This window comes from Chthoniobacterales bacterium, assembly GCA_035274845.1.
In the GTDB taxonomy this organism is placed as follows: Bacteria; Verrucomicrobiota; Verrucomicrobiia; order Chthoniobacterales; family UBA10450; genus AV80.
Map to the genome: position 1 here is coordinate 288,357 of DATENU010000015.1, position 90,687 is coordinate 379,043.

Below are 90,687 nucleotides of genomic sequence, written 5' to 3' on the forward strand. Positions count from 1 at the left end.
ATCCTTTTTCGCCCATTCTCTCCCGATACTTCATGTTGAACTCGTAACGGTGCCGATGGCGCTCCAGGACTTCGTCGTCGTCGTAGATCTTTTCCGCAACGGTGCCTTTGGCGATCTTGGTCGGCCAGGTGCCGAGCCGCATGCTGGCGCCTTTGTTTTTAACGTCGCGCTGCTCCTCGAGCAGGCAGATGACAGGGTCGGCCGCGTCCTTGTCGAACTCGGTGCTATTGGCTTTTTCCAAGCCGCATACGTTCCGGGCGAACTCAATCGTGGCCACTTGCATGCCGAGACAGAGGCCGAGATACGGAATCTTGTTTTCGCGTGCGAATTTCGCTGCCGTGATTTTTCCTTCGACGCCCCGCTCTCCGAAGCCGCCCGGAATCAGGACGCCGGCCACATCCTTTAGATGGCCATCAACGCCGCCCTCCAAGGTTTCGGCATCGATCAATTCCAGCTGAATCCCGCAATCCTGGCTGGCCGCGGCGTGGGTGAGCGATTCGTAGATGCTTTTGTAAGCGTCCTGCAAATCGATGTATTTACCGACGACGGCGATCTTGACCTGTTTCTTCGGGCTCACGACGCGTTCGACGAATTTCCCCCAGTTCGTCAGGTTCGGCGGCGGCGCGTCGATATGGAGCAGCTCGCAGATCAGGTCGTCGAGACCCTCGGCGTTCAACATCAGGGGCATTTCGTAAATCGTGTGGGGAACGTCGCGCGCTTCGATGACTCCGCGCGGCGAGACGTTGCAGAACATCGAGAGCTTCTGGCGCAGCTCGGCATCAAGCGGATGTTCGGTCCGGCAAAGCAGGACCTGCGGTTGAATACCGATCTCGCGCAGCTTCGCAATGCTTTGCTGGGTCGGCTTCGTCTTCAATTCGCGCGCGGCCCGGATGTACGGCACCAGCGTGACGTGGACATTGACGACATTCTGCCCGCCCACTTCCAAAATGAATTGCCGGATCGCTTCCAGAAATGGCAGCCCCTCGATGTCGCCAGTCGTTCCGCCAATCTCGGTAATGACGACGTCGGCTTTGCTCTCGTCGGAAATTTCGCGAATCCGATCCTTGATGACATCGGTAACGTGGGGAATGACCTGGACGGTTTTGCCGAGGTAATCGCCGCGCCGCTCCTTGTTGATGACGCTTTCGTAGACCTGGCCGCTGGTGAGATTGTTGTGGCGAGAGAGAATGCAATTGGTGAAGCGCTCGTAATGGCCGAGGTCGAGATCGGTCTCCGCGCCGTCGTTCAGCACGTAAACTTCGCCGTGCTGAAACGGGTTCATCGTCCCGGGATCGACATTCAGATAGGGATCGAACTTTTGGAACACGACCCGCAAACCGCGGAGCTCGAGAAGCGTGCCGAGCGACGCCGCTGCCAGGCCTTTGCCTAACGAACTCACCACTCCGCCTGTAATAAAAATATATTTCATTTCCGCTTCACCCGGGGCGGTCGCTGGCCCGCGGACTTCAGGACGCGCTCGATGGTTCGAGCATCCTCCGGAGTGTCTACCCCGGGCGATCCGCTGGCCGTGATGACCACCTGAATTCTTACTCCATTCTCCAGCGCGCGCAATTGCTCGAGCGATTCGGCACGCTCCAAAGGCGAAGTTTTCCAGCGAACGAAACGGAGGAGGAGAGCGCGCGAATATCCGTAGATGCCCTGGTGCCGGAGAAACAAGGAGGGGCGCTTTCCAAACCGCCCTCTTCCTTCGCCCGGCAGTTTCAAACCGCCGCTCTGCGAAGCTGGAATGGCGGCGCGCGAGAAATAAAGAGCGTTGCCGTTTTGGTCCAGCACCACTTTCACCTGATGAGGTGACGCCGCCTCCGCGGGATCTTCGAAGGGATGCGCTGCCGTGATCATCTCAAGGTTGCGATCGCGCTGCAATTCGCGCACGAGGCGATCGATCAGTTTCGGATCGATGAGCGGCTCGTCGCCCTGGATGTTGACGATGTGCGAAAATTCCTTCGCCTTCGCCGCCACTTCGGCGATGCGGTCCGTCCCGCTGGCGTGGTTGGCCGAAGTCATGGCCACTTCAGCGCCCCAATCGAACGCCGCTTCCGCGATCCGGAAATCGTCGGTTGCGATAATGAGCCGATCGAGCTTTTTCGCGCACCGGCATCGTTCCCAGACATGCCGGAGGAGCGGCTTCCCCGCAATCGGATGGAGCGGCTTGCCCGGGAAGCGGGTCGCGCCCCAGCGGGCGGGTATGATGCCAAGAGCTTGAGTCATGTTAATACTCGATTCGGAGGATGAAAAAATGGCCGCTGGTGAAGACAAGAGTTACAAAAGGAGCTGATAGGCACTTTTCGGAAAAGGCCGGGACCGCGTCCGTGAGAAGCACAAAGGAAACGCCATGGCGTGCGGCGATTTCGAGGAAACTGTCACGTTGATGGTTCGCCAGGTTGCGGGGTAGCTCCTCGAGGGCGGCGATCCGCGGCTCGTAGGCGACAAAAAGATTTGAGAAAGTCTGGTCGATGGCAACGGTTTTCCGGCCCGCGGCTCCGAGCATGATGAGGGCATCATGGGGCGGCGCAAGAACGACGGTGCCGGGTGGGGTCTGATGACGCAACCAGGCAATGGTTTCGCCGAATCCGGACAAAGAAACGTATTCCAAGGACAGGTTCCGGGCCGACTCGAAATCGAAACGATGGAGGAATGGCCGAAGCTGAAAAGGCAAAAGAATGCCGAGAATGAGCAAAAGCACGATCGGAACTGGCAGACGACGCCACCGGGCAAGCAGCACCGTGAGCCCATCCGCGGCGCAATACAATCCGTAACCCACCAGCAGTGTCCCGGCCACCCGAAGGTGAAACAACCAATGAAAAGGCGGGACCAAACCGGGGAGGTGAGCACTGGGCCAGGCTTGCCGGACGTAGCCGTAAAGGAGCATGCACGAGCATACTCCTAACGACGTTATCAAAGTGAGGCGCGCTGCCCTATTGGTCCGCCTTCGGAAAAGCAGGACGAATCCTCCTAAGGCTAACGCATTTCGGAGGTTCAACGCTCCCCATAGCAACTGGGATAAACGCTGCAGTTCGGCTTCTTCCCACATGAAATCCTGCGGGGCGGTATTCTTGATCTGGAGGCCATAGTGCCAGAGAATCGTCGCCAGCAACGGCGCGCTCACCGCGAATGCTGGAACCAGGACCAAGCCCCAGCGGATTGGGACCGCGCGGCGTCTTGTCCAGTCGCAAGCCAATACGACCGCGACCGATCCGGCCACGATCGCCGTGGCAGTGTGCGTGAGGAAGGTTAAACCCAGCAACAGACCACAGGCCGCCCAGAGTCCATATCGGTCGCGGTTTCGAGCGCGAATGGCCACACCAATGGTTAAGGCAAACGGCACGAGCGAAAGCAGGTTAGTAAACAACCAGGGCGAATAGGTTGGCGCGGCCCAGGACGGAATTTCGTTAGGTCGCAGAAATAAGAACGCAAATAACACTGCCAGCCCCGCCCACCGGCCCCACAGAACGACGCCGAGTCCAAAAATCGCGAGAGGTACGACCAACCCGACAATGGCGCCGTAATGCGCGTAAATCTCGACCGGCTCAAGACCAAACAGGTGAGCAATGCCTCCAATTACCGCGGGTCCAAGCGGATTGTACCAGTTCTGTTCGCCCGCGTAGTAGGCGTCTGCGGGAAAATCGCCACGGATGATTGTCTGGGCAAAAGCAGTATCGCGGAAGAGATCGTCGTCGTAGGGCCAGGCGAGATCGTAAGTCGCCAGCCATGCCGGCCGGAAAGCAATCGCTAGCAACAGGAGAAGCACGCAAAGGCAACCGAGCGCGGGCAAGACGCGAGCCGTCGAGAACCGAGACTGCACTGTGCGCTCAGAGTCGTCCGGCATGATCTCAAGCGGGAGCGGTTTTGTCAGTTCGTTCTGGGTGCCTTCCCGTCGTGGCTGCGCCCAAAATAATATCCACAGCTTCGGCGAGATCGCGGGCAATCCAATCCGCGCCGCAGTTCGTTTCGCCTGCGCCATATCCAGTCTGGACCAGGATCGTCCGCACACTGGCATTTCGGCCGCAACCGATGTCGCTCGCCTTATCGCCGATCAGGAAGGACCGCCGCAAATTGAGGCGGTGATCGCGTTGCGCTTCGAAAATCATTCCCGGTCCTGGCTTGCGCCGGATGGAATCGGTGCTGGGCAAATCGGGACAATAATAGCTGGCGTCGATCAAGCCGTCGCCGATTTGGCGGTTAAACTCCGCCTCCACTTTCCCGTAATCCGCTTCCGTAAAATAGCCGCGCCCAATCCCGCTTTGGTTGGTGACAACGACCAGTTTGAACCCGGCCTCCTTCAGCCGGCGCAGCGCAGCGGAGGCCTGCGGGAATACCTCCACGTTGTTCGGATCACCGCAGTAGTCGACATCGCGCATGAGGGTCCCGTCACGATCCAGGAACACAGCCGGCCAGGCCTCGCTAGACGAGCCGGTCATTCTGAAAGCTGGCGATGAGTTCGTCCCGCGTCGCCGTCGCCGTTCCCAGTTTTCCCACGACGACGGCGCTGGCGTGATTTGCGATTTCAGCGGCTTCGTCCGGCGTGGCGTCGCAGCAGAGGGCGAGGGTGAAGAGAGCAATGGCCGTGTCGCCCGCGCCGGAAACGTCGAAAACCTGCCGCGCCTTGGTGGGAATGTGGCGCGGCTTTTTGCCACGTTGAAAAAGCATCATGCCCTGCTCGCCGAGAGTAATCAGCAAAAGTTTCGTCCCCCATTTCTCGAGCAGAATTTCGCCGGCTCTCAAAAGTCTCGTGTCTTTTCCCGGCGGATCGATCGGCTCGCTCCAGGGAAGGCCCGCGGCCAGAAAAGCCTCGTTCCGGTTCGGCTTCACCGCCGTCACGTCTTTCCAATCGATCGGGTGGTGCGGATTTGGATCCCCGGCCACGATCTTGCCCGCCGCCTTCGCGTCGTTGCAGATTTGGCGGACGAGGTCTGCGCTCAAAAAACCCTTGCCGTAGTCCTCGAAAATGACGGCATCGGTCCGGGCGAGCCGGCGCCGGACGTTCCGGACGATCCGCGAGACGTGGGCTGGGGAAGGGGAGCGAAGCTGCTCGCGATCCACCCGGACGATCTGCTGGTTCCGGGCAATAATGCGCGTCTTTACGATCGTCGGGAAGCCAGCTTCCTGGATGGCATCGGCCATATCGATCTTTTGGGCGGCCAAAAGCTCCCGCAGTTGGGCGCCGCCGCGATCTGTCCCGACCAGCCCGACGACCGCCGCTTCCTTAACAAATTCGCGCAAATTGCGCGCGACGTTGGCAGCCCCGCCGGGATAAAAGCTTTCGCCGGTGACCTGCACCACCGGCACCGGCGCTTCCGGGGAAATGCGGCCCACTTTGCCCCAGACGAATTCGTCCAGCATCAGGTCGCCGAGGACGAGAATTCGCTTCCCTTTAGCCAGCGCCAGGATTTCCGTCAGGCGGGTAACGTTCATGACCGCAAAACGGAGCCGAGAAAAAGAAGTCGGGGCGAATGCCGCCAGCGGGCGGGGTTGATGCGATTCAGAATCAAAATTTTGAAAGGGTAAATTTGTGCGGGATGGACTTCTGCCTAGAGTTATCCATTAATTCCTGAATACGAAGGCGAAATCAACAGTCGAAGCTTGCCGATGATCCCATTCGCTAAAATTTCAAAACTCACATTTGTCCTCGCAGCCGGGTTGCCGCTTTTGGCCGGCGGCGCAGAGACTTCCAAGCGCGAGACTCCAAAGCACGTCGATATCAAGGAGCTCTCCAAGAAGGTTGACGATGTCGTCGTGCCGTTGCCGAACGAGGTGTTCGGCGCCCTAAACAAGCTGGGCGGCGTCAATTGGCGCGAATACGTCCGGAACGACAAAGGCAGTAATTTTACTGAGCGCCCGCGGATTGCCCTTTTGCTGGGCGCGGTCATCGCGGACGGCTTTATCGCCGTGCAGGCGGAGGACGCCCCGACCGTGAAGGAAATCGGCCAGCGCGTGCTCAGCCTCGCCAAGGGAATCGGGGTCGGCAACTCGATCACGCCGCACGCCAAAGCGATCACGGAAGCGGCGGACAAGCGAAATTGGACCAGCGTGCGCCAGGAGTTGGACCGCACCCAAAACAGCGTCCAAACGGCGATGAATGAGGTGCATGATGAAAAACTGTCCCAGTTGGTCAGCCTCGGCGGCTGGCTCCGCGGCACGGAGGTTTTAACCGCGGTGGTGAACCGGCGCTATTCCGAAGAGGGTTCAGAGCTGTTGCATCAGCCGGATTTGCTCGCCTACTTCGAAACCAAACTCCAGGCGATGCCCGAGTTTAACCTGAAACTCCTTCAGGATATCCACAAGGCCCTGGTGGAAGTGAAACCGCTCATCGACGTCGGCGACGCCCACATTTCTCCCGCTTCGGTGAAGAAGATCAATGAAATCACCACCCAGCTGGGTGATAGCATCACGAAGAAAAGCCCCTAGCTCCCCATGATCGAATTCCTCAAAACCACCTGGCGCACGAGCTTCCTGCTGGCTTTTGTTTTGGCGGCGACGCCGGTCCTGCGCGCCTCGGTCGACGACGCGCAATCGTTCGCCCTCCAGGCGGCGGAACCATACGTCAAGGAGGGCTTCCAGGTCCGCGAGGATTACTGGGGCGGCGACCTCGGGGTGAGCGAGAAGAAGGCGGTGCGCCAACAGTTGTTCAAAGGAAACGAATACTGGTTCTGGCTCGGCACGGAAGTGGAGGCCGCGAAAGTTTCCGTCCACGTTTACGATTCAGAGGGCAAGCTCGCCGAACAACCGGACAGCTGGCAGAAGGGCCACTTCGCGGCGGCCCATATCACCCCCAAGAATACCGGCAGCTATTTCATCATCGTCGAAATCGAGCAGTCGCCGGAAGAACGGACCCATTGGGCGCTTGTTTACGGATTCCGCTAACCAACTCGCGGCTGGCCCAGGCCGGTTGAAGTGCGGTTTGACACTGCTGCCCCGGGCGTTATCATCAGCGCCCCCGGATTCGTGAAATGACAGAAACGCGCACGCTGCAGTTCGATAGCGCACGGTCTGTGCAATCGCTCTACGCCAACGACCTCAAGCTTTTAAAGACGCTCGAGGATTCGCTCGGCGTAAAAGTCACGACCCGCGAAGGCTGGGTTAAACTTGAGGGCGAACCGGAGCAGGTCGATCGGGCCCAGCGCGTTTTCGACCAGCTCGAGCAGGCCCGGCAAAAGGGCGTGGATATTCACAAACACGAGTTCAGTTACGCCTTGAATTCGGTGACGGAATCGCGGCCCGACAGCCTGAGCGACGTGGTCGACGTGAAGATCACGACCTCAGCGCGCAAGCCGCCCATCGTGGCGCGCACGCTTGGGCAAAGGAGCTACGTCGAGGCGATTCAAAAACACGATATCGTGTTTGCGATCGGACCGGCCGGGACGGGGAAAACTTACCTCGCGGTCGCGATGGCGGTGGCGGCACTCAAGAAAGAGCAGGTCAGCCGCATTATCCTGACGCGGCCCGCTGTCGAAGCCGGGGAAGCGCTCGGATTTCTTCCCGGCGATCTCCAGGAAAAGATTACGCCGTATCTGCGGCCGCTTTATGATTCGTTGCGGGATATGATGGATGCCGAGGAAATTGAACGATCGGTCGCGCGCCAGACGATCGAAGTCGCTCCGCTCGCCTACATGCGTGGCCGCACGCTCAGCAACGCTTTCGTGATCCTGGATGAAGCGCAAAACACCACGACCGAGCAGATGTTCATGCTCCTGACGCGGATGGGGCCGAACTCCAAATGTGTCGTGACCGGAGATGTCACCCAGATCGATCTGCCCTCCAACAAGCGCTCCGGATTGGTCGAAGCGCTTCAGGCTTTAAAGAACGTGCCCGGCATTGCTTTCTCCTATTTTTCCGAAAGGGACGTCGTCCGTCATGAACTCGTTCGGGCCGTGATCAACGCCTATCAGCAACACCGATCGCCCGCCAACACCAGCTCTAACGCTCGCAAATAACCGATGCTCGATTTTCTGAAACGCAGTCAGCTCGTAAAGCGTGGTCTCGCCTCAGGCAAGACACGCCGGCGCCGGACCAAAAACGAGCTGCTCCACATTCTGGAATATGCCGCCGCGATGAAGTGGTTTGTCTTTGGGGCGTTCGTCGCCGGACTGGCCTTTTTGATTTTCGGCGGGCAACAGCCGGAACCGACCAAAAACTTCGTCATCGCGCTTCTCTTTTTCGCCACGGCCCTGACGCAACTCTGGATCAACCAGCCAACGACATTCCTCCGCAGTTCCCGCCTCGCTCTCGTCTTTGGCGTGATTTTATTGCAGCTCGGCGCGACGAAATTTCTGCTCGTTCTCTGTAACAGCGGGTCGTTCACTTTCTTGCGCCCGGAAACCGTCGGCTTGATCGCGCCCTACGCGTTTGCCCCGCTCCTCCTCAGTGTGCTTCTCGGTCGCAACCACGGGTTGTACGCCTCGGTTTTCGTCAGTCTTTGGAGCAGCATTCTTTTTGGAAAAATCGATGCGCCGTTGCTCGTTTGCGGCCTGATCAGCGGGTTCACCGCGGTTTATCTCACGCTCCAGGTGCGCAGGCGAAGCCGGCTCATTCGCGCCGGACTCGGAGTCGGGATCGCGATCTGGCTTTTATCGCTCACCTTCGGCGTCATTGGCCCGATCGATTTTCTTTCGCCGAACACAATCGACTGGAAGATGATCGGCATCCAGAGCGCCTTCGCCATCGGCAACGGAATTTTGACCGCCACGATCGTCGGGGGAGTGCTCCCGATTTTCGAGCACCTGTTCCAGGTCACGACCGACATCTCCTGGCTGGAAGCATCCGATCTCAATCACCCGTTGTTGCGGCGAATGACGATCGAAGCGCCGGGGACGTATCATCATAGCCTCGTCGTGGCGAACCTCGCCGAAGCCGCCGCGGAGGCGATTGGCGCGAACGCGACCCTCTGCCGGGTCTGCTCCTATTTTCACGACGTCGGGAAATTGGTGAAGCCCGAATACTTCACCGAGAACATGAACTTCGAGCGCAACCCTCACGACGATCTCGCGCCGACGATGAGCGCGCTGATCATCATCGCCCACGTGAAGGAAGGGGTGGACCTCGCGCTCAAGCATAAACTCAATCGGCGCATTATCGACATCATCCAGGAACACCACGGAACGTCGCTGGTCTATTACTTCTACAAGCGCGCACTCCAGCAGCAGGAGGACGCCCGGACCGGCGGCAAGATCATGAACCTGCGGGAAGAGGACGTTCCCGAAGTGCGCGAGGAAACTTTCCGCTACAGCGGTCCGAAGCCGCAGACCAAAGAGAGCGCGATTATCAGCCTCGCCGACATGATTGAAAGCGCCTCGAGAAGCTTGGAGAAACCGACGCCGCAGAAGATCGAGCAGCTCGTCTCCGACCTGGTGAGCCAGCGAATCGCCGACGGCCAACTGGTCGAATGCGATCTGACCCTGTCCGACTTAAACATCATCGCGGATCGCTTTCGTTTCACTTTGATGACGATGCTGCATACCCGTATCGCCTACCCGAAGCACGACACGAAGATTACGCCGATCCGCGATGAAAACATGCGACCGGACGTGATGGCCGAAACTCGAAAGCCCGAGTCGGCGCCGCCAATCTCGGCTGCCTGAGAATTCCGGCTACGGCCGGATTTCGACCGGGGTTCCGTCAGGCACAGCGCGCCAGATCTCTTCGATCTCGAAGTCTGTCACGGCAACGCAGCCAGCGGTCCAATCGCTCCGCCGATGAAATCGTCCGATCCAGCCCCGCCCATTTGGGAGGCCGTGGATCATGATGTCGCATCCCGCTGAAACGCCGCTGGCGGTGGCTCGGTCGATGTCCCGTTGCTCGGGATAAGAAACATGTAACGCCAGATGAAAATCGCTGTCGCGCTTGTGAAAGTCGATCAGGTAAACGCCTTCCGGCGTGCGTTGGTCGCCTTCCTCCTCTTTTGGTCCAACCGGCACGCGGCCCAGGGCCACCGTGTAGGTTTTCAAGGGTTCGCCGTTTTTTAACAAAGTGAGCCGCCGGTCGCCTTTTTCTACCAGCACGCGGTCGGCGATAGCATTCGAGGGGAGGGGACGCAGATTAAGATGAGCGGCCGCTACGACTCCCAGGCTCAGCAGGCAAAGCACAGCCAAAACAAAGAACACCACTTTCATGCTCGAGTTTGGTGACGTTCCGGATTGATCTAAGGCAGGTCAGGCCGCCGGGCCCGCGGCTCGCGGTCCTTTGCCGTCGCGGTGCTCGGTGAGGTGACGAACGGTCCACCCTCCAGCGGGGCGCTTTCAGAGAAGGCGACATCTGGCATTGCGCTCGGCAGCCCTTCCAGGGGGAACTCTTTCCGGAGCGGAAAATAAGGGTACCCCTCCCACATCAGGATTCGGCGCAAATCGGGATGGTCTGTGAAGCGAAGTCCCATCATGTCGTAAATCTCGCGTTCGTGCCAGTTTGCCGCCGGCCAGACATCCGAAACCGTTGGGACCTCGCCCGGGTCTTCGGAGACCCGCAATTTCAGGCGTAAATGAACCCCGAGCGTCATCGAATAAAGTTCGTAGACAATTTCAAAGCGCGGTTCGTCGCCGAAATTATCGACGCTCGAAATATCGATCAGGTAATCGAACGAAAGCTCGGCTTTGCAAAATTGCGCCACCTCCCGGAGATCGGCGGGAAGAATGACGAAAGTCGATTCGCCTCGAAATTCTATCCTCTCCTGGAGTCTCGGGCCCAGGAGCTGGCCGAGCGAATTGAGCAACTCAGGCCCCGTCATGCCATCACGCCTTCGAACTTATCGAGGAGTTCGCGCTTTTGTTCCCGGAACGAACTTTCAGTCGAGACCTTTCTTTGCAGCGCCATCAAGCCCTCGAGTAACGCTTCCGGGCGGGGCGGGCATCCGGAGACATAAACATCCACCGGGAGCAACTGATCGATTCCCTGAAGGACAGCATAGGAGCGATACATGCCACCGGTCGAAGCACACGCGCCCATGGCGATCACCCACTTTGGTTCCGGCATTTGCTCATAAATTCTCTTCACGGCCAGGGCCATTTTGTAGGTCACCGTGCCGGCCACGATCATCACGTCGCATTGCCGCGGCGAAAAACGCATTACTTCCGCGCCGAAACGGGAGATATCGAAACGGGCGGCGGCGGTCGCCATCAGCTCGATGGCGCAACAGGCAAGGCCCATCGGCATCGGCCAGAGGGAATTCTTGCGCATCCAGTTCATGGCCGCGTCCAGACGAGTGAAAATAACGTTGCCCTCGATCTTGGAATCGTAGGCGGCGGGCCGCACTTCGTGCATGGCGGAACACTAGAGTCGCGCCAAGGGGCCGCAAGGAGAATCAGATTGGGGCGAGAGCGCGAGGACGAAGGCTAACCGGCAGCCTGCATCGGATATTCGGGCGCCAGATTGACGTGACTGGAAGCGATTACTTCGTGCACAATCTTGCCCAGCTCGGCGGCCTCGTACGGCTTCGCGATCACGCCGCGGAACCCGTAATCCTGATAACGGCTCATGGTCGCGTCCATCGCGTAACCGCTGGAGACGATCGCGTTCACCGTCGGGTCGATCTCGATTAGTTTCTTGAGTGCTTCCTTACCGCCCATGCCTCCCGGCAGGGTGAGGTCGAGGATAACGGCATCGAAACGTTCGCCTTGTTCGAGTTTCTGGCGATAAATATCGACGCCTTCGAGGGCGCTTTCGGCCTGGGTAACGACGTATCCGAGGCGTTCGAGGGTAAACTCGACCAGGGCGCGAATCGCTTCTTCGTCATCGACGATCAGAATGCGGCCAGTGCCGGAGATGACCTGGTTGAGCTGCCGCGGCGGTTCGACCGGTATCTCGTGATGGCGGAGAGCGGGGAGATAAAGGGTAAAGGTGGATCCGTAGTGGACCTTCGAATCAACACAGATCAGGCCGTTGTGGTTCTTGATGATTGAATAGGTGGTGGCGAGACCGAGACCGTTGCCCTTGGGCTTGGTCGTGAAGTAGGGGTCGAAGATGCGCTTGAGACAATCTTCGGGAATGCCAACCCCTTCGTCGCGGATGGCGATGCGGATGTAATCTCCCGGCAGCAGATCGGGAATGGCGGGGGTGGTATCTGAATCGTAACTGAAGTTGTCGCAGCTTACGCGCAGCGTTCCACCGTTGGGCATGGCCTGGTCGGCGTTGACCACGAGGTTCGCCACGACCTGGCTGATCTGGCCCGGATCGATTTCGGCCGGCCAGAGGTCGGCGCCGAAGAGAAATTCGCTCCGGCTGTGCGTGCCGCGCAACGAGAAGCTGACGGTATCCTGAATGAGCTTGCCGATCGACGCGGTCTTCTTGATGGGCGCGCCGCCGCGGGCAAAAGTGAGGAGCTGCTGGGCGAGATCGCGGGCTCGCATCGAGGCGTTCTTCGCGTCATTCAACCGGGTGGTCATCTCGTCATCTGGCGGCAGCAGGAGCGACGCAAGCGAGATGTTTCCGATGATCGCCGTGAGCAGGTTATTGAAATCGTGCGCAATCCCGCCGGCGAGCAAGCCGAGCTGTTCCAGGGTCTCGGCTTTGCGTCGCTCGGCTTCGTTGCGCTGACGTTCGGTGATGTCGCGAAATACAAGCACCACACCGGCCACTTCGTTCTTGCTGTCGCGAATAGGGGAGGCGACCTGCTCGATGACGTGTTCCCTGCCTTTGCGCGAACGCAAAGTGGCGTTTTCCGGCATGCTGAGAAGAATGGAGTGCGCTTCGTTCCGGGAGCCCGTCTTCTGCGCCCGCGCCTGCGCCGCCAGATCGATGGCGATGTTGTAAACCGATTTGAGAGGTTGCCCGATCGCTTCTTTCGAAGACCAGCCGGTGAGGTTTTCACCGGCGTTGTTGATCATGATAATCTTGCCCTGGACGTCGGTGGTGATGACGCCGTCCTCGATCGAACGCAGAGTCACCGCCAGGCTTTCCTTGTCGGCCGCGATTTCCTGCTCGAAGCGCCGCCGCTCCGTTACGTCGCGCACCATCGCAACAAAAAGCTGTTGCTTGTCGACGATCATCTCACTGAGGGAAATTTCGATTGGGAAGGTGGCGTGACGGCGGGTGCGCCCGACGGCCATGGTGGTGCTGCCGGTGCGCTTGGCGAGATCGTCCCAGGCACAGGTGACCGGTTCGGGTTGGGCGCCGTAGCTCTTGGGCACCAGCTTGGTGAACTTGTGGCCCACCATTTCGTTGTTGATGCAGCCGAACATTTTCTCGGCCGACGGATTCATCGAACAGATGATGCCCTGAGCATCGACGGTGATCATGCCGTCCAGAATGTTTTCGATGATCGAGCGAATGCGGGTCTCGACGCCCTCCAGTTTCGCCAATTGGCGCCGGACCAGAACGAAGCTGTAGCTATTCGACACGACCAGCAGGCCTACCGCGAAGATGCAGAGCAGCGCCAGTCCCGTCGTCTTGATAATGCGATCGCGACTAGTCGTGCTCGACCTCGACTCATAAACGTTGGCCTCATTCGTCTGAAATCGCTTCAGCATCTCGCGAATGTCCGTCATGAGCGCTTCGCCATTGTTTTTCGCTACCGCCGTGACGAGGTCCTTGCCGGTCCGTTTCGCTTCCATTTCCGGGCCCGCGGCTGTCTCGGTCCAGCGTTCGATGCCTTTCTTGATTTCGTTCAGGGAATTCGCCTGCTCAGGCGAATTCGCCACCAGGATGGAAAGATACCCATGATAGGTGTAGAAATCCGCGGTCGCTCGGCGGTAGCCCTCAGCAAAAGTACTGTTACCGGTGAGGAGGTAGCCCCTCTTTTCTTTCTGCATTTCAATCACGGACCGCTCAAGCTTCGTCAGGAAATCAAGGATCTGGGTCGACTGCGCCGCCCATTCCTGCTCACGCATGCGCTCGTTCAGAACAATTTGTTCTTCGTTTTGGAGCAGTTGCAGAATCTCCCGCGCCTGGTTGACCAGGCCGTTTCCAAGCGGATCGGCTGAATCGGCCGTGGGCTCGGCGAGGTTCGCGTTCCCTTTGGTCTGCCGCGCCGTCATTTGCGGCAGGGCGACCATCTCCAGCCATTTCTGGACGATCTCCTGAATCTTCATTACCCGCTTTCGCTGGCGCGGACTGTCGAGGATCAGTTGGGTCAGGTCTTCGACCTGGTGCTTAATCAGCTCGCGTCGACGTTCGAACGGCTCCAGGTAGGAAGCGTCTCCCGTGAGCAGGTACCCACGATGACCCGTTTCCAGGGCAGCAATGTCATTCTCGATCACGCTGCTCAGTCGCATCACTTCAAGGGTGTGCGCGCGAAGCGTTTCCTGATGGTGATTCCGCAGGGTAACGAAAAGAAAAAGTCCGGCGAGGAACGTGATGACAACGATGCCGACCGCAGTGCCGGAAAGCAGCTTAAAGTGAAAATGTTTCGGGCTAAAAAGCCAGGCGAGACTGTTGCCGAAAACTCCTCGACGTGCCTTTTTTGGGAGCGGTGCGTCGGAGTCAGTCATTATAAAATCCACAAAAGCAAATACTCTGCCAGCCCTCGTGCGGTTGCCTGGGAATGCCGGCGGTGCTGAGGTGAATAGCAGGGTTAGTACCGAACGCGGATAAGAAATAGCCCGGCTGCCGGCGCCGCGTTTCGACCCCGGCCACTTACCCGCCGCGGGGCCTTCAAACGGGTCTTGATTTCATCGGGAAAAGCTTCGCCCAACCCTACCCGGGCCAGGGTGCCGACCATCATCCGAACCATCTTGTAAAGAAAGCCGTCACCCTCCAGCTCAACTGTGATACACGAGCCGGCGCGCCGGACGCGAGCACTGCGAATGATGCGAACAGTATCGGTCTCCGGCGTTCCCCGGTTGGCTGCGAAAGAGGCGAAGTCGTGTTTGCCACAAAAAGCCTCCGCGGCGGCCGCCATTGCTTCGGTGTCGAGAGGGTTTCTGATGTGCCAGGCCCGCCCGTTTTCCAGCGGCGGCAAGACGTCCGCGTTCCAGATGCGATAGCGATATGTTTTTCCTTTCGCGGAAAACCGGGCGTGAAAAGAATCGGGAACGAATCGGCACCGCATGATTCGAATCGTGGGCGGAAGGACGCCGTTCAAGGCGGAAACCCAGCGCTCGGTCGGATAACGGCGAGCAGGGAGATCGACATGGGCGCACTGGGCCAGCGCATGAACGCCCGCATCGGTTCGCCCCGCTCCGTGGACCCGCACCGGCTGGGAACAGATCAACCGGAAAGCTGCTTCGAGACGGTCCTGGATCCCCTGGCCGGAGGCCTGGCTTTGCCATCCCGCGAAAGGCGCGCCGTCATAGGCGATAATCAACTTGAGCCTCGAGGGCATCTAATCTTGCTGCGCCGCGCCCGGCCCGTCCTGGGCTTCGAGACCGCGCGCCGCTTGTAACCCATCGAGGTAGCCTTGGAGGATCATTTGCGCCGCTACCTGGTCGATAACGCCTCGGGAATTGCGCGCGGTTTTTCCGCTTTCACGAAGCGCGCGGCTCGCGGCCAGTGTGGTCATGCGCTCGTCCCAGGTCACCACCTCGCAGGAAACGCGGGCGCGCAATTTGTCGGCGAACGCCAGGGCTTCGGCCGCGCCCGAGCCCACCGTTCCGTTCATGTGCCGGGGCAACCCGATGACGACGCGTTCCGCGTTTTTTTCCTTTACGATCTCGGCGATTCGCCCGGCCGCATCGCCTCGCGCGGGAATTGTCTCCACCGGGTGCGCCAGCATTCCGAGCTCGTCGGAAACAGCGACGCCGATCCGCGCGTCTCCCAGATCGATTCCGAGGATTCGTCTCCGAATCGAGAACGCGCTCATTGCAACTCCTCCGGGATCTTCCCGAGCAGGTTCTTGATCTTTTCCGCCTGGTGACGATGGCAGATCAGGATCGCGTCTTCCGTTCGAACCACGATCAGATTGTGGACGCCGAGGAGCGCGATCCGGGTGCCATCGGGGTTGAACACGATATTGTTCGTCGAATCCATGGAGGTGATTTCGCAATTGGCCGCGTTTCCCTCGGCATCGCTTTTGAAGTATTTCGCGACTGCTCGCCAGCTCCCCACGTCGTCCCAGTCGAAGCCCGCTTCCACCATCAGAACGCGGTCGGCCTTTTCCATGACCGCATAATCGAACGAAATCCGCGGCAGTTTCCCAAAGCGCTCGCGGATGGTTTTTTGGAAATTATCCGGCGCGCGGAGCTGCGAAATGAAGCTGGCCAGCTCCGGCGTGTGGCGATTGAACTCGCTCAGGACGGACGGCACCGACCAGACAAACATGCCGGCGTTCCAGCGAAAATTTCCTTTGCGCAGAAAGGATTCGGCCAGATCGGGATTCGGCTTTTCGCGAAAGCGGACCACGCGATGCACGTCGCTTTCAGCTCCCACACTGCGCAGGCGGACCGCTTCCCCTTGCTCGATGTAGCCATAACCCGGGCAAGCCCAGGTCGGCTTGATCCCAATCGTAACGAGAGCACCGGTTTCTTCCGCTGCCGCAGAGGCCACAGTCAGAGTCTTTTGAAAGGCGGCCGTGTCCTCGATCACGTGGTCGGCCGGCAGCACGATCATGGTCGCCGAATGGTCCCGGCTGGCAACCCATCCCGCACCGAGCGCAACCGCCGCCGCGGTGTCGCGCTTGGCCGGTTCCGCAACGATGTTCTCCTTCGGCAATTTTGGCAGCAGCTCGCGCACAGCGGCTTCCTGTTCGACGTTTGTCAGGATAAGGAGGTGCTCCAGACCCACCAGTCCCTCAAGACGCGCCACCGTTTGCTCCAGCAGGGTCTGGCCCGTGACGAGACGCAACAATTGCTTCGGACGCGCCCGGCGGCTCAAGGGCCAGAAACGTTCGCCGCTTCCTCCGGCTAGGATGAGTGCATAGATCGCGGCGGACATGATGGTTTTGTGCAAACGCAGCCGCCGGCTACTCGATCGCGCGGACGGCAAGATTTCCCGTTTCCTTTTCCGAAACGAGACGTATAAGGGTATGCGATGTCTCTCTCGATATCCATTCCAAAAACTGGAGAGCAGGTTCCACTCGATGGATTGCTCACCCTCGCTCGGACTGCCTTTGGACTCGGAGTCGGGATGCTGGTGGCCGATAAAGTCCGCCGGCCCTTCCGCCAGGCGACGGCCATTGCCCTGGTTTCCGTCGGCGCCCTCGCCGCGGTTCCCGTGCTGGTAAAGATCGCGCTGGAGAGAATTAACCGGCCGGAATCGGAACGCGGCAGTCGCAACCGCTTGCAATCGATCCGGGACGATTCCGGTTACCGTTCGGACACCGACGCCTATTGAGCCGGGCCGACTCCGGCCCTTGATTCCATCGTCTGCGCGGCGTAAGCCTTCCGCGGTCATGTCTAAGACACCCATTCCGCCGCCTGAAGGACTCCGGGAACGCTGCGCCGCCATCGCCCGCGAGGAAAGCGTTCTCCGCGAAGGGGGAGGCAAAGCTGGCCAGGACCGCCAGCATAAATTGGGTCGCCTGGTCGCACGCGAGCGCATCAGCCAGTTGCTCGATAAGGATTCGACTCTTTTCGAGATTGGCCTCTGGGCGGCTTACAAAATGTATTCCCAGTGGGGAAATATTCCCGCGGCCGGCGCTGTCGCGGGGATCGGCAACATTGCCGGCGTTCCCTGCATGATCGTCGCAAACGACGCCACGGTGAAAGCCGGCGCGTTCTTTCCCGCCACCTGCAAAAAGTTGATTCGCGCTCAACGCATCGCCTTTGAATGCGCTCTGCCACTGGTTTATCTCGTCGATTCCGCCGGCGTTTTTCTCCCGATGCAGGATGAAATTTTCCCGGACGAAGACGACTTCGGGCGAATTTTCCGCAACAACTCCGTGATTTCCGCGGCCGGTCTTCCGCAATTCGCCGCCATCATGGGGAACTGCGTCGCGGGAGGCGCCTATCTGCCCGTGCTCTGCGACAAGATCCTGATGACGGAAGGAAGCGGCCTGTATCTCGCGGGTCCGTCGCTGGTCAAAGCGGCCATCGGGCAAGTCGTCGATGCCGAGGAACTGGGCGGCGCCAGGATGCACGCCGAAATCAGCGGCACCGTCGATTTTTACGAGAAGGACGACCCGTCGTGCTTGCAGCGCCTGCGTTCGCTGATCGGTCTGCTCCCGGAAGCCCAGGCGGCGGCGCAAGCGCCGAAGACGCCGGCCTATTCGCCGGCAAAAAAACCGGAGGCCGTTTATGAATTGATGAGCCTCGACGGCCAGAGACCTTACGACACGCGCGACCTCCTCGCGTCAGTCATCGACGCCGAATCGCTGGATGAATACAAAGCGGACTACGGGAAGACGCTTGTCACCGCCTACGCGCGGATCGACGGCCGTCCCGTCGGCATCGTGGCCAGCCAGCGACTCCAGGCGCGCACGAAAACGGAAGGAATCCAGATGGGCGGCGTCATCTACGCCGACAGCGCGGACAAGGCGGCGCGATTTATCATGGATTGCAACCAGACGGGCTTGCCCATCATTTTTTTCCAGGATGTCACCGGCTTCATGGTGGGCCGCGATGCCGAACAGAGTGGGATCATCCGGAGCGGCGCGAAGCTGGTGAACGCGGTGAGCAATTCGACTGTTCCGAAGATCACCGTGGTTGTGGGCGGTTCGTTCGGCGCGGGCAACTACGCCCTCTGCGGCAAAGCTTACGATCCGCGTTTCATCCTGGCCTGGCCGAATTCACGTTACGCGGTCATGGGCGCGGCCCAGGCTTCCGATACCGTCTTCAGCATCCTGGCCCGGGCCAGCGATCGCGGAGACAAGAAATCGACGCCGGAAGAACTGGAGGCATTGCGCGCGACCGTTAAGAAATCTTACGAAGAACAGACCGATATTCGTTATGGCGCCGCTCGGGGCTGGGTGGACGCGATTATTCAGCCGCACGAAACCCGGCACGTCCTGGCGCGTCTTCTTTCGTACGTCTCGCGCCCCATGCCGAAGGCGCGCTTCCACACCGGCGTCGTCCAGGTTTAGGGGTAGGAACAGCGCGCTGCGCTGTCCGCCGTGTGGTCGCATGGCCCGCATGGTGCAGCGGACGCCGCAGCGCGGCGTCCCTACCAGGGCGAACCCTAACGATCGGCCGAGAATTCGTCGCTGATCGCGGCGTTCATCCGCAAAACCGGCGTCAGTGAATCCCGGATTGGCAGACTGACCCCACGTTGCTCCAGAGCGCGAACGACCTCTTCAGTCGGAATATTCCCGACCAGATCATCCTGGGCAAAGGGACAACCGCCCAAGCCTCCAAGAGCCGAGTCGAATCGCCGGCAACCGGCATCGTAGGCGGCCAGAACTTTCGCGCCCGCGCCGGCGCGCGTGCTGTGAAGATGGACGCCGATCTCGGCTTGCGCGCAGTCCCGCAGAACGCTTCCCAGCACGCCCGCGACGAGTGCCGGTTCCGCCGCGCCCACCGTGTCCGCGAGCGAAATCTCTGCGATCCCCAGCCCGGCGATCGCCTTGGCGGCCTCGATAACCTTTTCTTCGCTCCACGGATCATCGTAAGGATTTCCGAAGCCCATTGAAATGTACGCCACCACTTTCAGACCTCCTTCATCCGCCATTTTTTTGATCTGTTTCAAGACTTCGAAATTCTCGTCCAACGATTGATTTTGGTTCCGGCGCAGAAATGTCTTCGAAATTGAACAGGGAAACCCGAGGGTGCTGACGGAGCCGGTGGCGAGAGCGCGACCGGCTCCCTTTTCGTTGACGACGATGCCGATAATTTCCACGCCGTCGGGCAGTCGGCCGAGCTGACTCAGGACCTCCTCACTGTCAGCCATCTGCGGAACTGCCCGGGGCGAAACAAAGCTGACCGCGTCGAGGTGGCGGAACCCGGCCGCCATGACGGCGCGCAGATATTCGGCCTTTCGCGCAGCGGGAATCTGGCGAGGAAGCCCCTGCCAGGCGTCCCGCGGACATTCGATGAGCTTGACTGATTCCATCATCACGGATGTTACTGAGAGAAGAAGGTTAAACCATGTCTGTCGTTCTCGTCGAAAAACAAAGTCCGCAAATCGGCATCATCACTTTAAACCGGCCAGAGCGCCGGAACGCGCTCACGATAGAATTGATGACCGAATTGACCGCGGCTATCGAAACCGCGGGAGCGGATCCGAGCCAGCGGATCATTATCCTTCGCGGAGCAGGGAAGGCGTTCTGCACGGGCCTGGATTTGGAAGAGGCTGCGTTGACGGATCGAGCCCATGCTTCCGCGGAAATGGTCGGGCGAATGTTGCTGGCCCTGGCCAACACCCGGCTCGTTACGATCGCGACCGTCCACGGCGCGGCGGTTGCCGGAGGAGCGGGGATCATGTCCGCCTGCGATTTTGTCATCGCGGCCGAACGAACCAAGATCGGGTATCCCGAAGTAAGGCGCGGTCTGGTGCCGGGCTTGGTCATGACGTTTCTGCGGCGGCAACTGCGCGAGCGCGACATCCGCGAGCTGGTTCTGGCCTCGGAACTGATTGAAGCGGAACGCGCGCGCGAGATCGGTCTCGTTAACCGCGTCGTGCCGGCCGCAGAACTGGCCAACGAAGCCCGCGCGGTCGCCTCGTCAGTCTTGCAGGGCGCGCCCGGCGCCATCGCAAATTCAAAGCGGTTGATCGAAGAAATCTGGTCTTCGGCGGTCAAAGAAGACATCGATGTCGCTCTGCGTTACCACCTCGAAGCCCGGGAGTCGCCCGAAGCGAAGGAAGGAATCGCCGCTTTCCGCGAAAAACGCCCGCCGAACTGGGTCTAGCTGCGCCGCCTGCAGAATGCTTCTAGCGCCCCGAACTACGCAACGCCGCCTCTGATTGCGATCGGGCTTGCTCGATTTCCGGCGTGAGTATCCCGCGAGTGACCGACAGAAATTCCTGAAAAGCCGCCCGCGCTTCCTGCGGGTGTCCCAATTCCTGGTTCAACAACCCCATCCGGTAAAAGATCAGGCGCGATTCTGGCAGGGTTTCCGAGTGTCCCTGCGCCCGCACGGCGTTCAGCTCATTCAGCGCGTCATTCTTGCGGCCCCCTTGATACAGAATGACCGCCAGCTTTTCGGTTAATGCGGCGATGTACTGCGGCAAACGCCGGCGCGCTTCCCCAATTGCCGCGGCGGCTTCATCCAGTTTGTTCTGCTGGGAAAGCGAAACCGCGAGACGTTCGTAGGCTTGGTACATCGTGTACGCATTTACTTCCGCCGTCTGCTTGGCCGTCACCCCGCGTAAATCGCGTTCGGCTTCAGCGAATCGCTGGAGATCAATCAAGGTCGTGGCGCGCGACACGATGGTTGCGTCCATGGGGCGGATCGCGATCGACTTGTCGAAAGCCGCGACCGAATCCGCCAGCTTTTTGGCTTCCTGCAACTTGACCCCGTACTGCTGGTAATTGAAGGCCGAGTTTGGATCGGAGCGCACGCCCCATTCCCAGAGAGCCAGATTCGCCGTCCACGCCTGATTATATCTGAGGGTTTGCGCGCCGAGCGGCACCGCGACGACGACCGCGAAAACGAAAATCAACATCGGTCCGCGCTTCGCGGCTTCGCCTGCCACGCGCTCGAGCAAGGAGGCGAGGACGGGAATTACAAGCATCAAGAAACCAAGCAGGGGAAGATAGAGATAGCGGTCGTGCACCAACTGTTCAGGATGGAACGCCGCGATGTACATGGCTGGGAGAAGCGGCACCAAAAGCAGGGCCAACCCGATTCTCGCGATTCTGGTTCGCCCGGCCATTCGGACCATCCACCACCCGGCCACGGCCGAGACGACGAGCGGCACGACAAAATTGAGCAGTCCAAGGCTGGTGACCGCGCGCAATGGATAGGAGGGCCCGATCCAATACGGAGCGATCATCTGTCGCAGATAGAAAGCGAACACGGCCGGGACGCTGAGGATGGTTTCACCCAGGCTCGCGCCGCCTTCCGGTAATTGCTGCGCGGTCCCCAGGATCAATTGTCGGATGACAAGGTAAACGAGGGCGAGCGCCGCAAACGGCCAGGCAATCGAGATCGCCGGGCTCCACGGAATTTCTTTCTCTCCCTGCTCGCGTCCGCCGCGCGGCAGCACAAGGACAACGAGCGGAAACAGAATCGCGACCTCCTTGGCGCCAAGCGCCACCGCATAGAGCCCAATGGCCGCAGCCCATCGGAACGGAGTCGCTTTCTCACTCAGCAGAAGAACAAACCAAATCGAACCGAGCAGCGCCGCCGCCAGGATCAGATCCGGTGTTCCCGAAATCCATGCGACCGATTCGGTATGGACCGGATGGACGGCAAAGATCAGCGCGATGCCGCCCGCGATTGGCCGCGAAACATCCAGGCGCCGCAAGAGCGCGAAGAGCAGCGCGACGACTCCGACATGCAACAGGATGTTGGTTAGGTGCCAGCCAAAAGGCGCGAGTCCAAAGCACCGAAAATTAATAATCATCCAAAGGACATAGGAGGGCCGCCAATAGTTGCTGGCCGCCTGGTCGCCTCCCTTGAACGCCCACACGTCGGAGGTGAGGGCCCGCCAAAACTGCGAGCCATCCTGGATTAGCGTGTTGCGCACGATCTGGCGCAAATCGTCATAAACGAATTCGCCGTTCAGCGTGTTCGCGTAAATCAGGAAACCAAGCACCAGAGCCGGGAGCAGCCACCACAGCTCGGTCCCCAGGCTGCGCGGTTCCCGCGGCGCCGAGGCCACCTTGATACTTTTCTCCCAGCGCTGAGCTGCCCGCCTGGCTTTATTCTTTTTCGCCACGTCTTGGTCCCGGTCTCAGTAGTCCGCCGTCTCAAAGGTGATTCCAGCCGTCAAACATTCCGGGCAGAGCCGGTGGTCCGGATTCTCCGCTTCCGCTTCGGCCGACAAAATAAATAATTTGTGACAGGGATCGTGCAGGCAATTGACGAACCGGCTGCTCATTCGCCCGGAGTGTGCGCATTGGCCGATCTGAATCAATCCTTCTTCGACGCGCACCGTCATTCGCTGGTCGAACACGAAACATTCACCCTGCCAATGGTCGTTCCCGAATTGTTCCTGGTAGGCCGCGATCCCGCCGTGGAGTTGAAAGACGCTGTTGAATCCTGCTCGCTTGAAAAGGGTGGAAGCTTTTTCGCAGCGAATCCCACCTGTGCAATACATCAGGACGGTTTTGTCCTTCAAACCCTCCAACCGATTCACGTAGCCAGGCAGCTCACGGAAATGTTCGATGTCGCATGCGATCGCGTTCGCAAATCGTCCCGCCGCTGATTCAAATCGATTGCGAATGTCGAGCAGCACAGTGTCGGGGTTTTCTTCCATCATCCGTTTCCACTCCGCTGGGCTCAGGTGATTTTCTCGGTCGGGCGGAAGCGGGCCCGCGTTTAGGGTCACGATCTCCGGCCGCACTTTCACCACCAGCTTTGGGAAGGTCCCGGCGTCGCCCGCGCTGACTTTGATCTCGATGTCGCTAAAACGCGCGTCTGTCTTGAGAGCCGCGACGTATTGATTGATTCCGTCGGCCGGCCCCGCCAGCGTCCCGTTGATTCCCTCGGTCGCGATGATGATCCGGCCCTTCAGCCCGAGGGAAGCGCAGAGCGTCCGTTGCTGGCTAGCCAGGACCTCCGGGTCCCGGACTTCGACGAACTGATAGAAGAGAATGACTGGATACATTTGGGGTCGTTGCAGGGAATGATCTCGCACAAAGTCCACGAAGGACACAAAGGGATTTTAGAATTTAGATCACGTTGTGGCCTTCGTGCCCTTCGCGTGAGCTTTCCGAAGCGTTTATTTGGAGGGCGGAGCTCCGGCGACGCCGGGCTCGCTAGAGCAACGTCAGCTGTGAATCCGGCACCTCAACGCTGGCAAATCGCACTCCGAGTCCGATCAGCCGCACACTTTTCCTGGTCCGCGCAAACGCCTCCGCCAGCAAGATCTGAAATTGGTCCAACGTCGGTGGGAGACCGGCGCGCTCAATCGTCGTCCGGGTAAAATCGTGAAACTTAAGTTTCACGAATATCTTCGTCACGGCGCGGCTCGATTCCTTTTGGTCGAGGTCGGCCATCAGTTCTTCGAACAATTCCGGCAGCTTCTCCTCGCACTCGGTCAGCGTTTCGAGATCGGTCGAGAACGTTTCCTCGTTGCTGAGCGACTTCCGTTCGCGGTCCGGCTCGACGGGTCGGTCATCGATCCCCCGGCAGAGATCGTAGAGTTCTATCCCAAATTTCCCGAAATGCTCCTGCAACGCGACTCGGGAAAGGCGTTGCATGTCCCCGCAGGTCGCGATCCCGAGTTTATCGAGTTTTTGCTCGGTGACCTCGCCGATTCCCCACAGCTTGCGGACCGGCAACTTCGCCATGAAGGCCGGCACCTCCTCCGGCTTCACTTCCACCTGGCCATTCGGCTTTTTCAGGTCGCTCGCAATTTTCGCCACGAGCTTGTTCGGCCCGATCCCGGCTGACGCCGTCAGTTTCGTTTTGCGAAAGATCAGGCCGCGAATGACCTGAGCCAGCGGGCCCGGAGCGCCCGGGTGCGCCGTCACGTCGAGGTAGGCTTCGTCGAGCGAGAGCGGTTCGACGAGCGGCGTGAAGCGATACAGGATTTCGCGAATCGCGGCCGATTCTTTCCGGTAAACGTCGAACCGGGTCGGGAGAATGATGAGGTTGGGGCAGCGTTGCAACGCCATGAACGTGGGCATCGCCGAACGCACCCCGAACTTCCGCGCCTCATAGTTGCAGGTGGTCAGCACTCCGCGCCGGTCGCGCGCGCCGCCGACTCCGACCGGCTTTCCTCTCAAGGCCGGTTGGTCGCGCACCTCGATCGCCGCGTAAAAGCAATCCATGTCGAGATGGATGATCTCGCGGGGAGTTTTGTCTGGCGCCACGCTGGATATGTTGCCTCAAGGAGCGGCGGTTTGAAACCGCCGTCTTGGGTAGGGACGGCGCGCTGCGCCGTCCGCCAGCGTAATCAAGATTCGCTCATTAGCGGACGCCGCAGCGCTGCGTTCCTACCCAAAAGGTCACGCTCCTTGAAAAAATTCACGGCTCCGTGATGTATCCTCATGAAGTTCACCTACTACGGCCATGCCTGCTTCTCCGTCCAGGCGGGCGGAAAGATTCTCCTTTTCGATCCGTTTATTTCTCCAAACCCGCTCGCGAAGAAAATCGATCTCGACAAGGTCGGCGCCGATTTCATCCTGGTGTCGCACGGGCACGGCGATCATGTCGCGGATGTCGTGGCGGTAGCGAATCGGACGGGCGCAACGGTGATCGCTCCTTACGAAGTGGGCAGCTGGTTCGAAGGGAAAGGCGTGAAGAATGTCCAGGCGATGAATCACGGTGGCGCGGCGAAAACCGGCTTTGGCCGGGTCAAGCTGACCAGCGCCATTCACAGCAGCTCGATGCCGGACGGGTCCTACGGGGGCAACCCCTGTGGCTTCGTGGTCGAATCCAGCGACGGAAATTTTTATTACTCCGGCGACACCGCGCTGACCTGTGACATGCGGCTTATTGGCGAATCGACCAGGCTACGTTTCGCGGTATTCCCGATTGGCGATTTCTTTACCATGGGAATCGATGACGCGTTGCGCGCCGCCGATTTCACCGGCGTTTCGAAATTCGTCGGCGTGCATTATGACACTTTCCCGCCGATCAAGATCGACCACGAAGCGGCCCGGGCCGCGGCCCAATCCGCCGGGAAAGAATTGCTCCTGCCTGCCATCGGCGAGACGATCGACATTTAGGCCGTCAAAAAGCAAAGACGGCGGCGATCTCAACAATCGCCGCCGCCCCTTTCCGTCAACCCAATCCTATTACGATTCCTTCAGCGCTTCGCGCATTTCCTGGCGTGCCTTGCGCATGTCTTCCCGCGCCTTTTTTATCGCGTCGAACTTTTGCTGCTGCACCGGCGTCAACAGCGGGCGAATCTGCGCCTGGGTGTTGTCCCGAATCGCTTTTACCTTATCCATCCCTTCCTTGCGGGCCGCGATGATCTGCGGCTTCGCCTGATCAAGAATGGGCTGGATTTTCGCCTGCTGATCCGGGGTCAGATCCAGCGCCTTGGTCATCCGTTCCATCGAGTTGCCCCATTTGTGATGGCGGTGGTTCTGCCAGTCCTGACGTTTCGAATCGGGACCTTTCCCGTCCTGCGCACCGGCGATTGAAATTGTGGCCAGCAGGGCGAGGCAAGTGGCCGTGAGAGTCATCTGTCTTAGTTTCATTTTTGTTCTTTCTAACTGTGAGGAGATAACCCGGAAGAGTTGGCGAAGTTGCGTTCTTCTGTAAAAAAATTCGACCGTTGCCGTTTCTTCTCCGCTCGGGAGAGCCTGGTTGAAGCGTCCCGCGGTCAGCGCCGGGTATGCGGATTCGGCAATTCCAGGCGAGCCACGATCGTCTGTGTGCCATCACTCAATTCAATGCGCCCATCGCCAATTTTCAGCACTCTCAGGGTAAGGGCCACCGAGGCCGTGGGGGTATGCAGAGTGAGCAACGCCCCTTCGCTTACCTGCTGATTGTTGATGATCGCCAGGCGGGGATGACCTAACGAAATCGCGGTCACGTGAATCAAATCGGCGTGCACCTGGACCAGGATCGGCGCCGGGCTCGCCTCCGGATGCTGAGAAGAAGAGACGCTATGGGTCGCGGCGGGCACAAGCTTACGCTGCGCTTCCCCATCCTGAGCGGCTACCCGGTGCCGGCTATAAAGAATGCCCACCGTCGAAAACGCCACTGCCCCGATGAGAAGGCCAAAAAGAATGGCTCGACCGTTCCCCGAAAAAAACGAGGCGTGGTGAGGAGAAAATTCTCGGTTTGAGGGCGCGCTCCGCGCGATCTCTTGCCTGGATTCTGGGACCAGAGAAGTCAGCAACCGCGGCGTGGGGGTCTCCTTGGGAAGGATACGCATGACTCCTGGACAAGCATCGCTTGTTCCATGGGTGCAGTCATCTCTCTGTCTCGGCCAGGAAGAACTGCTGCAACTCCGAGTGGGGTGTTGCCTTCGCGAAGCCATCGAAGCCTCCCGTTCTTGCCAATTCCGCCGCGGCCGAAATAAAGCCACCCCACGCGGCGCGCGCGAGGCCGGAGCCAACGCTCACCCGCCGCACCCCCAGCGCGGCGCAATCATCCATCGTCAGCCCCATCGGTCCGCTCACCAGAACATTGACCGGCTTCGGCGCCAAGGCTTTCACGACCGCAGAAATCTGTTCGCGCGTCCGGAGGCCCGGCGCGTAAAGGCAGTCGGCCCCCGCCTCCGCGTAGGCCGTCAGACGACGGATGGCTTCGTCGATCTTGGCCTGGCCAACGAGAAAACATTCCGCGCGGCCCACCAGCATTACTCCGCTATCGCCGATTGCTTCCCGCGCGGCCCGGATGCGTTCCACTGCGTGGCCGATTTCGTAAAGCGGCTTCTCTTTCTTCCCGGTCGAATCCTCGATCGACAAACCGGCGACGCCGGTTTCCACCCCAAGCCGGACATTCGCGAAAACTCCGTCCGGCTCATCTGCATAGCCATTCTCGAAGTCGGCATTCACCGGAATCTGAGTCGCTTCGACCAATTCGCGGATGTGCTCGATCATCATGTCGCGCGGCACGCCGTTATCCGGCAGCCCCCGCGAGAATGCGAAGCCTGCCGAACTCGTCGCGATCGCCTTGAATCCGAGGTGCTGGAGATAAAGCGCGCTCCCGATGTCCCACGGATTCGGAAGGGCGAAACAGCCGCTTTGATGCAGCTCTCGAAACGCTCGTCGACGCTCGGTGATGCTCGGCACGGGACGATTCTACCGTATCTCGATCCGTGGACTCAAGGATCTCGCTCCCAAAGTCCGTTCCGGCTCCCCGGCGTGGTCTTCTCGAGCGCCGGAGGCGCGGAGGAATAAAGCCCGGAGTGAGCAAAGCGAACTCCGGGAACGCCGGCAACGAACAGGCAAACCCCTGCAAGGGGTGACGGAATTTCTAAAATCGCCGCGACGTCACCTGTGCCTCCGATCCGCCGCCCCGTTCCCGGGGCTGGTTTTGTTGAAACAAAGGCCCCGGAGTTCCGCTGCGCTGAACTCCGGGCTTTATTCCGGCGTCCCTCCGGGACTGGGCCGCTCGCCGGGGCAAAGCAAGGAGCTTACAGAAGAGCAATGGCTCGTCGCGGAATCCCAATTAGATCCCGCAATTCTTACCGCTGGATCCGGCGCTGATAATTTAACGTCGTTTCCTGATGGAGAAACCCCGCCGTGAGCTGGAATTTGTCATTCCCAATTGTGCCGAGGATGTAGGATGAAAAATCTTCCCGGCCATATTTGCCGGCGATTTCCCGTAGAGAAACCCCATTTCGCCGCCGTAATAAAAGTCTTCGATCAGCGCCGGAGGCGCGAAGGAATTAGAGCCCGGAGTGAGCCCAGCGAACTCCGGGACTACACGGCAAACAAATGGAAAAACCCCTGCAAGGGGTGACGGAGCCCCGGCGTGGTCACGTGCGCCGAGTTTCGATCCGCCGCCCCTTTCGGGGCTGGTTGAATGGTGAATTCGGCCCCGGAGTTCCGCTTCGCTCCACTCCGAGCTTTACTCCGGCGTCCCTCCGGGACTGGGCCGCTCGCCGGGGCAAAGCAAGGCGCTTACAGAAGAGCAATGGCTCGTCGCGCAATCCCAATTAGATCCCGCAATTCTTACCGCTGGATGATCCGACGCGGCTGGTAATTTAACGTCGTTTCCTGGTGCAGGAAACCCGCCGTGAGCTGGAATTTGTCATTCCCGATCGTGCCGAGGATGTAGGATGAAAAATCTTCCCGGCCATATTTGCCGGTCGATTTCCCGTAGAGGAAACCGATTTCGCCGCCGTAATAAAAACGGCTCGGGGCCGTCAGTTCGACAATGTTGTCGACTGGATTCTTGTCGTTCAGCGTTCTCGGCGCGGAGTAGCTCAGCTTTTCGGACGGATCGAAGGGAGGGAGATAATTCTCCGATGGCCGCATGGATCCGAAGGCGGTCGAGAAAAGAAAACGGTCGCGATTTTCCAGGGAGATCCACGGCGACTGGGTATAATCCAGCGCGCTCCCGCCCAGAAGGAGTCGCTCCGGTCCCGACAGCTGCTGAGCGCCGACAGGGAGGCAAAACCCGAGAAATCCCGCCACCGCGAAAAGAACGCGCTTCGTCATGGCCGGAAATTCAACCCGAAAAAGGCCCCGACGCCAGTGAAATCTTGCCGTTTCTGCCGAGAACGTGCTTAAGGCTGTTTCTTCTGATCTGGAACATCCAACTCCTTTACGATATCGATAAGTTTTCGAATAACACTCGTGCGCTCAGTCACCACGAGCGTATTGCTCTTTGGGTCCGCCAAAGATTGGGTCCAAGCCTGGGGAGGAGAAAGATACTGTCCGAAAAGCTGTCCCGTCTCCACGGCATCCCGATGCTTGAACCTGAAGATGAATGAGACAAGGCGCTCATGGGCCGGCAAAGCTTTGGCGTCTCTAATAACTGGAATGCCGATCGTGCGTGGGCTCCTGCCGAATCCGGTGATTTCGACAATATCGGCATCAATTTGTGTAATCGCGTATCCGTTTGAAAAGAGGGTGCGTTCAATAATTTCCACTGCCTTCTCCGATGGGAATTTGGAGATGTCGTCCAGACAGATCTTCCCTTCCACGAAATTGTCTTTGATGATCTTCCAGTGAGTAAGCGAAGCGTATTGCGCAAGGACGTCAGAAACGACCACGAGAGGCTGGCAAGGATTCGAAGTGTCCCGAGGCACTCGTCGCTCGATTGTTGACACGGCCGGAGGCGGCGGGCGATCGATCGGCGGCTTCGCCGCGGAAGGCCCTCGCTCGGGGGATGGCGTTTGACCGAATGCCGAAACCGATAATAGGGCTATGGCCGTAAGCGCCTTTCGCGCACGGCGTATCCCGAATCGATAATAAGGTCCGCGATTGCATCGATAAAAAGGCAAACGAGTGCCGGCCCGGGTTTGCTCACATCGTACACGGAACTTCATCGTGCAGGGAAAATCGGGGAGTCCAAGAGTTCTTCCAAACTACGGTGATTGTGTTCGCTTTCAAGGCGATGAGCTTGAGAGTGAAGTCCGGGCCCGGTGGTTCTCACCTTGTCACGAAGTTTGGATTGACCGGGCGAGGGCGCCCCGGTCAACTGTGTCGCGGATGTTCAGACGTATCTTGAAATGGACGCTGCGGATCGTGGCGCTGCTAATCCTCGTGGCGGCCATCTTTTTGGTCAATCTGATCTGGTTCCGTCCGTGGAGCTTGAACCTCTTTTACCAAAAGGTATTCGCGCAGGTGCTTTTCGAAGAGCCGGAGCTCCTCTCGTCGCTCGGCTTGGTCGAACAGTTCGGAATTACCAGCCACAATGGCAAACTCGGCGACGCCTCGCCGGCGCATCAGCAACGCTATTTCGATCGCGCGAAACAGAACCTGGCCGATCTCCGCGCTTATTCGATCGATCGCCAGACGCCGTCGCAGCGGCTTTCCACTCACATTCTCGATTGGTACATCAGCCGCGAGCTCGAGGGCGAAAAGTATCAGTGGCACAATTACCCGGTGAACCAGCTTTTCGGTGTCCAGAGCGAGTTCCCCTCATTCATGGCCGGCCAGCATCGGCTCCTCGCCCCGCGGGATTGCGAGTATTACCTCCAGCGGCTCGGCGCCGTCGGGACGAAGTTCGATCAATTGCTGGAAAGCCTGAAGGCGCGCGAACAAAGGCAGATTCTGCCGCCGCGTTTTGTGGTCGAGAAGGTCCTCGCCGAGATGAGCAGTTTCGTGGCCCAACCGGCCGCGCAAAATATTCTCGCCACTTCCTTCAGGGAGCGCGCCGCCAAGATCAAAGAACTGACTGACGCGCAGCGCGCCGATTTTCAAACGCGAGTGGAAACGGCGGTGACCAATCAGGTTTACCCGGCTTACAAAAAGTTGATCGATTATTTCAATAGCGTTCTGCCGAAGACCACCACGGACGATGGCGTCTGGAAGCTGCCGGATGGCGATGCGTTTTATGCTTACGCCCTGCGCAAGAACACCACCACGACGCTGAAACCCGACGAGGTCCACGATCTCGGCCTGCGCGAAGTGGCGCGAATCGAAGAGGAGATGCGCGCCATTCTCGATGCGAACGGGTTTGCCGGCCGCCCGATTGGCCAGGCGATCGACGAGCTCACCAAAGATCCGAAGTCTCATTTCCCGAACGACGACCAGGGCCGCCAGGATGCGCTGGCCGAGTATACGCGCCTGATCTCCGACGCGATCGAACGGTCGAAACTCTTATTCCTGACCGTGCCGAAGGCGAAGGTGGAAGTGCGCCGCGTGCCGGAATTCAAACAAGCGACCTCTCCCGGCGCCTATTATCAGGGGGCGGCGATGGACGGCACGCGCCCCGGTGTTTTCTACGCGAACCTGCGCGATTTGAGCGAAATCCCGAAATGGTCGATGCCGACCCTAGCTTACCACGAAGGCGTTCCCGGACATCATTGGCAAATCGCGACAGCGCAGGAATTGAAGGGGCTGCCGCAGTTCCGGAAACTCATTCCGTTCACGGCCTACCAGGAAGGCTGGGCGCTTTACACCGAGTGGCTCGCCAAGGAGGCGGGCTGGTACGAGGGAAACCCATTCGGCGATCTTGGGCGGCTGCAGGCGGAACTTTTCCGCGCGGTCCGGCTGGTAGTGGACACGGGGATTCACGCGAAGCGCTGGCCGCGGCAGCAGGCGATCGATTACATGCGCGAGAAGACCGGCATGGGCGAAAAGGAAGTGACCGCCGAGATCGAGCGCTACATCGTAAATCCGGGCCAGGCGTGCGCCTACAAAGTGGGCATGCTCAAAATCCAGGAATTACGAAAGCGCGCGCAAACGGAGCTCGGAGCGAAGTTCGACCAGCGCCAGTTCCATGATGTGGTCTTGAAGAACGGCGCGTTGCCGCTCGAAATTCTCGAGGAGCAGATCAGCAATTACATCCAGCGGACGAAGTAGCTTCTCCAAGACTTCGGCGCTGATCAGAATAGATTCTGAAAAACGAGGCGAACGAACACGTTGCCCTTGTCGCCAAACGTCGGTCCGGAAATCGTGCGCAAATAGCCGGCTTCAAACTTGGCGGTCACAACCGTAAGCTGAATTCCGGCGCCTGCGGCAAACCAGGTTTCGTTGCTCCCGGCGGGCCCGGACAAACCGGCCGCGTCGAACATGAGGAGGGGTTTGATCGCGTAGAGGTTTGCCTCATCGATGATGAAGTGGGTGGCCGGCGTTACTTCTGCCAGAATCTCTTTCGCGCGCCGGGCAGCCTGGTCCGCGGTCAAGCCTTGTTGTTGCAGCGTTGCCGCCAGCAGGCTCGGGCCGGTGACGTCGATTTGCCTTCGGAGCAGCTGTTTGAGGGTAACCGGATTGCCATTGAGGTCGGGGATGTCGGTGTCTTCGTTTGGAATCAGCGGCATCGACCAGCGCGGAATTGGAATGGTTACGTTGAGGTTCACATTCCAGAACGTCTCGCCTCCAAAAGTGCTCGAGCCGTTTCGAAGATGCGCTTCGTTTTCTCCAAGGCTGCGAATTACCGGGCCGGCCGGCATATTCATCAGCGTGCTTCCGGTGGCGCTATCATAAAGGAACTGGCCCGGCGCGTTGCCGCCGAAAAACCTCGCGTAAGCGGGGACGTCCCCGAACGTGCGCCCGCCTCCGGCCACGACTTCGATTCCGATGGTTTGATTCGGAGCGACCGCGATCTCTTTTTCGTAACCAAGCCGCAACACCAACCGCTGGTAGGAGCTACCGGTTTGCCACGCGCTTTCCTCCCAAAGGGCCGCGCGAAAGAAACCGGTGATCGTGGGCGGGATGGTATCCAAAAGAAGACGCGCGGTCTGTTCGTCCGCATCCTGGTTTGTCTTCGCTAACGTTTCGCCGTCGACGAAGCTGTCGCTGCTGCGGCGATAACCGGCGTTCGCATAAAAATGAGTATTCGGCGCGAGCTTGGATTTCAGGCCGAGAACGGCCGAGACCGCTTCGCCCGTATGCTCACCGGTTCCCAGCGGTTCCTTGATCGCGTCGAAGCCAGTCGAGAAGGTGAATTCTTCGAGGGCAGAACTCCGGTTGTTGAACGTGTAGGAAAAACCGGCGTTAGACCGATAGAATGCTTCCTCGAGCGATTTCGTGCCCTCGGCCCGCAGGTCGATTTTATGAGTCAGTCCAAACGAATCGCTCATTCCGAACAGGGAAACGAGGTCTGTATCGATGCTCGCGGAAACGGCTGTGCCAAATGCGCGGTCATACGAAAGACTCGCTATCGGATTAAAGGCGCGCAGGGCCTCGGGCACATTTTTATAGATCGTGGCCCAGGGCGAGCGCGGGATTGGCAGCACATTGTTGCCGACCTCCACGAGCGAAATATCCACGTAGTAGGGTCGAAAGATTACGCCCACGGTTCCGTCCGCCGCCGACGTGTCGTAGTCGACCGTGATGTATAGGATGCCCACTTCACCCTTCGAGCGTAACCCAAGGCTGGTGTTCGCATTCGAAGTGATCGCGAGCCTTAGGGCATTCAGGGCGTCGGACAACTTTTCAGGCGTCAAGATATCGCCGGCGGCCAACGGTAATTTGATCTGCGCCATCCAACGCCCCTCAACGGTAACAGACCGAACGCGCAAATCGTAAACGGCGCGGCGTGATGCGCCCGCGGTTTGTTCACGATCGCTTCGCCGGACCGCATTTTCCGCCGGGCCAAAGTCGAGGCTGACCGGCGCCGCATCCTGGCCCGCGCACCAATGCCCCAGGACGAAAATAAGCAGGAACAAGGAAAGTCCTGCCCCGGGCGGCGGCGAGCCGGTTAACCGAGGAGAGATTTTCACAAACGCGTCCGAAGACGTTTTCGAGTTCCCGGCGGCGACGAATTCCTGAGGTTTAATCAGGTCACACGCTCACGTTCACTACCTGACTCATCGCATCATGAATGGCCTGCTTCTGCGCGTCCGTCGGATTCTGGTCACCGACGATGGCTTTGGCCGCCGGATAGACGTTGCTCACCAGTTGGTCGGCCTGAGGCTGCGTGACACCTTGCGCTGCCATCGTTTGCAAGCTTTGCTGTTCGACTGGCGTGCCTGAGGTAAAGGAGACATGAACCAGCAGCACGTCGGGTTGTCCCGCCTCGACCTTCGAGAGATCGAAGACGAGCTTCCAAATAGCATCCGCCGTGGGAGTGCAGTCGCGTTCGACGCTGACGTTAAACTTAAATCCCGATTCGGGACTAAAAACCATTACGTCGAGAAGAAACGGTTTGCAGACTTTCGGTCCGCCAGGAACAACTGTGGTGGAAGAATCGGGCATGGGTAGGTCCTCGGGTTAGGGCTAGGTGAGCCTGGGAGGTCGAACCTCGCGGCTGATTGCTTTTCGAGTACGATTAAGCCGCCAGCGTGGTCAAGACAATTCGCGACCAGCAAGTGTCACGTCATCCCGAGCGAAGCGCTGCGGAATCGAGGCACCCCGTCAAACGTCGTCCGAGTCCCACCAGGACGCCAGAGCCTGACAACCCGCGCAAAACGCCGGTTATTTTCCAGCCGATGTCTTCGTCGCAGCCGGTATCGCGAAATTCTCGATCAATCCTTTGATCTCGTGGACAAAATTGGCGGCGCCGGCGCCATTCACAACTCTGTGATCGAAGGTCAGGGATAGGGTGATGACTTCGGCGGGCTCGGTCTTCCTTCCATCGCCAATCGCTTCGTAATGGGCGGAACCAACGAAGAGGGTGCCCACGGATGGCGGCACCACAATCGGCGCCGCGGCCCGGACACCGAATGCGCCCAAACTGCTGATGACCAACGGCGCGTTCATCGCATCGACTCGCCCTTCGCGGGTCTCCGCGACAGTTTCGTTGTAGCGCTTCACAAAATCGGGCCAATCGCGCGTGTTCGCCTTCGTCACCACCGCGGTCGCCAACCGGTCGCCGTCGATTGCGACGGCAATGCCGAGATCGAATTCGTCGTTCTCGACGATGCGATCGTCGTCCAAAATAATGCGGCGAAACGGAGCGTGCTTCTCCATTGCCCTAACGACCGACCAAGCCACCATCACGGAGGGCGAAGCGGCATTCTTGCCTTCTTCCATCTTGGCCTTTTCGCGCGCGCTCCGAATCGCGTCCCAGCGGGCGTCGATCTGCAGGTTTGCCGGGACGACGCGTCCAAGCCGCCGGACAATCGTCGGGGAAAGTGCCGGCTCGATCGTTTCTCTCGACGGGACCTGCTTCTTCATCTCCCGAACGGGCGGAGCTACCTCTCGCCGCATCGATTCATCTTCAGCGCCGTTCGCCTTCTGTTGCGGCGAGGCTTCCGCGGCCGTTTCGAATTGCTCGGCGAACGAATCACCCTCCGCGAGGATTTCGCCGATCTCCTGTCCAATCTCGACGGTGTCGCCGACCTGCGTTTTCCATTCGCCCATCGTCCCGGCGAAAGAGGACTCGATCGGGTAAACCGCCTTGTCGGTCTCCACTTCGCAAAGCGGATCGTCGAGCTCGATCTTGTCGCCCGGCTTTTTCAGGAGCGTGACGACCTTGGCGTTGCGAATGCCTTCGCCCATGATCGGGATCGTGATCTTTTGTGCCCGCATTCTCTTGTTGTAGCCGGGATCGGCGCTCTCAGCAGGCTTTTTTGATAACGACGGCCCGCTTGGAGACGGCCCGCTTGGAGACGGCCCGCCATCGGGCCGTTGGGATTCAGCTGGAACCGCAGATTCGACGGCAGATTCGACAGACCCCACGGCACGGGGGCGTGCCGTCTCCAAACGTGCCGTCTCCATGGAGATCGATCGCCTTAGCGCGGCGACGATGCGTTTCACATCGGGGAGCGCGGCATATTCGTAAATCGGGTTGTAGCCGATCATGACATTCGTTTTGCTTACGAGAATTGGCGGCGCGATCAGCTCGCTCCAAATCTCCGGGACACCAGCCAGATGCGAGACAATCATCTGGCCGACGCTGCAATTTTCGCTGTCCTCCTGGACAATCACGAGCCGGCCAGTGCGCGCCACCGATTCCTCGATCGCGGCGCGATCCCACGGAACGATCGAACGCAGATCAAGCAGATCGACACTGATTTCGTCGCCGATTTCCTGGAGCGCTTCGAGCGATTTCTCGACCGTGTTTCCCCAGGCCACCAGCGTGACCTGGGACCCGCTGGCGCGTTTCCGCGCCACGCCCAACGGGACCGCGAGGACCGGCTCGGCGGATTCGTGTTCGGCCCAGAGAAGATGCTTCGGGATCAGGACGAAGGTCGGATCTTCGCAATGCATCGCCGTCCACAGGAGACCGGCGGCATCCTCCGGCGTGCTCGGAATGGCGACGTTGATTCCCGGATAATGGGCGAGCGCCGCTTCATTCGCCTGGCTGTGCCAAAGGCTGCCGCCCGGCAAATACGCTCCGTAAGGCGCATAGATCACAACCGGACAGGTCCACGAGCCGTACGAGCGCCAGCGCAGCGTGGAAAGATTCGTCACGAGCTGGTTCCAGCCCGGCCCAATGAAGTCGATGAATTGCAGCTCGAAGACCGGCCGCTTCCCATACGAGGCCAGGCCACAGGCGACGCCCAGAATCGTCGATTCGGCCAGGGGCGAGTTGTAAACCTGTTTCGGAAATTCGGTCGAAAGTTTTTGGGTAAGACGGAAAACGCCGCCCTTCGGATCCTCCACATCCTCGCCAAAGATGATGCGAGCGGGATTCTTCTCGAGCCCGAGCCGGAGCGTTTTGTTAACCGTGTCGCCGATCCGGTATTTGCCCGCGGGCAAAACTTCGTCATCGAGCTGCGGCAGTTCTGCCGTGACCTGGACATTCAGCTCGTCCGCTGACGGATCTTCGGCGCGCTCGGCCTCCGCGAATTCGTTGCGGATCCGTTCCTTGATCTCCTTGTCGAGATTTGTGTATTCGTCCGCCGTGAGCACGCCCTCGGCGATCAGGCGCTCGCTCCAGGAGCGCAGCGGGTCGCACTTCTCGCATTCGGCCAGTTCTTCCGCGGTCCGGTAAAGTTTCTGGTCGTCGGAACTTGTGTGGCTGGAAAGCCGTTCCATGTTGACCCAGAAAAAGACGGGCCCGTTGCCAGCGCGCATCGACTCGAAAGCTTTCGTGCCTTCGTCGTAAATCTGCTGGATGTCGCTCCCGTCGATTTCCTTCCAGTCGTTAGGTTGAAGAACATCGAGAGCGCGCGGGTTGATCTTGCGCGTCGGGCTGCTGATTCCGTATTTGTTGTCCTCGACGACGAAAAGCACCGGCAGCTTGCGTTCTTTGGCAAAACAAACCGCCTCAAAAAAATCGCCCTGGCGCGTGGCGGCGTCGCCCACGGTGGTAACGACCACATTTTCTTTCTTATCGAGCTGGATTCCCCAGGCGATGCCGCACGCTGGCAGCAGCTGCGAACCGGTCGGAGTGGGGACGCTCCAGATCCCGCGGGATGCATAACTGTAATGCGACGGCATTTGCCGGCCGTGGCTCTGGCCCTTGCGTTTGGCAAAATAATCCAGGGCCAACTCGCTCGACGCGACCCCCCGTCCGAGAACGAGGCCGCGGTCGCGATAATAGGGCACAACGTAATCACCCTGCGTCATCGCAATCCCGAGCGCAGCCAGGCCTTCGTGGCCCATGCCGGAGACATGGAAATGGCCTTTGCCCTGGCGGTTTAGGTTTTGCTCGCGCAGATCGCCGTGCCGGCTCTCGAGCAGGATCGTGAGGAGGCGCAGCTTATCTTTTTTGGTCAAGGCGGGCATTTCGCCCAAATACTCAACTCTCCAGCGAAGCGCGGCAACTCGCGTTTCGCGTCGCGACAAACCAAGGAGCGGCGATTTGAAATCGCCGTCTTTTTTCCGAAGCGGGTAGTGTCCTAATTTGAAATTGACGCGCCCGCCGCAGGACTCGAACCTGCATCTCCGCCATAGGTTTCCGCTGGCACGGATTGGCGGCGTTCTTTCCATTCTACTAAACGGGCCTCTTCCACGAGAAGAGACCCGACTTCAGTTCGCAATTTTTTTCTTTTTTCTAAATTAGAAAATTCTAAAGAAAAGAATTGACTATTGCTGCCGTGAAGCGGCGGCAATCGCCACTTTGACGGCGGTCTGCGGTGAATCCACTGGCGGAATTTCTAGGACGGCGACGGTCTTGGTTTTGTCGTCGTCGTCTCGATATTGCCACGCGTACGCGCGCTGGGCTTTGTCATGCCCCAATAAATAGGACACCACCCCGGAGCGAGGCCGCTGGACAAGACGATTCGGCGGTTTTGAACCGCCGCTCCTTGTAAAAGACAGCGGCTTGCGACACTTGTTCTTCGAGTGAACAAGTCGCCGGAAATCATGCCGAACCGGGGCAGGGGAGTAATCGCCCGATACCGCGAGTTTCTTCCCGTCACGGACGCAACCCCGATCGTCTCGTTAGGCGAAGGCGGGACGCCGCTCATCTTCTCGCCCCGGCTCAGCGCCATCGTCGGGCGCGGCTGCGAAGTCCATTTGAAATACGAAGGCCTCAACCCGACCTGCTCCTTCAAGGATCGCGGAATGACCGTCGCCGTTTCCAAAGCCGCGGAGCGCGGAGCGGCTGCGCTCATTTGCGCATCGACCGGCAACACCTCCGCCTCGGCGGCCGCCTATGCCGCTCGCGCCGGCCTTCGTTGCGTGGTCGTTTTGCCGGCGGGAAAAATCGCCAGCGGTAAGTTGCTCCAGGCCTTTGCCTACGGCGCTAAAGTGATCGCGATCGACGGCAACTTCGACGACGCCCTCCTCATCGTCCGGAAACTGGGCGAGCGGGCGGATTTCGCGATCGTGAACTCGATCAATCCCGACCGCATCGCCGGCCAAAAAACCGCCGCCTTCGAAATCGTGGATGAACTCGGCAACGCGCCCAATTTCCATCTTCTCCCGCTGGGCAACGCCGGGAACCTCACGGCGTATTGGGCCGGTTACCGGGAATATCAGAACGCGGGCAAATCAACGACGCTGCCCGCCATGCTCGGTTTCCAGGCTGCCGGCGCTGCCCCAATTTTTCACGGGCGCGCCATCGAGAACCCGGAAACGATCGCGTCCGCGATCCGGATCGGCAATCCGGCCAGCTGGAAAGCGGCGTCACAGGCCGTCGCCGATTCCAGGGGCGCAGTGGATATCGTGACCGACGAAGAGATTCTCGCCGCGCAACAATGGCTGGCGAGGAACGAGGGGATTTTTGTCGAGCCGGCCAGCGCCGCGCCAATCGCGGGGTTGTTCAAGTGTTGCGAGCCGAAGCGAAATCCCGCGTATACCTTTTCGCAAATACCCGAGGAAAGCCGGATCGTTTGCACGGTGACCGGCCACGGCTTGAAAGATCCCGAAGCGATGGCGAATCAGACAAGCGCCCTGACTACAGTCGCCGCAAATGAGCGCGCTGTTCTCGACGCGATTGGCTTTTAGGTGGAGACGGCTCGCCGCCGAGCCGTTGGGGGTAACCCAGCGCAGGCTCTCAACGGTTACATCGCAGGTCCCAACGGCCTGGGGGCAGGCCGTCTCCAAAACCTTCGCGGGTTGACAGCCGGCCCACATACGCGAGACCATCCGCCGTGATTCCTCGCCTTCATCCTGGCCCGGCTTTGCCATGCGCCTGATCGTCCAGAAATACGGCGGCACATCGGTCGGTTCTGCCGAGCGGATCCGGAATGTCGCGCGCCGATTGCTCGAAACGCAGCGGGAAGGTTGCCGCGTCGTCGCGGTGATTTCCGCGATGGCCGGCGTCACCGACAACCTGATCAAACTGGCGCGGGAAACTTCACCCCAGCCAAGCGAGCGCGAGCTCGACACCTTGCTCGCCACCGGCGAACAGGCCGCGATCGCGCTCACCGCCATGGCCGTCAACGCCCTGGGCGGGAAAGCGATTTCCCTCACGGGCGCGGAAGCCGGCATCCTGACCGATCGCGCCCATACCCGGGCCAAGATCGCCAACATTTCTCCGCGACAAATCCACGCCCTCCTGGCCGATGATTACATCGTCGTTGTGGCCGGGTTTCAGGGACAGAACGCCGAGGGCGAAACCACCACGCTCGGCCGCGGCGGCTCCGACCTGACCGCGATCGCGCTCGCCGGAGCGTTAAACGCCGATGCCTGCCAGATTTTTACCGACGTCGATGGCGTTTTCACCTGCGATCCCCGGGTGGTCCTGGATGCAAAGAAACTCGACGAAGTTGCCTACGACGAGCTCCTCGAAATGGCCGGCGCCGGCTCAAAGGTCATGCAATCGCGCGCCGTCGAATTCGCCAAAAAATTCGGGGTCGAATTCGAAGTTCGCTCCAGTTTCAAGACCGACCCGGGCACGATCGCGAAGGAGGAAACCGCGAATATGGAGGATGTGGTCATCCGCGGAATCAGCGTCGAGCGGCACCAGGCCAAGGTCACGGTGGACGATGTCCGGGATGAGCCGGGGGTCGCGAGCCGGATTTTCTCGGTGATCTCGAGCGGGAATATCATCGTGGACATGATCGTCCAGAGCGTTTCCAAGCACGGCACGACCGATATTTCCTTTACCATTCACGAAAACGACTTGGACGCCGCGACGAAACTCCTGGAACCCGTGGTGAAGGAAGTCCGGGCGGCGGGTTTGATCACCACCAGCGGCGTGGCCAAGCTCAGCGTGGTCGGGATCGGGATGCGGTCGCATTCCGGCGTGGCCGCGCGGCTGTTCGATTGCCTGGGCAAGGGTGGGATCAATATCCAGCTTATCTCGACCTCCGAAATCAAGATCGCGGTAATCATCGACGGAAAAGACGCCGACCGGGCCGCCCAACTGACCCACCAGGAGTTCGGCCTGTCCCGATTCACGCCCTCAGAACCTGCGGCCGAGGACGAATGACGGGCGAATCTGGTCCTGATGCCCGTCGCAAGCAGTTATAAATTGTATTCCGGAAAGTGCGTGAGAACAATATGAAGGTCTTTATGGCGTGACCGTTAAGCTGGACGAATAGCCTCAAGGAGCGGCGGTGTCTGCACCGCCGACAATCGCCAATAACGCGCAGACCCGAAATTTGCCCGACGAGCGAGTATTGACCGATAGCGCGTTGGAATTCTCATTCGTTATCCGACCCAACGGCCGACCGCGGCGGAGCCCGCCGACGGAATTCCGGCGGTTCGGAAAGCGCCGCTCCTTGGTTTACCTTATGTCCCGGACCATCCGGGTAGCCGTCGTTTCGAAGACGATAGACCGGCCGGTGCCGCCCTTTGCGGCTGGCGAACTTGAGCCCGTTGAGGGGATTCTACGCTACAGGCAATCCCAAACCATTCCTTCCATTACATCATACAATATATGTCATATGAAATAGTAGGGTGTTGCTGCTATATGGTTATGGAGATTCTATATGAGCGATTCCACTACCTGCCGACCGGTCCCGCAACTTTCGCTCGATCAACGGTATGACCGTCCCGAGAAAAGCGCGCCGATCAAGCTTCGTGATATCATCACGTTGATGCCTTGAAGGAGTTGCGAGTCGATGACCTCGCCAACGCGGTTTTGTGTCCCCCGGCTGACGATATGTGGGTTTTCGGCGATGAAACGCACAGTGAACGAGAGCATTAGCGGTGTCATTTGGCCGTAGAGCGACTCGTGAATTGAGGCCGATTCCAAGATCAGCATTTCGCCGTACAGGGGCGAATACCGCGCTTCGCCGAGTAGGTCTTTGAAACCGTGCTTAAAAAAGTTTTGGGCATAGAGCAGCGCCTGTTGGACTGGCGGCGTCTGGCCGTCGAACCACTTCTTGACCAAGGTGGGAGCTGCCCCTTTATGCCTCCCCATCGCGCGATAACAGTCGTTCGCGGCTACGGCGAGCGTGTGAATCGATACGCTTTCGGCGGTCTGGAACCACAGCATGATCGCGCTTTCGATTTGCCGAAGCGCTGCTGTCTTTTTATCAACCCGAAATATCGGGGACGGTAGGTTAGGCGGATTCAAGGTCAGCGAATGCTGCCTCGAATTTAGCATCTTCTTTCCGGCGAAGGAAATCCGCCGTCAGGTCCACGACCCGTTCTAAACTCCAACGTTCCAATTCCACGCCAGCCGCGACCGCTGGCGTGGTCCCTAGCGTCTTGTGAACTCGAACAAGGTTGTAGATGCCGAAATGCAGCGCCACGGCTGCCTTGTGCATTTCCAGGTCCTTCGAGTAGCCAAGCCCCTTCCGTTGGAAGCGCTTCAATTCCTGCCGGACGGTCAGGAAGACGCGCTCAATGTGCGAAGTCGTGAGGCTGCCTAAGTCCGGCGAGCCGATTACTGGTTCCCGGCTCACCGTCACCATCTTGCGAACGCCCTCGTTCTTTCCAAGACGTGCCAGCGTGCCGTCCAGCATTTCAGGCTCGCCGAATACCTTTGTTTCCATTCCGAAAGTGAAACCCTCGTAACCGAACGCTTCGCGAATCAGCCACGGATAGCGCAGAAAATTGTCGGTCGCGATCTGCACCGGCCCTTTCACGCGCTCCCGCACATCGCCAACGAAATCCCGGCCCGTATTGCTGTCCCGCTTCCCGATCTTGTGGGAGAAAACCAGCTTCGTGTCCGCGTCAATGCAGGCCCACAGCCAGAAATCGCCGCGATTCGGATGCCGTTCCCGCTCCCAGATGTGCGGCGATTTCTTCATCCGTCCGGCATGGCAGCCGACATACTGCCATTGCTCATCCATTTCGATGCGGGAGCACGGCAGGTCGCGAAACTCGCGGTCCATGTATTCGGCCAGCGCTTCGCCCGGCGCAATTTGCACCGCTGGCTGAGGCGCTGAGAACAGCGTCCCGGCCTGTTCCGCGAATTCGCGCTATTTCGTTTCCCAAAGGGACTATCTATTGCGGTGGTAGCGGCTCGTGAATCTCTGCGTACCTCTCCAGTGTGTCCTGCACGGAAGCAGCAAAGAACTGCATCGGCGAATTTCTCGGGTCAACCAGCTTGCCAATCTTTACTTGGTAAAACTGATCTGGATGTTGTTCGTAATGCTCATCCAGCATTGTCGCGAAATTCAAAACCCTTAGTGCCGCTTCTGGATGGGCTGCTATGGCTTGTCGCACCGCGTCTGGCGACGTGGCGGCTCCTAAGACGCTTAGAAAATCAGTACATTGCCGCAGTGGAAGGCGAGCAAGCTTCCGGCGTTCCTCTTCGGGTATCGCTTGTTCAAATTCGATCCAGGCTCGACTTAGACAGCTTCGCCAAAGAGCACGGGCCTCGTCTCTTGGACGCTCAAAATTTGGTTTGTCCGGCATGGATCACAGACCCAAAAGCAGCGTCCATACCTCCGATTTTCGCAAAGGCCGAATTATGAATTTCCATAACGATAGGCACCCCAACACCAATAGTAGCGACCCTCGATCGTTGTTCAGACTGCCTTCCTCGATCACTTCCCCTTTGCCATCCAGCACACAAAACCGGTGTCGCTTCTCTCCCAGATCCAAGCCGATAGTTTTTTGCTTCTTTTCTTGCTTCATAGGCGTCGAGTTTACCCGAGCGCGCAACGCTCAGGCTCTCGCTGCCTTCTCATCTAATCTGGTTAGGCGGCAAACTGTCCACGGAGTAAGTGCTCATGTGGAATGCGATCTGCCGAAAAGCATGACTGAGCCGAAGAGTATCAGCCAGCCGATTCCTATGAAACGAATCACGAGTCTTGAGGGCATCTTCACTCGGCCACGATGAAACCACGAATAGAAGCGGACGACAGTGCCTGGCAAAAGAATCCACCACAACCCGAAACCGCCAAACAAGGCCACCGCGCCAAGATCAAAAGCGTTCATTCGAGAGACTTAAGGGCAACATGCCACCTAACTAGAATTAGACGAATGTTCGCCTTAAAAGGCGAACAATTTTTCGCCTATCACTGGGGTGGGCGCACAAGACACGTTGCTATATGTCATATGAAATACATTGGGGTTGGTGCTGATTCCGTATGCTTGTTATGGAGCCTCGCGATTTTGCTCCTCTGCTTAATCCTGCCTCTTGGCTAACGGGATGTGGGCAGTTCTCAACAAGTTATCAAGGACCTCGGATGATCCGCGGGCCCCAATTGAGCCTACGGCCGTGTCGCCCACCAAAACGTCAAGCCGATCGCATTCGTAGCAGATCAGGAAATCATATGTCTTTGTCTCCGTCGTCACTCGAAGCGCGTGGCGCGGGAAAAAGCAACTGGCACCCTTGTGCTCAGCGGCGGCAATTGCCGCCTTCAACGCGGATATTGCCATTTCCGCCTGGCTCGAATCAAGCAGGACGAACCCCAGAATGTTATGTGAAGGAAGACCGGCGCTCGTTTCAACGCCAGGCACTGGTCCTATGCCTAGAGGCTCAAGAGAGTAGAGACTGACGGATTTGTGATAGCGTAACGCTCGCTGCGCCTCGGGCGGAAGCTCTTGCTTTCGCCCCTCCCCGCCAAAGAGAGTTCCGATTCCAAGCCCAAGCAGAAAAAAAACGTTCCGGAATTTCACAGCGGTTGAGAAAAGGGCGGATCTACCGCGATGTGATTCCAAGCGCCCGGAGAAATTTCGCGAGGTCGTCGAAGCCTTCTTTGCTCAGGAACGTCCCCCGATAATAAAGCAGAAATTCGCCGATTTGAACGACTCCGAACTCGTCATAGACCGACTTGCCGTCGTACTTGGGAGACGAAACGAGATGAAGATTGATCTTGTGTCCCTTTCCCCGTTTGCCGTGTGCCTGGTAAAGCAGATCGGAGGAACTCTCAAACCCAATCTTTCCGGCGTTCTTGAGTAGCAATGGCCGATAGTTTCTAAAGAACGGCGTGGCATAATCCCGCTGCCGCGGCAGGTTGACGGCAGCGCGGTGAGTCAGATAGATATCTATCATTCCTTTTTCCCCCCAATACTCGAAACGAGAAATGCCATCCCGCGAAAAAGTATAGGCATTAATACCCTTAAATCCGCCCATGTACTGGGTGAACGAGACCCCGGTTTCTTTGTTGGCATAGAATCCCGCGGCCGGGTTCATGTCCCAAACGGGGTCCAGTTTTGAATGTTCGATTTTTTGGGCGTGGAGAGCGGCTGGCATAACGGCCAGCCAAAGAGCAATTACTCGGGTTAATCTCATATTGGGCTCGATGCGGTGCTTGCTGAGAGTCAGCAACCGATGCCGATCAACTGTCAAGGCTCTTAAGCGTCAGTGGCCCTTTGGAGCGACGTCTAAAACCCTCCGCTCCGGCTTGCCGCTGCAATAAGAAGCCGAAATCCGGCTTAGGCGGCGCCCTTTCCGGAATCCCGAGGCGGTCGATTCACGCCCAGATCTCGAGGAATGTCCGGCTGGCGGCTACCGATCCCGGTAGCCCATGATGCCCATACCGTCTTTGAACATGCTGCTGTCTTTGTCATTCACCGGCCCGAAATGCGCCCCCCTGTACTCAAGGCTGGCGACAGCGACGCCGCGATATTTGGCGGGCACGAAGCGGCGCATCTGTATCTGGTTGATCACGTGATCGGCGACCCGCGGGTCAGTCGATTCCAACACTCTCAGGTCTTTTACGTAACCTTCGGCGGTAATGATGAAACCGACGGCGGCTTTGGCTGGCGTTTTCGTCTCGCGCATCGGGCGCGGATCGTAGTATCCGAAATAGACGTCGTTGCCTTTTACCCGCGCGGGAACAAACTCCCCGCCTGGTTTGATTGTGACAACCCGATATTCGTCGGAAAACAGTTTCGCGGCAGTTCGATCCAGCACCGGCGCTTTGCTGCTGACCGTGTAAACGACGCTCGCTGGCTCTGCCGGCTTCCCGGCGATGACCTGGGCGACCGCTACGATGATGGCGCAAGCCGTGGCAGCCGATCTAACTAACATGGGAAAATGGAGGAACATTGATGGTTAAGTCCGCTTTCTCGCGTCGAACGAGGCTCGGATCAAAAACATTACGGAAGGTTGTAAACCTCGACCAACCCTGTGCCGGTAGTGTTGTTTACTCCGCGGACAATGGCGGTGTAATTGCCGGCTGGGAAAGTTTGGAGCAACGCTGATTCCAAATCGTTGGCAGGTTGAAGACCTGTCGCTTCGATTTCGGCTTGCTGGCTGCTGCCATCAGGGTGCGTCTTCCAGTTGTCGTTGGAAGCGAGCAGGGTCCCGCTCGCATCGCGCAGCTCGAGGGTGGAATCCGCCAAGCGTCCCGTTACGGGAACCGATGGTCCTACGGCGCGCACCAACACCCTCGCCATCGAGCCTTCGGTCCCTCCCCCGACAATAAACCCGCCGATGAGGATGTTGTCTTCCGTTTGGACAAGCCCGCGCGTTGAGACGTTAGCCAGTTTCGAGTCAGCGGCATAATCGAGATCGTAGGCGTCGAATAGGCCGGTGCCCGGGGCGCCGTTTTTATTCCGCACAATGACCGTATAGGCCCCGGGATTGATCACGCCCCAAAGCGCCGATTCCAAATCGTTCGCCGGCGCCAGCCCGCTATCGATGATTTGCTGTCTGGTCAGGGCGTCACCCCAGTTGTCATTGGCGCCAAGGAGCTCGCCCGAAGGACCGTGAACTTCGATGGTTGGGTCGGCGACCGCCCCCGGCAAGCCGAGCGAGGGTCCAATCCCGCGAACGATCACTGTCTTGGGCTCTGTGCCGGTAATGATGAATCCGCCGATCATGGCGTTGTCACCTGTTTCCACCCGCACACGGGTGGAGATGTTCAGCAACGTAGGTATTGGCTCGTACAGTTCCGCGTAATCGTAATAGGTGGTGCCGTACCCTAACCACCCGCCCCCGGCGACTAACACCTTGCCGTTGGACAACAACGTCGCCGTAAAGAAAGGCCTGGCGACGCCAAGGGGCCCGGTCGCTGTCCAGGTCCCGGTCGCCGGGTTGTACAATTCCGCGCTGTTGAGAAGGATGCCTCCTTGTTTGTATCCTCCGACGACGAGCACCTTGCCGTTGGCCAGCAAACTCGCCCGGTGAGTAATTCGAGCGTTGGCCATGCTCCCCGTCGTTGTCCAGGTGCCGCTAGCGGGATCGTACAGTTCCGCGCTCGCGAGAATATTTTGCCCGCTTTGGAAAAAGTGTTCCCCTCCGGCAACGAGGAGTCTGCCATCGGGCAGCAACGTTGCTGTATGAGAAAAGCGTCCCGTGGCGAGAGAGCCAGTCGCCGTCCAGGTTCCGCTGGCCGGATCGAACAGTTCCGCGCTCGCGAGAGTGTTGAGGTTGATGCCCTCCTCTAGGCCTCCCGCGACAAGCACCTTGCCATTCGGTAGCAATTCCGCCGTATGGAGGAAGCGTCCGGTGGCGAGGCGGTCGGTCGATGTCCAGGTACCACTGGCTGGATCGTACAATTCCGCGGTCCAGAGCGTGGATCCGCCGCCATAACCCGATCCGTAATGAATACCACCCGCGACGAGCACCTTGCCGTTGGGCAGCAACGTTGCGGTGTGCTGACTTCGGGCGCCGGAGAGACTGCCGGTAGTCGTCCAGATTCCCGTCGCGGGGTCGTAGAGCACTGCGCTGGTGAGATCGTCCTCGTCGACGCCAATTCCACCTGCGACGAGCACCTTGCCGTTGGCCAGCAATGTGGCTGTGTGCTGCCGCCGCCCCATCCGGAGGCTGCCGGTGCTGGTCCATGTTGCGCTTGCCGGATCGTAGAGTTCTGCGGTCGCGAGAATATTGATGCCCGGGTTGTTGGTGCCAGCTCCACCCGCGACCAGCACCCTTCCATCAGGAAGTAGCGTCGCCGTGTGCTGAGTGCGTGCGGTCAGGAGGCTCCGCGTGAACCCAAAACCAAAGGCAGCGCCGCTGCATGGTTGGACGAATACCAGGCCGGCGCTCAAGAGGATCAATAGGAATGCGATCGGCTTGGACACTCGCAAACCTCGATGGGCAGCCGTTACCCAAGGAAAACTGGAGGGCGATGGAGGTTCCGCGGGAGTTTCTACGGTCATCGCTGAACATACTCCCCAAATAGCCTTTCGCAACGGCCAAACAGGCTGTTTCGGAAGGACTACCAGAGGCAGCCGAACGCCTGACGAACGCCCCGGAACTAGGGCAGGTTGTAAGCCTCGATCAAGCCCACGCCGGTCGCGTTGTTTACGCCGCGGACAATGGCCGTGTAATTGCCGGCCGGGAAAGTTTCGAGCAGAGCCGATTCCAATTCATTCGTGGGGATCAGAGCCGTAGCTAGGATTTCCGCGGACTGATCGCTGCCGTCAGGGCGCACCCCCCAGTTGTCGTTGAAAGCTATCAGGGTGCCGCTGCCATTATGCAGCTCCAGGGTGGGATCCCCCAGGGCGCCCGCTACCGGAACCGATGGTCCAAGTGCGCGCACCAGCACTTTGGCCGTGCCGGCGCCGTTGTTCCCCCCGACAATCAGTCCGCCGATCAGCACGCTGTCGCCATTCTCCACCACGCCACGCGTCGAGACATTGGCCAGCCTGGAATCGGCTGCTTCGTCCAAGTCGTAGACTTCGAACACACCAATACCAGCAGCGTTGTTCTTACCCCGGACCACGACGGTATAACTGCCGGGATTGATCACGCTATAAAGGGCTGACTCCAGATCATTACTCGGCGCCAGCCCGCTATCTATAATTTCCTGGCGGCTGGGCGCGTCCTTCCAGTTATCATTGGTGTCGGTCCGGACCCCGGAAGAATCATAAATTTCGATGACCGGATCCGCCAGCGCTCCGGGCACCGACAGGGAAGGTCCGATCGCACGAACGATCACGGCCTTCGGCTGCGTCCCCGCAATGATGAATCCGCCAATCATGGCATTGTCGCCAGTCTGGACATGCACCCGCGCGGCAATGTTGAGCAAACCGGGTTTGGGCCCGTAAAGTTGCGCGCTTGCTAAACTAACAGGGCCCAAAGTACCTCCTGCGACAAGCACCTTGCCGCTGGACAACAAGGTGGCCGTGTGTTCCCAACGCATGGTGAAGGGGCTGCCGGTCGCCGTCGAACTCGCGCTCACCGGATCGTAGAGTTCGGCGTTTATTGGAGGGGAGAATTGACTAAATCCATCTGATACAAAGAGCACCTTGCCGCTGGGCAGGAGCGTCGCCGTTGGTTCAAAGCGCGGGTTAACGAGACTGCCGGCCGGTGCCCAGGTGCCGCTTGCCGGGTCGAAAAGCTCCACTCTCGAGAGCCATCCGCTGCTACCGTTACCGCCTCCTGCGACGAGCACTTTGCCGCCGGGCAGCAATGTCGCTGTGTGGCCACTGCGTTCCGCCGTGAGACTGCCGGTCGCCGTCCAGACTCCGCTGGCCGGATCGTACAGCTCCGCGGTAGCTATCTCGCGATAGGACGGTTCTGTGGTCACACCTCCCACCACGAGCACCTTGCCGCTGGGCAGCAATGTCGCCGTGTGGCCACTGCGGCCCCCAGCGAGGCTGCCAGTCGCCGTCCAGGTCCCGGTCGCCGGATCGTACAGTTCCGCACTGTTCATAGCGGGCCCGTAAAGAGTACCGCCTCCCGCCACGAGCACTTTGCCATTGGGTAGCAATGTCGCTGTGTGGCCTACGCGGGGCTTCACGAGGTTCCCGGTAGTCGTCCATGTCCCGGTTGCTGGGTCGTAGAGTTCCGCGGAGTTGGTGGTAGGGATCGAAGAGTCCGTCTGACCTCCTGCGAGGAGCACCTTGCCGTTGGGCAGCAACGTCGCGGTGTGACCGCAGCGGCCGGTTTCGAGGCTTCCGGTGGCACTCCAGGTTCCGCTCGCCGGATCGTACAGTTCAGCACTCGTAACAAAGAACCGCGTTGGATAGTTATCCTCGTAATGAAAGCCACCTGCTATGAGCACCTTGCCGCTGGGCAACAAGGTCGCGGTGGGCGCAGAGCGGGCGATCAAGAGGTTCCCGGTGTTCTCAAAACCATCAGAAGCCGCGCCTCGGCACGGCTGCGCGACCAGAAAGGCCGAGGCAAACAATAGAAGCGCGCCCCGCTTTTTCACCGCATCCCGCAGGCATCTGAGGCAAGGGGCCAACCATTGAGGGCGAAATGGGGGCTCACGCTTTGCCGCGGGGGCTTCTGCAGTCACGTGTCGAGGGTGCCTTCCACGATCTTTTTCCGCAACTAAAAACACTAGGGCAGGTTGTAAGCCTCGATCACGCCAACGCCGGTTGTGTTGTTTACGCCGCGGACAATGGCCGTGTAACTGCCGGCTGGGAAAATTTGAAGCAACGCTGATTCCAAATCGTTGGCAGGTTGAAGACCGGTCGCTTCGATTTCGGCTTGCTGACTGCTACCATCCGGCTGCGTCTTCCAGTTGTCGTTGGAAGCTAGCAGCGTCCCGCTGGCATCTCGCAGCTCCAAGGTAGGATCTGCCAGGGCGCCTGAGATCGGAGCCGATGGTCCAATCGCGCGCACCACTACCTTCGCGGTCCAACCTTCCGTCCCTCCTCCAACAATAAATCCGCCAATCAGAACGTTGTCGCCCGTTTGGACGGGGCCGCGCGTCGAGACGTTACCGAGGTTCGAATCCTCTGCTTCACCGAGATCATAGGCTTCGAACAGGCCGATGCCCGCTGCCTCATTCTTGCCGCGCACAATTACCGTGTAAGCCCCGGGATTGATCACTCCCCAAAGCGCCGATTCCAAATCATTGGTTGGAGCCAGCCCGCTATCGATGATTTGCTGTCTGGTCAGCGCGTCACCCCAATTGTCGTTGGTTGCGAGAAGCTCGCCGGAAGGACCATGCACTTCGATATTCGGGTCGGCGAGCGCTCCAGGCACACCAAGCGAGGGTCCAATCCCACGGACGATCACGGTCTTCGGCTCTGTCCCGGTAATGATGAATCCGCCGACCATGGCGTTGTCTCCTGCCTGGACATTTACCCGCGTGGAAATGTTGAGCAGTGTAGGCTTGGGCCCATATAGCTCGGCGCTCGCGAGAGCGCTCGTCTCACTTGCCCCAACCACAAGCACCCTGCCGTTGGGCAGCAACGTGGCTGTGTGAGCACTACGACCCTCGTTAAGGCTGCCGGTGGCCGTCCAAGTACCCGTCGCCGGGTCATAGAGTTCTGCGCTGGCTTTCGCGGTAATGCCGCCTCCACCGCTGACGAGCACCGTGCCGTCAGGCAGCAACACCGCTGCGTGATAACTGCGGGAAACGGACATCCCCATGGTCTCCGCCCAGGTGTTACTAACCGGATCGTACAAAGACGCTTTATTAAGGTAACCGCCCGTCACCAACACGTTACCATTAGGAAGCAACGTTGCCCTGTGACCTATGGAATAATAATTCGGGATCAAGCCGGCTGAGGACCAGGTCCCGCTTGCCGGATCATAGAGTTCCGCAACGGGCGCAACGTAAAGACCAGCCGAAAATCCCCCGCTTTGACCTCCTGCCACGAGGACTTTGCCGTTAGACAGCGATGTCGCCGTGTGACTTTCGCGGCTGCGCTGGAGGTCACCGCTCCTGGTCCAAGTGCCGCTGACCGGATCATACAACTCCGTGCTCGCGTTGGTGGGGTGAAACTGCCACCACTGGGAGGGCTGCGGAATACCTCCTGCCACAAGGACTTTGCCGTCGGGCAATCGTGTTGCCGTGTGTGCATAGCGAGGGACCGCCATGCTGCCGGTCATCGTCCATGAGCCGGTAGCCGGATCGTAAAGTTCTGCGGTGGTGAGCCCGGATTGGTAGAACCCGCCTGCCACAAGAACTTTGCCATTGGAAAGGAGCGTGGCTGTGAACCCCGACCGGGACTGAAGAAGACTACCGGTTGCCGCCCATGTCCCGCTTGCCGGATCATAGAGTTCGGCGCTGCCGTTGATTCCAACGACAAGCACCCGGCCGTCTTGAAGTAAAGTTGCAGTGTGGCCCGCTTGTACCTGAGCAAGGTTACCGGTCCTTTCAAAACCGAAGGAACGGCCCTCAGCGGGCTGAACCATCAGCAATCCCGCACCCAGGACCAGCAACAGAAAGACCACCCGCTTGGCGGCCAACAATCCCAAACCTCGACGGGCAGCCGTTACCCAGTGAAAACCGGAGAGCGCTCGATGTTCTGCGGGAGTTTCTACGTTCATCGCCGAATATACTCCCCGAATCGCTTTTCGCAACGCCCATCAGGCTGTTCGGCGAAAAGTCTTTCGGCGGGCATATCCCCCACCTTATTTGAGCTCAACCCTGCCAAAGGCTCCGAGCATTTCTGCTTCGGACGGCGGCCCAAAAACGTTTCGGTCCGCAAAGGAGCAAGCTTGCGGATAGCTGGTCGTCCGAATGCGCTCCGCTGCTTTGGCGAGATCATAGGACGTATTCCGGAGTTGAATCTCAGGCCCGAGAAGAACCCAGTAGCCCCCTGGTTCTCCGAACGGCATCCCAACGCTGCCGGCGTTAATGACCCGCACCCCGCCGATTATTCGTTCGAACTGCATGTGAGTGTGACCGCAGACGACAAAATCGACGTCGAGATTTTGAAAAAGCGGCAGCAGTCTTTTCTCGGGCGTCAACCGGGTGAACACGTCGGTGTCGTTCCGCGGCGTGGCGTGGCAAAAGAGGACGTCCCCTAACCCCTCCACTTTCATCCGGATTGTCTTCGGCCACGTCGCCAGCACTTTCTGGTGTGCGGCGGTCAATTGCCGGGCATTCCAGCGAATCTGTTCCCGGAATGGTTCCGGCACTTCACCCGGCTCTTCGCCACGCATGGCGCCGAGCACCACCCGATCGCCGTTGCCTTGAAGAAACCGGGCGGGAAGATCGAGATCGAGCAGACGATCCAACGTCTCGCGCGGCATCGGGCCCGGAACGACGTCGCCGCCCACGACAATCTCGTCGGCGTTTACCTGGCGAATCTCAGCGAGGACCGCCTCGAGCGCGGGAAGATTGCCGTGAATATCGTAGATGGCCGCGACCCGCACGTCAGACAATCGCCACGAATTTGATCATGGCAAAATCTGCCGGGTTCGAATATCAAAAAGAAAGGAAAGCTCCGGCGTCCAGGATTGCCAGGAGCGTTCCTGAACGACTTGATTCGATGAAAATAGGGGTTTCGACGGCGCTTCTGGTTCTCTTCTCGAGCGGATTTGGTGCGTCGCTCCGAGCGGAATCGGTCGGATTTCCCAAGGACAAACCCGTATTCACGATCGATCTACCGTCGGGTTGGAAAGCGGATTGGATCGAGGCCGGCGACCTGGCCGGCGCGCCCAGGCTTCAGCTCATGGCCGGCGGCGGCGAGGCCGACCTTTCCATAAAGGCGCTCCCCGCCAGTGCGGGGATCACGGATGACGCCTCGGCAAAAGCGAACCTGACGAAAATGGCCCTGCTGGACATGCAGGAAATGGAGGCCACCAAAAGCGGCGCCCCGGAAGAAACAACTGTGGCCGGCCACAAGGCGTACAAGGCGAAGGTCACCACCGATCTCGGGTTCATGGAATACACGATTTTCACTCCGGACGGGAAAACCTACTTCTCGATGTTTTCCATGAACGGCGGCGCGGAGCCGGTGATTGCGGCGATCAAGCCTGCGGAATAACGCCGCCGGCCGGCCCTCCCGGAAGTATCCAACCGGCAAAAAACCGAGATCGGGTATTTTTTACGCTCGATGCATTCCAAGATCGGACGGTTGACGAGCGCCCTTTGCTTAGGACATTGCCTGCTCGGAACTTTCACACCATGACCAAAACGACTTTCTTGCGTTGCCTGCTGGCCTTGACGGCGCTCGCGGCACTTCCTTTCGCGGCGTCCACTGTTCGCGCGGCCGCCGACGACATTCTGGAGACCAACGAGACCAATATCCTGCGCTTCAGACCGGTCGGCGGAACCCCGACCACGTTCGTCAGCGGATTGAGCAATCCCAAGGGCATCGTTTGCGACGGCCTGGGGAAAGTGTACGTGTCGGACCCAGGGCGCAGCCAGATCGTGACGTTTACCCTTCCCGACGCGACGGCATCCACTTATGCCACCGGACTCAGTGCCCCGAACGGCCTGGTGTTCGATCCGGCGGGTAATCTCTACGTCGCGGAGTCCGGCAGCGGCAATATTCTTAAGTACGACAGGGTTCGAAACCGGACGACTTTCGCTACCGGCCTCGGAAACCCTTCGAGTCTGGCGTTTGATAGCGGGGGAAACCTTTTCTCCACGAGCTTCTCCGGCGGCCAGGTTTACAAAATCGCCCCCGATGGAACAAAGGAGACTTTCGCGAGCGGCCTCAACTTTCCGGCGGGCATCGCCATCGACAGCGCGGACAATGTTTTCGTGGCGATTTCGGAAGACGGAACGATCCTCAAATTCGCGCCGGACGGGTCGCGGACCACGTTTGCATCCGACTTGAGCCGCCCGTATGGCCTGGCTTTTGAAAGAGGGGGCACGCTCGTCGTGGCGGACAATGGAAGTGGCGGCACGTTCCGCTACACCGCGAGTGGGTCGCGCAGCAACATTTTCTCCAGCGAATTCAACACGCCGGCGTTCGTCGCCATCGAGCCCGCCCCGCATGTCCTGCTCAACGTGAGCACCCGCGGACTGGTCCAGGGTGGCGACAACACTTTGATTGCCGGCTTCAACGTGGGCGGCACAGGCCAGGTGGGCACGAGAATTATTGTGCGAGCACTAGGCCCGTCGCTTTCCGCGTTCGGCGTGACCAACGCGCTGCCGGATCCAGTGATTGAATTGCGTAATGCCGCGGGGACCCTGATCGCCTCGAACAACAATTGGCGGGACACCCAGGAACAGGATATTGTCGACACCACTCTGCAGCCAACGAACGACAATGAGGCAGCGATCGTGACCTTCGTCGCTGGGGGAGCGTTCACGGCCGTGGTCGGCAGCGCTACCGGAGAAGCCGGGACCGCAGTGGTGGACGTTTACAATCTGCAATAAGCGCCGCGCAATGGAGCTGGCACGCCTTCGTGCCGGAGAGGTTAGGCTCTGCTGCAGAATTCTGCAGCGTATTCGCTTTCCTGCTTCATGCCTTGGCTCCACGGCCTGAGGGCAGGCCGTCTCCATCCTGCCGGAGAGGTTGCTACAGCTTCCAAAGCGCCATGATCAAAAGATCCATGGCCAGGATCCAGACCAGGATGACCTGCCACAGGCGCAGGTTGCGGGCGCCGTAATGATCGCCGGTCACTTGCGGATCGCGATCGAAGAGACGTTTGCGGATGCGGAAGATGTAAAGGCCGCTGAAGAAAACGATCGCGAGCAGAATGCTGAACACGATTCGTAGCGCCAACACCGAATCGCTGTGGGCGTGAATGACGGCCATGCTCATATGTTACTCCCGCTCCATTTTAGTTTCTGCCGGACCACTCCGAAGAAAGAGACACCTGGCAGCGAAGCCAGGGGCAAAACGTGGCCGGACTTCCTGATCCCGACGATCGTCCCGGTCTCGATCCGAAGCGGCTCCCGGCCATCCACCGTCAGGAAGACAGGATACTCTCGTTCACTGACTTCAATTTCGATGAGCGCGTCCTCGCCCACGATGATCGATCGGTTGGTCAGGACGTGCGGACAGATCGGCGTGATCACAAACGCGCCCGACTCCGGCGCCAGGATTGGGCCGCCGGCGGAGAGCGAATAGGCGGTCGATCCGGTCGGCGTGGCGACAATCAAACCGTCAGCGTTGAATTCGGTGAGCGGTTCGCCGTTCACGCTCGCCTTTAACTGGACCAGCCGCGAAACTTCACCGCGGCTCAGCACAACGTCGTTGAGACCGGTCATGGCCGTGCTCGCCTGGCCGGGAATTTTCACCTCGACGTTCAACAGGGTTCTTTCGCTAAAAACCATCCTTCCGCCCGCGATCGATTCCACCGCTTCGACGTAGGCGGCGGAGTTCGCGCAGGTCAGAAACCCGAGCGCGCCCATGTTGATTCCGAAGACCGGCTTGATGTTGTCGCCGAGCTGTCCGACGAGATGAAGAATCGTCCCGTCTCCACCGAGAACAACCAGCAGGTCTGTTTCGCGGCCCAGGTCCGGAATGCTGCGGCCGGGTTTCATTCCGGCCAGATCGGCGGTGTCCGCTTCGAGCAAAACCGACAAACCGACGCGCTCAAATTCCTTCACCAGGGTGCCGGTCAATTCCGCCACACCCGGCTTCCCGGTGTGCGCGATCAGGCCGATTTTGTTCGGACGCATATGAAAAATTCCTGGTTGCCATCCGTGCCCGTGATCCTGGAGGCAGCCAAACCAATCACATTGTGTCCCGCATTGAGCACGAAATCGCGAATCTTATTTTGCGCTTTCTCATGCAAAGCCGGATCGCGCACGATTCCGCCGCGGGCCACCTCCGAAGCCTGAAGCTCGAATTGCGGTTTGATCAAGGCCAGGATCACACCGTTGGGAGTTACCAACTCGAAGACGGCCGGCAAGATCAAAGTCAGCGAGATGAAAGAAACATCGATGACGCAGAGGCCGATCGGTTCGGGAACATCGGCGCGGCTCAGAAAGCGCGCGTTCAGTTTCTCGCGGACAACAACCCTGGGATCGTTCCGGATTTTCCAGGCCAGTTGCCCATGTCCAACGTCGATCGCGTAAACCTTCGTCGCGCCGTGCTGGAGCAAACAATCCGTGAACCCGCCCGTGGAAGCGCCGACATCGAGCCCGGTCGTTCCGGCAACATCGAGCCCGAAGTGCTCCAGGGCCCCCTCGAGTTTGAGGCCGCCGCGGCCCACGTAGCGCGACTGCGCCTCCACTGAAACCGGCGCGTCCTGGGCGACGGTAACGGAAGCCTTGTCGACGACTGCGTCCCCTACCTTCACTTCGCCGGCCATGATGGCGCGTTGCGCTTGCTCACGGCTCGGGAAAAACCCCCGCTCGACGAGAACCATGTCCAATCGCGCGCGTTTTGGTTTAGCAGCCACGCTTCCTCTGATAGCTCATCTACGTCGTTTAGGACTTATTCCTCCCGCGCATACGTGCGCAGCAGTTTCTCGATCGAATCCAGGTCCTCCGAAGAGGCTCTGCGCCGCTGATATTTCCGGAAAACGATGTCCTTGAGCGCCAGCAAATCATCGAGCAACGGACGATCGTAATACGTCCAGTCGCTTTCATCCGTGTATTTCGATTGGAAACGCCAGGCTCCGCCGAACTTCGTCACGCGCACTTCGCGTTTCCGGCCGTCGCCGTCCTTCTCCTTCCATATGTGTTGACTCCGCATCCGCCGGGAATCTTACATTAGCCTCTTGAAAGACGCAGCCAGATTGCTCGGCTATTTCGCCGCCACCATTCTCTTCGGGGCGCTCGCCGCCCCCCTTCTCTTCTGGGGCGCGCAATGGCTCGCCTCGCACGGAATTCTCCCCGTGCTCGCCACGTTTGATTTCGAGGCATTTTTCCATCGCGCTCTCATGATCGGCGCGATTCTTTTTCTCTGGCCGCTTTTGCGCTCGCTTCGCATCCGCGGCCTGCGGGATCTTGGGCTGGTTCGCAACCCGCATCGCGCCCGCGATGCCATGGCCGGATTTCTCCTCGCGGCTGTTCCGCTCTTTTGCGGCGGAATTGTCCTGCTGTTCGCCGGCATCTACCGGCTCCGCGCCGATATTCCCTGGCTGGCCATCGCCAGCGTTGCGCTCACCACTGCGATCGTTCCGTTGATCGAAGAACCGCTCTTTCGCGGATTATTCCTCGGCGTCCTCCTCCGCGGCAGCCGGCCGCTTGTCGCCAGCCTGTTGAGCGCCGGCATTTTCTCGATCGTCCATTTTCTCAAGGCTCCGGAGGAAATGACGTCGGTGGTCACCTGGACCTCAGGTTTTGTCTCGATCGCGCATTCCCTGGATCAATTCGCCGAGCCGCTTTTGCTCCTGGCCGGATTCACGACCCTGTTTCTTATCGGTTGGATCCTGGCGGAAGCGCGATTGCGGACCCAATCGCTCTGGCTCCCGATCGGCCTCCACGCCGGGTGGATCTTTGCCGCCGGCGCCTTCGGCAAGATCGCGCACCGCGAGATTCTCGCCTTGCCCTGGCTGGGCAAGAACCTCCAGATTGGGATCGTGCCTTTGGGCATTGGCCTGGGCACCTGGGCTCTGCTTAGGGTGTGGTTGAGATATGCTCGCGAACGTTAATCCCCTCCCCGCGCTCTGTTCGCTCTTTTACCCGGCCGCGTGCGTGGTCTGCTCGAGCGAAGTTGAGCGGACCGAATACATTTGCGAACCCTGCCGCAAACGAGCGCCGCGCATCGTCGCCCCCTTCTGCGCGAAATGCTCGGAGCCCTTTACGGGCGCGATCACCCAGACCTTCAGCTGCGCCAATTGCGAGCATCGTACCTTGCATTTCGATTCCGCCGTCGCGGCCTACCGGAGCCGGGGCCTGGTTCGCAAACTGGTCCACGAATTCAAGTACGGACATCATCGTTATCTGCGTCACCCGCTCGCGAACTGGCTCGGTGAAACCCTCCACGATCCCCGGCTCCACGGACGGCAGTTCGATTTGCTGATCCCGGTTCCGCTTCATCCGGCCCGGGAACGGGAGCGCGGTTTCAACCAGGCCGCGCTCCTGGCCGAATTGCTCGGCCAAAGGACCGGCCTTCCGGTTCGCCCGCTCCTGGAACGGATCCGCTACACCACCACCCAGACCGCCTATGATCGCTCCGAACGCATGGAAAATTTGCGCGACGCGTTTCGTTTACGAAAAAACCGGGACGTGCGAGGGTTGCATGTGCTTCTGATCGACGATGTATTAACCACCGGCTCGACCCTGAGCGAATGCGCCCGGGTCCTGAAACGGGGCGGGGCGCTTTCCGTTTACGCGGCCACCGCGGCCCGCGCCTGATTATCCATGGCTATTTTCAAAAGACCTCCTATTGGCGGTGGTGGCGGCAAGAAACGCCGCGGCGATATTCCGCAGGGGCTTTTCCAAAAATGCCCGGGTTGCAAGGAGGTCGTGCACGAGATCGAGCTGGCCCAGAACCAGCGCGTCTGTCCGCATTGCGATTATCATTTCACCCAGTCCGCCCGCGAACGGATCGAGAGCCTGCTCGATGCCGACACTTTCGTGGAGCGGGACGCCAACCTTCGTTCCGTGGACACCCTCCAGTTCCAGGGAATGGCCACTTACAAGGACCGGCTCAAAAAATATCAGGACGCCACCGGCCTGACCGATGCGGTCCTGAGCGGGCACGGAATGATCGACGGTTACAAGGTGTCGATCGCGGTGATGGACTTCAGTTTTCTGGCCGCGACCATGGGGTCGGTCGTCGGCGAACGGATCACCCGCGCGATCGAGTATGGGACCGCTCACCGCTGCGCCGTTGTCATCGTTTCCGCTTCCGGCGGCGCGCGCATGTATGAAGGCATGCTCAGCCTGATGCAAATGGCCAAGACCAGCGGCGCCCTCGCCCGGCACGCCTGCGAACGTCTCCCTTACATTTCCGTCCTCACCAATCCCACCACCGCCGGAGTCATGGCCAGCTTCGCCTCGTTAGGCGACGTCATTTTGGCGGAGCCGAAAAGCATGATTGGTTTCGCCGGGCCGCGCGTCATCAAGGAAACGACGCACCAGGATTTGCCGGAACGATTTCAGACCGCGGAGTTCCTGGAAGAACACGGGCTGATCGACCTGATCGTCCATCGCAAAAGATTGCGGGCGCAGATCAGCCAGTTCCTCACTTTCTTTTCCACCACGCAGTGAACGTGGGAGAGGCCCCGGTGCCGCGACCTTCTCCGTCCTACCCTGAAGCGCTCGGCTGGCTTTACGGCACCCAGCGTTTCGGGATCAAGCTCGGGCTCGAGAATGTCCAGCGCCTTCTTCGCGAGCTGAAGGTCCCGGGGAAAAATCAACGCATCATCCACGTCGCCGGCACCAACGGCAAAGGGTCGGTCTGCGCGATGATCGATTCGATCTGCCGGGCCCAGGGATTTTGCACCGGCCTGTTTACCTCCCCTCACCTCGTCACCTACCGCGAGCGAATCAAAGTGGATGGCGAAATGATTGCCGAGGAAAAAGTCGCGGCCGGTCTCAATCTGATTCGGGAACTCGTGGCGAGCTGGGACCCGCATCCCACCTTTTTTGAAATCACCACGGCGCTGGCTCTGATTCACTTCAAGGAATGCGGCTGCGAATTGATCGTCCTCGAGACCGGACTCGGCGGACGGCTCGATGCCACCAACGCCATCACACCGGTGGTTTCCGTCATTACCCCCATCGGCTACGACCACGAGAAATGGCTCGGCCATACTCTGGAAGCGATCGCCTCGGAAAAGGCCGGCATCATCAAAGGGAATCGACCCGTGGTTTCGGCGATCCAGGACCCGGCCGCTGAAAAAGTGATCCGCGCCCGAGCAGTCGAATGCAATTCTCCGCTGGAATTTGTAACGGCGATCTCCGACCGCTGGTTCGACGTTGCCCTGGCCGGCGGTCATCAGCAGCAAAACGCCGCGCTCGCAATCGCCGCGCTACGCGCCGGCAACGTCTCCGTTACTGATGACGCGATTGTTCGCGGCTTGGCCAACGTCGAATGGGCCGCCCGCTTTCAGCGCTGGGACGAGCGCATCGTGATCGACGGCGCGCATAATCCCGCTGGCGCAAGCGTCCTCGCCAAAACCTGGCGAGAACAATTTCCCAACGAGCGCGCCACCATCATCCTCGCTGTCTTACGCGAGAAAGACCTAAACGGAATCTGCCGCGCACTATCCCCTATCGCCGCGCGCTTCCTCCTCCCCCAAATCCGCACCGAACGCGCCCTTCCACCCTCCGAAGCCGCGCAGATAATCTCTTCCATTACTCCATCACTCCCAACCGCCAGTCCGGCTCGGACCTCCATCACTCCATCGCTCACCGCCGCCCTCGAATCCGCGCGCTCCAATCCCGACCGCGTCCTCATCACCGGCTCGTTGCATTTCGCCGGTGAAGCGCTGGCGCTCCTCGCTGGCGATCCGGATTCCCTCGAAGATTGCGCCCAATAATTCCAAGGAAGCGCGCTTTCCAAACCGCCCCCAAAAAACGCTGTCCGTAAGACGCCTCCTTGCCGCGGTCCAAACTTGACGGCTTTAAGCCGTCAAGATTCATCCGGCGCTAATACGTCTTATTGCCGCAATAGCTAAGCGGCGGTTCAAACCGTCAAACCGGCACTCCGTGGCTTGCCCAAACTTGACGGCTTTAAGCCGTCAAGATTCATCCGGCGCTCCTTGCCGCGCACTAACTTGACGGCTTTAAGCCGTCAAGATTCCTCCTCCGCCAGCAACTTAATCCGTGCGATCGCCTGCTGCGTCTAATCGAACTCGCTCATCGCCGTCCTGTAGCGGCGGTCTCAGACCTCGCCCCTGCTCTCCCACGTATGGCTCTCCCCAAAACCGCAACGCCGGGCTTTTCAATTCTTACGCTCGCTGCCAATCTTCCTATTCGACCATGAAAGACCGGCCCTGGCTCACCCAACTGATCATTCAGCCGATCATGATTGTTCTCAGTATTTTGGCCGCGCTTGGGGTGGACAACTGGCAGAAATCCCAGGCCAAAGTGAGGCGTGTGGCCGACACCAAGGCCGCGTTCGTGAAAGAAATCACCGCGAACAAACAACTTCTTCAGTCGCAGAATTACCTTCCTTTTCATCGCAAGCTCCAAGCCGAATATGCCGCCGCGGTGAAAAACAACGCGCCGGATCCCGGCACGTTTTTCGAGAGCGGCCCCCACTCCGCTCCCCTGCGCGATTCGGCCTGGCGAGTGGTCTCCGGGACCTTCACCCTGATGGAACTTCCCTCCGGGTTCGTGCTTGCGCTCACCGACATCTACCGGCTCCAGGATTCACTCGAGAAACATAATCAAGGCTTTCTCAGCTCCCTGAGCACTCCGCGCTCCGATCGCGAGACGCCGGCTTATGCAAAAGACCTCACCCATTCCATCAGTCTTTTTCTCAACGAGCTCGTTCCGGCGGAAGAAAGACTGATCCGCAACTACGACCACCTTTTGGAACGGTTCGCCGCCGACAAACCAGCCTGGGCAGACGAAATGGCGACGAAGTAGCAGCCAAGCGTTTCGCGTGCTTTTCCAATTGTAGGGCAACCGCTCCGGTTGCCACCGCATAAACCGGCAGGCGGTGCGCCCGCCTACAAGCCCTCCAGCACGATCATCGCCATCGCGTGATGTTCGGTATGGCTCAACGTAACCCAGACGGAGCCGATCCCGCGTTCTTCCGCCAGTTTCTTCGCGCCCCCCTCGAGAACGACGAAAGGTTCGCCGCTCGGTTTTCGGTGAACGTCGATGTCTTTCCAGCCCATCGTTTTTCCGATGCCGGTCCCAAACGCTTTCGAGACCGCTTCCTTGGCCGCGAAACGCGCCGCCAGATGGCGGGCCGGAAACTTCATCGACTGCGAATACTCGATCTCCCCCGCCGTAAAAACGCGATGGAGAAACCGTTCGCCGAATCGCTCCAGCGAATGCTCGATCCGCGCGCACTCCACCAGATCGACGCCGATGCCCAGGACGCTCATCGGTTGCGAATACACGATTGTAGGGCAGGCGCTCCGCCTGCCGAACGCGACGGTGGTAACCGATGCGGTTGCCCTACAAGTCTGCCACCCCCGCTGGTCCTTAATTCGTCATTCGTCATTCGGATTTCGTCATTCGAACTATCCTTTGTAATTCTCCATCAGCGCCAGCATTTCGCGCACGGCCGTTTCAAAGCCAACAAACACCGACCGCGCAACGATGGAATGTCCGATGTTCAATTCCACCAGGTGCGGAATCTTGAGAATGAGCGCCATGTTCCGGTAATTGATCCCGTGGCCCGCGTTCACCTGAAGCTTGGCTCCGGCCGCCGCGTCCGCGGCCGCGCGTAGCCGTTCCAGCTCCTGTTGCGCGATCTTGTCAGTAAACGCGTTCGCGAGTTTGCCGGTGTGCAGTTCCACCATGTCCGCCGCCAGCTCCGCCGCGGCGTCAACCTGCTCCAGCTTCGGATCGATAAACATGCTCACCCTGACCCCCGCTGACTGGAACCGCTTCACGGTCGTGGCCAGCTCCTTCCGGTTCGCCACCAGGTCCAGGCCGCCTTCCGTCGTCACCTCCTGGCGTTTCTCCGGGACGAGGCAAATTTCATCCGGCAAAATCCGGAGCGCGATATCGACGATTTCCGGCGTGTTGCCGAGCTCGAGATTCAGCTTCGTCATGATGCTCTCGCGCAGCCGCTCGATGTCGCGGTCCAGAATATGCCGCCGGTCCGCCCGCAGATGGGCCGTGATCCCGTGCGCCCCCGCTCGCTCACAAATCCCGGCAATCGCAATCGGGTCCGGCTCCGCATTCTTCGATTCCGGCATGGTCGCATACCGCGCCTGCCGCAGCGTCGCCACATGATCGATATTGACCCCCAGCTTCAATCCGTCTGTCACGGATGGAATAGGATGCAGCCACGTCGCGCGGGCAAGTTTTCGTTGAGGTCATCCCGATCGCGTCCCATTCGGGACGAATTGATAATAGCCCAGCGCTTTAGCGCTGGATTAACGTTGTCTTTTCGATCAAGTCCCGAAGGGATGGCAGAAACCATGACTGGGTCCCCTCGCAAATTTGGCGCTCCTTCCGTCCCTGAAGGGATTTTGCCTGATCCCGTTTCCAGATTCCCAGCGCTAAGGCGCTGGGCTTTTCAGGAGGTAACGAGCAACGATTGACGAGCGTTTTCGGATTGACGACGCGCAGCGATTTGTGTTGCCTCGATTACCAAATCGTCCCCGAGAATCTCGCCATGGTGAAGCTCGTCTATTGCCTGTGCCGGCGCGCCGACATCTCGCCCGAAGAATTTTACGACTATTGGCTGAACACGCACGGCCCCAAGGTCAAGGACGCGGCCGAAGCGATGCGCGCGCGCCGCTATGTGCAGAGCCACACTTGCTCGCCCGAGTTGAACGAGGTCTTCCTCAAGTCGCGTGGCCTGGCGCCGGCCTACGACGGTATCACTGAAGTCTGGTGGAACAGTGTCGAAGACCTTAAGGCCGCCATGGCGTCGCCCGAGGGCTCGGAGGTCATGGCGAAACTAATGGAGGATGAAACCCATTTCATCGATTTCTCTCAATCATGTGTCTTCATCACCACCGAACATTCGATCTTTGATTCCACAACGAGTGCGGAATCGCCGGGATAATATTTCTTCTGCCCGCGGAATGCCGAGAATAGCCCCGCGCTTCAGCGCTGGGTGAACGTTGCCGCTTTCATCGAGTCCCGCAGGATGGCAGAAACCATGATTGCGTTCATGCGCAAATTTGCCCCTGCTTTCCGTCCCTGATGGGCCTTTGGCTGCTCTCCTTTCCAGATTCCCAGCGCTAAAGCGGTGGGCTATTTTCAGGAAACATGGTCATGAAAAAAACGCCGGCCGCCTCCAGTCCGGATGAGTATGTTGCGGCGCTGAGCGGTTGGCGCCGGAAGAGCGTCGAGCAGCTTCGCGCAACGGTTCGCCGCGCGGCCGGCGTCGACGAAGTCATCAAGTGGGGCCATCTCGTCTATTTTTCCAACGGGCCTTTGCTGCTGATCCGGGCGGAGGATGAGCGGGTGCTGTTTGGATTTTGGCGGGGCCAGCGACTTCGGAAAATTGAGCCGCGACTTAAACCGGGCGGCAAGTACGAGATGGCGACGCTTGAACTTCGCGCAGGAGACGCGATCGACGAGAAGACAATCCAGGAACTGACGAAAACCGCGGTGGCTCTCAACAAAAAGCTGGGCGATCCAACGGTGGCAGCAAAACGCCCATGAATCGATACATGGTGATCGAGCACTTCGCGCCGGAAGCGAAAGAGAAGATCTACGAGCGTTTCCGGGCCAGGGGTCGGATGCTCCCGGACGGATTGGTTTACATCGATAGCTGGCTGGAGAAAGAAGGCGGTCGCTGTTTCCAATTAATGGAAACGAGCGATCCAGCGCTCTTCGACCGGTGGACCGAGAACTGGCGCGACCTGGTCCGATTTGAAATCATCGAGCTGGGCGAGAAGCCAGCTTGAAAACGCCTCCTGAGGATTAGCGATCTTTCTTCGCCGATTTGTTTCGCCAGGCGAGCTCGAGCGCTCGCTGCAATGTCGTCTTGTCGACGAGCTCCAGCCGCACCGTCGTGCTCCCTCGCTTTCCCCAGGCGCCTTTAGCCGGCGCAAAGACTTTCGGATGAGATTTGATCAGCTTCGCTTGTTCCTCCGGTGGCAGGACCACCATGCCGTGTTCGGCGTCCGGATAGCCAAGCGTCGCGAAGATCCTTCCCCCGGCGCGGAAATCAGGATGATTCATGTGCGCGTTTTCCGAAGCACCGGCGAAACTCAGCGCGATCTTGCGAAACTGCGTGGGCGTCATGGCGTTCCAATCATCATACCGAAGGCTGGCGCCAATAGGAAGTTCCTCATCACCCCATCTGCCTCGTCCCCCTGCTCGTCCTCGCACTCGTCCTCGTCCTCGTCCTCGTGCTCGAACCCCGATTCGCATGAGCGCCCCGCTCCGTAGTAACTCTCATTGACGCCGTCTGTCGTTTCTTTACCCTCGCCGCCGTATGAAGTCATTCGTGCTGATTTTGTTATTCGCTCTTTCCGTGCTGCTGGCGGCTTCACCCGCGTTGGCCCAGGAGCCCCCCCCGTCTCCCTCTCCTGCGCCGTCCGCCTATCCCACTCCTTCCATCGCACCCGGCACCGATCCCGCCACGGCAACGCGCGCCTGGCTCGACACCGTTCCGCCGGACAAGCGCCAGAAGTCCGACGCCTACTTCGAAGGCGGCTACTGGCTCATCCTCTGGAATTTCCTGGTCTCGGCCTCGATCTCGATTTTTCTGCTGGCTTCACGCATCTCGGCGCGAGTGCGCGATTTCGCGGAACGCACCACCCGGTTCAAGTCCATGCAGATCCTTCTCTATTCGATCCCGATTCTGCTCATCATCTTTCTTCTGAACTTCCCGCTGCACTATTACGAAAGTTTTGTCCGGGAACACGCCTACGGAATGGCGAACCAAAATTTCGGCCAGTGGATGAGCGAACAGGTGAAGTTCGTCATTCTGAACCTGATCATAACGAGCCTGCTCCTGATGGGGCTCTACGCTGTTTTTCGCGTTGCGCCGCGCTCCTGGTGGGTTTGGGGAACCATCGTCGCAATCATTTTCACCGTGCTCGGCATCATGCTTTCGCCGGTCTATATCGAACCGATCTTCAACACCTATAAGCCGCTGAACGACCCGACGATCAGCGAGCCGATCCTGGCCATGGCGCGCGCCAACCAGATCCCGGTCACTCAGGTTTTCGAAGTGGATGCTTCGCGGCAGACCAAACGGGTCAGCGCGAATGTCGCCGGATTCCTCGGGACCACCCGGATCGCGCTCAACGACAACCTACTGAAGCGCTGCACCCTGCCGGAAATCCGTGAAGTGATGGCCCACGAAATGGGCCATTATATTTTGAACCACAGCTTCAAGCTCGTCATCTACTTCAGCCTGTTCTTCCTTCTCGGGTTCGTGGCGCTCCGGGCCTTTTTCGCCGTGGCCGTGTATCGGTGGGGCGAAAGATGGGGCGTCCGCGGCATTTCGGACGTCGCCGGTCTTCCGCTCCTCTCCCTGATTTTCACCACCGTCTTCTTTGTTCTTACTCCGGTAATCAACACTGCGGTCCGGGTGACGGAGCGGGAAGCGGACGCCTTCAGCATCAACACCGCCCGGGAACCGGATGGGATGGCGCAAGTGGCCCTCAAATTAGGCGAATACCGAAAGCTGGACCCGACTCCGCTCGAGGAATTTGTCTTCTTCGATCATCCCAGCGGCCGGGCCCGGATCCGGATGGCCATGGATTGGAAAGCCGCCCATTTGCCCGCCGGCGGCGAATAGCCTCGGCTGCGATCTCCGATCGCCTTTCTGTAGCGGCGGTCTCAGACCGTCGCCCCCTTATCCGCCCTTGCAGCGGCGATCTCAGACCGTGGACGCTTTTCCCTTGTAGCGGCGGTCTCAGACCGTCGCCGCTTTTCTTCATTCGTTTTCGACGGTCCGAGACCGCCGCTACAGTGTGCATGCAACCCGCCCAAATCTTGACGGCTTTAAGCCGTCAAGATTCGGCATCGCTCCGGGACAACGACATCGGCGGTTTCAAACCGCCGCTCCCTGGGGTAAGAAAGCTGATGAGAAAGTTGCTTCTGTTTTGCGCGGTAGTTGTCGGTCTGACGAATCTCCTTTCCGCGGCGGATGAAAAGCCGGCGATCATTGCGGCGACCAAGAGTTACGTCGCGGCGAACTCGGGGATGACCAAGATAACAGTGACCGTCGAGCAGGTCGCCGACGATTTCGCCCGGGTTAAAGTGGCGCCAGAAGACCAGGACGCGACCGATCCGGCCTGGGTGTTCTTGAAGAAGAAAGATGGAACATGGACCGGCCTTATCCTGGGAACGGGCTTTACGACCGAGGATTACCAGCAACTCGGCATTCCAAACGCGCTCCGCATTCCTTAAGAAGATTTTGCCCGCGAATGAACGCGAACAGGCGCGAATAGAAGGACAAGGAGCGGCGGTTTACAAACCGCCGGCAGGGAAACCGCGGATTACGCGGATTTCACGGATATTAAGACAAAGCAGAGTTCTGATTCCCCATCCGAGTCATCCGCGTAATCCGCGGTCGATTGCTGCTGTTTCCGATCTGTTCCATTCGCGCAAATTCGCGTTCATTCGCGGGCAAATCTTCCTTCAGTTTGCGCGCCGGGCCGAGCCGCTTTATCGGTTTCGCTCTATGAAACGCTCTTTGTCGATCTTCGCCGCCGCCTCACTCCTGACCACGCTGCTTTTCGCGGCCGAAGAGAAGATCGCTTATCCGCAGCCGCCGAAGAGCGACCAATCCGACGATTATTTTGGCACCAAGGTGGCCGATCCTTACCGGGACCTGGAAAACCTGGACTCGGAGTCGACCAGGAAATGGATCGAGGCCGAGAACAAGCTCACTTTCGATTACCTCGCCGCCATCCCGGAACGGAAGAAAATCAACGACAAAATGACGGCGCTCTGGAACTACGAAAAGTTCACCGTGCCGTATCACGAAGGCGGCCGCTATTTCTTTTCCAAGAACACCGGCCTGCAAAACCAGAACGTCGTTTATACCAGCGACAAGCTGCCCGGCGAAGGAAAAGTCCTGATCGATCCCAATACCCTCTCGGCCGACGGCACCGTGGCGCTGAGCGGGACCGACGTCACCGATGACGGCAAGCTGATGGCCTACGGAATCGCGGTGGCCGGCTCCGACTGGCAGGAATGGAAAGTCCGCGACATCGAGACGGGCAAAGACCTGAGCGACGACGTCCAGTGGGTGAAGTTTTCGACGGCCTCGTGGAAAAAGGACGGGAGCGGATTCTTTTACAGTCGCTACGACACCCCGGCCTCCGCGGAGCAGCTCAAGCAGGCGAACTATTTTCACAAAGTTTATTTCCACAAGCTCGGGACGGGGCAATCCGAAGACCAGCTGGTTTACGAGCGAAAGGACCACAAGGATTGGAACTTCAACGGCACGGTGACCGAAGACGGCCGGTTCCTCATCATCCACGTCTCGCAAGGGACCGATTCGAAGAACCGCATCTTTTACAAGGACCTCCAGAAACCGGACGCGGCCGTGATCGAGCTCCTGAACAAACAGGACGCCGCTTACAGCTTTCTCGGTTGCGACGGCAACCACTTCTGGTTCAAGACGGACCTGGCCGCGCCCAAAGGCCGGATCGTGGCGATCGACATCACCAAGCCGGACGAAATCGCGACGGTGGTGCCAGAAGCGGCCGACAAGCTCGAGGACGTGGAGGTAGTCGGCGATCGTTTCATCGCCAGCTACCTCAAGGACGCGCATTCGACAGTCCGGCTTTTCGGTCTTGCCGGAAAGCCGGAAGGCGAGATCAAGCTCCCCGGGCTCGGCACCGCGAGCGGTTTCCATGGGAAGCGCAAAGACACCGAGACTTTTTATTCCTACGTCAGCTTCACTGAGCCCACGACGATTTATCGTTACGACCTGAAGAGCGGCCAGAGCACGGCGCTTTTCCGGCCAAAGGTCGATTTCAAATCGGACGAGTTCACGACCGAGCAGGTTTTCTATTCGAGCAAGGACGGGACGAAGGTGCCGCTGTTCATCACCTACAGGAAAGGGCTCGAGAAAAACGGGAACAATCCCACGATGCTTTACGGCTACGGCGGGTTCGATGTTTCGATTACGCCTTCCTTTTCACCTGGCGTCGCGACCTGGCTGCAAATGGGTGGCGTTTATGCGGTGGCGATCCTGCGCGGCGGTGGGGAGTATGGCCAGGAATGGCATCTCGCCGGGACCAAGTTGCGCAAGCAAAACGTGTTCGACGACTTCATCGCGGCAGGCGAATGGCTGATCTCCAACAAGTACACTTCCACTTCGAAACTTGCGATCAGCGGACGGAGCAACGGCGGACTGCTTATCGGCGCGGTCCTGAATCAGCGGCCCGATCTTTGGGGCGCCGCCCTGCCGGGAGTCGGCGTAATGGACATGCTGCGCTTTCAGAAGTTCACGATCGGTTGGGCCTGGAAATCCGATTACGGATCGTCCGAGAACGCGGAAGAATTCGCGGCCATCTACAAATATTCCCCGCTCCACAACATCAAGCCCGGCACGAAATATCCCCCCACCCTCGTCACCACGGCCGACCACGACGATCGCGTTTTCCCGGGGCACAGCTTCAAGTACGCGGCTGCTTTGCAAGCCGCCCAGGCCGGCCCCGCGCCGGTCTTGATTCGGATCGAAACCAGGGCTGGCCACGGCGCCGGAAAACCGACGAGCAAGATCATCGAGGAGACCACCGACCAATGGGCCTTCCTCGCGAAAAGCCTCGGCATGAAGCTGCCCTGGTAGGGACGCCGCGCTGCGGCGTCCGAGCGACCTTATGGCGATCCCACAAACGCGGGACCGTCGCCACCCCTAGAGCAATTCTATCTTCTCAATCTTGACGGCTTTAAGCCGTCAAGATTCAGCCCCCGAACGTCGTTGCAAATTGGCTTTCCCGGAAAAACCCGCGCCGTTATCCTCCGCTCCCATGAACCGTAGATTAGCAAACATTTGGGCTCTCCTTTGCCTTGCCGCGTTAGTTCAGCCGCTCGCGGCAAGCGCGCAGACGCCGAAAGTTGAAACGATCGCCGAAGCGGCCATGAAAGCTGACGCGGCCAACTTCAAAGGCAACATCCAGGATGCCGAACTTTCCGAGGACGAGCACCCGAAAGCGCCGCTGTTCAAGCGATATGGAACGCGGACATTCGCGACTTTTCAGAAACACCCTGAGCTGGTCGCCTCTCTCAAGAAACTGAATCCGAAGTTCGATCCCCACACCATGGCAACCTCGGGCCTGAGCCAGATCGCTACGTTCGAGGGCAGGACCGTGCTGCTGCTGAACGGCTGTTTCCCGCACAACTGCGGCGGAACCCAGCAGGTGGTCGCGTTCGAGCCGGCGACGAAGAAAGTTTATCTCCTTCAACCGACCAACCTCGGCCCCGATACCGAACCTTCCGGAAAATTCTACCTCTACGGCGACCCCGATGCCTCCATGCGCGCCGCGATATTCAAGGCCTATCCGGACTAATGGGCAGACATTGCGTTCCGCCCGGTAGTAGAGGACAACGAATCGTGGTAGATGCAAGAAATCAACGCCTTCAAAGACGAATAACGTCTAATTCTCGTTAGGTCTGATGAACTTCTATGATGTCACCGTCCAGCTGGTCGACTCATCAGTCGACGAGAGCGGGCCGGGAGGTGAGATCGCAGCAGACAAGCTCGTCGAAGCGTTCCACAAATTCCCCTTTGCCGAAGAGGTCGCAAGAGGACTTGCGATGGAGGATGGCGTCACCTTTCCGACAATTATATTTAAGAGACAGAGCGACGCCGAAGAAATCGCTATTTGGACCGAAAATGCGGACCGGTTTGACCTGTGCTTCGTTCATGGTGGGAAGAAGAGGTTCCTCAATAATCAGTCAAAGGACGAAGTTGAGACGATCTTGTGTCGTTTCGCGACGGAATCGGTCCTTGCCATTCAGCCACGCAGCTTTTGGTCGCGCCTGTTCCGATGAGGCCTAACCACGCGATGCGGCGAACCGCGAGCAAGCCTGCGACTGACATTTTGCGTGTTCGCCATCGACGCTTCCGCTTCGTGGCAGGTTGCAGTGGGCTCGCGGCCGCTGATCTTGAGTCTCGTTAGGCCCATGCGCAATCTGTCGGCACTCAAATGGCCCATAATGATTTGCGTAGTGGCGGCAGGCGCTGGGGCGTGGCTCATCTTCTCACTGCTTCCCGGGACAGGTATTTCATTGGTCATTCCTGACGACAGCGCGTTCACCATTACCAAAACCGGCCGATACACTCTCTGGAGCCAGGTCGAGTCGTCGTTTCAAGGCAAGTTGATGACATTCCCTACGGGTTTGCCACCAGGCGTGACCATAGCGGTGACAAAGCCAGACGGCTCGATTGTCTCGCTGGAAAGTCAGTGGCCGACCACGCACAAGGAGACGGGCGGCGGAGCTTTTCAGGTGGCGATCGGCACGATTACGTTCGATTCGCCGGGCTCTTATCACCTCACGACGCAGGGCCTCCAGGAGAAGCGAGCGCTATATCTCGACCAGTCTGATATGCGATATTTCTTCCTGAAGGTCCTTTTGGCGATGCTTATTCCAGCCGTAATCGTCGGCTGTCTAATTTGGGGCATTCTGATATTCTTTCTCCGGCGTCACAAACCGGCCTAACCATGCGACGGAGCGAACGGCGGACCGCTGTGCGGTCCATTTTTAAGATGGTTTCCACACAAACATTCCGAGCGACGAGCGCCCATGTCCGCCGTCCCTAATCTTTTTCTCGTTAAATGTTCCAGTCATTGCGCGCTGATGTTGACGGCGAATCGTGGAAGTCATTCCTCACCGTCTTTTTTGGGACGTGGCTGGCCGTCTGGTTCTATGCGGCCGTGCACAATCAGTACCTGATTCGCATCGCGCCGGAGCATTTCACGGTCTGGCATTACAGGATGCCGTTCACCCAGGATTACACGCTTCTCGGCATTCTCTATGCAGGCGGAGCGTCGGTTTCGCCGGGCGGAATTCTGGGCGCACTTCTTTATGTTGCGGGCAGACTGTTCGACCGCCCGCGAGTCCCGGTGCGTAAGCTAATCCTGAGCACGGCATGGGTGTGGCTCGCTGTCGAGGTCTGCGCCCTCGCCAGCGGATTGGTGGTCTGGCGCACCGGCCGGCCGCTCTATCCGGAGGATCTCTATCCGGCGAACTCGCTGGGCCTGTTGATCACGCAGACGATCCAGATTACTGCCTATTCCACAGGCGCATTGTTTTCCATCGGATTGCTTTTCTTGACCTGGCGCGCCCGCAAACATTTGAGCCGGGCAAGGCAATGAATGAAAGCTGCTGGAGTCGCTAATCTGGTGTCCCATTGAACAGCTGAGAGGTAACAGATGCTGGACCTTGTGGAAATAATTGCAGCGATCGGCGAGCTCTTTGCCTCCTGGCGATTTTGTCTTTGCTGCGGCAACGCTGCTGGTCTCATTGCTCTCGTTTATTGGTGGATGCCAGATCCCTGGCGCCTCATGATTTCTATTCCCATCGCGGTCATCGCTGCCACGATCTGGATTTTGTGGGAGCGACGCGGATGGTGACTCGATCTGGCAGCCGGGTGCGGCAGAAAAGCCGGCCTGAACATGATGACCCCGAAGCTGTCACAACGTTCCTGGATGCGCTTAAGCATCCGATAAAGCCGGTTCTGCACGCGGTGAGAGCGGCGATTTTGAGCGCGGACAAGGCGATTACGGAAGGGATCAAGTGGAATACGGCGAGCTTCTATCTCCACGGATGGTTCGCGACCATCAATGTGCGGGCCAAAGCCGGCGTGCAGATCATTTTGCATCACGGCGCGAAGATCCGAGCCGGCGGCAGTTTGACGGAAACGATCAAGGACCCGTCGCGTTTGCTGGAGTGGCTCGGGAAGGATCGCGCGTCAGTGACATTTGCCGATGCCGAGGATTTCCAGAAGAAGCGGGCGGCATTCGTCAAGATCATCAAGCGGTGGGCAGCGCAGCTCTAAAAAGAATTTGAGACCGCGGATTACGCGGATGGCACGGATGCGGAGGTTGAGTTGCCGATCGAAGCGATCGGGGATCAACAACACGAAGCGCATTGACCCTGAGAATCGAATGTGATTTCATGACCGCTCATTCAAAAAGGAGGCTGTATGGCGCATCACTACACTGATTACGACGGCTCCTTTTTTCGAGCGCACTAGCAAACGCCGTCGAGGATTCCCGTCTGAAACAAACGTCAAACGGGGCGTCCGCGTCGTTCACGGGGACAAACATCTGTCGGAAAAGCTCGGTCGCAACGACCCATGTCCTTGCGGTTCCGCGCGCAAGTTCAAGCTGTGCTGCATGCAGTCGGGCTTTTTTTGACGGCTCCGATCGTGACTGCTTTTTTCAGAGAGTAACCTTCTTGTCGTCCCGCAAATGATGAGGTGGGCATTCATCGCGGTGCTGATGGGCATCGTGGAGGCGATGGCGGCGGCGCCCGGCAGCGAAGAGGCAGATCGATCGCATCGGCAGAATTCCACCAGGGCTAATTCATTGCCATCCTTGGATGCGCGTGGAGTGACCGGCATCCGGGAGATCAGCAGGCCGGAGTTGGAAAAGCTCATGTCGAAGTCCAGGGAACTATCGCTGGGGGAAAAGGCAGAGCTCGATCGGGGCTGCCCGGGTCTGGTTTGCCTGTATCAATCGTTAGGCGTGAAACGATGGCCTGAGTCGGCCGTCCACACGGTTGCTTATCTTGAATTGAGGGATGCCTTGCAGCGTCGCTGTTCAAGTGGCCAGGAGAATTTCCTTTTCGTAAAGCAAGGTTGGTGGCTGGGAGGCCGCCGGCCCTCGGTTCCGCGGGCAACTCCGCTGTCGGTGGAGTCGGTTACCCGAGTCAGGCCGGGAGGGTTTACTTTCAATTACGCCGTTTACTTTCCTGATACCGCCACTTACGCGTGGATGAATCATCGGGAATACGGATTCCCGCTCAACCTTTTCCAACCGCAAAAGGCCTATCTGTCGTCTTCCCCGCCCCCTCTCGAGGAGACGCGCACAGCCCAGATTTTTTGTTCGACGTGCCGGTAGTGCACCGCGCCTTACTCCCGACGGGACGTCGGAATAAAGGCCGGAGTGAAGCGTAGCCGAACTCCGGAGAGGCAATCCCCCAAACTAATTAACCCCTGCAAGGGGTGACGGATCCCGGAATTGGAGTTACGCGCGCGCCGTCCTCGATCCGTCGCCCCTCCGGGGCTCGTTCGTTGACCCACCGTCCCGGAGTTCCGCTTCGCTTCACTCCGGGCTATATTCCGTCACGCCTGCGGCGTTCAATCGCGCGCGGGAACTGTCGCTTGTCTTAGCGAACTAGCGAAACTAACAGCCCAATCACGCCGCCGGCGAGGACGACGGAAATCACGCCGAGTTTCCAGCGAAGCATGGCGATGAGGGCCGCAAGACCCAGGCCGACGGCGAACCAATCGATGCCGTCCCGGGGATGGATCACGTGGAGCGCGAACCAGATAGCGAGGTTCAGAACTACACCCACCACCGCGGCGGTGACGGCGGAGAGCGCCATCGAGATTCGCTTGTTGCCGCGGAGTTGCTCGATGTAGGGCCCGCCGAGAAATACCCAGAGAAAACACGGGACAAACGTGACCCAGGTGGTGATCAAGGCGCCGAGGGTCGCCGCCAGCAGCGGAGAGAGCCCGCCCGGCTGGTTCCAGCCGCCCATGAAGCCGACAAATTGCAGGACCATGATGAGCGGTCCGGGCGTTGTCTCGGCCAGACCGAGGCCGTCCATCATCTGGCCGGGCTTGAGCCAGGCAAAATGTTCGACCGCACGTTGGGCGACATACGGGAGGACCGCGTAAGCTCCGCCGAAGGTCACGACGGCGGCTTTGCTGAAGAAAATCCCCTCCCGGAAAATGGTATGGCCGGTCCCGAGGCACATTGCCGCGAGCAAGACTGGCCCCCACCAGAGCAGCAGCCAGACAATCGCCACGCGCGCCCCGCGCCCGGCCGAGGGTCTGGTGTGTTCCGGCGGCGCATCCTCGTCATCGATAACAGAGTTTTCCCGAGATGCTTCATCTCCCGGCGCAGCGGAGACCACGTCGAATTTTGAAGGCCAGATTTTGCCGCCAAGCAAGCCCACCAGACCCGCGCCGATGATGATCGCCGGGAACGGCGCTTTCAGGAAAAAGATGGCGATGAACGCCGCGGCGGCGATCGCCCACATGACTTCGTTTTTGAGCGCTTTGCGCCCGATCCGGATAACAGCGGCGACGACGATGGCGACGACGACCGGTTTCAATCCATAAAAAATCGCCGCGACCCAGGGCACGCTGCCGTAGTCCGCGTAGATGAAGCTCAGCGTCCAGAGGACAAACATCGACGGAATGACGAAGAGCGCGCCGGCCGCAATGCCGCCCGCAGTCTTGTGCAGGAGCCAGCCGATGTAGATCGCCAGTTGCTGCGCTTCAGGGCCCGGCAGGAGCATACAGTAATTCAGGGCGTGAAGGAATCGCGACTGGCTGATCCAGCGTTTGCGCTCGACCAGCTCGGTTTGCATGATCGCAATCTGGCCCGCCGGTCCGCCGAAAGAGATGAACCCGAGCTTGAGCCAGAAGCGGAAGGCTTCGGCAAAGCTCGGACGCCGGGCGGTGGATTCGTTGGACACAGAATTTATCACGAGGCGGGTTCGAGGAGATTACAAAACGAGGATAGCGGTCAAATGAATTGATGATGGCGGCGAGTCATGCTGAGCGAAGGTCGCGCCGCGACCGAAGTCGAAGGCCTCCGCACTGGTCAGGGCGATGCCGAATCGCCCTCCGATAATAGCCCAGCGCTGTAACGCTGGGAAACCGCGCCGCGAATATCAACCGTCCCTTCGGAGACCAACGTACGACGTTCGCTTCGGCGCGTCCGATCTTCGCGGATCCTGGCTTCACCAAGCTTGACAACGCCTATCGTTTCTTATTCCCGTTAGTCGCCATGAATACCCTGCAGTCTTTTCTCGGCGCGGCCTTCGTCGTTTTGTTTTCTTCGAATATCCAGGCGAAGTCCCCCGCCTCGTATGGGTTTATTTCGGGTGTTTACCAGAAGGGCCACAACGTGACCGAACCACGTGCGAAATCGTCCAAGTTCGTTCAGTTGACTGATGCGGGCTTTTTCGTCAGCGGGTCTCAGGCGTCATATTACGTGAGCATCCAGATGTCAGCCGAAACACCTGCCCCATACTTCATGCAAGCAATCTTTGAGAATCCGAATGATCCGAAGAAACCATTTGTGGAGCAAAAGGTAATATCTCCTGGAGAACCCGCCCGGTCGATTTTTCATGGGCCGGTCAAAGGGCTTCGCATTTCACGCTCTTATCATTTAACGATTAAGCTGTTCCGGAAGAAGGATGAGCCAACCCCATTCGATGTCCTCGAGCAGACCGTTCGCTCATACATCGACACCACCGGGCCTGAGATCAAAATAAAGAAGGGAATGGCCTATCAACCACTTCAGTAGCGGGACGAAGAAAACCGGCATTTCCCGGCCTGCCTGGTGATTTGGGGTGGTGGAGCCTAGGGGATTCGAACCCCTGACCTCCTCAATGCCATTGAGGCGCTCTACCAACTGAGCTAAGACCCCGCGGAAGAATTTCGATTTTCGCCCCGGCGTCGCGTTTTGCAACGGGAAGTTGCATCCGCGGCCCAGGAATCTACCATGACGAATGCCGATGCTAGGACGTATTTTGGTGATCGCATGGCTCACCTGCGTCATTCTGCCCGCCGCTCTCGCCGCCGATCAGACCACTGCGGTCTGGAGTGATGGCCACATTTCCCCGCTGAGCGACGAGGAACTAACTCGTTATGCCACAGCCTCGCCCGGTGCGGGATATCCCGAAGAGGCGCAGAAAACGAATGCCACCGGGAGCGGCCTTTACGAACTTCGGATCGATAAGGGCGGCAAGGTCACCGTCGTGGCGATCGTTAAAAGCAGCGGCAACGCTGTGCTCGATAAAGCGGCGACCACCACCTTCCGGAAATGGCGGTTCAAACCGGCGGTCTTTCGCTCGGTCAGAATCCCCGTGAGCTGGTCGGTGAACAAAGTTCGTAAATAAGACGCGGCGCGGCTGGAACAAGGAAGGGCGATTTGAAATCGCCCCGGCGGTTTCAAACCGCCGCTCCTTGAAGCGCAATCAGCAGGCGACGATGGAGATGTTCGAACGCGCGGCGGCCTCGACGAGGGTTTCTTTCTCGAGCAAGAGGGTCCGGCCGGACTCGATCGCGATCACGCGCAGACGCGCTTCCGTCGCGACCTCGACCGTTGCGACTCCGATCACCGGGACATCGAAGCGCATGTCCTGAGCTGGTTTTGCGACCTTCACCATGACGGCCTCTTTCCGTCCCAGCGCACCGCCGCGCTTGATCGCTTCGTTGGTTCCCTCGAAACCTTCCACCGCCAGGACCGTCCCGTTTTTCACGACGACCGTTTGCCCGATATCGAGCCGGCTGATTTCCCGGGCGATTTCGAAACCGAAAGTCACGTCTTCCTCTTCGCGGCGGCTCAATTTCCGGCCGGCAATCAAACCCGCGGGCGCCAGACAATCCTCCAGAAAGGAAGTCGCCGGCAGGAGCGTGATGCCGGCTCGCGCCAGCTCGTCGCCGATCGCGGCGAAAATGGACTCGGCGTTCCGGCGTTTCAGGCGCGCCAGGAGGAGCAGCGTTTTCCAATCTGGCCGCAGGTCAAAAAGATTCCTGGGCGCGATCTGCCCTGCCATGATGGCGTTGGTGACGTTCGCGCTCCGAAAAGAAGAAATCAGCCGGCCCAGTTGCCCGACGCGCATCCAATGGATTTCATCGACGGTGGCAGCGAGACGATCGTCGGTTTCATCGAGGAACGCAGCGGCCACGATCCGTTTCACTCCGGCGCGGCGGGCGGCGTCCACCAAGAGCCGCGGATAAACGCCGTTGCCGGCAATGATTCCGAGAACGTCTGGCGTTTGCACGAGGCGACAGTAGCGGTGTAGAGGCGCTTGTGCCAAGCGCCGGTATCGGTTAGGCGCTTCGCAGAAGCGCCTCTACATCAACCGTGGCGGCGACGTTTGACGTGCAGCTGAGCGAGGGCCTTCTGAAGCGACGCCTGGACAGCGACGACTTCCTCCGCGCCGAGATCTTCCTTCATGGCTTTCCGGGCCCGCTCGACCGCGGCTTCGGCCGCATTTTCGTCAATAACCGCAGGCTCCAGCGCCATGTCGGTCAAAACCGAAACCGAAGCGCCGGTGATTTCGACGAAGCCTTCGCCGATGGCCAGAAAAGTTTCCTTTCCGCCCTTGAGCACACGGACTTCGCCGGGATTCAGGGTGGTGAGCAATGGGACGTGATTCGGATAAACGCCGAGTTCGCCCTCCGCGCCTGGCAGAGTGACCATCTCGACGTCCTCGGAGTACGCGGTCGCCTCGGGCGTAACGATCTCAAGTTTCAGCGTGGCCATAACTCAACTTTCGTCATTCGGCATTCTGAATCATGTCGATTCCGCCCTTCATGTAGAAGTTCTGTTCGGGAACTTCATCATGTTTGCCTTCGAGGATTTCCTTGAAGCCGCGGACAGTCTCGGCGATCGAAACGTATTCGCCCTTGGTGCCGGTGAAGACTTCGGCGACGTGGAACGGCTGGCTGAGGAACCGCTGGATCTTGCGGGCGCGGAACACCGTCAGCTTGTCTTCGGGGCTCAATTCGTCCATTCCGAGAATGGCGATGATGTCCTGAAGATCCTTGTAACGCTGGAGGACGCGCTGGACGCCGCGAGCCACCGCGTAATGGTCTTCGCCAACGACGTCCGGCGCGAGCGACTTGGACGTTGAAGCGAGCGGATCGACGGCCGGATAGATGCCGAGCTCGGCGATGGAGCGTTCCAGCACGATGGTCGAATCGAGGTGGGCAAAGGTGTTGGCGGGCGCCGGGTCCGTCAGATCGTCCGCCGGGACGTAAACGGCCTGGACCGAGGTAATGGAGCCTTTTTTGGTCGAAGTAATGCGTTCCTGGAGATCGCCCATCTCAGCGGCGAGGGTCGGCTGATAACCGACCGCCGACGGGGTGCGTCCAAGAAGCGCGGACACTTCCGAGCCAGCCTGTGAAAATCGGAAAATATTGTCGATGAACAACAAGACGTCCTGGTTACGTTCGTCTCGGAAATATTCTGTCATCGCCAGAGCCGAGAGCGCGACCCGGAGACGGGCGCCCGGAGGCTCGTTCATCTGGCCGTAAACCAGCGCGACCTTCGATTTGCTCAGGTCCTTTTGGTCGATGACCCCGGCCTCGCTCATTTCCGTGTAAAGATCGTTTCCTTCGCGCGTCCGCTCGCCGACGCCCGCGAAGACGGAGAACCCCCCGTGGCCTTTGGCGATATTGTTGATCAGCTCGAGGATAACGACCGTCTTGCCGACGCCGGCGCCGCCGAACGCGCCGACTTTACCACCCTTGGTGAAGGGGCAGATCAGGTCGATGACTTTGATGCCGGTCTCGAGAATCGTCGCGCCCGTGTCCTGATCGGTGAGGTCCGGGGCCTTGCGGTGAATCGGATAACGCTTCGTGAAAGTGACGGGGCCGCGATTATCGACCGGGTCGCCGGTCACATTAAAGACGCGGCCAAGAGTCCCCTCGCCCACCGGAACAGTGATCGGGCTGCCGGTGTCGTTGACGGCCATCCCGCGCTTCAACCCCTCGGTTGACGACATGGCGATGGAGCGGACCCAGTTTTCGCCAAGATGCTGCTGCACTTCGAGCGTGAGTTTGGTGGCGGTGCCGTTGACTTCGTATTCAAGCTCAAGCGCGTTGTAGATCCGGGGCAGCTCAGCCGTGCTCTTGAATTCCACGTCCACCACGGGACCGATGACTTGAACGATGTTTCCTTTATTCATAAATGAGTTTTAGCCGCCGACCGCCATCTGGGCGGTCGAGATTTCGAGCAGCTCGGTAGTGATGCTCGCCTGGCGCATCTTGTTGTATTCGAGGGTGAGATCCTTGATGAACTGCTTCGCGTTGTCGGTCGCATTCTTCATCGCCACCATGCGCGAGCTGTGCTCCGAAGCGCGGGCGTCGAGGATCATTTGGTAAACCTGGTAGTGGAGGTAATACGGGAGCATCACGTCGAGCACGCCTTCGGGAGTTGGCTCGAAGAGGTAGCCGATCATCGGGTCCTGGCTCCCATTCGCCTCGGCGCCTTCGGCCGCAGCCTGCGGCAATTCGAAGCTCGAAATTGGCAGAAGCGTCCGCACCACCGGTCGCTGATTGATGGTGTTGATAAAATGAGTGAAAAGCACCGAGACCTTGTCGACTTCGCCGTTGAGAAATTTCTCGATGCAAAACCGGGCGATATCCTTGGTCTCGACGAAGGCGGGCGCATCCTTCAATTGAAAATCCGCCAGCAAATCCCGCCGGGTGCGCGCGATGAACTGCCGCGCTTTCGCGCCCGAGACCACGTAACTGGTTTTGTCGTTATCGAACTTGGCTACTTCGCGAAACAGGTTGGTGTTCAACGCGCCGGCGAGGCCTTTGTCGGTGCTGATCACGACCACGAGCTCCTTTTTCACTTCCCGGACCTGGAGAAGCGGGTGGAGCTTTGAATCGGTGCGCTGCTGGAGGGAGACCAGGACGCGATTCATCAGGGTCGAATACGGACGGCCGGAAAGGGCGAGGTTCTGCGCCTTGCGCATCTTCGACGCGGCCACCATCTGCAACGCCTTGGTGATCTGCGACGTGTTCCGGATCGACTTGATCCGGCGCCGTATGTCTTGGGTGTTCGCCATTTTCTAAGCTCTCCCTTTCGCGCCGTAGCGGGCCCGGCGCTCGCGAACATGAAAACCGATCTCCCGTCTCTGTTTTTGAGACGGCGCGAGCAATTGTCGGATGGCCGCAAAAAGCTGGGCGATTGCCTCATCGTGGCTGTCCAGCCGCCGTTCGAGCTGGGAGAACTTCGCGGCCAATTCCGTATTCGCCGAAATCATTTCGCGCAAGCGGACGAAGGCACGCACGACGCGCACGCTCGCTTCCACGGCGATGTCACTGTTCAGGACGCTAGCTAACATAATCGCACCATGCTCGGTAAACACCCAGGGCCGATATCTCCGGCCACCTTGTTTTGAGGTCGCAAATTGCGACCTCAAACTCACAAGCTCCTCCGTTGTAAGTTGAAAGGCGAAGTCCTTGGGAAATCTCTGCCGGTTCCGCTTGAGTTGCTCATTCAAACGCTTGGTCGTGACTCCATAGAATGCCGCCAAATCCGAATCGAGCATGACGCGCTGGCCACGCACGAGATGGATCGCGTTTTCAACGGCGACAATCTCCTGGGGGCGGGTCATATCCGGTTCGAAATTCCGCAGTGAAATCATTTAGGTGACGGGATTGGTCGATTTGAATTCATCGAGGGCGGCGCCCAGATCGGCTTCCAGGTCCTTGTCGAGGGCGCCCTTGGTCACGATGGCGGCGAGGATGCTTTCCTTCCGGGTGCTGAGATATTCCTGCAGCTTGATTTGGAACTGCTTCACCTTGTCGACCGGCACGGAATCGAGGTAGCCCTTCTGCATTGCCCAGAGCACTGCGACCTGTTCCTCGACCGGAATCGGGTTGTATTGGATTTGCTTAAACAGCTCGACGATCCGCTGGCCGCGATCGAGCCGGGCTTTCGTCGCCGCGTCGAGATCAGACCCGAACTGGGCGAACGCCGCCAGTTCCCGAAACTGCGCGAGGTCCAGTTTAATTTTGCCGGCCACCTGCTTGATCGCTTTGATTTGCGCGGCCGAACCTACGCGACTGACCGAGAGACCGACCGAAATCGCCGGACGAACGCCCTGGTAGAAAAGATCGGTCTCGAGATAAATCTGGCCGTCGGTGATCGAAATGACGTTTGTGGGAATGTAAGCCGACACGTCGCCGGCCTGCGTCTCGATGATCGGCAGGGCGGTGAGCGATCCGCCACCGGCTTCCTCGATCACGCGCGCGCTCCGTTCGAGGAGACGCGAGTGGAGATAAAAAACGTCCCCCGGATAAGCCTCGCGGCCGGACGGCCGCTTGAGGACGAGCGAAACCTGGCGGTAAGCCACCGCGTGTTTCGAGAGATCGTCGTAAATGATGAGCGCGTCCATGCCGTTATCCATGAACCACTCGCCCATCGCCGCGCCGGCGAACGGCGCGAGATACTGGTTGGTCGCCGTATCGGAAGCCGGCGCCGAAATAATCGTCGTGTACGGCAGCGCGCCTTCCTTTTCGAGAGTGGCGAGCGCGCGGGCGACGTTGGAATTCTTCTGACCGATCGCCACATAAATGCAGTAAAGCGGGCGATGATTCTTGAGACGGCCTTCATCGGCCGCCTTGTTCAAGCGCGCCTGGCTGATGATCGTGTCGATCGCGATCGTCGATTTGCCGGTGGCACGGTCCCCGATGATCAGCTCGCGCTGGCCGCGGCCGATCGGAATCATGGCGTCGATGGCCATGATGCCGGTCTGGACCGGCTGGCTGACGCTCTTTCGTTTGATGACGCCGGGCGCGATTTTCTCGAGCGGATAAGCAACGTCTGATTTCACCGGACCTTTGCCGTCGAGCGGCTGGCCGAGAGTATTGACCACGCGGCCGAGCAGACCTTTGCCCACCGGGACCTGGAGCAGCTTGCCAGTCGTCTTGGCTTCCTCGCCTTCCATGACCTTGGTGGTATCGCCGAGGAGAATCGCGCCGACTTCGGTTTCCTCGAGGTTGAGGGCGAGTCCATAGACGCCGCTCGAAAACTCGATCATTTCGTTGAGCATGACGTCGCTCAGGCCTTCGATGCGGGCGACACCGTCGCCGGTTTCGCGGACAATGCCGACATTGCTTTTGCTCGTCGTGGTCTTAAGACCGGCGATCTGCGTTTCGATTTCTTCGAGAATGCTGCTCATAGGATGGTTAGGTTAAAGTTGTTGCTGGAGCCGATGGAGGCGGTTGCGCACGCTGCTGTCCCAGACATCGCTGCCGACGCGGATGCGCATGCCGCCAAGCAGCTCAGGGGTCACGACAAATTTCGCGGTCAGGTCGCCGCCATATTTGCGTTTCAAATTGGCGACGATCTGCTCGCCCGCTTCCGGGGGAAGCTCGGTCGCGGTCTCGATCGTGGCGCTGCGTTTTTCCACTTCGAGGCGGAGGAGACGTTTGTAGGCCTCGAGCGCCTTGATGTAATTGCGCGGCTTCTTTTCGATCAACGACTTGACCAGGGACGCGACCCGGCTGCTATCGAGCCGGCCATCGACGTAACTCGCGCGAAGAAGTTCCTTCGCCAGTTGCCGCGTCTCTTTGTTGATCTTCATGGCGCCGTTGTTCTAGGAGGCGAGCTGGCGGGACGCTTCATCCTGCAAGCGCCTCTGATCTTCCGAAGTCAGGACCTTACCGGTGACTTTCGCCGTGGTGTCCACGACGAGCCGCCCGAGCTCCCGCTTCAATTCCGCCATCGTCTTTTCGTGCTCGATCGCGCTCGCTTCGCGCGCCTTGGCCATGATCTGTTCCGCGGCCGTGACGGCTTCCTGCTGTTTGCGTTCGGCGACGTTGGCCGCGCTTTCCCGCGCTTCGTCAATCATCTTTTGCGCTTGGGCGTTGGCCTGGGCCAGGATCTCCGCATGGCGTTGCTCCGCTTCCGCGAGCTGCTGCTTGATCTTCTCGGCATTCAACAGGCCTTCCGCGATCCGCTGCCGGCGCTCTTCGAGCACCTGCAGGATCGGCTTGTAAGCGAACTGCTTCAGGACCAGCGCGACGATAATGAAACTGATGACCTGCGAGAGGAACAACTTTGGTTCCCACCCGAACTGTTCACCAGTTTCGCGCGCCTGGTCGAGAATGCCCGCGGCTAAGTGCAACGCGATCATTCGCAATCCTTATTTCGGTGCGAGGTAGAGCGCGTAAAACACGATCGCTTCCGCGAACGCGATTGCCAGAATCGCCTGCACGAGAATTGGCGTCGCCGCGCCGGGATTGCGGCCGACCGCCGAGGCCGCGCCCATGCCGATCAAGCCCACGCCGATGGCCGCGCCAAGCGCCGCCAGACCGATGTGAATGCTTCCGCCCATTTCAGCTAACATTGGTATGAACATATTTTTTCTTTCTACTTGGTGTTGGTTTAGCGGCCTCCGCGGGAACCACGGTCATAACCGCCAAAGTTTTTAGTGGTGAGCCTCATGTCCCGGCTCGTGTTGCGCGATCAACAGGGTGAAGACCGCGGTCAAAAGCATGAAGACCAGCGCCTGCACCAGGCCGACCAGAAGCTCCATGAAATAAAATGGAATCGGGAGGAGCCACGACAAGGAAGGCACCATGGTCGACATGGTTTCGAGAATCGTTTCGCCGGCATAAACGTTGCCGAAAAGCCGGAAACTCAGCGAGATAGGCCGGAACAGGATGGAAACAATTTCCAGCAATCCGACCGCGAAGAAAATCCCGACCATGGCGATTTTCATCAGGCCTTTGCTGTCGCCTTTCGGACCAAAAATGTGGACGAGAAATCCCCCGACACCGTTGGCCTGAATGGCCCAGATAATCCAGCAGGCGAAAAAGATCATCGCCATCGCGGTGGTCATGTTGAGGTCGGCGTTACCGCCGCGGAGCAATGGGCGAGTGAGATGAAACTGGCCATTCGCGGCGTGTTCTCCCCAGCCCACGGTGCCTACGCCGGGGATCAGCCCGAACCAGTTCACGAAGAGAATGAAAATGAAAATTGTGGCGAAAAACCAAAACGTCCGTTTCACCAGCACGGCGCCGATCATTCCTTCCAGGAAGTTGTGCAGGCTTTCGACCAGCCATTCCCAGAAGTTTTGCAAACCCGTGGGCACTGGTTTGATCCGTCGGGTAGCGAGACGAGCGCAGATCAAAATCCCCGCGGCGACGATCCAGGTCACCACCATCGAATTGGTCACGGCCAGCGGGCCGACGTTAAAAAGAATATCGGGCTTGAGCGGGATCCCGTGTTCTTCCTTAACCGCGTGCTCGTCCTTCACTGCCTGCTCGGGCTCTGCCGCGAAAGCCGGGGCGGCCAGGCCGCCGAACAGGCCGAGGATCAGCGCGATAAGGATGAATAAGGAAAAACGGCGGAGCATGGATTGTTTCTTGGAGAAGCCGCGGCCCGATGTTTCCGGGGCTGTGGCGGCCGCGGAAGCGATGCACACCATACAAGGGGCGCTGGCGTCGCGCATACCAAAGCGTGTTTTATCGCGATGACAAGAGTGAAAATTGTGAATTGTGATCAGTGAATCGTGGATTGCCTTAACCGGCCGTCACTATTCACCAAATCACTTCACCGGAACGCGCGCGGCAAACCTTTCCTCAACGACCTCGACCTCCGGCTGCGCCACTCTCTCCTCGGCGCCGGCCAGGGCGATCGCCTCGTCATAGTGGGCCTCCAGCTGCCTGATCTGCTCGCGCTGCTCGAAATTCGCGGCCACCGATTCGCTGGCCAGGGCGCCCATTTCCCGAAACGCGAACGGGGAACGAACCAGGTTTTTCATCGCGGCGGCGAGGGCTTCAAAATCCCGTTCTTCCACCAGGCTCCCGGACCGGCCTTCCTCAACCGCTTCGGGAATTCCTCCATGTTTTGTGGCGAGGACGGCGAGTCCCGTCGCCATCGCTTCAAGAATCGAATTCGGAATTCCTTCCTGGTTCTGGTCGGGCGGCGTTTCGCTCGGATGGAGGAAGCAATGCGAGCTCGCGTAAAGGTCGAGCAATTCCTGTTGGGAAAGAAATCCGCGGAAATGGACCTTGGAAACAATTCCGAGCTCCTCGGCCAGTTCTTCCAGGTGCGACTGGAGAGGGCCCTTCCCGGCAATGATCAGTTCGGCGTTGGGAAATTCCTTCTGGAAAATGGCGAAGGCGCAGAGGGAGGTGGCCACCCCTTTTTTCGGGATGAGCCGGCAGGCCTGCATGAAACGCCAGCGGCCATTCGTGGGCGCGTCTCGCCGAATGAACGGAAATTCGTGCAACGGCACGCCGGTCCGATTGATCCGCAAACGCTCGGGCGGACAGCCGAGAGTCAGCAGTCGCTCGGCGAGAGATTTCGAGCGGGCCAGGACGAGCGGAACCGCGTCAAAGAGATTGCGCAGCTTCGGTCCGTAATCGCGAATATCTTTTTTCTCGGCCACATCGGCGCCATGGAATGAAACCACACACGGTTTGTGCCAGCGCTCGATAAACGGAAGCAGATGGACGCCGGTATGCCCGAAATAGATGTGCATTAGATCGGCCCCTCGGCGATCGAGCAGCTTCGACAGCATCTGGTATTCGCCGCGGTAAACGATCGCCGGCTTCTGTTTGACCCACTTCAGCCAACCGTGGCGCAACGGATTGCTGTGCGGTTTCGGGATCAGCTCGATGTCGCGAAACGGGAACCGCTCGTTGTTCTGGATCGCCTTCGTCATGACGAAGGTTTCGTACTCGTGCAGCGATCTGACCTGCCGGTAGATGTGCAACATCTCCGGTTTTAGGAAGGTGGTGCAGTAGGAGGCTACAACGCGTTTACCCATGAAAGGTCCGATTGTCCTTGAGGTTGCGTAAGTTGTCCACCTGTTATTCGCACGCCACCGGCTCGCGGGTCTCCACCGCCTTTTTCTCGGCCGGCCCCGCGGCTTCGTTCCCAGCAAACAGCCAGCGCTGGAGATGTTCTTTTAGATCGTCGAGTCCTTCGGATTTGAAAGCGGAAATCGCCACGACCTCTACGCCGGGGAAACGCCGTTTCAAATCCCGAAGATTATCGGCCGCTTCCGGGAGATCCATTTTGTTGGCCACTATATACCACGAACGCTCCGAAAGCCGCGGATCGTAAAGCGCAATTTCGCGCCGGAGATTTTGCAGGTCCTCGATCGGATGCCGCCCCTCGCTTCCCGCGATGTCGAGAACGAAAAGCAGAACCCGGCAACGCGTGATGTGACGAAGAAAATCATGGCCCAGACCGACGTTGCGATGCGCGCCCTCGATCAGCCCGGGGATGTCGGCGACCGACGCCCGGCGGTAGCCATCGAACTCGATGACGCCAACGATCGGATGAAGGGTTGTGAACGGATACGGCGCCACTTTCGGATGAGCCGCGGAAATTTTCCCGAGCAACGTCGATTTTCCGGCGTTTGGATAACCGACCAGCGCGGCGTCCGCCATGGTTCGCAGTTCGAAAAGGAAATAGCCCTGCTCGCCTTCGTCGCCCTCGGTGTATTGGACCGGCGCGCGGTTCTTCGAGCTCTTGAAATGGACGTTGCCCTTTCCCCCCTTGCCGCCCTCGCAGAGAACGAACTCTTGCCCGTCGTCCGTAAGGTCGGCGATGGGCATGTTTTCCTGGGACACATGGGTCGGATGGGACTTATCTGTTTCGTCGCGGAAGACCACCGTTCCGACCGGGACCTTCACCACCTTAGGCTTCGCGCCGCGGCCATGTTTCTTTTTCCCCTGACCGTGTGCTCCGCTTTTCGCCTTGATGATCGGCTCGTAAAAAAGATTCGAAAGATTGTCGGTATGAACATCGGCGCGAAGAATGACATCGCCGCCCCGGCCGCCGTCGCCGCCGTCCGGTCCGCCTTTCGGGACAAATTTTTCGCGTCGAAAACTGACGGAGCCGCGCCCCCCGTCTCCGGCCTGGACAAAAACTTTTATTCGATCGACAAACATATGGGGAAATCCGGAGAAGCCCGAAAAGCGCGGGGCAAGATGCCATGTCCTGCCCGATTGTCGATGGAGCCGGCACGCCCTCGATATGGATCCGGCACGCCATCGTGCCGGGGGGCAATCTGAAATCGCAGCTTACGCTCAACGGCTCGCCGCGGCGAGCCGTCTCCATCGCAGCGCTACTGCACGTTAAAGATCTCGACTAAACCAATTCCAGTCCCGCCGTTTTTCCCAGCCAGAATGGCGGTGAAGGCGCCGGCCGGCAGCGACGCAAAGATGCCCGATTCGAGCGAATTCTGCGGGGCGAGTCCATGCGCGGTCAACTGTGCGGCCGAGACGGAGTCGTCCTGCCAGTTATCGTTCAGGACCAGAAGCATCCCATTGCTATCGCGCAGTTCGAGGATTGGATCGGCCAGGACGTTGCTCAAACCAGATTGGCTGAGCGATGGCCCAATCCCCCGCACTGCTACGGAAGTACCGCCACTGCTGCTTCCCAGAATGAAGCCGCCGATCATGACGTTATCGCCCGCTTGCACGAAACCGCGGGTACTGATGTTGGCCAGCTGCGAGTCGGCCCCTTGATCGGTGTCATAGACTTCCACCAGGCCCACACCAGTGCCACCGTTTTTTCCCGTCAGGATCGCGGTATAGGCGACTCCCGATGGAAGCGTAGCAACCATTCCCGATTCGTTCGGGTGCTGCGGCGCGAGGCCGAGCGCAATAAGCTGGTCGGTAGGGTCGTCGCTCCAATTGTCGTTTGTTAGAAGCAAGGCGCCGCTGCTGTCGCGCAGCTCGAGAACCGGATCCGCCAGCACATCGGTAATGCCGAAATTCGCGAGCGACGGTCCAAGCCCGCGCAAAACCACTCTCTTGGGACCGCTCCCGGAAATAATGAATCCGGCAATCATTACCCGGTCGCCGGTTTCAACTCGCAGTCGCGTGGAAATATTCAACGCGCGGCTTGGAGTTGGAGTAACTGACGGTGGGGTTGACGTAACGGTTGGTGTCGGATTCGGCGGGCAAGCGCCGCTCAGTTTCAGATGCGCGGATTCCACGTTTCCCACATACCCTGCGGACGCATCGCGAACAGCCAGCGTCCAAGTCCCGTTGATTTGGGCCGTCGTCAGTCCCCCAAACGTCGCATTGAGAGAAGTCTCCGGTGGCGGATTACTCTGGCCCGGCCCGCCCGGCGCTGTCGTCCGGTAGTCACCGGTGAGGATCTGGCAGAAGAAGTCTTCGCAGGACGGAGCCGTCGCCACCGTCCAGATATTGGTCCGAGTCGTAGCATCGGTGAAATTATACGATCTTATGGGGTCGAAATTGGAGCTGTAATTGGAGCCGTCCCCAAAGGATCCGACGCTCGTTACCCCGATCCGGCTAACCAGGACCAGGCTGGCCGTGCCTCCAGGCGAGGTCAAAATCATGTCAACATCACCCGCCCAGGAGTGGTTTAGGGTCACGTCAACCGCCAACGCCGCCAGCGGCGCGGTCTGGCCCGAGACTGCGAAGCTGATCACTCGCGGTGGTCCATACTGAGGCGGTGTTCCGCTGAGCCCGTCCGGAATGGCTCCCACTCCGGTCCCAGCAAAAGTCGCGGAGCAAGGGCGCGGTGTTGGGGTTGGCGTCGGCGTCGGTGGTGGTGGTGGTGTCGTCGGCGGCATACAGCCGATGTTGTCTTCGGCCCGGATGTCGTCGATGCGCCATTCCCCTCCGCCCCCACCGCAGTCGGTCGCGAGTCGGAAACGCATTCGCACCTGGCGCCCAGTGGCCGCCGAAGGGAAAGTCATAAAAAACGGTTGGTACCCTCCGGAGTTACCCGTCCAGGCCGGTCGGCCCGCAATTGGACTCAACGAGTCCGACGCAATCGTTCCGTTGTAACCAGGGTTTCCACCAATTGCGGTAACATCGACGAAAGGTCCGCCCTCGATCGAAATCTCAAGGACGGCGCCGTCCCTTCCGTTTTCCAGATCGAAACTATGCTGGAAGCTTAGCCAGCCGACGTTGGTCGGTCCGGCACGAAACGAAGGTGACTCCAGAATGGAATCGGTCACACAGCCGGGGGCATTGTGGAACACACCATGCGGCGAACTGTAGGGCGCCGCGTTGGTGGTGGCCCAGTTCGTTCCCAGCGCGCAAGTACCGCTTGGTATGCAGTTGGCTGCACCTGAAGTAGAGGAACTTGTCCAACCTGGCGGCAGGCCCGGTGCCGCGACCCGGTCAAAATTTTCGTTCAGATTGAGAATCTGGCCACACGGACTGCCCGTAGGAGCCGGGGTGGGCGTTGGTGGCGCTGGCTGCGCTTCCACTGATCCGATATCGATACGTTCGTTAAAAACCCGGGGAAGGCCGCGTTGATCTTCATTGGGCGGCGGAGTGAAGCCGGGATCGCCCGCGTCGATAGCTGGACTGCCGTTGAGAGGGACGTAGGTGAAGGTCGGACCAGTATTCTCCTGAAGCGGACCGAGGAGTGGATCCGTGTTGATTTGGTCGCCAACGGCAGTCAGGAAACCACCCGCTCCGTCGCTGCTGAGATTGTAGCCGAGCGACGTGACCGCGCCCGGGTTACCCGCGATGGTGGCGCCCGACGCGCCAGCTCTGAGAATCGTATTCCCAATCCCGACCGGACGGTTCGCGAAAATGCCGCCGCCGGCGTTGGCTGCGGCGTTATCGCTAATCGTGCTGTTGGTGATGACCCCGCCACCATGGATGCCGCCGCCCCTATTCGTAGCAGAGTTGTTGCTCACCGTGCTATTAACCAGCGTCAGCGCCCCAGAACTCAAGAGGCCGCCGCCGTCCCCAGACCCCACGCCACCAGTGCTCCCATTTACGATGTTGCCGTTAACGGTGCTGCTATTGATCCCCAAAGTGCCGGAACTGAAAATTCCACCGCCTTGGGCAAAACATTGGTTATTGCTAATCGTGCTGCCCACCAACGTCAGCGTCCCGCTATTGGAGATGCCACCACCCATACCGACGGGGGACGGATCGTTCGAACCGCTGCGGTTATTTTCGATGATGCACTTTGTTAACGTCATGCTGGCCCCCGACCCTTCATTGGCGATCCCCCCACCGGAGTGCCCGGCCACGTTGTCGACCACGCTGCTATCGGACATAGACACGGTGGCGCTACCTCCCCCGGAACCCGTGTTGTAAATGGCCCCGCCGGCATCACTGGCCCGGTTTCCGACGATAAGGCAGCCGGTCATGGTGAGAATCGCTTCGCCACTTTCGGAGCCGTCGTTATAGATGGCCCCGCCATGACCGGAATTTGCGGAAACGACGCCTCCCCGGATGACGCAATCCCTTAGGTTCAAAGCGGCGTGGTCGTTGAGAATGCAGGCCCCATTGACGCCGCCGCCACCCTTGATTGTTAAGCTGTTAATCGTGACCGAATGGCCGGGCAAGACATGGAAGACACGGAAGGAGGCGTCTTG

At 59.2% G+C, this 90,687-nt stretch carries 86 protein-coding genes and 2 tRNA genes (1 of these 88 cut by a window edge); 32 read left to right on the top strand and 56 right to left on the bottom strand.

Features of this window, described 5'->3' with window-relative positions; genetic code table 11:
- The 5 genes in view from VJU77_10915 to VJU77_10935 are tightly spaced (at most 4 nt apart) and all read right to left on the bottom strand, a layout consistent with a single transcriptional unit that may run on beyond the window.
- On the bottom strand, positions 1–1,429 hold the 5' portion of the coding sequence (locus tag VJU77_10915) for a CTP synthase (GenBank protein ID HKP03854.1). The gene continues 179 nt to the left of window position 1, outside the view; the window shows 1,429 of its 1,608 coding nt (coding positions 1–1,429); its start codon is at positions 1,427–1,429; its stop codon lies off the left edge, out of view.
- A complete protein-coding gene (gene kdsB, locus VJU77_10920; GenBank protein ID HKP03855.1) occupies positions 1,426–2,229 on the bottom strand; it encodes a 3-deoxy-manno-octulosonate cytidylyltransferase in 804 nt (267 codons plus the stop codon). Before kdsB ends, VJU77_10915 begins: the two co-directional genes overlap by 4 nt.
- A 1-nt stretch (position 2,230) precedes the next feature.
- Positions 2,231–3,847 carry a hypothetical protein gene (locus tag VJU77_10925; GenBank protein HKP03856.1) on the bottom strand — a complete coding sequence of 539 codons (1,617 nt, stop codon included), beginning with the start codon at positions 3,845–3,847 and terminating at the stop codon, positions 2,231–2,233.
- Between the two features lie 4 nt (positions 3,848–3,851).
- The gene (locus VJU77_10930) at positions 3,852–4,439 is read right to left on the bottom strand and encodes an HAD family hydrolase (GenBank protein HKP03857.1); all 588 of its coding nucleotides are present in this window, start codon (positions 4,437–4,439) and stop codon (positions 3,852–3,854) included.
- On the bottom strand, positions 4,423–5,433 hold the full coding sequence (locus VJU77_10935) for a PfkB family carbohydrate kinase (protein ID HKP03858.1): 1,011 nt from the start codon (positions 5,431–5,433) through the stop codon (positions 4,423–4,425). The genes VJU77_10930 and VJU77_10935 overlap by 17 nt, the downstream gene beginning before the upstream one ends.
- A 174-nt stretch (positions 5,434–5,607) precedes the next feature.
- On the opposite strand from VJU77_10935, the gene VJU77_10940 reads away from it, so the two are divergent.
- The 4 genes from VJU77_10940 (at position 5,608) to VJU77_10955 (ending at position 9,596) form a co-directional block, all read left to right on the top strand.
- Positions 5,608–6,426: a hypothetical protein gene (locus VJU77_10940; protein ID HKP03859.1), complete on the top strand. Its 819-nt coding sequence runs from the start codon at positions 5,608–5,610 to the stop codon at positions 6,424–6,426.
- A gap of 6 nt (positions 6,427–6,432) precedes the next feature.
- A complete protein-coding gene (locus VJU77_10945) occupies positions 6,433–6,882 on the top strand; it encodes a hypothetical protein (protein HKP03860.1) in 450 nt (149 codons plus the stop codon).
- An 86-nt stretch (positions 6,883–6,968) separates the two neighbouring features.
- Entirely contained in the window at positions 6,969–7,952 is a 984-nt protein-coding gene (locus VJU77_10950) for a PhoH family protein (protein ID HKP03861.1), read from the top strand.
- A 3-nt stretch (positions 7,953–7,955) separates the two neighbouring features.
- A complete protein-coding gene (locus tag VJU77_10955; GenBank protein ID HKP03862.1) occupies positions 7,956–9,596 on the top strand; it encodes an HDIG domain-containing protein in 1,641 nt (546 codons plus the stop codon).
- A 9-nt stretch (positions 9,597–9,605) separates the two neighbouring features.
- On the opposite strand, the gene VJU77_10960 is transcribed toward VJU77_10955, so the two are convergent.
- The 7 genes from VJU77_10960 to VJU77_10990 form a co-directional block, all read right to left on the bottom strand.
- Complete coding sequence (locus VJU77_10960) at positions 9,606–10,127, bottom strand: L,D-transpeptidase family protein (GenBank protein ID HKP03863.1); 522 nt, start codon at positions 10,125–10,127, stop codon at positions 9,606–9,608.
- 29 nt (positions 10,128–10,156) lie between these two features.
- Positions 10,157–10,735 (bottom strand): NADH-quinone oxidoreductase subunit C, encoded by a 579-nt coding sequence (locus tag VJU77_10965; GenBank protein HKP03864.1) that lies wholly within the window; start codon positions 10,733–10,735, stop codon positions 10,157–10,159.
- Positions 10,732–11,268, bottom strand: coding sequence for an NADH-quinone oxidoreductase subunit NuoB (gene nuoB / locus VJU77_10970; protein ID HKP03865.1), 537 nt, complete (start codon positions 11,266–11,268; stop codon positions 10,732–10,734). The genes VJU77_10965 and nuoB overlap by 4 nt, the downstream gene beginning before the upstream one ends.
- Positions 11,269–11,339: 71 nt before the next feature.
- Positions 11,340–14,432, bottom strand: coding sequence for a CHASE3 domain-containing protein (locus VJU77_10975; protein HKP03866.1), 3,093 nt, complete (start codon positions 14,430–14,432; stop codon positions 11,340–11,342).
- Between the two features lie 83 nt (positions 14,433–14,515).
- On the bottom strand, positions 14,516–15,265 hold the full coding sequence (gene truA, locus VJU77_10980; protein ID HKP03867.1) for a tRNA pseudouridine(38-40) synthase TruA: 750 nt from the start codon (positions 15,263–15,265) through the stop codon (positions 14,516–14,518).
- The gene (ruvX, locus tag VJU77_10985) at positions 15,266–15,742 is read right to left on the bottom strand and encodes a Holliday junction resolvase RuvX (protein ID HKP03868.1); all 477 of its coding nucleotides are present in this window, start codon (positions 15,740–15,742) and stop codon (positions 15,266–15,268) included. It abuts the gene before it with no gap.
- Positions 15,739–16,812 carry a sugar phosphate nucleotidyltransferase gene (locus VJU77_10990; GenBank protein ID HKP03869.1) on the bottom strand — a complete coding sequence of 358 codons (1,074 nt, stop codon included), beginning with the start codon at positions 16,810–16,812 and terminating at the stop codon, positions 15,739–15,741. The genes ruvX and VJU77_10990 overlap by 4 nt, the downstream gene beginning before the upstream one ends.
- A 96-nt stretch (positions 16,813–16,908) precedes the next feature.
- Here VJU77_10990 and VJU77_10995 point away from each other — a divergent pair, with 96 nt between their 5' ends.
- Both VJU77_10995 and VJU77_11000 read left to right on the top strand, forming a co-directional pair.
- Complete coding sequence (locus VJU77_10995) at positions 16,909–17,211, top strand: hypothetical protein (GenBank protein HKP03870.1); 303 nt, start codon at positions 16,909–16,911, stop codon at positions 17,209–17,211.
- A 58-nt stretch (positions 17,212–17,269) separates the two neighbouring features.
- Positions 17,270–18,898, top strand: coding sequence for an acyl-CoA carboxylase subunit beta (locus tag VJU77_11000; protein HKP03871.1), 1,629 nt, complete (start codon positions 17,270–17,272; stop codon positions 18,896–18,898).
- Positions 18,899–18,993: 95 nt separating this feature from the next.
- Here VJU77_11000 and VJU77_11005 read toward each other — a convergent pair whose 3' ends face one another.
- Positions 18,994–19,866 (bottom strand): hydroxymethylglutaryl-CoA lyase, encoded by an 873-nt coding sequence (locus VJU77_11005; GenBank protein ID HKP03872.1) that lies wholly within the window; start codon positions 19,864–19,866, stop codon positions 18,994–18,996.
- A gap of 32 nt (positions 19,867–19,898) precedes the next feature.
- Here VJU77_11005 and VJU77_11010 point away from each other — a divergent pair, with 32 nt between their 5' ends.
- Positions 19,899–20,660 (top strand): enoyl-CoA hydratase-related protein, encoded by a 762-nt coding sequence (locus VJU77_11010; GenBank protein HKP03873.1) that lies wholly within the window; start codon positions 19,899–19,901, stop codon positions 20,658–20,660.
- Between the two features lie 22 nt (positions 20,661–20,682).
- Here VJU77_11010 and VJU77_11015 read toward each other — a convergent pair whose 3' ends face one another.
- From VJU77_11015 to dinB, 3 genes are all read right to left on the bottom strand, one after another.
- Positions 20,683–22,635: a tetratricopeptide repeat protein gene (locus VJU77_11015; protein ID HKP03874.1), complete on the bottom strand. Its 1,953-nt coding sequence runs from the start codon at positions 22,633–22,635 to the stop codon at positions 20,683–20,685.
- 15 nt (positions 22,636–22,650) lie between these two features.
- A complete protein-coding gene (locus tag VJU77_11020) occupies positions 22,651–23,526 on the bottom strand; it encodes a rhodanese-related sulfurtransferase (GenBank protein ID HKP03875.1) in 876 nt (291 codons plus the stop codon).
- Positions 23,527–23,677: 151 nt separating this feature from the next.
- A complete protein-coding gene (gene dinB / locus VJU77_11025; GenBank protein ID HKP03876.1) occupies positions 23,678–24,736 on the bottom strand; it encodes a DNA polymerase IV in 1,059 nt (352 codons plus the stop codon).
- Between the two features lie 177 nt (positions 24,737–24,913).
- Between dinB and VJU77_11030 the strand changes: the two genes are divergently transcribed.
- A complete protein-coding gene (locus VJU77_11030; GenBank protein HKP03877.1) occupies positions 24,914–25,594 on the top strand; it encodes a metal-dependent hydrolase in 681 nt (226 codons plus the stop codon).
- 69 nt (positions 25,595–25,663) lie between these two features.
- Here the strand turns inward: VJU77_11030 and VJU77_11035 are convergent, their stop codons facing one another.
- The 5 genes from VJU77_11035 to VJU77_11055 all read right to left on the bottom strand — a co-directional run bounded on the left by VJU77_11035 (position 25,664) and on the right by VJU77_11055 (position 29,547).
- Positions 25,664–26,071, bottom strand: a complete 408-nt coding sequence (locus tag VJU77_11035) for a hypothetical protein (GenBank protein HKP03878.1) — start codon at positions 26,069–26,071, stop codon at positions 25,664–25,666.
- A gap of 125 nt (positions 26,072–26,196) precedes the next feature.
- Positions 26,197–26,754, bottom strand: coding sequence for a hypothetical protein (locus VJU77_11040; GenBank protein ID HKP03879.1), 558 nt, complete (start codon positions 26,752–26,754; stop codon positions 26,197–26,199).
- Between the two features lie 37 nt (positions 26,755–26,791).
- Positions 26,792–27,616: an isocitrate lyase/phosphoenolpyruvate mutase family protein gene (locus tag VJU77_11045; protein HKP03880.1), complete on the bottom strand. Its 825-nt coding sequence runs from the start codon at positions 27,614–27,616 to the stop codon at positions 26,792–26,794.
- Positions 27,617–28,501: 885 nt separating this feature from the next.
- Positions 28,502–28,990, bottom strand: coding sequence for a hypothetical protein (locus VJU77_11050; protein HKP03881.1), 489 nt, complete (start codon positions 28,988–28,990; stop codon positions 28,502–28,504).
- A 68-nt stretch (positions 28,991–29,058) separates the two neighbouring features.
- On the bottom strand, positions 29,059–29,547 hold the full coding sequence (locus tag VJU77_11055) for a secretin N-terminal domain-containing protein (protein HKP03882.1): 489 nt from the start codon (positions 29,545–29,547) through the stop codon (positions 29,059–29,061).
- Positions 29,548–29,986: 439 nt separating this feature from the next.
- Between VJU77_11055 and VJU77_11060 the strand changes: the two genes are divergently transcribed.
- On the top strand, positions 29,987–31,804 hold the full coding sequence (locus tag VJU77_11060; protein ID HKP03883.1) for a DUF885 domain-containing protein: 1,818 nt from the start codon (positions 29,987–29,989) through the stop codon (positions 31,802–31,804).
- Positions 31,805–31,827: 23 nt separating this feature from the next.
- On the opposite strand, the gene VJU77_11065 is transcribed toward VJU77_11060, so the two are convergent.
- From VJU77_11065 to VJU77_11080, 4 genes are all read right to left on the bottom strand, one after another.
- On the bottom strand, positions 31,828–33,666 hold the full coding sequence (locus VJU77_11065) for a hypothetical protein (protein ID HKP03884.1): 1,839 nt from the start codon (positions 33,664–33,666) through the stop codon (positions 31,828–31,830).
- Between the two features lie 61 nt (positions 33,667–33,727).
- Positions 33,728–34,141, bottom strand: coding sequence for a hypothetical protein (locus tag VJU77_11070; GenBank protein HKP03885.1), 414 nt, complete (start codon positions 34,139–34,141; stop codon positions 33,728–33,730).
- A gap of 219 nt (positions 34,142–34,360) precedes the next feature.
- Positions 34,361–37,561, bottom strand: a complete 3,201-nt coding sequence (locus tag VJU77_11075) for a thiamine pyrophosphate-dependent enzyme (GenBank protein ID HKP03886.1) — start codon at positions 37,559–37,561, stop codon at positions 34,361–34,363.
- A 130-nt stretch (positions 37,562–37,691) separates the two neighbouring features.
- Positions 37,692–37,779: transfer RNA gene (locus VJU77_11080), tRNA-OTHER, on the bottom strand.
- A 340-nt stretch (positions 37,780–38,119) separates the two neighbouring features.
- Here VJU77_11080 and thrC point away from each other — a divergent pair.
- Together thrC and VJU77_11090 are read left to right on the top strand one after the other, a co-directional pair.
- Positions 38,120–39,226 carry a threonine synthase gene (gene thrC / locus VJU77_11085; protein HKP03887.1) on the top strand — a complete coding sequence of 369 codons (1,107 nt, stop codon included), beginning with the start codon at positions 38,120–38,122 and terminating at the stop codon, positions 39,224–39,226.
- A 181-nt stretch (positions 39,227–39,407) separates the two neighbouring features.
- Positions 39,408–40,655: an aspartate kinase gene (locus tag VJU77_11090; protein ID HKP03888.1), complete on the top strand. Its 1,248-nt coding sequence runs from the start codon at positions 39,408–39,410 to the stop codon at positions 40,653–40,655.
- A gap of 549 nt (positions 40,656–41,204) precedes the next feature.
- On the opposite strand, the gene VJU77_11095 is transcribed toward VJU77_11090, so the two are convergent.
- The 9 genes from VJU77_11095 to VJU77_11135 all read right to left on the bottom strand — a co-directional run bounded on the left by VJU77_11095 (position 41,205) and on the right by VJU77_11135 (position 52,583).
- Entirely contained in the window at positions 41,205–41,666 is a 462-nt protein-coding gene (locus VJU77_11095) for a hypothetical protein (GenBank protein HKP03889.1), read from the bottom strand.
- Positions 41,667–41,733: 67 nt separating this feature from the next.
- Entirely contained in the window at positions 41,734–42,546 is an 813-nt protein-coding gene (locus VJU77_11100) for a hypothetical protein (protein ID HKP03890.1), read from the bottom strand.
- 76 nt (positions 42,547–42,622) lie between these two features.
- Positions 42,623–43,036 carry a hypothetical protein gene (locus tag VJU77_11105; protein ID HKP03891.1) on the bottom strand — a complete coding sequence of 138 codons (414 nt, stop codon included), beginning with the start codon at positions 43,034–43,036 and terminating at the stop codon, positions 42,623–42,625.
- Between the two features lie 1,231 nt (positions 43,037–44,267).
- The gene (locus VJU77_11110; GenBank protein ID HKP03892.1) at positions 44,268–44,861 is read right to left on the bottom strand and encodes a hypothetical protein; all 594 of its coding nucleotides are present in this window, start codon (positions 44,859–44,861) and stop codon (positions 44,268–44,270) included.
- A 216-nt stretch (positions 44,862–45,077) separates the two neighbouring features.
- Positions 45,078–45,602: a hypothetical protein gene (locus VJU77_11115; GenBank protein HKP03893.1), complete on the bottom strand. Its 525-nt coding sequence runs from the start codon at positions 45,600–45,602 to the stop codon at positions 45,078–45,080.
- Positions 45,603–45,670: 68 nt separating this feature from the next.
- Positions 45,671–47,599, bottom strand: coding sequence for a kelch repeat-containing protein (locus VJU77_11120; GenBank protein HKP03894.1), 1,929 nt, complete (start codon positions 47,597–47,599; stop codon positions 45,671–45,673).
- Positions 47,600–47,775: 176 nt separating this feature from the next.
- Positions 47,776–49,575 carry a kelch repeat-containing protein gene (locus VJU77_11125; protein ID HKP03895.1) on the bottom strand — a complete coding sequence of 600 codons (1,800 nt, stop codon included), beginning with the start codon at positions 49,573–49,575 and terminating at the stop codon, positions 47,776–47,778.
- Between the two features lie 233 nt (positions 49,576–49,808).
- On the bottom strand, positions 49,809–51,752 hold the full coding sequence (locus tag VJU77_11130; protein ID HKP03896.1) for a kelch repeat-containing protein: 1,944 nt from the start codon (positions 51,750–51,752) through the stop codon (positions 49,809–49,811).
- An 84-nt stretch (positions 51,753–51,836) separates the two neighbouring features.
- Positions 51,837–52,583 carry a metallophosphoesterase family protein gene (locus VJU77_11135; protein ID HKP03897.1) on the bottom strand — a complete coding sequence of 249 codons (747 nt, stop codon included), beginning with the start codon at positions 52,581–52,583 and terminating at the stop codon, positions 51,837–51,839.
- 116 nt (positions 52,584–52,699) lie between these two features.
- On the opposite strand from VJU77_11135, the gene VJU77_11140 reads away from it, so the two are divergent.
- Together VJU77_11140 and VJU77_11145 are read left to right on the top strand one after the other, a co-directional pair.
- Complete coding sequence (locus tag VJU77_11140; protein HKP03898.1) at positions 52,700–53,197, top strand: hypothetical protein; 498 nt, start codon at positions 52,700–52,702, stop codon at positions 53,195–53,197.
- Positions 53,198–53,337: 140 nt separating this feature from the next.
- Entirely contained in the window at positions 53,338–54,540 is a 1,203-nt protein-coding gene (locus VJU77_11145) for an NHL repeat-containing protein (protein HKP03899.1), read from the top strand.
- A 142-nt stretch (positions 54,541–54,682) separates the two neighbouring features.
- Here the strand turns inward: VJU77_11145 and VJU77_11150 are convergent, their stop codons facing one another.
- From VJU77_11150 to VJU77_11165, 4 genes are all read right to left on the bottom strand, one after another.
- Positions 54,683–54,928, bottom strand: coding sequence for a hypothetical protein (locus VJU77_11150; protein ID HKP03900.1), 246 nt, complete (start codon positions 54,926–54,928; stop codon positions 54,683–54,685).
- Positions 54,925–55,791 carry an NAD(+)/NADH kinase gene (locus VJU77_11155; protein ID HKP03901.1) on the bottom strand — a complete coding sequence of 289 codons (867 nt, stop codon included), beginning with the start codon at positions 55,789–55,791 and terminating at the stop codon, positions 54,925–54,927. Before VJU77_11155 ends, VJU77_11150 begins: the two co-directional genes overlap by 4 nt.
- Complete coding sequence (locus tag VJU77_11160) at positions 55,767–56,483, bottom strand: TlyA family RNA methyltransferase (GenBank protein HKP03902.1); 717 nt, start codon at positions 56,481–56,483, stop codon at positions 55,767–55,769. Before VJU77_11160 ends, VJU77_11155 begins: the two co-directional genes overlap by 25 nt.
- Positions 56,484–56,551: 68 nt before the next feature.
- Positions 56,552–56,812: a hypothetical protein gene (locus VJU77_11165; protein ID HKP03903.1), complete on the bottom strand. Its 261-nt coding sequence runs from the start codon at positions 56,810–56,812 to the stop codon at positions 56,552–56,554.
- Positions 56,813–56,837: 25 nt separating this feature from the next.
- On the opposite strand from VJU77_11165, the gene VJU77_11170 reads away from it, so the two are divergent.
- The 5 genes from VJU77_11170 (at position 56,838) to VJU77_11190 (ending at position 61,605) form a co-directional block, all read left to right on the top strand.
- A complete protein-coding gene (locus tag VJU77_11170) occupies positions 56,838–57,713 on the top strand; it encodes a CPBP family intramembrane glutamic endopeptidase (GenBank protein HKP03904.1) in 876 nt (291 codons plus the stop codon).
- On the top strand, positions 57,697–58,419 hold the full coding sequence (locus tag VJU77_11175; GenBank protein HKP03905.1) for a ComF family protein: 723 nt from the start codon (positions 57,697–57,699) through the stop codon (positions 58,417–58,419). Before VJU77_11170 ends, VJU77_11175 begins: the two co-directional genes overlap by 17 nt.
- 6 nt (positions 58,420–58,425) lie before the next feature.
- Positions 58,426–59,277, top strand: coding sequence for an acetyl-CoA carboxylase, carboxyltransferase subunit beta (accD, locus tag VJU77_11180; GenBank protein ID HKP03906.1), 852 nt, complete (start codon positions 58,426–58,428; stop codon positions 59,275–59,277).
- 17 nt (positions 59,278–59,294) lie between these two features.
- Entirely contained in the window at positions 59,295–60,551 is a 1,257-nt protein-coding gene (locus tag VJU77_11185; protein ID HKP03907.1) for a folylpolyglutamate synthase/dihydrofolate synthase family protein, read from the top strand.
- A 442-nt stretch (positions 60,552–60,993) separates the two neighbouring features.
- Positions 60,994–61,605 carry a hypothetical protein gene (locus VJU77_11190; GenBank protein ID HKP03908.1) on the top strand — a complete coding sequence of 204 codons (612 nt, stop codon included), beginning with the start codon at positions 60,994–60,996 and terminating at the stop codon, positions 61,603–61,605.
- 83 nt (positions 61,606–61,688) lie between these two features.
- Here VJU77_11190 and acpS read toward each other — a convergent pair whose 3' ends face one another.
- Together acpS and VJU77_11200 are read right to left on the bottom strand one after the other, a co-directional pair.
- On the bottom strand, positions 61,689–62,072 hold the full coding sequence (gene acpS, locus VJU77_11195) for a holo-ACP synthase (protein ID HKP03909.1): 384 nt from the start codon (positions 62,070–62,072) through the stop codon (positions 61,689–61,691).
- Positions 62,073–62,210: 138 nt separating this feature from the next.
- A complete protein-coding gene (locus VJU77_11200; GenBank protein ID HKP03910.1) occupies positions 62,211–62,966 on the bottom strand; it encodes a pyridoxine 5'-phosphate synthase in 756 nt (251 codons plus the stop codon).
- A gap of 272 nt (positions 62,967–63,238) precedes the next feature.
- On the opposite strand from VJU77_11200, the gene VJU77_11205 reads away from it, so the two are divergent.
- From VJU77_11205 to VJU77_11215, 3 genes are all read left to right on the top strand, one after another.
- The gene (locus tag VJU77_11205; protein HKP03911.1) at positions 63,239–63,712 is read left to right on the top strand and encodes an EthD domain-containing protein; all 474 of its coding nucleotides are present in this window, start codon (positions 63,239–63,241) and stop codon (positions 63,710–63,712) included.
- Between the two features lie 212 nt (positions 63,713–63,924).
- The gene (locus VJU77_11210) at positions 63,925–64,317 is read left to right on the top strand and encodes a DUF1801 domain-containing protein (GenBank protein HKP03912.1); all 393 of its coding nucleotides are present in this window, start codon (positions 63,925–63,927) and stop codon (positions 64,315–64,317) included.
- The gene (locus VJU77_11215; protein HKP03913.1) at positions 64,314–64,562 is read left to right on the top strand and encodes a DUF3303 family protein; all 249 of its coding nucleotides are present in this window, start codon (positions 64,314–64,316) and stop codon (positions 64,560–64,562) included. The genes VJU77_11210 and VJU77_11215 overlap by 4 nt, the downstream gene beginning before the upstream one ends.
- A 16-nt stretch (positions 64,563–64,578) precedes the next feature.
- Here the strand turns inward: VJU77_11215 and VJU77_11220 are convergent, their stop codons facing one another.
- Positions 64,579–64,902: an MmcQ/YjbR family DNA-binding protein gene (locus tag VJU77_11220; protein ID HKP03914.1), complete on the bottom strand. Its 324-nt coding sequence runs from the start codon at positions 64,900–64,902 to the stop codon at positions 64,579–64,581.
- A gap of 193 nt (positions 64,903–65,095) precedes the next feature.
- Here VJU77_11220 and VJU77_11225 point away from each other — a divergent pair, with 193 nt between their 5' ends.
- The 9 genes from VJU77_11225 to VJU77_11265 all read left to right on the top strand — a co-directional run bounded on the left by VJU77_11225 (position 65,096) and on the right by VJU77_11265 (position 73,697).
- A complete protein-coding gene (locus VJU77_11225; protein ID HKP03915.1) occupies positions 65,096–66,409 on the top strand; it encodes a M48 family metallopeptidase in 1,314 nt (437 codons plus the stop codon).
- Positions 66,410–66,696: 287 nt separating this feature from the next.
- Positions 66,697–67,023, top strand: a complete 327-nt coding sequence (locus tag VJU77_11230) for a hypothetical protein (GenBank protein ID HKP03916.1) — start codon at positions 66,697–66,699, stop codon at positions 67,021–67,023.
- A 274-nt stretch (positions 67,024–67,297) separates the two neighbouring features.
- Entirely contained in the window at positions 67,298–69,418 is a 2,121-nt protein-coding gene (locus tag VJU77_11235; GenBank protein HKP03917.1) for a prolyl oligopeptidase family serine peptidase, read from the top strand.
- A gap of 181 nt (positions 69,419–69,599) precedes the next feature.
- Positions 69,600–70,139 carry a hypothetical protein gene (locus tag VJU77_11240; GenBank protein ID HKP03918.1) on the top strand — a complete coding sequence of 180 codons (540 nt, stop codon included), beginning with the start codon at positions 69,600–69,602 and terminating at the stop codon, positions 70,137–70,139.
- A gap of 106 nt (positions 70,140–70,245) precedes the next feature.
- Positions 70,246–70,623 carry a hypothetical protein gene (locus VJU77_11245; GenBank protein ID HKP03919.1) on the top strand — a complete coding sequence of 126 codons (378 nt, stop codon included), beginning with the start codon at positions 70,246–70,248 and terminating at the stop codon, positions 70,621–70,623.
- Positions 70,624–70,755: 132 nt separating this feature from the next.
- Positions 70,756–71,292, top strand: a complete 537-nt coding sequence (locus VJU77_11250; GenBank protein HKP03920.1) for a hypothetical protein — start codon at positions 70,756–70,758, stop codon at positions 71,290–71,292.
- 116 nt (positions 71,293–71,408) lie between these two features.
- Positions 71,409–71,948 (top strand): hypothetical protein, encoded by a 540-nt coding sequence (locus VJU77_11255; GenBank protein ID HKP03921.1) that lies wholly within the window; start codon positions 71,409–71,411, stop codon positions 71,946–71,948.
- A gap of 164 nt (positions 71,949–72,112) precedes the next feature.
- Positions 72,113–72,631 carry a DUF1801 domain-containing protein gene (locus VJU77_11260; protein ID HKP03922.1) on the top strand — a complete coding sequence of 173 codons (519 nt, stop codon included), beginning with the start codon at positions 72,113–72,115 and terminating at the stop codon, positions 72,629–72,631.
- 415 nt (positions 72,632–73,046) lie between these two features.
- A complete protein-coding gene (locus VJU77_11265) occupies positions 73,047–73,697 on the top strand; it encodes a hypothetical protein (protein HKP03923.1) in 651 nt (216 codons plus the stop codon).
- Positions 73,698–73,965: 268 nt separating this feature from the next.
- Here VJU77_11265 and chrA read toward each other — a convergent pair whose 3' ends face one another.
- On the bottom strand, positions 73,966–75,285 hold the full coding sequence (chrA, locus tag VJU77_11270) for a chromate efflux transporter (protein HKP03924.1): 1,320 nt from the start codon (positions 75,283–75,285) through the stop codon (positions 73,966–73,968).
- Positions 75,286–75,599: 314 nt separating this feature from the next.
- On the opposite strand from chrA, the gene VJU77_11275 reads away from it, so the two are divergent.
- Positions 75,600–76,121: a hypothetical protein gene (locus tag VJU77_11275; GenBank protein HKP03925.1), complete on the top strand. Its 522-nt coding sequence runs from the start codon at positions 75,600–75,602 to the stop codon at positions 76,119–76,121.
- Positions 76,122–76,168: 47 nt separating this feature from the next.
- Here VJU77_11275 and VJU77_11280 read toward each other — a convergent pair.
- Positions 76,169–76,244, bottom strand: a tRNA-Ala gene (locus VJU77_11280).
- An 88-nt stretch (positions 76,245–76,332) separates the two neighbouring features.
- On the opposite strand from VJU77_11280, the gene VJU77_11285 reads away from it, so the two are divergent.
- Complete coding sequence (locus VJU77_11285; protein ID HKP03926.1) at positions 76,333–76,716, top strand: energy transducer TonB; 384 nt, start codon at positions 76,333–76,335, stop codon at positions 76,714–76,716.
- Positions 76,717–76,794: 78 nt separating this feature from the next.
- On the opposite strand, the gene lpxI is transcribed toward VJU77_11285, so the two are convergent.
- The 13 genes from lpxI to VJU77_11350 form a co-directional block, all read right to left on the bottom strand.
- Positions 76,795–77,604: a UDP-2,3-diacylglucosamine diphosphatase LpxI gene (gene lpxI / locus VJU77_11290; protein ID HKP03927.1), complete on the bottom strand. Its 810-nt coding sequence runs from the start codon at positions 77,602–77,604 to the stop codon at positions 76,795–76,797.
- A gap of 77 nt (positions 77,605–77,681) precedes the next feature.
- Positions 77,682–78,089, bottom strand: coding sequence for an ATP synthase F1 subunit epsilon (gene atpC / locus VJU77_11295; GenBank protein HKP03928.1), 408 nt, complete (start codon positions 78,087–78,089; stop codon positions 77,682–77,684).
- A 13-nt stretch (positions 78,090–78,102) separates the two neighbouring features.
- On the bottom strand, positions 78,103–79,515 hold the full coding sequence (gene atpD, locus VJU77_11300) for a F0F1 ATP synthase subunit beta (protein HKP03929.1): 1,413 nt from the start codon (positions 79,513–79,515) through the stop codon (positions 78,103–78,105).
- 9 nt (positions 79,516–79,524) lie between these two features.
- Positions 79,525–80,403, bottom strand: a complete 879-nt coding sequence (gene atpG / locus VJU77_11305; protein HKP03930.1) for an ATP synthase F1 subunit gamma — start codon at positions 80,401–80,403, stop codon at positions 79,525–79,527.
- A 3-nt stretch (positions 80,404–80,406) separates the two neighbouring features.
- Complete coding sequence (locus VJU77_11310; GenBank protein HKP03931.1) at positions 80,407–80,985, bottom strand: ORF6N domain-containing protein; 579 nt, start codon at positions 80,983–80,985, stop codon at positions 80,407–80,409.
- Entirely contained in the window at positions 80,986–82,524 is a 1,539-nt protein-coding gene (gene atpA / locus VJU77_11315; protein ID HKP03932.1) for a F0F1 ATP synthase subunit alpha, read from the bottom strand.
- Positions 82,525–82,536: 12 nt separating this feature from the next.
- Positions 82,537–82,929 carry a F0F1 ATP synthase subunit delta gene (locus VJU77_11320; protein ID HKP03933.1) on the bottom strand — a complete coding sequence of 131 codons (393 nt, stop codon included), beginning with the start codon at positions 82,927–82,929 and terminating at the stop codon, positions 82,537–82,539.
- Positions 82,930–82,941: 12 nt separating this feature from the next.
- Positions 82,942–83,481 carry a F0F1 ATP synthase subunit B gene (atpF, locus tag VJU77_11325; GenBank protein HKP03934.1) on the bottom strand — a complete coding sequence of 180 codons (540 nt, stop codon included), beginning with the start codon at positions 83,479–83,481 and terminating at the stop codon, positions 82,942–82,944.
- A gap of 9 nt (positions 83,482–83,490) precedes the next feature.
- Positions 83,491–83,694: an ATP synthase F0 subunit C gene (locus VJU77_11330; protein HKP03935.1), complete on the bottom strand. Its 204-nt coding sequence runs from the start codon at positions 83,692–83,694 to the stop codon at positions 83,491–83,493.
- Between the two features lie 81 nt (positions 83,695–83,775).
- Positions 83,776–84,705: a F0F1 ATP synthase subunit A gene (gene atpB / locus VJU77_11335; GenBank protein HKP03936.1), complete on the bottom strand. Its 930-nt coding sequence runs from the start codon at positions 84,703–84,705 to the stop codon at positions 83,776–83,778.
- 192 nt (positions 84,706–84,897) lie between these two features.
- Positions 84,898–86,124, bottom strand: a complete 1,227-nt coding sequence (locus VJU77_11340) for a glycosyltransferase (GenBank protein HKP03937.1) — start codon at positions 86,122–86,124, stop codon at positions 84,898–84,900.
- Positions 86,125–86,167: 43 nt separating this feature from the next.
- Positions 86,168–87,256 (bottom strand): GTPase ObgE, encoded by a 1,089-nt coding sequence (gene obgE, locus VJU77_11345; GenBank protein ID HKP03938.1) that lies wholly within the window; start codon positions 87,254–87,256, stop codon positions 86,168–86,170.
- A gap of 176 nt (positions 87,257–87,432) precedes the next feature.
- Positions 87,433–90,687: choice-of-anchor Q domain-containing protein (locus VJU77_11350; protein HKP03939.1), on the bottom strand; the 3,255-nt coding region annotated here is incomplete at its 5' end.

Excerpts from the sequence above, each read along its gene's own strand:
- VJU77_10990 (HKP03869.1), bottom strand. The coding sequence starts at position 16,812 with ATGTCCGCCGCGATCTATGCACTCATCCTAGCCGGAGGAAGCGGCGAA.
- atpD (HKP03929.1), bottom strand. The coding sequence starts at position 79,515 with ATGAATAAAGGAAACATCGTTCAAGTCATCGGTCCCGTGGTGGACGTG.
- VJU77_10995 (HKP03870.1), top strand. The coding sequence starts at position 16,909 with ATGTCTCTCTCGATATCCATTCCAAAAACTGGAGAGCAGGTTCCACTC.
- VJU77_10950 (HKP03861.1), top strand. The coding sequence starts at position 6,969 with ATGACAGAAACGCGCACGCTGCAGTTCGATAGCGCACGGTCTGTGCAA.
- VJU77_11005 (HKP03872.1), bottom strand. The coding sequence starts at position 19,866 with ATGATGGAATCAGTCAAGCTCATCGAATGTCCGCGGGACGCCTGGCAG.
- VJU77_11230 (HKP03916.1), top strand. The coding sequence starts at position 66,697 with ATGAGAAAGTTGCTTCTGTTTTGCGCGGTAGTTGTCGGTCTGACGAAT.
- VJU77_11285 (HKP03926.1), top strand. The coding sequence starts at position 76,333 with ATGCTAGGACGTATTTTGGTGATCGCATGGCTCACCTGCGTCATTCTG.
- VJU77_11245 (HKP03919.1), top strand. The coding sequence starts at position 70,246 with ATGAACTTCTATGATGTCACCGTCCAGCTGGTCGACTCATCAGTCGAC.
- VJU77_11235 (HKP03917.1), top strand. The coding sequence starts at position 67,298 with ATGAAACGCTCTTTGTCGATCTTCGCCGCCGCCTCACTCCTGACCACG.
- VJU77_11155 (HKP03901.1), bottom strand. The coding sequence starts at position 55,791 with ATGCGTCCGAACAAAATCGGCCTGATCGCGCACACCGGGAAGCCGGGT.
- VJU77_11225 (HKP03915.1), top strand. The coding sequence starts at position 65,096 with ATGAAGTCATTCGTGCTGATTTTGTTATTCGCTCTTTCCGTGCTGCTG.
- VJU77_11250 (HKP03920.1), top strand. The coding sequence starts at position 70,756 with ATGCGCAATCTGTCGGCACTCAAATGGCCCATAATGATTTGCGTAGTG.
- VJU77_11010 (HKP03873.1), top strand. The coding sequence starts at position 19,899 with ATGTCTGTCGTTCTCGTCGAAAAACAAAGTCCGCAAATCGGCATCATC.
- atpB (HKP03936.1), bottom strand. The coding sequence starts at position 84,705 with ATGCTCCGCCGTTTTTCCTTATTCATCCTTATCGCGCTGATCCTCGGC.
- VJU77_11105 (HKP03891.1), bottom strand. The coding sequence starts at position 43,036 with ATGCCGGACAAACCAAATTTTGAGCGTCCAAGAGACGAGGCCCGTGCT.
- VJU77_11130 (HKP03896.1), bottom strand. The coding sequence starts at position 51,752 with ATGAACGTAGAAACTCCCGCAGAACATCGAGCGCTCTCCGGTTTTCAC.
- atpA (HKP03932.1), bottom strand. The coding sequence starts at position 82,524 with ATGAGCAGCATTCTCGAAGAAATCGAAACGCAGATCGCCGGTCTTAAG.
- VJU77_11145 (HKP03899.1), top strand. The coding sequence starts at position 53,338 with ATGACCAAAACGACTTTCTTGCGTTGCCTGCTGGCCTTGACGGCGCTC.
- atpG (HKP03930.1), bottom strand. The coding sequence starts at position 80,403 with ATGGCGAACACCCAAGACATACGGCGCCGGATCAAGTCGATCCGGAAC.
- VJU77_11070 (HKP03885.1), bottom strand. The coding sequence starts at position 34,141 with ATGCCCGATTCTTCCACCACAGTTGTTCCTGGCGGACCGAAAGTCTGC.
- VJU77_10945 (HKP03860.1), top strand. The coding sequence starts at position 6,433 with ATGATCGAATTCCTCAAAACCACCTGGCGCACGAGCTTCCTGCTGGCT.
- obgE (HKP03938.1), bottom strand. The coding sequence starts at position 87,256 with ATGTTTGTCGATCGAATAAAAGTTTTTGTCCAGGCCGGAGACGGGGGG.
- acpS (HKP03909.1), bottom strand. The coding sequence starts at position 62,072 with ATGAGCGTCCTGGGCATCGGCGTCGATCTGGTGGAGTGCGCGCGGATC.
- VJU77_11090 (HKP03888.1), top strand. The coding sequence starts at position 39,408 with ATGCGCCTGATCGTCCAGAAATACGGCGGCACATCGGTCGGTTCTGCC.
- VJU77_10975 (HKP03866.1), bottom strand. The coding sequence starts at position 14,432 with ATGACTGACTCCGACGCACCGCTCCCAAAAAAGGCACGTCGAGGAGTT.
- VJU77_11275 (HKP03925.1), top strand. The coding sequence starts at position 75,600 with ATGAATACCCTGCAGTCTTTTCTCGGCGCGGCCTTCGTCGTTTTGTTT.
- VJU77_10965 (HKP03864.1), bottom strand. The coding sequence starts at position 10,735 with ATGACGGGGCCTGAGTTGCTCAATTCGCTCGGCCAGCTCCTGGGCCCG.
- VJU77_11030 (HKP03877.1), top strand. The coding sequence starts at position 24,914 with ATGAAGTTCACCTACTACGGCCATGCCTGCTTCTCCGTCCAGGCGGGC.
- VJU77_11160 (HKP03902.1), bottom strand. The coding sequence starts at position 56,483 with ATGGTTCTCGTCGAGCGGGGGTTTTTCCCGAGCCGTGAGCAAGCGCAA.
- VJU77_11060 (HKP03883.1), top strand. The coding sequence starts at position 29,987 with ATGTTCAGACGTATCTTGAAATGGACGCTGCGGATCGTGGCGCTGCTA.
- atpC (HKP03928.1), bottom strand. The coding sequence starts at position 78,089 with ATGGCCACGCTGAAACTTGAGATCGTTACGCCCGAGGCGACCGCGTAC.
- kdsB (HKP03855.1), bottom strand. The coding sequence starts at position 2,229 with ATGACTCAAGCTCTTGGCATCATACCCGCCCGCTGGGGCGCGACCCGC.
- VJU77_11310 (HKP03931.1), bottom strand. The coding sequence starts at position 80,985 with ATGATTTCACTGCGGAATTTCGAACCGGATATGACCCGCCCCCAGGAG.
- VJU77_10935 (HKP03858.1), bottom strand. The coding sequence starts at position 5,433 with ATGAACGTTACCCGCCTGACGGAAATCCTGGCGCTGGCTAAAGGGAAG.
- VJU77_11340 (HKP03937.1), bottom strand. The coding sequence starts at position 86,124 with ATGGGTAAACGCGTTGTAGCCTCCTACTGCACCACCTTCCTAAAACCG.
- VJU77_10925 (HKP03856.1), bottom strand. The coding sequence starts at position 3,847 with ATGCCGGACGACTCTGAGCGCACAGTGCAGTCTCGGTTCTCGACGGCT.
- VJU77_11020 (HKP03875.1), bottom strand. The coding sequence starts at position 23,526 with ATGTATCCAGTCATTCTCTTCTATCAGTTCGTCGAAGTCCGGGACCCG.
- VJU77_10955 (HKP03862.1), top strand. The coding sequence starts at position 7,956 with ATGCTCGATTTTCTGAAACGCAGTCAGCTCGTAAAGCGTGGTCTCGCC.
- VJU77_11210 (HKP03912.1), top strand. The coding sequence starts at position 63,925 with ATGAAAAAAACGCCGGCCGCCTCCAGTCCGGATGAGTATGTTGCGGCG.
- VJU77_11075 (HKP03886.1), bottom strand. The coding sequence starts at position 37,561 with ATGCCCGCCTTGACCAAAAAAGATAAGCTGCGCCTCCTCACGATCCTG.
- VJU77_11035 (HKP03878.1), bottom strand. The coding sequence starts at position 26,071 with ATGAAACTAAGACAGATGACTCTCACGGCCACTTGCCTCGCCCTGCTG.
- VJU77_11140 (HKP03898.1), top strand. The coding sequence starts at position 52,700 with ATGAAAATAGGGGTTTCGACGGCGCTTCTGGTTCTCTTCTCGAGCGGA.
- VJU77_11115 (HKP03893.1), bottom strand. The coding sequence starts at position 45,602 with ATGTTAGTTAGATCGGCTGCCACGGCTTGCGCCATCATCGTAGCGGTC.
- VJU77_11255 (HKP03921.1), top strand. The coding sequence starts at position 71,409 with ATGTTCCAGTCATTGCGCGCTGATGTTGACGGCGAATCGTGGAAGTCA.
- VJU77_11220 (HKP03914.1), bottom strand. The coding sequence starts at position 64,902 with ATGACGCCCACGCAGTTTCGCAAGATCGCGCTGAGTTTCGCCGGTGCT.
- truA (HKP03867.1), bottom strand. The coding sequence starts at position 15,265 with ATGCCCTCGAGGCTCAAGTTGATTATCGCCTATGACGGCGCGCCTTTC.
- VJU77_11165 (HKP03903.1), bottom strand. The coding sequence starts at position 56,812 with ATGCGGAGTCAACACATATGGAAGGAGAAGGACGGCGACGGCCGGAAA.
- VJU77_11265 (HKP03923.1), top strand. The coding sequence starts at position 73,047 with ATGATGAGGTGGGCATTCATCGCGGTGCTGATGGGCATCGTGGAGGCG.
- ruvX (HKP03868.1), bottom strand. The coding sequence starts at position 15,742 with ATGAGCGCGTTCTCGATTCGGAGACGAATCCTCGGAATCGATCTGGGA.
- VJU77_11190 (HKP03908.1), top strand. The coding sequence starts at position 60,994 with ATGAAAGACCGGCCCTGGCTCACCCAACTGATCATTCAGCCGATCATG.
- VJU77_11040 (HKP03879.1), bottom strand. The coding sequence starts at position 26,754 with ATGCGTATCCTTCCCAAGGAGACCCCCACGCCGCGGTTGCTGACTTCT.
- nuoB (HKP03865.1), bottom strand. The coding sequence starts at position 11,268 with ATGCACGAAGTGCGGCCCGCCGCCTACGATTCCAAGATCGAGGGCAAC.
- VJU77_11050 (HKP03881.1), bottom strand. The coding sequence starts at position 28,990 with ATGACGAAGCGCGTTCTTTTCGCGGTGGCGGGATTTCTCGGGTTTTGC.
- accD (HKP03906.1), top strand. The coding sequence starts at position 58,426 with ATGGCTATTTTCAAAAGACCTCCTATTGGCGGTGGTGGCGGCAAGAAA.
- VJU77_11095 (HKP03889.1), bottom strand. The coding sequence starts at position 41,666 with ATGCTGTGGTTCCAGACCGCCGAAAGCGTATCGATTCACACGCTCGCC.
- VJU77_11150 (HKP03900.1), bottom strand. The coding sequence starts at position 54,928 with ATGAGCATGGCCGTCATTCACGCCCACAGCGATTCGGTGTTGGCGCTA.
- VJU77_11330 (HKP03935.1), bottom strand. The coding sequence starts at position 83,694 with ATGTTAGCTGAAATGGGCGGAAGCATTCACATCGGTCTGGCGGCGCTT.
- VJU77_11000 (HKP03871.1), top strand. The coding sequence starts at position 17,270 with ATGTCTAAGACACCCATTCCGCCGCCTGAAGGACTCCGGGAACGCTGC.
- VJU77_11320 (HKP03933.1), bottom strand. The coding sequence starts at position 82,929 with ATGAAGATCAACAAAGAGACGCGGCAACTGGCGAAGGAACTTCTTCGC.
- VJU77_11110 (HKP03892.1), bottom strand. The coding sequence starts at position 44,861 with ATGAGATTAACCCGAGTAATTGCTCTTTGGCTGGCCGTTATGCCAGCC.
- VJU77_10940 (HKP03859.1), top strand. The coding sequence starts at position 5,608 with ATGATCCCATTCGCTAAAATTTCAAAACTCACATTTGTCCTCGCAGCC.
- VJU77_11240 (HKP03918.1), top strand. The coding sequence starts at position 69,600 with ATGAACCGTAGATTAGCAAACATTTGGGCTCTCCTTTGCCTTGCCGCG.
- VJU77_10960 (HKP03863.1), bottom strand. The coding sequence starts at position 10,127 with ATGAAAGTGGTGTTCTTTGTTTTGGCTGTGCTTTGCCTGCTGAGCCTG.
- VJU77_11175 (HKP03905.1), top strand. The coding sequence starts at position 57,697 with ATGCTCGCGAACGTTAATCCCCTCCCCGCGCTCTGTTCGCTCTTTTAC.
- VJU77_10930 (HKP03857.1), bottom strand. The coding sequence starts at position 4,439 with ATGACCGGCTCGTCTAGCGAGGCCTGGCCGGCTGTGTTCCTGGATCGT.
- atpF (HKP03934.1), bottom strand. The coding sequence starts at position 83,481 with ATGATCGCGTTGCACTTAGCCGCGGGCATTCTCGACCAGGCGCGCGAA.
- VJU77_11215 (HKP03913.1), top strand. The coding sequence starts at position 64,314 with ATGAATCGATACATGGTGATCGAGCACTTCGCGCCGGAAGCGAAAGAG.